This is a genomic window from Neptunicoccus sediminis (genome assembly GCF_001719615.1).
Lineage (GTDB): Bacteria > Pseudomonadota > Alphaproteobacteria > Rhodobacterales > Rhodobacteraceae > Amylibacter > Amylibacter sediminis.
In genome coordinates this window covers 56,288-171,630 of the sequence record NZ_MDVX01000012.1, presented here as the reverse complement: position 1 = coordinate 171,630, position 115,343 = coordinate 56,288, and the positions used below count along the sequence as shown (strand labels likewise).

At 58.5% G+C, this 115,343-nt stretch carries 105 protein-coding genes (2 of these 105 running past the window's edge); 57 read left to right on the top strand and 48 right to left on the bottom strand.

The window, feature by feature from the left end:
• The 3 genes from BFV97_RS13285 to BFV97_RS13270 all read left to right on the top strand — a co-directional run.
• On the top strand, nt 1-744 hold the 3' portion of the coding sequence (locus tag BFV97_RS13285; RefSeq protein ID WP_069300870.1) for a 4Fe-4S dicluster domain-containing protein. The gene continues 42 nt to the left of window position 1, outside the view; 744 of the gene's 786 nt are visible here — the last part of the coding sequence; its start codon lies off the left edge, out of view; the stop codon is at nt 742-744.
• On the top strand, nt 744-1,628 hold the full coding sequence (locus BFV97_RS13280) for a dimethyl sulfoxide reductase anchor subunit family protein (RefSeq protein WP_069300869.1): 885 nt from the start codon (nt 744-746) through the stop codon (nt 1,626-1,628). Before BFV97_RS13285 ends, BFV97_RS13280 begins: the two co-directional genes overlap by 1 nt.
• 598 nt (nt 1,629-2,226) lie before the next feature.
• On the top strand, nt 2,227-3,018 hold the full coding sequence (locus BFV97_RS13270) for a LytTR family DNA-binding domain-containing protein (RefSeq protein WP_069300867.1): 792 nt from the start codon (nt 2,227-2,229) through the stop codon (nt 3,016-3,018).
• A gap of 12 nt (nt 3,019-3,030) precedes the next feature.
• Here BFV97_RS13270 and BFV97_RS13265 read toward each other — a convergent pair whose 3' ends face one another.
• Together BFV97_RS13265 and BFV97_RS13260 are read right to left on the bottom strand one after the other, a co-directional pair.
• A complete protein-coding gene (locus BFV97_RS13265; RefSeq protein WP_069300866.1) occupies nt 3,031-3,936 on the bottom strand; it encodes an EamA family transporter in 906 nt (301 codons plus the stop codon).
• Nucleotides 3,937-4,052: 116 nt separating this feature from the next.
• Nucleotides 4,053-4,319: an accessory factor UbiK family protein gene (locus tag BFV97_RS13260; RefSeq protein ID WP_069300865.1), complete on the bottom strand. Its 267-nt coding sequence runs from the start codon at nt 4,317-4,319 to the stop codon at nt 4,053-4,055.
• Between the two features lie 121 nt (nt 4,320-4,440).
• Here BFV97_RS13260 and lgt point away from each other — a divergent pair, with 121 nt between their 5' ends.
• From lgt to pgeF, 3 genes are read left to right on the top strand one after another with little or no spacing between them, the layout of a single operon-like run.
• The gene (lgt, locus tag BFV97_RS13255; protein WP_069300864.1) at nt 4,441-5,334 is read left to right on the top strand and encodes a prolipoprotein diacylglyceryl transferase; all 894 of its coding nucleotides are present in this window, start codon (nt 4,441-4,443) and stop codon (nt 5,332-5,334) included.
• Complete coding sequence (locus tag BFV97_RS13250) at nt 5,331-6,380, top strand: class I SAM-dependent methyltransferase (protein WP_069300863.1); 1,050 nt, start codon at nt 5,331-5,333, stop codon at nt 6,378-6,380. The genes lgt and BFV97_RS13250 overlap by 4 nt, the downstream gene beginning before the upstream one ends.
• 2 nt (nt 6,381-6,382) lie before the next feature.
• Entirely contained in the window at nt 6,383-7,141 is a 759-nt protein-coding gene (pgeF, locus tag BFV97_RS13245; protein WP_069300862.1) for a peptidoglycan editing factor PgeF, read from the top strand.
• A 469-nt stretch (nt 7,142-7,610) separates the two neighbouring features.
• Here pgeF and BFV97_RS13240 read toward each other — a convergent pair whose 3' ends face one another.
• Nucleotides 7,611-8,108, bottom strand: a complete 498-nt coding sequence (locus tag BFV97_RS13240; protein WP_069300861.1) for an Lrp/AsnC family transcriptional regulator — start codon at nt 8,106-8,108, stop codon at nt 7,611-7,613.
• 202 nt (nt 8,109-8,310) lie between these two features.
• Here BFV97_RS13240 and trxB point away from each other — a divergent pair, with 202 nt between their 5' ends.
• The 3 genes from trxB (at nt 8,311) to BFV97_RS13225 (ending at nt 12,014) form a co-directional block, all read left to right on the top strand.
• Nucleotides 8,311-9,252: a thioredoxin-disulfide reductase gene (gene trxB, locus BFV97_RS13235; RefSeq protein ID WP_069300860.1), complete on the top strand. Its 942-nt coding sequence runs from the start codon at nt 8,311-8,313 to the stop codon at nt 9,250-9,252.
• A gap of 191 nt (nt 9,253-9,443) precedes the next feature.
• Complete coding sequence (locus BFV97_RS13230; protein ID WP_069300859.1) at nt 9,444-11,513, top strand: bifunctional sulfate adenylyltransferase/adenylylsulfate kinase; 2,070 nt, start codon at nt 9,444-9,446, stop codon at nt 11,511-11,513.
• 183 nt (nt 11,514-11,696) lie between these two features.
• Entirely contained in the window at nt 11,697-12,014 is a 318-nt protein-coding gene (locus tag BFV97_RS13225; protein ID WP_069300858.1) for a hypothetical protein, read from the top strand.
• Between the two features lie 59 nt (nt 12,015-12,073).
• On the opposite strand, the gene BFV97_RS13220 is transcribed toward BFV97_RS13225, so the two are convergent.
• Together BFV97_RS13220 and BFV97_RS13215 are read right to left on the bottom strand one after the other, a co-directional pair.
• Complete coding sequence (locus BFV97_RS13220) at nt 12,074-12,301, bottom strand: DUF1150 family protein (RefSeq protein WP_069300857.1); 228 nt, start codon at nt 12,299-12,301, stop codon at nt 12,074-12,076.
• A gap of 11 nt (nt 12,302-12,312) precedes the next feature.
• Nucleotides 12,313-12,726 carry an Hsp20 family protein gene (locus BFV97_RS13215; RefSeq protein WP_069300856.1) on the bottom strand — a complete coding sequence of 138 codons (414 nt, stop codon included), beginning with the start codon at nt 12,724-12,726 and terminating at the stop codon, nt 12,313-12,315.
• A 172-nt stretch (nt 12,727-12,898) separates the two neighbouring features.
• Here BFV97_RS13215 and BFV97_RS13210 point away from each other — a divergent pair, with 172 nt between their 5' ends.
• From BFV97_RS13210 to BFV97_RS13200, 3 genes are read left to right on the top strand one after another with little or no spacing between them, the layout of a single operon-like run.
• Complete coding sequence (locus tag BFV97_RS13210) at nt 12,899-13,117, top strand: YdcH family protein (RefSeq protein WP_069300855.1); 219 nt, start codon at nt 12,899-12,901, stop codon at nt 13,115-13,117.
• A gap of 54 nt (nt 13,118-13,171) precedes the next feature.
• Nucleotides 13,172-13,660 carry a 5-(carboxyamino)imidazole ribonucleotide mutase gene (purE, locus tag BFV97_RS13205; protein ID WP_069300854.1) on the top strand — a complete coding sequence of 163 codons (489 nt, stop codon included), beginning with the start codon at nt 13,172-13,174 and terminating at the stop codon, nt 13,658-13,660.
• Entirely contained in the window at nt 13,653-14,726 is a 1,074-nt protein-coding gene (locus BFV97_RS13200; protein WP_069300853.1) for a 5-(carboxyamino)imidazole ribonucleotide synthase, read from the top strand. Before purE ends, BFV97_RS13200 begins: the two co-directional genes overlap by 8 nt.
• Here BFV97_RS13200 and BFV97_RS13195 read toward each other — a convergent pair.
• The 4 genes from BFV97_RS13195 to BFV97_RS13180 form a co-directional block, all read right to left on the bottom strand.
• Nucleotides 14,710-15,390 carry an esterase/lipase family protein gene (locus BFV97_RS13195; protein WP_069300911.1) on the bottom strand — a complete coding sequence of 227 codons (681 nt, stop codon included), beginning with the start codon at nt 15,388-15,390 and terminating at the stop codon, nt 14,710-14,712. The two genes, BFV97_RS13200 and BFV97_RS13195, sit on opposite strands and share 17 nt — an antisense overlap.
• Nucleotides 15,391-15,475: 85 nt before the next feature.
• Nucleotides 15,476-16,315, bottom strand: a complete 840-nt coding sequence (locus BFV97_RS13190) for a DMT family transporter (protein WP_069300910.1) — start codon at nt 16,313-16,315, stop codon at nt 15,476-15,478.
• Between the two features lie 265 nt (nt 16,316-16,580).
• The gene (gene groL / locus BFV97_RS13185; RefSeq protein ID WP_069300852.1) at nt 16,581-18,230 is read right to left on the bottom strand and encodes a chaperonin GroEL; all 1,650 of its coding nucleotides are present in this window, start codon (nt 18,228-18,230) and stop codon (nt 16,581-16,583) included.
• A 33-nt stretch (nt 18,231-18,263) separates the two neighbouring features.
• Nucleotides 18,264-18,551, bottom strand: coding sequence for a co-chaperone GroES (locus BFV97_RS13180; protein ID WP_069300851.1), 288 nt, complete (start codon nt 18,549-18,551; stop codon nt 18,264-18,266).
• A 425-nt stretch (nt 18,552-18,976) separates the two neighbouring features.
• Between BFV97_RS13180 and BFV97_RS13175 the strand changes: the two genes are divergently transcribed.
• From BFV97_RS13175 to BFV97_RS13165, 3 genes are all read left to right on the top strand, one after another.
• Nucleotides 18,977-21,046, top strand: coding sequence for a YjbH domain-containing protein (locus tag BFV97_RS13175; protein ID WP_069300850.1), 2,070 nt, complete (start codon nt 18,977-18,979; stop codon nt 21,044-21,046).
• Nucleotides 21,046-21,747 carry a YjbF family lipoprotein gene (locus tag BFV97_RS13170; protein WP_157888324.1) on the top strand — a complete coding sequence of 234 codons (702 nt, stop codon included), beginning with the start codon at nt 21,046-21,048 and terminating at the stop codon, nt 21,745-21,747. The genes BFV97_RS13175 and BFV97_RS13170 overlap by 1 nt, the downstream gene beginning before the upstream one ends.
• Before the next feature lie 84 nt (nt 21,748-21,831).
• Entirely contained in the window at nt 21,832-23,220 is a 1,389-nt protein-coding gene (locus BFV97_RS13165) for a calcium-binding protein (protein WP_083225638.1), read from the top strand.
• 43 nt (nt 23,221-23,263) lie between these two features.
• Here the strand turns inward: BFV97_RS13165 and BFV97_RS13160 are convergent, their stop codons facing one another.
• The 3 genes from BFV97_RS13160 to BFV97_RS13150 form a co-directional block, all read right to left on the bottom strand.
• Nucleotides 23,264-24,661, bottom strand: coding sequence for a TRAP transporter large permease (locus BFV97_RS13160; protein WP_069300847.1), 1,398 nt, complete (start codon nt 24,659-24,661; stop codon nt 23,264-23,266).
• Entirely contained in the window at nt 24,661-25,290 is a 630-nt protein-coding gene (locus BFV97_RS13155; RefSeq protein WP_069300846.1) for a TRAP transporter small permease subunit, read from the bottom strand. Before BFV97_RS13155 ends, BFV97_RS13160 begins: the two co-directional genes overlap by 1 nt.
• 77 nt (nt 25,291-25,367) lie before the next feature.
• Nucleotides 25,368-26,384 (bottom strand): C4-dicarboxylate TRAP transporter substrate-binding protein, encoded by a 1,017-nt coding sequence (locus BFV97_RS13150; RefSeq protein ID WP_069300845.1) that lies wholly within the window; start codon nt 26,382-26,384, stop codon nt 25,368-25,370.
• Between the two features lie 304 nt (nt 26,385-26,688).
• On the opposite strand from BFV97_RS13150, the gene BFV97_RS13145 reads away from it, so the two are divergent.
• Entirely contained in the window at nt 26,689-27,423 is a 735-nt protein-coding gene (locus BFV97_RS13145; protein ID WP_069300844.1) for a M48 family metalloprotease, read from the top strand.
• A 4-nt stretch (nt 27,424-27,427) separates the two neighbouring features.
• On the top strand, nt 27,428-27,976 hold the full coding sequence (locus tag BFV97_RS13140; protein WP_069300843.1) for a gamma-glutamylcyclotransferase family protein: 549 nt from the start codon (nt 27,428-27,430) through the stop codon (nt 27,974-27,976).
• 30 nt (nt 27,977-28,006) lie between these two features.
• On the opposite strand, the gene gltX is transcribed toward BFV97_RS13140, so the two are convergent.
• Entirely contained in the window at nt 28,007-29,323 is a 1,317-nt protein-coding gene (gene gltX, locus BFV97_RS13135) for a glutamate--tRNA ligase (RefSeq protein ID WP_069300842.1), read from the bottom strand.
• Nucleotides 29,324-29,473: 150 nt separating this feature from the next.
• Here gltX and BFV97_RS13130 point away from each other — a divergent pair, with 150 nt between their 5' ends.
• On the top strand, nt 29,474-30,115 hold the full coding sequence (locus BFV97_RS13130; protein WP_069300841.1) for a thermonuclease family protein: 642 nt from the start codon (nt 29,474-29,476) through the stop codon (nt 30,113-30,115).
• Between the two features lie 47 nt (nt 30,116-30,162).
• Here the strand turns inward: BFV97_RS13130 and BFV97_RS13125 are convergent, their stop codons facing one another.
• Entirely contained in the window at nt 30,163-31,833 is a 1,671-nt protein-coding gene (locus tag BFV97_RS13125) for an NAD+ synthase (RefSeq protein ID WP_069300840.1), read from the bottom strand.
• A gap of 162 nt (nt 31,834-31,995) precedes the next feature.
• On the opposite strand from BFV97_RS13125, the gene BFV97_RS13120 reads away from it, so the two are divergent.
• Complete coding sequence (locus tag BFV97_RS13120) at nt 31,996-33,552, top strand: MORN repeat-containing protein (protein ID WP_083225637.1); 1,557 nt, start codon at nt 31,996-31,998, stop codon at nt 33,550-33,552.
• Here BFV97_RS13120 and BFV97_RS13115 read toward each other — a convergent pair.
• From BFV97_RS13115 to BFV97_RS13085, 7 genes are all read right to left on the bottom strand, one after another.
• Nucleotides 33,549-34,103 (bottom strand): RSP_2648 family PIN domain-containing protein, encoded by a 555-nt coding sequence (locus BFV97_RS13115; protein WP_069300839.1) that lies wholly within the window; start codon nt 34,101-34,103, stop codon nt 33,549-33,551. The two genes, BFV97_RS13120 and BFV97_RS13115, sit on opposite strands and share 4 nt — an antisense overlap.
• The gene (locus BFV97_RS13110) at nt 34,100-35,293 is read right to left on the bottom strand and encodes an RSP_2647 family RNA methyltransferase (RefSeq protein WP_069300838.1); all 1,194 of its coding nucleotides are present in this window, start codon (nt 35,291-35,293) and stop codon (nt 34,100-34,102) included. The genes BFV97_RS13115 and BFV97_RS13110 overlap by 4 nt, the downstream gene beginning before the upstream one ends.
• Before the next feature lie 84 nt (nt 35,294-35,377).
• A complete protein-coding gene (locus tag BFV97_RS13105; protein WP_083225636.1) occupies nt 35,378-36,049 on the bottom strand; it encodes a DUF6778 family protein in 672 nt (223 codons plus the stop codon).
• 301 nt (nt 36,050-36,350) lie between these two features.
• The gene (locus tag BFV97_RS13100; protein ID WP_069300837.1) at nt 36,351-36,926 is read right to left on the bottom strand and encodes a sarcosine oxidase subunit gamma; all 576 of its coding nucleotides are present in this window, start codon (nt 36,924-36,926) and stop codon (nt 36,351-36,353) included.
• Nucleotides 36,919-39,942 (bottom strand): sarcosine oxidase subunit alpha family protein, encoded by a 3,024-nt coding sequence (locus tag BFV97_RS13095; protein ID WP_069300836.1) that lies wholly within the window; start codon nt 39,940-39,942, stop codon nt 36,919-36,921. Before BFV97_RS13095 ends, BFV97_RS13100 begins: the two co-directional genes overlap by 8 nt.
• A 67-nt stretch (nt 39,943-40,009) precedes the next feature.
• The gene (locus BFV97_RS13090) at nt 40,010-40,336 is read right to left on the bottom strand and encodes a sarcosine oxidase subunit delta (RefSeq protein ID WP_069300835.1); all 327 of its coding nucleotides are present in this window, start codon (nt 40,334-40,336) and stop codon (nt 40,010-40,012) included.
• A gap of 67 nt (nt 40,337-40,403) precedes the next feature.
• Nucleotides 40,404-41,651, bottom strand: a complete 1,248-nt coding sequence (locus BFV97_RS13085) for a sarcosine oxidase subunit beta family protein (protein ID WP_069300834.1) — start codon at nt 41,649-41,651, stop codon at nt 40,404-40,406.
• Between the two features lie 231 nt (nt 41,652-41,882).
• Between BFV97_RS13085 and ccmI the strand changes: the two genes are divergently transcribed.
• From ccmI to BFV97_RS13065, 4 genes are all read left to right on the top strand, one after another.
• The gene (ccmI, locus tag BFV97_RS13080; protein WP_069300833.1) at nt 41,883-43,088 is read left to right on the top strand and encodes a c-type cytochrome biogenesis protein CcmI; all 1,206 of its coding nucleotides are present in this window, start codon (nt 41,883-41,885) and stop codon (nt 43,086-43,088) included.
• Nucleotides 43,085-43,567 carry a Holliday junction resolvase RuvX gene (ruvX, locus tag BFV97_RS13075; RefSeq protein WP_069300832.1) on the top strand — a complete coding sequence of 161 codons (483 nt, stop codon included), beginning with the start codon at nt 43,085-43,087 and terminating at the stop codon, nt 43,565-43,567. The genes ccmI and ruvX overlap by 4 nt, the downstream gene beginning before the upstream one ends.
• Entirely contained in the window at nt 43,564-43,785 is a 222-nt protein-coding gene (locus tag BFV97_RS13070; protein ID WP_069300831.1) for a DUF1289 domain-containing protein, read from the top strand. The genes ruvX and BFV97_RS13070 overlap by 4 nt, the downstream gene beginning before the upstream one ends.
• 97 nt (nt 43,786-43,882) lie before the next feature.
• On the top strand, nt 43,883-44,575 hold the full coding sequence (locus BFV97_RS13065) for a retropepsin-like aspartic protease family protein (protein ID WP_069300830.1): 693 nt from the start codon (nt 43,883-43,885) through the stop codon (nt 44,573-44,575).
• Between the two features lie 37 nt (nt 44,576-44,612).
• Here the strand turns inward: BFV97_RS13065 and BFV97_RS13060 are convergent, their stop codons facing one another.
• The 4 genes from BFV97_RS13060 to BFV97_RS13045 form a co-directional block, all read right to left on the bottom strand.
• Nucleotides 44,613-45,437, bottom strand: a complete 825-nt coding sequence (locus BFV97_RS13060) for a sulfite exporter TauE/SafE family protein (protein ID WP_069300829.1) — start codon at nt 45,435-45,437, stop codon at nt 44,613-44,615.
• 62 nt (nt 45,438-45,499) lie between these two features.
• Nucleotides 45,500-46,501 (bottom strand): tRNA dihydrouridine(20/20a) synthase DusA, encoded by a 1,002-nt coding sequence (dusA, locus tag BFV97_RS13055; protein ID WP_069300828.1) that lies wholly within the window; start codon nt 46,499-46,501, stop codon nt 45,500-45,502.
• A 248-nt stretch (nt 46,502-46,749) separates the two neighbouring features.
• Entirely contained in the window at nt 46,750-48,714 is a 1,965-nt protein-coding gene (locus BFV97_RS13050) for an oxidoreductase (protein ID WP_069300827.1), read from the bottom strand.
• 26 nt (nt 48,715-48,740) lie between these two features.
• Nucleotides 48,741-49,364: a cupin domain-containing protein gene (locus BFV97_RS13045; RefSeq protein WP_069300907.1), complete on the bottom strand. Its 624-nt coding sequence runs from the start codon at nt 49,362-49,364 to the stop codon at nt 48,741-48,743.
• 226 nt (nt 49,365-49,590) lie between these two features.
• On the opposite strand from BFV97_RS13045, the gene BFV97_RS13040 reads away from it, so the two are divergent.
• Nucleotides 49,591-51,636, top strand: a complete 2,046-nt coding sequence (locus BFV97_RS13040; protein ID WP_069300826.1) for an NADH:flavin oxidoreductase — start codon at nt 49,591-49,593, stop codon at nt 51,634-51,636.
• Between the two features lie 26 nt (nt 51,637-51,662).
• Here BFV97_RS13040 and BFV97_RS13035 read toward each other — a convergent pair whose 3' ends face one another.
• Nucleotides 51,663-54,314 (bottom strand): AAA family ATPase, encoded by a 2,652-nt coding sequence (locus tag BFV97_RS13035; protein WP_069300825.1) that lies wholly within the window; start codon nt 54,312-54,314, stop codon nt 51,663-51,665.
• Nucleotides 54,311-55,450 (bottom strand): metallophosphoesterase family protein, encoded by a 1,140-nt coding sequence (locus BFV97_RS13030; RefSeq protein WP_069300824.1) that lies wholly within the window; start codon nt 55,448-55,450, stop codon nt 54,311-54,313. Before BFV97_RS13030 ends, BFV97_RS13035 begins: the two co-directional genes overlap by 4 nt.
• 294 nt (nt 55,451-55,744) lie before the next feature.
• On the opposite strand from BFV97_RS13030, the gene BFV97_RS13025 reads away from it, so the two are divergent.
• Nucleotides 55,745-56,590, top strand: a complete 846-nt coding sequence (locus BFV97_RS13025; protein WP_069300823.1) for a fumarylacetoacetate hydrolase family protein — start codon at nt 55,745-55,747, stop codon at nt 56,588-56,590.
• 42 nt (nt 56,591-56,632) lie between these two features.
• On the opposite strand, the gene BFV97_RS13020 is transcribed toward BFV97_RS13025, so the two are convergent.
• From BFV97_RS13020 to BFV97_RS13005, 4 genes are all read right to left on the bottom strand, one after another.
• Nucleotides 56,633-57,133 carry a gluconokinase gene (locus BFV97_RS13020; protein ID WP_245667746.1) on the bottom strand — a complete coding sequence of 167 codons (501 nt, stop codon included), beginning with the start codon at nt 57,131-57,133 and terminating at the stop codon, nt 56,633-56,635.
• Between the two features lie 15 nt (nt 57,134-57,148).
• On the bottom strand, nt 57,149-57,910 hold the full coding sequence (locus tag BFV97_RS13015; RefSeq protein ID WP_069300821.1) for a gamma-glutamyl-gamma-aminobutyrate hydrolase family protein: 762 nt from the start codon (nt 57,908-57,910) through the stop codon (nt 57,149-57,151).
• A 147-nt stretch (nt 57,911-58,057) separates the two neighbouring features.
• Nucleotides 58,058-58,486 carry a GlcG/HbpS family heme-binding protein gene (locus BFV97_RS13010; protein ID WP_069300820.1) on the bottom strand — a complete coding sequence of 143 codons (429 nt, stop codon included), beginning with the start codon at nt 58,484-58,486 and terminating at the stop codon, nt 58,058-58,060.
• On the bottom strand, nt 58,487-60,625 hold the full coding sequence (locus BFV97_RS13005; RefSeq protein ID WP_069300819.1) for a malate synthase G: 2,139 nt from the start codon (nt 60,623-60,625) through the stop codon (nt 58,487-58,489). It lies immediately after the preceding gene.
• A gap of 191 nt (nt 60,626-60,816) precedes the next feature.
• On the opposite strand from BFV97_RS13005, the gene pepN reads away from it, so the two are divergent.
• Both pepN and gatB read left to right on the top strand, forming a co-directional pair.
• The gene (gene pepN, locus BFV97_RS13000) at nt 60,817-63,387 is read left to right on the top strand and encodes an aminopeptidase N (protein WP_069300818.1); all 2,571 of its coding nucleotides are present in this window, start codon (nt 60,817-60,819) and stop codon (nt 63,385-63,387) included.
• A gap of 99 nt (nt 63,388-63,486) precedes the next feature.
• Nucleotides 63,487-64,998, top strand: a complete 1,512-nt coding sequence (gene gatB / locus BFV97_RS12995; RefSeq protein WP_069300817.1) for an Asp-tRNA(Asn)/Glu-tRNA(Gln) amidotransferase subunit GatB — start codon at nt 63,487-63,489, stop codon at nt 64,996-64,998.
• On the opposite strand, the gene BFV97_RS12990 is transcribed toward gatB, so the two are convergent.
• Entirely contained in the window at nt 64,995-65,465 is a 471-nt protein-coding gene (locus tag BFV97_RS12990) for a VOC family protein (protein ID WP_069300816.1), read from the bottom strand. The two genes, gatB and BFV97_RS12990, sit on opposite strands and share 4 nt — an antisense overlap.
• Before the next feature lie 162 nt (nt 65,466-65,627).
• Here BFV97_RS12990 and BFV97_RS12985 point away from each other — a divergent pair, with 162 nt between their 5' ends.
• Complete coding sequence (locus tag BFV97_RS12985) at nt 65,628-66,101, top strand: thioesterase family protein (protein ID WP_069300815.1); 474 nt, start codon at nt 65,628-65,630, stop codon at nt 66,099-66,101.
• 100 nt (nt 66,102-66,201) lie between these two features.
• Nucleotides 66,202-66,729 (top strand): hypothetical protein, encoded by a 528-nt coding sequence (locus BFV97_RS12980; RefSeq protein WP_069300814.1) that lies wholly within the window; start codon nt 66,202-66,204, stop codon nt 66,727-66,729.
• Nucleotides 66,730-66,751: 22 nt separating this feature from the next.
• Here the strand turns inward: BFV97_RS12980 and BFV97_RS12975 are convergent, their stop codons facing one another.
• Complete coding sequence (locus tag BFV97_RS12975; RefSeq protein ID WP_069300813.1) at nt 66,752-67,045, bottom strand: BolA family protein; 294 nt, start codon at nt 67,043-67,045, stop codon at nt 66,752-66,754.
• A 179-nt stretch (nt 67,046-67,224) separates the two neighbouring features.
• Here BFV97_RS12975 and BFV97_RS12970 point away from each other — a divergent pair, with 179 nt between their 5' ends.
• A complete protein-coding gene (locus BFV97_RS12970) occupies nt 67,225-67,878 on the top strand; it encodes a J domain-containing protein (protein WP_069300812.1) in 654 nt (217 codons plus the stop codon).
• A gap of 101 nt (nt 67,879-67,979) precedes the next feature.
• Here BFV97_RS12970 and BFV97_RS12965 read toward each other — a convergent pair whose 3' ends face one another.
• Together BFV97_RS12965 and BFV97_RS12960 are read right to left on the bottom strand one after the other, a co-directional pair.
• Nucleotides 67,980-69,029, bottom strand: coding sequence for a succinylglutamate desuccinylase/aspartoacylase family protein (locus BFV97_RS12965; protein ID WP_069300811.1), 1,050 nt, complete (start codon nt 69,027-69,029; stop codon nt 67,980-67,982).
• On the bottom strand, nt 69,026-70,642 hold the full coding sequence (locus BFV97_RS12960; protein ID WP_069300810.1) for a sulfatase-like hydrolase/transferase: 1,617 nt from the start codon (nt 70,640-70,642) through the stop codon (nt 69,026-69,028). The genes BFV97_RS12965 and BFV97_RS12960 overlap by 4 nt, the downstream gene beginning before the upstream one ends.
• 273 nt (nt 70,643-70,915) lie before the next feature.
• On the opposite strand from BFV97_RS12960, the gene cobS reads away from it, so the two are divergent.
• The 4 genes from cobS to BFV97_RS12940 all read left to right on the top strand — a co-directional run bounded on the left by cobS (nt 70,916) and on the right by BFV97_RS12940 (nt 76,220).
• Nucleotides 70,916-71,902, top strand: coding sequence for a cobaltochelatase subunit CobS (gene cobS / locus BFV97_RS12955; protein ID WP_069300809.1), 987 nt, complete (start codon nt 70,916-70,918; stop codon nt 71,900-71,902).
• A gap of 65 nt (nt 71,903-71,967) precedes the next feature.
• Nucleotides 71,968-73,839, top strand: coding sequence for a cobaltochelatase subunit CobT (gene cobT, locus BFV97_RS12950; RefSeq protein ID WP_069300808.1), 1,872 nt, complete (start codon nt 71,968-71,970; stop codon nt 73,837-73,839).
• Nucleotides 73,840-73,914: 75 nt separating this feature from the next.
• Nucleotides 73,915-75,720, top strand: coding sequence for an aminopeptidase P family protein (locus BFV97_RS12945; protein WP_069300807.1), 1,806 nt, complete (start codon nt 73,915-73,917; stop codon nt 75,718-75,720).
• Between the two features lie 149 nt (nt 75,721-75,869).
• The gene (locus BFV97_RS12940; protein ID WP_069300806.1) at nt 75,870-76,220 is read left to right on the top strand and encodes a DUF427 domain-containing protein; all 351 of its coding nucleotides are present in this window, start codon (nt 75,870-75,872) and stop codon (nt 76,218-76,220) included.
• 42 nt (nt 76,221-76,262) lie between these two features.
• Here BFV97_RS12940 and BFV97_RS12935 read toward each other — a convergent pair whose 3' ends face one another.
• Nucleotides 76,263-77,927 (bottom strand): chloride channel protein, encoded by a 1,665-nt coding sequence (locus BFV97_RS12935; RefSeq protein ID WP_083225635.1) that lies wholly within the window; start codon nt 77,925-77,927, stop codon nt 76,263-76,265.
• Between the two features lie 93 nt (nt 77,928-78,020).
• On the opposite strand from BFV97_RS12935, the gene BFV97_RS12930 reads away from it, so the two are divergent.
• A complete protein-coding gene (locus BFV97_RS12930; protein ID WP_069300804.1) occupies nt 78,021-79,397 on the top strand; it encodes an FAD-binding oxidoreductase in 1,377 nt (458 codons plus the stop codon).
• Between the two features lie 69 nt (nt 79,398-79,466).
• Here the strand turns inward: BFV97_RS12930 and BFV97_RS12925 are convergent, their stop codons facing one another.
• On the bottom strand, nt 79,467-79,958 hold the full coding sequence (locus tag BFV97_RS12925) for a GNAT family N-acetyltransferase (protein ID WP_069300803.1): 492 nt from the start codon (nt 79,956-79,958) through the stop codon (nt 79,467-79,469).
• A 112-nt stretch (nt 79,959-80,070) separates the two neighbouring features.
• Here BFV97_RS12925 and BFV97_RS12920 point away from each other — a divergent pair, with 112 nt between their 5' ends.
• The 4 genes from BFV97_RS12920 to BFV97_RS12905 all read left to right on the top strand — a co-directional run bounded on the left by BFV97_RS12920 (nt 80,071) and on the right by BFV97_RS12905 (nt 83,297).
• Nucleotides 80,071-80,679 carry a flavin reductase family protein gene (locus BFV97_RS12920; protein ID WP_069300802.1) on the top strand — a complete coding sequence of 203 codons (609 nt, stop codon included), beginning with the start codon at nt 80,071-80,073 and terminating at the stop codon, nt 80,677-80,679.
• A 38-nt stretch (nt 80,680-80,717) separates the two neighbouring features.
• Nucleotides 80,718-81,587, top strand: a complete 870-nt coding sequence (locus tag BFV97_RS12915; RefSeq protein ID WP_069300801.1) for an S-methyl-5'-thioadenosine phosphorylase — start codon at nt 80,718-80,720, stop codon at nt 81,585-81,587.
• Nucleotides 81,584-82,660 carry an alpha/beta hydrolase gene (locus BFV97_RS12910; protein ID WP_069300800.1) on the top strand — a complete coding sequence of 359 codons (1,077 nt, stop codon included), beginning with the start codon at nt 81,584-81,586 and terminating at the stop codon, nt 82,658-82,660. The genes BFV97_RS12915 and BFV97_RS12910 overlap by 4 nt, the downstream gene beginning before the upstream one ends.
• Nucleotides 82,661-82,763: 103 nt before the next feature.
• Nucleotides 82,764-83,297 (top strand): adenine phosphoribosyltransferase, encoded by a 534-nt coding sequence (locus BFV97_RS12905; RefSeq protein WP_069300799.1) that lies wholly within the window; start codon nt 82,764-82,766, stop codon nt 83,295-83,297.
• A 22-nt stretch (nt 83,298-83,319) separates the two neighbouring features.
• Here the strand turns inward: BFV97_RS12905 and BFV97_RS12900 are convergent, their stop codons facing one another.
• From BFV97_RS12900 to BFV97_RS12885, 4 genes are all read right to left on the bottom strand, one after another.
• Nucleotides 83,320-84,729, bottom strand: coding sequence for an FAD-binding oxidoreductase (locus BFV97_RS12900; RefSeq protein WP_069300798.1), 1,410 nt, complete (start codon nt 84,727-84,729; stop codon nt 83,320-83,322).
• 57 nt (nt 84,730-84,786) lie between these two features.
• On the bottom strand, nt 84,787-85,575 hold the full coding sequence (locus tag BFV97_RS12895) for an MBL fold metallo-hydrolase (RefSeq protein ID WP_342672150.1): 789 nt from the start codon (nt 85,573-85,575) through the stop codon (nt 84,787-84,789).
• A gap of 379 nt (nt 85,576-85,954) precedes the next feature.
• The gene (locus BFV97_RS12890; protein WP_069300796.1) at nt 85,955-86,539 is read right to left on the bottom strand and encodes a GNAT family N-acetyltransferase; all 585 of its coding nucleotides are present in this window, start codon (nt 86,537-86,539) and stop codon (nt 85,955-85,957) included.
• Nucleotides 86,540-86,586: 47 nt separating this feature from the next.
• A complete protein-coding gene (locus tag BFV97_RS12885) occupies nt 86,587-87,846 on the bottom strand; it encodes a glycerate kinase type-2 family protein (RefSeq protein WP_245667745.1) in 1,260 nt (419 codons plus the stop codon).
• A 91-nt stretch (nt 87,847-87,937) separates the two neighbouring features.
• On the opposite strand from BFV97_RS12885, the gene BFV97_RS12880 reads away from it, so the two are divergent.
• Both BFV97_RS12880 and BFV97_RS12875 read left to right on the top strand, forming a co-directional pair.
• A complete protein-coding gene (locus BFV97_RS12880; protein ID WP_069300794.1) occupies nt 87,938-89,236 on the top strand; it encodes an acetylornithine deacetylase/succinyl-diaminopimelate desuccinylase family protein in 1,299 nt (432 codons plus the stop codon).
• Nucleotides 89,237-89,408: 172 nt separating this feature from the next.
• Nucleotides 89,409-90,881 carry an ABC transporter substrate-binding protein gene (locus BFV97_RS12875; RefSeq protein ID WP_069300793.1) on the top strand — a complete coding sequence of 491 codons (1,473 nt, stop codon included), beginning with the start codon at nt 89,409-89,411 and terminating at the stop codon, nt 90,879-90,881.
• Nucleotides 90,882-90,960: 79 nt separating this feature from the next.
• Here BFV97_RS12875 and BFV97_RS12870 read toward each other — a convergent pair whose 3' ends face one another.
• The gene (locus BFV97_RS12870; protein ID WP_069300792.1) at nt 90,961-92,022 is read right to left on the bottom strand and encodes a response regulator; all 1,062 of its coding nucleotides are present in this window, start codon (nt 92,020-92,022) and stop codon (nt 90,961-90,963) included.
• 288 nt (nt 92,023-92,310) lie between these two features.
• On the opposite strand from BFV97_RS12870, the gene BFV97_RS12865 reads away from it, so the two are divergent.
• The 10 genes from BFV97_RS12865 (at nt 92,311) to BFV97_RS12820 (ending at nt 102,074) form a co-directional block, all read left to right on the top strand.
• Nucleotides 92,311-93,255 carry an ABC transporter permease gene (locus BFV97_RS12865; RefSeq protein ID WP_069300791.1) on the top strand — a complete coding sequence of 315 codons (945 nt, stop codon included), beginning with the start codon at nt 92,311-92,313 and terminating at the stop codon, nt 93,253-93,255.
• On the top strand, nt 93,252-94,085 hold the full coding sequence (locus BFV97_RS12860; protein WP_069300790.1) for an ABC transporter permease: 834 nt from the start codon (nt 93,252-93,254) through the stop codon (nt 94,083-94,085). The genes BFV97_RS12865 and BFV97_RS12860 overlap by 4 nt, the downstream gene beginning before the upstream one ends.
• A complete protein-coding gene (locus tag BFV97_RS12855; RefSeq protein ID WP_069300789.1) occupies nt 94,082-95,674 on the top strand; it encodes an ABC transporter ATP-binding protein in 1,593 nt (530 codons plus the stop codon). The genes BFV97_RS12860 and BFV97_RS12855 overlap by 4 nt, the downstream gene beginning before the upstream one ends.
• Complete coding sequence (locus BFV97_RS12850; RefSeq protein WP_069300788.1) at nt 95,674-97,131, top strand: aldehyde dehydrogenase family protein; 1,458 nt, start codon at nt 95,674-95,676, stop codon at nt 97,129-97,131. The genes BFV97_RS12855 and BFV97_RS12850 overlap by 1 nt, the downstream gene beginning before the upstream one ends.
• 21 nt (nt 97,132-97,152) lie before the next feature.
• Nucleotides 97,153-97,566 carry an acyl-CoA thioesterase gene (locus BFV97_RS12845; RefSeq protein ID WP_069300787.1) on the top strand — a complete coding sequence of 138 codons (414 nt, stop codon included), beginning with the start codon at nt 97,153-97,155 and terminating at the stop codon, nt 97,564-97,566.
• Nucleotides 97,559-98,725 carry a winged helix-turn-helix domain-containing protein gene (locus BFV97_RS12840; RefSeq protein WP_069300786.1) on the top strand — a complete coding sequence of 389 codons (1,167 nt, stop codon included), beginning with the start codon at nt 97,559-97,561 and terminating at the stop codon, nt 98,723-98,725. The genes BFV97_RS12845 and BFV97_RS12840 overlap by 8 nt, the downstream gene beginning before the upstream one ends.
• A 120-nt stretch (nt 98,726-98,845) precedes the next feature.
• Nucleotides 98,846-99,457 carry a glutathione S-transferase family protein gene (locus BFV97_RS12835; protein ID WP_069300785.1) on the top strand — a complete coding sequence of 204 codons (612 nt, stop codon included), beginning with the start codon at nt 98,846-98,848 and terminating at the stop codon, nt 99,455-99,457.
• 51 nt (nt 99,458-99,508) lie between these two features.
• On the top strand, nt 99,509-100,255 hold the full coding sequence (locus tag BFV97_RS12830; protein ID WP_069300784.1) for an SDR family oxidoreductase: 747 nt from the start codon (nt 99,509-99,511) through the stop codon (nt 100,253-100,255).
• A complete protein-coding gene (locus tag BFV97_RS12825) occupies nt 100,255-101,274 on the top strand; it encodes a P1 family peptidase (RefSeq protein ID WP_069300783.1) in 1,020 nt (339 codons plus the stop codon). The genes BFV97_RS12830 and BFV97_RS12825 overlap by 1 nt, the downstream gene beginning before the upstream one ends.
• Complete coding sequence (locus BFV97_RS12820; protein ID WP_069300782.1) at nt 101,274-102,074, top strand: alpha/beta fold hydrolase; 801 nt, start codon at nt 101,274-101,276, stop codon at nt 102,072-102,074. Before BFV97_RS12825 ends, BFV97_RS12820 begins: the two co-directional genes overlap by 1 nt.
• A gap of 45 nt (nt 102,075-102,119) precedes the next feature.
• On the opposite strand, the gene argF is transcribed toward BFV97_RS12820, so the two are convergent.
• On the bottom strand, nt 102,120-103,046 hold the full coding sequence (gene argF, locus BFV97_RS12815; protein ID WP_069300781.1) for an ornithine carbamoyltransferase: 927 nt from the start codon (nt 103,044-103,046) through the stop codon (nt 102,120-102,122).
• Complete coding sequence (locus BFV97_RS12810) at nt 103,043-104,221, bottom strand: aspartate aminotransferase family protein (protein WP_069300780.1); 1,179 nt, start codon at nt 104,219-104,221, stop codon at nt 103,043-103,045. Before BFV97_RS12810 ends, argF begins: the two co-directional genes overlap by 4 nt.
• Nucleotides 104,222-104,552: 331 nt before the next feature.
• On the opposite strand from BFV97_RS12810, the gene BFV97_RS12805 reads away from it, so the two are divergent.
• The 6 genes from BFV97_RS12805 (at nt 104,553) to ptsP (ending at nt 110,775) form a co-directional block, all read left to right on the top strand.
• Nucleotides 104,553-105,425, top strand: a complete 873-nt coding sequence (locus BFV97_RS12805) for a DMT family transporter (RefSeq protein WP_069300779.1) — start codon at nt 104,553-104,555, stop codon at nt 105,423-105,425.
• Between the two features lie 191 nt (nt 105,426-105,616).
• Nucleotides 105,617-106,201, top strand: coding sequence for a GcrA family cell cycle regulator (locus BFV97_RS12800; protein ID WP_069300778.1), 585 nt, complete (start codon nt 105,617-105,619; stop codon nt 106,199-106,201).
• Between the two features lie 12 nt (nt 106,202-106,213).
• Nucleotides 106,214-106,570, top strand: coding sequence for a glyoxalase superfamily protein (locus tag BFV97_RS12795; RefSeq protein ID WP_069300777.1), 357 nt, complete (start codon nt 106,214-106,216; stop codon nt 106,568-106,570).
• A 125-nt stretch (nt 106,571-106,695) separates the two neighbouring features.
• A complete protein-coding gene (locus BFV97_RS12790) occupies nt 106,696-107,148 on the top strand; it encodes a DUF1178 family protein (protein ID WP_069300776.1) in 453 nt (150 codons plus the stop codon).
• Nucleotides 107,149-107,263: 115 nt separating this feature from the next.
• A complete protein-coding gene (locus tag BFV97_RS12785; protein WP_069300775.1) occupies nt 107,264-108,514 on the top strand; it encodes an aspartate kinase in 1,251 nt (416 codons plus the stop codon).
• Between the two features lie 8 nt (nt 108,515-108,522).
• The gene (ptsP, locus tag BFV97_RS12780) at nt 108,523-110,775 is read left to right on the top strand and encodes a phosphoenolpyruvate--protein phosphotransferase (protein WP_069300774.1); all 2,253 of its coding nucleotides are present in this window, start codon (nt 108,523-108,525) and stop codon (nt 110,773-110,775) included.
• 273 nt (nt 110,776-111,048) lie between these two features.
• On the opposite strand, the gene recN is transcribed toward ptsP, so the two are convergent.
• From recN to ftsZ, 4 genes are all read right to left on the bottom strand, one after another.
• Nucleotides 111,049-112,701, bottom strand: a complete 1,653-nt coding sequence (gene recN / locus BFV97_RS12775) for a DNA repair protein RecN (protein WP_069300773.1) — start codon at nt 112,699-112,701, stop codon at nt 111,049-111,051.
• 87 nt (nt 112,702-112,788) lie between these two features.
• Nucleotides 112,789-113,637 (bottom strand): outer membrane protein assembly factor BamD, encoded by an 849-nt coding sequence (locus BFV97_RS12770; protein ID WP_069300772.1) that lies wholly within the window; start codon nt 113,635-113,637, stop codon nt 112,789-112,791.
• A 129-nt stretch (nt 113,638-113,766) separates the two neighbouring features.
• Entirely contained in the window at nt 113,767-114,684 is a 918-nt protein-coding gene (lpxC, locus tag BFV97_RS12765) for a UDP-3-O-acyl-N-acetylglucosamine deacetylase (RefSeq protein ID WP_069300771.1), read from the bottom strand.
• Between the two features lie 147 nt (nt 114,685-114,831).
• Nucleotides 114,832-115,343 carry the final stretch of a cell division protein FtsZ gene (gene ftsZ / locus BFV97_RS12760; protein WP_069300770.1) on the bottom strand. 1,183 nt of this gene lie beyond the right edge of the window, so the window shows 512 of its 1,695 coding nt (coding positions 1,184-1,695); its start codon lies beyond the right edge, outside the window; its stop codon occupies nt 114,832-114,834.

Below are 115,343 nucleotides of genomic sequence, written 5' to 3'. Positions count from 1 at the left end.
GCCATTGATCTGGACATTTGCGTCGGGTGCCATGCCTGTGTGATCAATTGCAAGGAATGGAACACCTCCAACTATGGCGCACCTCTGTCGGATCAGGACGCATATGGCGCGGAACCTGTTGGCACTTTCCTGAACCGCATTCATACGTTTGAGGTGAAAGCCGCTGACAAACCGGCCCAGACCGTCCACTTCCCCAAATCCTGCCTGCACTGCGATGATGCGCCCTGTGTTACCGTGTGTCCAACAGGGGCGAGCTACAAGCGCGTGGACGATGGGATCGTTCTGGTAAACGAATCCGATTGTATCGGCTGCGGCCTCTGCGCCTGGGCCTGTCCTTACGGCGCACGGGAACTGGATGCGGCCGAAGGTGTGATGAAGAAATGCACCCTTTGTGTGGACCGTATCTACAACGAAAACCTGCCCGAAATTGACCGGGAACCCGCCTGCGTGCGCACTTGTCCTGCAAACGCCCGTCACTTCGGGGATTTTGCGGACCCCGACAGCAATGTGTCCCGCATGTCTGCGGAACGGGGCGCAGTTCCCTTGTTCCCCGAACAGGGCACCAAGCCGGTAAACCGTTATCTGCCACCCCGTCCGAAGGCGGACATCCAAACGGACGGTGATATAGACATCCTCGCCCCGTTTCTGGACACCTCGGGCAACGGCAAAACCGCGTCCGGCACATCATCTACATCAGCCAAGGGTCTTCTGGGCTGGCTCGACAAAGCACTGGAGGCCATCTGATGCATCCCGCACCCTCTGTCATCGTTTTTACCGCCCTGTCGGGGCTCGGCTTTGGTCTGCTGGCCTTTTTGGGGGTAAACGTCCCCGATGTCACCGGCATGACAGCCTTCATTTTCTTCTTCATCGCTTATGCGCTGGCCGTTGGGGGGCTGGTCGCATCCACCTTCCACCTTGGCAATCCGCAACGCGCACTAAAGGCATTCACCCAGTGGCGCAGCAGCTGGTTGTCCCGTGAGGGCGTGTTCGCCGTCCTGTCGTTATGCGTCATGGGCATCTATGCCGCCTGTCTGATTTTTCTGGACCTCCGTCTGCCAGTTGTGGGGATCATCGGTTCGATTCTCAGCCTGATCTCTGTATATTGCACCTCAATGATTTACGGACAGTTAAAGACTGTACCCCGCTGGAACCAGCCGCTGACGCCGGTCCTGTTTCTGGCCTATGCGCTGACCGGCGGTGCGCTGTTGTCCGGTCAGGTCTATCTGGCGGCTGGTCTCATGGTGCTGCTTATGATCCTGCAATACGCCCACTGGACCATCGGTGACGGGCGTCTGGCGGCGGCCGGAGGCACGATCGAGGCGGCCACGGGTCTCGGGCATCTGGGGAAGGTTCGCCTGCTGGAAAGCCCCCACAGCGGCACAAACTATCTGCTGCGGGAAATGGCCCATGAAGTCGGTCGCAAGCACGCCTTCAAGCTTCGTGTGATTGCCCTGCTGTGCCTTGGCGTCCTGCCCTGCCTTTTGCTGCTACTGACCGCCCCGGGGCATCTCAGCGCCCTTGTCGCCGTGCTGTTGCATCTGGTCGGGGTCTTTGCCGCCCGCTGGTTGTTCTTTGCAGAGGCAGAGCATGTTCAGGCGCTTTACTACGACCGTCACAGAGCCGCCTGAACCGCCCCCACAACCAATCCTGCAGGCCCGCACGGTATCCGCCGCGCGGGCCTTTTCTTTGGCCTGCAGGCGGTCCGAACACTCGCTTGGGGGGGAGGCTGGACGGCGCATCTCAACCGGCGATCACCGGACATAAAAAAAACGCTCCCGGGAGGCAATGTCCGGGAGCGTTTTTTTTCGTCAGTATCGCAGAAGAAGCACGGGACGAGCGTGCTGCCTTAGCGATGCGCGTTGTGGTCATGTGGCCGCTGTCAGTGAAACGGGGCCTGATCATCACAACCGGTGCGGTGCACCTGACTGACCTGGAGGTGGGCAGCTTGCGCCCTGAAGTCGAGAATGTTTATCGCTTCAAAAACCCTTGTTTTCCAGCCTGTATTCGCGAAACGACACATATTCTTCGCCAAATGCACAGTGGTTTTGAAAATTCAAATTGGCGCTTCGTGAAATGCACCCCCTTGTTTCGACCTGTACCATTCACGCAGCGTCTAACGTCAGCCATAGACTGGCCACAGCACCGCCCCGCAGCTGACACATTTCCGCCTGATTCCTCTTTCATCATGGGGTAAACCACGAAAATCCCTGCAAAACGGGCCAACCCATGAATATTCACATCATTTTCTCCGGTCGGGACAGAAATGTGCTGCACGCGCTGCCGGCTGTAATGTGGCTGGCGAGTTGCCTTTACACGGTTCTCATCGTTTTGAACGCCCTGCCGCCGATGCTGTCTTCGCAATCGCCGGTGTCGTTGAAGAATATAGCCGTAATCCTGATGTGTATCCTGATTGTCTACCCTCTGTATCGCTTGGGATTTCTTACGCTGACGCGGATTTACCCTGACAGCCCGGTGGTAAAGCGCATCGCAGCGCTTTCGCTGATCTGTGTGGTGGCCGGCGCGCTGAGCCTCGGGCTCGCGCTGATTGCGGTGGATGTGTCGGGCAGCGCCCTCTCCCGTGCAGACTTGCGCTGGTATCTGCTGAATATGATGGTGGGAATCTTTTTGATGCCCGTGTTTTTCTTCATTATTCGCGGCAGTAATATCGTGCGCGAGCAGTTTACCCACGGCGGCAGCACACAGGCGGCACGGATGATCCTGCGCAAGCTCGGGCCGGATGCGGGCAGCAAACTGGTGCGGATGCAAAGTGCCGACCACTATGTCGAGGTGCACACCGAAAAAGGGCCGAAACTGTTGTTGATGCGCCTGTCAGATGCGACCCAGATGCTTGAGAGCTTTGACGGGTCGCAAGTACATCGCTCCCACTGGGTGAATTTCGCTGAAGTGACGGGCGTGATCAAACGGGATCGCAAGGTCTGGTTGCGGATGTCCGATGGTGCTGACGTGCCGGTTTCGCGCAGCTACCGCCCCGAATTGCGCGCCGCAGGAATGATCTGACCCGCTAAAGCTTCATAAAAACAGCACAAGCACCAGAATTGACAGTACCACAAAGCCGATCCCTGCCAGTTCCCTTGCAGTGGTTTTCTCTTTGAAAAACAGTGCTGAGGCCATGAAGGAAAAGAGCAGCTCCACCTGCCCCAGCGCCTTTACATAGGCCGCATTCTGCAAGGTAAAGGCCGTAAACCAGCCGAGCGAACCGATCATTCCGGACAGTCCCACCAAAGCCGTAATCCGCCAGTGGCGCAGGACTTTGGCGATTTCGCCGCGATCGCGCATGGCCAGCCACAAAGCCATGATAACAGTCTGAAAGGTTGTCACACACATCAAGGTAAAGACCGAGCGTAATAGAAAGTGTGCCTCCCCCAAGGACAGGGATGCCCCGCGATACCCGATTGCGGACACGCCAAACAGCGCACCGGAGGCCAGCCCGAGCCCCGCCGCCCCGTTGAAATAGCGCCTCCAGCCACCGCTGCCCGCATTCTGCGGCGGGTCGGACAGCAGGATCACCCCGACCAGACCGATAACAATGGCCAGCAGGCCAGAACCGGAAATCCCCTCACCCAGTATGATTACACCGATCAGCGCAGTTTGAATGGTCTCGGTTTTCTTGAACGTAATGCCCACGGCAAAGTTGCGGCGCGAAAACAGGGCGACCACACACATGGTCGCAATGATCTGCGCCACACCGCCAATCCCTGCGAACAGGAAGAAACGGGGCGGCATGTCGGGGATATGCCAGCCGTTGGCCTGTACCAGCGCCCACAACAGCGCCGCAGCGAGCGGCGCAGCAAACAGAAACCGCGCGAAGGTCGCGCCAGTTGTGCTTAACCCAGTGGCTTTCAGATGTTTTTGCAGCATAAAGCGCAGGTTCTGGCTGAACGCTGCGCCGATGGTAACGGGTATCCAGAGGTCCATAGATCAGGCCTTTCGCTTGATCCTTCAAACCACGCCCCTATCCAGAGGTCGAGGGCCAATCGACGCCAACGCATGCCCGAACAGGCACGCGACAGTGCGATCCGCCCCCAGCCGCCTTATTTCTTGGCGGCAGGCTTTTTGTCCGATTTGCCTTCCAGCGCATCAAGACGGGCCGACAGAGCCGCGTTTTCTTCGCGGGCTTTCTGGGCCATCAGACGCACGGCGTCGAATTCCTCACGGCTCACAAAATCGCGATCGGCCAGCCAGCGGTCCATCCAGCTTTTCATCGCTGTTTCCGCTTCGTTGCGCGCACCCTGTGCCACGCCCATCGCGTTAGTCATCACCTGACTGAGATCTTCAAACAGTTTGTTACGGGTCTGCATCGCGGCCCCCTTATCATTGCTGTGTTTCATCGTTATATGGGGTCGAAACAGGCAAAAGCAAAGCCCCAAAAGCGGAACGCGACCCTTCGCCCCGTGATGCGGCCGGAAAAAAGGCATTCCGATGATAGCAGCTCTCCCCTTTCCCGACATTGATCCGGTTCTGATTTCTTTTGACATCATGGGCTTTACGCTGGCGATCCGCTGGTATGCGCTGGCCTATATTGCCGGATTCCTGCTGGCGTGGGGCTGGGCCAACCGTGCGCTGCGGCGCGATTACCTCTGGATGGGGAACACCCCGCCCATGACCCCCAAACATACCGAAGATTTCCTGACGTGGGCTATCATCGGTGTGATTTTGGGCGGGCGTCTGGGCTATGTGCTGTTCTATTCCAAAGGTGCCTATCTGGACGATCCAGCCATGATCCTGCGGGTCTGGGAGGGCGGCATGTCCTTTCACGGCGGTTTTGCCGGTGTCGTCGTCGCAGCCCTGCTTTATGCCCGCAAACACTTTATTCCCGTGTTTTCGCTCGGGGATATTCTGGCCATCGGGGTGCCAATCGGTCTGGGGCTTGGGCGGGTTGCCAACTTTATCAACGGCGAGCTTTGGGGCCGACCGACAACGGCACCTTGGGGCGTGGTTTTTCCAAACACACCGGCCTGTCCGGTCGGCTGGACCGAAAGCGTCTGCGCCCGCCATCCCTCACAACTGTATGAAGCCCTGTTGGAAGGCGTGATTCTATTTGCCCTGCTCGGGTATCTCGCATACCGGCGCGGCTGGCTGAAAACGCCCGGCGCCCTGACCGCGCTGTTCTTTGCAGGCTATGGCCTGTCGCGCTTTGTGGTGGAGTTTTTCCGTCAGGGCGATTCCCAGTTTACCGATTTCTCAAATCCTTGGGGCCATGTGCTGCGCTTCGGGCAAAACCCTGACAGTTTCGGTCTGACCATGGGACAGCTTCTCTCGCTGCCGATGATCGCCTTCGGGATTGCCATGCTGATCTACGTGCGCCGCAAATGACGGCCCTGACGGAAATACTGCTGCGCCAGATCGGTCGGCTCGGCACGCTGAGCGTTTCGGAGTTTATGACCCAGTGTCTCTACCACCCCGATCACGGCTATTACACGCAGGCCAAACCGCTGGGACGGGGCGGGGATTTCATCACAGCACCGGAAATCAGCCAGATGTTCGGCGAGATGATCGGCCTGTGCCTTGCGCAGAACTGGCTGGATCAGGGGGCGCCCGATCCGTTCTGTCTGGCGGAACTGGGCCCCGGATCGGGCCAGTTGATGGAAGATATTCTGCGGGCGACAAAATCCGTTCCGGGGTTTCATCAGTCCGCAAGATTGCACCTGTGCGAGGTGAACCCGCATCTGAAAGCACAACAAAAGGCGCGTCTGGGTGAATTTGATCCCAAGTGGATCGCATCAACCACGGACTTGCCCGCCCTGCCCCTGTTCCTGATCGCAAACGAATTTCTCGACTGTCTACCGATTAACCAGTTTATCGCCACGGAAGGCGGCTGGGACGAACAGGTTGTTGCCGCGCAGAACGGGCAGCTTGTCTTTGGTCGTCGCCCTGCCGGTGCGGTAGAAACCGAACTGCCAAAAGACGCAGCCGCCGGCACTATTGTGGAGCTTTGCCCCGCTGCGAACGCCGTCGTGCAAGATATTGCGGCTGTGATCGCGCAACAGTCCGGCTGCGCCCTGATCTGTGATTACGGCGGTTCGGGCGGCGGGGATACATTGCAGGCGCTGCGATCCCATCAAAAGGTCGATCCCCTCAGCACGCCCGGTCAGGCGGACCTGACCGCCCATGTTAACTTTGCCGCACTGAAAGACGCTCTTCGCAACAGGCACGTCTGTGGCCCCATTCCGCAGGGGGTTTTTCTGGAACGGTTGGGTATCACCGCGCGGGCGCAGGCGCTGGCCGGACGGCTGGCAGGGGAAAAACTGGAGACGCATATCGCCGCCCATCACCGCTTGACGCATCCCGATGAAATGGGCGAGTTATTCAAGGTAATGGCAATCCTGCCCGACGGCGGGACAACACCGGCGGGGTTTTAAGCATGACACTGGAAATTCTGACGTCTGACACGCTGGCTCCGGTCCGCCACGGTTTTTTCACCCGTCGCGGCGGTGCCTCTTCGGGTATCTTCAGCGGGCTGAACTGCGGTCTCGGCTCTAGCGACCAGCGCGAGGTTGTGACCCTGAACCGCAAGATGGTCGCCAAGGCGATGGGCACCGAGAATGAAATGCTGGCAGGGGTTCACCAGATCCACTCTGAAAAAGTCCATGTGGTTACGCCCGACACCGTAGCAGAGCGTCCCGAGGCGGATGCGTTGGTGACAAATTGCAAAGGCATTGGCCTGTCCGTTCTGGCGGCTGATTGCGCACCAATCCTCTTTGCCGACGCGAAGGCTGGGGTAATCGGGGCGGCCCACTCTGGCTGGAAAGGGGCCATTGGCGGGGTGATCTCCGGCACGGTGGAGGCGATGGTGCAACTGGGCGCCAATCGGGATGACATCAAGGCCAGCATCGGCCCCTGCATCAGCCAGCGCAGCTATGAGGTCGGTCAGGAGTTTCTTGAACAGTTCATGGATGAAGATCCTGATTTCTCCCGTTTTTTCACCAACGGTAGCGGGGATCGCTATCTCTTTGACCTGCCCGGCTTTTGTCTGCACCAGTTGCGCGAAACCGGATTGGCCGAGGCCCACTGGATCGGGCATTGCACCTATCTGGACGAAAATCGCTTCTTTTCCTACCGACGCGCAACCCACCGCAAGGAAGCAGATTACGGACGGTTGATTTCAGCAATCATCCTGTAGATTCGGGACGGAAAATGTGTCGGCACGGGGTCGTATTTCGTCACATTTCATCCGGAACAATCGCGGCGGCATGGGTGATTATTAAACGTTCTCAGAGGTTTAGACGATACCGAAAGTTTGCCATAATCTTAACTTCAAAGCTGGCAATCTTCACAAAACCACCTTTTTCCGGAACAGTTTACGGCGCAATCCTTGGGTAGAACTGTCTTAACGAAACGATAACTCTTTAGGAGTAAGACAGATGAAGAAGAACAATCGCTGGATGAAATGGGTTCTCAAAGAATCGGCAGAGATGTCTCAGAAAGAAAAGCTGAAAGCAGCCAGCTAAACGCGGTTTACCCGCGGCGGTATTCCCTCAGGACGACGGTGCACGTCCCCCTGAAAGCTCCCCCTGCCCTTATGGCAGGGGCTTTTTTTTAGCCGGAGTTAATCAGATTACGCGCGATGCTGCGTTAGTCGTCATGCTGTGTTAGTCGTCAACCGAGCGGGCTTCCAATATGCTGAACGGCACCCCCGGTTCGTCCTTTGCCCCACGGATCACTAACGAGGTTTTGACACTCGCCACGTTTTCAGCAGCGGTCAGGTGGTTTGTCAGAAAAGTCTGGAATGTCGTCAGGTCCGGTGCCACGCATTTCAAAATGAAATCGGTTTCCCCATTCAGCATGTGACACTCCCGCACCAGCGGCCATTCGCGGCACTGGGCTTCAAAGGCGCTTAGATCGACCTCTGCCTGGGAATGCAGACCGACCATAGCGAAAACCTTCACCTCAAACCCTAAAACCCGCTCGTCCACTTCGGCGTGATACCCGCGGATAAAGCCGCTTTCTTCTAGCGTGCGCACACGGCGCAGACAGGGAGGCGCGGAAATGCCAACCCGCTTGGCCAGCTCCACATTTGTCATGCGTCCGTCATTTTGCAACTCTGCCAGAATTTTGCGATCAATGGGATCTAGTTTAATCGTAGGCATTTTATCTCCACAGCCGTCGCGGCAAATTACGCAGAACGCATCTGCTGCGCAATAATATTTCGCAGCTGCGTAATATTATTTCCACCGCTGCCACCTACCCCAGTCTTTTGACAATCGCAACAGCGTGACAATCCTCTGCTTTCCCTTCGTCCCTTGCGTCCTTATATAAGGCAAAACCCAAAAGACCGACCGGAGATTCCCCATGTCAGAGACCCGCCACACCCGCCTGTTGATCATCGGCTCCGGCCCTGCCGGATATACCGCCGGTGTCTACGGTGCCCGCGCTATGGTTGAACCGCTGCTGGTGCAAGGCATAGAGCCGGGCGGACAATTGACCACCACCACAGAAGTGGAAAACTGGCCCGGTGACACCGAAGTGCAGGGCCCCGATCTAATGATCCGCATGGAAGCCCACGCCAAGGCAATGGGCTGTGAAATCGTGGGCGACATCATCACCGATCTGGACCTGTCCAAACGCCCTTTCACAGCGAAAGGCGACAGCGGCACGACCTATACAGCGGATGCAGTTATTCTTGCCACGGGTGCGCGGGCCAAATGGCTTGGCCTGCCGACCGAAGACAAATTCAAGGGCTTTGGCGTTTCGGCCTGCGCCACCTGTGACGGTTTCTTCTACCGCGGACAGGAAATCGTCGTCATCGGTGGCGGCAACACCGCTGTGGAAGAAGCCCTGTTCCTGACCAATTTTGCCAGCAAAGTCACCCTGATCCACCGCCGCGATGAATTGCGGGCAGAGAAAATCCTGATCGACCGTCTGGAAAAGAACCCCAAGATCGAACCCCTCTGGTTCCACGAGTTGGAAGAAGTCATCGGTACTGAAGACCCTCTTGGCGTTGAAGCGGTGAAGGTCAAACACACCAAAACCGGAGAGATCACCGAGATCCCCTGTAAAGGTGTCTTTGTCGCCATCGGCCACGCCCCCGCCAGCGAGTTGGTGGTGGATCAGTTGGAAACCCATATGGGCGGTTATGTGAAAACCAAGCCGGACAGCACTGCAACATCTATTCCGGGCGTTTTCGCGGCAGGCGATCTGACCGACCACCAGTACCGTCAGGCTGTGACCAGCGCGGGAATGGGCTGTATGGCAGCACTTGAGGCGGAACGCTTTCTGGCAGAGAGCGAATAAAGCCGCCTAAAACTCGTGAATGATAAGCCCTGACGCGCACCGTCGGGGCTTTTTTAACTCATCCGTTTCCCCTGTGACACCTGAGACACATTTCGCTTAATCCACCCGCACTTGCAAAAAACACTTTGTCTGCAACGCCATTTATGCGATGCGTTCACGCGTGAACATACTTTGATTCGCAGGTACGGAAATTGCAAAGCGCAAAACCCAATAGTGATGAAGAAGATCAGCTCTTCCGGCTTCTCCGGCAGGTTGATCGTGCTTCCGACGTCTCGCAGCGCGCGCTTGCCGCTGGGATCGGGGTGTCCTTGGGTCGCCTTAACGCACTTTTGAAATCTGCGACCGATGCACGGCTGGTCAGGATCAGCGACCGCAACGGTCCGGATAAACGCCAGCGGTTCACCTATACGCTTACCTCACGGGGCGAGGCGGAGAAAATCCGGCTCACCGACAGATTTCTGGCACGTAAATTCGCGGAATATGACGCGCTGCATGCTGAATTGACCGGAACCACCTCCAATCTGGTTCCACTTAAACACAGGACTATAATGATGGAAAACAATCTCGCCCCTATTTCGGAGCTTTACGTCTCTCACGACAGTGCCGAAAAGATGAAATTCGAAGCGGCGCAACTGCCGTCTTGGGATCTGACAGCCCGTCAGGTTTGCGATCTGGAACTGCTGATGAACGGCGGCTTCAACCCGCTGAAGGGTTTCCTGTCGCAAGAAGATTACGAGGGCGTTGTTGAAAACATGCGTCTGGCGGACGGTTCTCTCTGGCCAATGCCGATCACACTGGACGTGCCAAAGTCCTTCGCTGAATCCGTTGAAATCGGTCAGGACATCGCGCTGCGCGACCCCGAAGGCGTGATTCTGGCGGTGATGTCTGTGACAGACAACTGGGCACCGGACAAAGCCCGCGAAGCTGAAAAAGTCTTTGGTGCGGACGATCTGGCCCACCCTGCCGTGAACTACCTGCACAACACTGCCGGTGAATTCTACCTTGGCGGCCCGATCATCGGCATCCAGCAACCGATGCACTATGACTTCCGCGCCCGTCGCAACACCCCGAACGAATTGCGGGCCTATTTCCGCAAAATGGGCTGGCGCAAAGTGGTTGCGTTCCAAACACGTAACCCGCTGCACCGCGCCCATCAGGAACTGACCTTCCGCGCCGCAAAAGAAGCACAGGCCAACCTGCTGATCCATCCGGTTGTCGGCCTGACAAAACCGGGCGATATTGACCACTTCACCCGCGTGCGCTGCTACGAAGCTGTACTGGACCAATACCCTGCCTCCACAACCTCCATGTCGCTGCTGAACCTTGCCATGCGCATGGCTGGCCCGCGTGAGGCTGTCTGGCATGGCCTTATCCGCAAAAACCACGGCTGCACCCACTTTATCGTTGGCCGCGACCACGCAGGCCCCGGCAACAACAGTCAGGGCGAGGATTTCTACGGTCCTTATGATGCACAAGACCTTTTCCGCACCCATGAAGAAGAAATGGGCATCAAAATGGTCGATTTCAAACACATGGTTTACGTGCAGGACCGCGCACAATACGAACCTGCGGATGAAATCGCGGATAAGGATGACGTGACAATCCTGAACATCTCCGGCACAGAATTGCGTCGCCGTCTGTCCGAAGGTCTGGAAATCCCCGAGTGGTTCTCTTTCCCTGCTGTGGTGGAAGAGCTGCGCCGGACACGCCCACCACGGGCACAGCAAGGCTTTACCGTGTTCTTCACCGGCTTCTCCGGTTCCGGCAAATCCACTATCGCCAACGCTTTGATGGTGAAACTGATGGAAATGGGTGGTCGTCCGACAACCCTGCTGGATGGCGATCTGGTGCGCAAGAACCTGTCTTCGGAACTGGGCTTCTCTAAAGAGCACCGCGATCTCAACATCCGCCGCATCGGTTACGTGGCCTCCGAAATCACTAAGAACGGTGGTATCGCTATCTGTGCGCCGATCGCGCCCTATGCCTCAACCCGCCGTGCGGTTCGCGAGGAAATCGAACAGTTCGGTGCCTTCCTCGAAGTGCATGTTGCCACCTCTATCGAGGAATGCGAGCGCCGTGACCGCAAAGGTCTGTACAAGCTGGCCCGCGAAGGAAAGATCAAGGAATTTACAGGGATTTCAGACCCCTATGACGTTCCGGAAAACCCCGAGCTGCGGATCGAAACAGAGAACACAGATGTGGACAACTGCGCCCATCAGGTTCTGCTGAAGCTCGAAAGCATGGGGCTGATCGCCGCCTGATCTGCGATCCTTAGACACCTGCAAAAACCCGGCCATCGCGCCGGGTTTTTCATTTCGGGCATGTGACCTGCAATTCCTTAAATCCAGACCGAGTTATCCAAAATTTCGACACAATCGGCCCGTAACCTTGGGACAGTTCAGGGGCTTGCAGCGCCCCTTGTTGTGAATATCGGAGTAAAGAGTATGCCAGTTCCATCCGGCCAAACCGACGCGTCTGCACGCGATCAGGCAAAGCCCCGCCCTGCATTTCCCCCTGTGCGCAAGGAATTTCCGTCACCGGAACAAGAGCCTGAGACAGATCAGACATGGACTGAGCGGCTGGCCCGCTTCGCGGCACAGGCTAAGCGTTTCCTGACAGGCATCCCGAAACCGGCACCGCTGCAACCTGACAGTGCCCGAAGCATTGAAGGACGCTCAGAAAGCCAGTATTTTGGCGCCCCGACCCGGCCTTTCCGCACAAGATCCGTGCAGGCCCGCGCCCTGCGCGTCAGATCAGAGTGACCAAAGCGGGAGCCTTCCCGCTTTGACCGTCACATTAACACTTTTTCAAGCGTTTCCCTTTAATGAACACTTACGGGTTCGAACTCGTTGGTTCGGGCCAGTGCAAAAGCGATTTCGCGGTCTTTGGCCAGCGCCAGTCGCTCTCCGCTTTCGGAATGGATGGCATAAATATGCTCGTCCCCGTTCAACTGCTCGCGCAGATCCTCGGGCAGATCCGAAAACTCAACCGGCCGCACATAAACTGTACGGTCATCGAATTTGAAGGGAAAATTAAACTTAACGTCCATAATCGTGCCTCCTACTTGTTATTGATTTCGATGGTCTGAACCACCGTTTCAGGAACCGAGCGGCGCAAATCCACGTGCAGCAACCCGTTTTCCATTGATGCGCCAGCCACCTCTACGCCTTCGGCCAGCACGAAAGAGCGCTGGAACTGGCGTGCGGCAATGCCCCGATGCAGGAACACGCGACCATCGCTGTCGTCCACCTGCCGCCCGCGAATGACCAATTGTGCATTTTCCAGCGTGATCGCCAGATCTTCATCGCGAAAACCGGCAACCGCCAAAGTAATGCGATAGGAATCATCGGCACTTTGTTCAATATTATACGGGGGGTAGCCTTCGTTCCCCGACTTTGCTGTGCGTTCAACCAGCCTATCAAGCTGTTCAAACCCGAGCAAAAACGGATGCGAGGCAAAAGATATCTTTGTCATACAGTAAGCCCTTTACGGTTAAGCGACTTTATCAGAGCCCCGAAAGCGGCGACCCTGTAAAGAATATGGGGCGGCCTTGCCGGATTCTCAAGAACTTATTGAAACGATTGGTTGTTAAGCGGTTTCAGATCACGTTAAGATGAACGCCCGTGACTTACTTTGCAGGACTTTCATGACATCTTCACCGCAGATGGATCGCACAGAGGTGCTCCGCGTCAAACTCGGGACCCGACGACAAGAACACAGGGATCTGGACGAGGCTATTCACGCGTTGCACGACAAAGGTCACGCCGATGCGCTGACGCTGCAACGGCTCAAACGGCAGAAACTGGCGATCAAAGATGAAATCCGCCGTCTGGAAGACGAAATTACCCCTGACATTATTGCCTAAATCCACATTTTACCTATAGTGCGGCCTTCTTTACCAAACAGGCGGATTTACCGGATGACACAGGTTAAAGTCGGGATCATCATGGGCAGCCAATCGGACTGGCCCACTATGAAACACGCAGCCGATATACTGGATGAACTTGGCGTGGCTTACGAAAGCAAGATCGTTTCGGCCCATCGCACCCCCGACCGGCTCTGGACTTACGGAAAGACCGCGGCGGAGCGGGGTTTACAGGTGATTATCGCCGGTGCAGGCGGTGCCGCCCATCTGCCCGGTATGGTCTCCTCCAAAACCCGCGTGCCTGTGCTGGGGGTGCCGGTGCAAACCAAAGCTCTGTCCGGTGTGGACAGTCTTTATTCCATCGTGCAGATGCCTAAAGGCTTTCCTGTGGGCACAATGGCAATCGGTCCTGCGGGTGCTGCCAATGCCGGACTGATGGCAGCGGCTATTCTGGCCAATTCCGATCCCGACCTTGCCCGAAAACTTGACGACTGGCGCACAGCGCTCAGCGCCTCTATTCCGGAAGAACCAGTAGATGACTAACCCCCTGCAAACCGGCGCAACCATCGGCATTCTGGGCGGCGGCCAACTGGGGCGGATGCTCTCTGTTGCGGCCTCCCGTCTGGGCTTCAAGTCCCACATTTTTGAACCCGGTGCCAATCCCCCTGCCGGACAGGTGGCGGACCACGTGACCACCGCCCCTTACGAGGACGCTGACGCCCTGCGAAGTTTTGCGCAATCCGTTGATGTGATCACTTACGAATTTGAAAACATCCCCGCAGAGGCGCTGGATCTACTTGAAACCCTCCGCCCTGTTCTGCCAAACCGTCGTGCGCTGGCCACCTCACAGGACCGGATTGTTGAAAAGGATTTCCTGACCTCGCTGGGCCTGAAATGCGCGCCCTATGCCAATGTAGAAACCCCCGAGGACCTGCAGAAAGCGGTCAAGCAGATCGGCGTGCCTTCGATCCTGAAAACCCGTCGTTTCGGCTATGATGGCAAGGGTCAGGTTCGTCTGACAGATAGCACAAATCCAACATCTGCATGGCAGGAACTGGGCGAAACGCCGTCAGTTCTTGAAGGTTTCGTTGATTTCAGCCATGAAGTCTCGGTCATTGGCGCACGGGCGCAGGACGGGGCTGTGACCTGCTTTGACCCCGGCGAAAACGTCCATCGCGATGGTATCCTGCACACCACCACCCTGCCCGCCAGACTGAACCGAAGCCAGCACACGGATGCGATTATCCTGACCGGACAGATCCTGAACGCGCTGGATTACGTGGGCGTCATGGGTGTGGAACTGTTCGTTACACCTCAGGGGTTGATCGTGAATGAAATCGCACCGAGGGTTCACAACTCCGGCCACTGGACCCAGAACGGCTGTGTAATCGACCAGTTCGAGCAGCACATCCGCGCGGTGGCAGGCTGGCCCCTGGGGGACGGGAAACGACATTCCAACGTGGTCATGACGAACCTGATCGGGGATGAGGTCAATGACGTCGCAACCCTGTCACAAGATTCCAGCGTCGGGCTGCACCTTTATGGCAAGGCGGATGCCAAGCCGGGTCGCAAGATGGGCCATGTGAACAAGATCACGGGCCCCGCTTGAACGCGCCGTATTTCAGGAAGTACTCTACCTGCTCATAGACCTTCGGGTTGTTCATCATAAAGGTGTGGGTCACGTGCAAAACGATGTGATCCGCCATTCCCTCCACTTTGGTGCTTTCCACACTGACCTTGCCGTCATTCGGCCCGTCGATCAGCGATGATAACAGCGGGTTCATCGTCTGGTCGCCTGCGATGATCCCCACCGGAAACCGCACCGGACCCAGTTTTGAAGGCAGACTGTCCGGCCCCGTGCCAAGCTGCATCCCCGCGACCCCGTTCCAGAACTCAAACCCCGGCACATCGTTCATCTGGTCCACGACCTCGGTGCCCTTGTTGGGCGGCGCAAGCATGACCGTCCGGCCCAGACGGGCCGGCACCTGCGAGACATGGGCCATGTAATACCGCAGAAGAATACCGCCCATGGAATGGGTCACAAAATGCACCTTACGCGCAGACCGGCACTGATACAGCGCGGCTGGAATAGCGCTGTTGGCCAGTTCCTCAATCGTGGCGTCCTTGCTGGGATAGTCAAGGTTTACAACGTGATAGCCGGCGCGCTTTAACCGCCACTCCATCAGGAGCATCGAGTTTGCAGAGCGCGCGAGACCGTGCAGCAGGATCACACATTCACCGGCTCGGGCGGCGGGGGCAATGAATGTGACCATTCCGAAAATCCAAACTACGAACAAGGCTGCTTTCATAATCCAGCATAAAGGCAGCGGCACCGGTTTTGTCAAGAAACCGGCAGAGTTACCGGCGGTTTGCGGCGTAAACCGAAACGCCAATCCCCCCGAGCACCAGCGCCGAGGCAATTGCGAATTCAAGGCTCAGAGGCTCTGCCAGAAACACAGCGCCGCCCAATGCGGTAATGACAGGTACGCTCAGTTGTGCCACGGCTGCACTGGCGGTCGCCAGTTGGGGCAGCACCCGATACCACAGCGCATAGCCAAGCCCCGAGGTCACAGCCCCTGACAGGACCGCAAGCATCAGGCCCCAAGGCGTGACATGCAGCGAGAAGGTCAGGAATAGCCCCAGTGCCACAAACGGCAGAGCCAATAGAAAATGCGCAGCCGTGGCGCCGAGTGGATCGGCTGTTTTTTGGCCGATCAGCGAATAGATCCCCCACCCGATTGCCGCAATCCCCATCAGCAAAGCGCTGACAGGATCAGGCGCACTGGCCGAAGGCGCCAGCAGATAGATCAACCCGCCAAAGGCAATCGCCGCGCCGAACCATTGTAAAGGCACAGGTGTCCGGCCCGACAGCACAGCACCTGCAAACATGGTAATCTGCACGCCGCCAAACAGGATCAACGCCCCCGTCCCCGCATCAAGCGCCACATAAGCAAAGGAAAACCCGAGCATATAGGCCGCCAGCCCGACCACAGCCCAGCCACGGGCAGGTGCGAGAAAACCCTCAAGGAGCCCCTGACGCATAGCCACCAACACGACCAGCATCGCCGCCCCGCTTGCCACGCGTACAAGGGCAAATCCGGCCGGATCAATCAGCCCGCCCGCCAGCCCCATCCGGTTCAGAACCGAATTGGCCGCAAAAGCAATCATGGTGAGGATGGTAAGGACGATTAATTGCATGAAACGTGTGAACAGAGATTTTACATATCCCACAATGCTATTCGCCCCCGCTCACACGTTTGTCAAAATAAAAACGGTCAAGGTGCCAGCTTCAAAGCGATTTTTGTATCAAACCCGGTCGCATAAAAGAAAAACGGCCCCGCGGTGTTCTGCGGGGCCGTTCTTTTGACTTTAACGTCGGTTTGGGTGGCCTGTTCGTGTCTTGGCGTTGCCGCCAAAACCCTGTCAGGCGGAACCGTTTTGGCCCGAAGGCCAAAGCCGGTTCTTACATCATGCCGCCCATGCCGCCCATTCCGCCCATGTCTGGCATGCCGCCACCGGCACCACCGTCTTTGGAAGGTTTGTCAGCAACCATTGCTTCTGTTGTGATCAGCAGGCCAGCGATGGAAGCAGCGTCTTCCAGTGCAGTCCGCACAACTTTGGCAGGGTCGATCACGCCGAATTTGAACATGTCGCCATATTCTTCGGTTTGTGCGTTGAAGCCGAAGTTCTTGTCGTCGCTTTCGCGAACCTTGCCGGCAACAACTGCACCGTCAACACCAGCGTTTTCAGCGATCTGACGCAGAGGCGCTTCAAGCGCGCGGCGAACGATAGAGATACCAGCGGATTGGTCAGCGTTTGCGCCTTCCAGATCAGCCAGACCTTTAACAGCCTGCACCAGAGCAACACCACCGCCCACAACAACACCTTCTTGCACGGCCGCGCGGGTCGCGTTCAGGGCATCGTCAACGCGGTCTTTGCGTTCTTTAACTTCAACTTCTGTAGAACCACCAACGCGGATAACAGCAACACCGCCAGCCAGTTTTGCCAGACGCTCTTGCAGTTTTTCACGGTCGTAGTCGGAAGTTGTTTCTTCGATCTGGCCGCGGATCTGAGCAACACGTGCTTCGATCTCTGCTTTTTCGCCGTTACCATCGATGATTGTTGTTTCATCTTTGGTGATCTGGATTTTCTTGGCTGTGCCAAGCATTTCCATGCCAACGTTTTCCAGCTTCATGCCCAGATCTTCGGAAATCACCTGACCACCTGTCAGAACAGCGATGTCCTGCAGCATGGCTTTGCGACGATCGCCAAAGCCCGGAGCTTTAACAGCAGCGATTTTCAGACCGCCACGCAGTTTGTTCACAACCAGAGTCGCCAGGGCTTCGCCTTCAACGTCTTCAGCAATGATAACCAGCGGTTTGCCGGACTGGATAACAGTTTCCAGCAGAGGCACCATTGGCTGCAGGGAAGACAGTTTCTTCTCGTGCAGCAGGATCAGTGCGTCGTCCAGCTCTGTTGTCATTTTTTCAGGGTTGGTCACGAAGTAAGGGGACAGGTAACCGCGGTCGAACTGCATACCTTCAACAACATCGGTTTCTGTTTCCAGACCCTTGTTTTCTTCAACAGTGATAACACCTTCGTTGCCAACGCGCTGCATGGCATCAGCGATTTGATCACCAATTGCTTTTTCGCCGTTTGCGGAAATGGTGCCGACCTGTGCAACTTCTGCACTGTCGTTAACCGGACGCGCCATGGATTTGATCGCGGAAACCACGTTTTCAACAGCTGTGTCGATACCGCGCTTCAGGTCCATCGGGTTCATGCCAGCGGCAACCGATTTCATGCCTTCTTTTACGATGGCTTGGGCCAGAACAGTCGCGGTTGTTGTACCGTCGCCTGCTGTGTCGTTGGTGCGGGAAGCAACTTCCTTAACCATTTGTGCGCCCATGTTCTCGAACTTGCCTTCAAGTTCGATCTCTTTGGCAACGGAAACACCGTCTTTGGTGATGCGTGGTGCGCCAAAGGATTTGTCCAGAACAACGTTACGGCCTTTCGGGCCAAGCGTTACCTTTACGGCATCCGCCAGAACGTTGACGCCTTCCAGCATCTTGTTCCGTGCGTCGGTGCCGAATTTTACGTCTTTTGCAGCCATTGTAGCTTGCTCCTATTCGTATTTCGGTTCGGTTTAGGAAAGAATGCCGAGAATGTCGGATTCTTTCATCATCAACAGCTCTTCACCGTCGACGGATACTTCTGTGCCGGACCATTTACCGAACAACACTTTATCGCCAACGCTTACAGCCATTGGGATCAGTTCGCCGCTATCTTTGCGCGCGCCTTCGCCCAGAGCGATGATTTCGCCCTCAGCCGGTTTCTCTTTTGCAGAATCCGGAATGATCAGACCGCCTGCGGTTTTTTCGTCGCCTTCAAGCCGACGAACCAGTACACGGTCGTGCAAAGGTTTGAGTGCCATGGAGAGTGCTCCTTAACTCTTGGTTACATTTCAGGGAGGCCATCGAGCCATTAGCACTCGCCTCCCGTGAGTGCTAACAGCGCACTATTTAGGAAGCTGCGTTGCAAGAGTCAACTCTTGCTTGGGAAGTTTCCCACCGCGAATTTTGCCCGCTACAGACAATGCGTCAAACCGCAGGCATCGGGGCGCAACTTACAAAAATCAGCGCAATTCACAACCGTCCGTTTTACGACCGGAAAATCGCCGCCGAGACACCGCAGCGTCAGGGGTTGGCGCGGCTGTGGCCATAAAAGGACGATAAGGCGCAAAAGCAGGTGTTTTTCTTGCGTCAATCCCTGCGAAAGCGGCGCGAAACACTTTCGGTTTGGCAGGGTATATGTCAAAAGGCTTAAAAGACTTTGCAAAGAAACGGTCGGGGGCTGGAGATGGCGAAACTGGTTAAGGCGGCATTCGGTGGTATTTCGGTGCTGGCACTGTCAGCCGGAATGGCGACACCACAGGCAACGCCCGCGTTGAACCTTTATGGCAATTCCGGTCTGATCGACATGCCAAGCGCCGAGCCACAGCCCGACGGTCAGGTCACGGGCACGATCTCGGGGTCGGCCTCTGATCGCAAGGTCACGCTGTCCTTTCAACTGACCAAACGGCTGTCGGCCTCTTTCCGGTATTCCGATCTCATCGACTGGACCATCGCCGGAGAGGATAACGACCGCTCTTTCGATCTGCAATTTCAACTGCTTGAAGAGACCGAGACCCTGCCCGGCGTTGCCATTGGCCTGCGCGACTTTATGGGTCAGGGGGCTTATGGTGCGGAATATCTGGTCGCCACCAAAGCCGTTCACCCCAAATTGCGGCTGACCGCGGGGCTAGGCTGGGGCCGTCTGAGCGACAGTTCCACACTGCGGGTCGGCGCCAATCCGCAAGGCGGTGTGCCCACGTCCAAGCAGTGGTTTGACGGTGATGTCGGGGTGTTCGGCGGACTGGCGTGGAGTACACCCGTGAAAGGGTTAACGCTTAAGGGCGAATATTCCTCGGATGAATACACCCGCGAGGAGGCATCCGGCGCGATCAACCGCAAGAGCCCGTTCAATTTTGGCATGGAATTCAAACGCCGCGATAATCTGAGCGTGGGGCTGTATTACCTGCACGGCTCCGAGGTGGCGCTGCGGTTCTCTACCGCGATCAATCCCAAACGCCCCCCCGCCGTTGGCACCCGCGAACGTGCCCCCCTGCCCGTGGTGGCCCGTCCGGTGAACTATTCCCAAAGCACGGATTGGGCGCAGGATACGAATTATTCCACCACCGCCCGTCAGAAGTTTGAAACGGTGCTGAAGGAACAGGGACTGGCGGTTGAAGCTGTCGCGGTGAACGGACGGTCCGCCGAATTGCGCCTGCGCAACAACACCTTTAATTCCGGCGCACAAGCCGTTGGCCGCGCCGCCCGCGCTATGGCCTTTGTTCTGCCCCACTCGGTTGAGGAATTTGTGATTACGCCTGTGGTCAACGGTGTGCCTGCCTCCAGCGTGGTGATCCGCCGCTCTGATCTGGAGCGTCTGGAGAACGATCCGATGGGCACGGAGAAGATTCTCGACCGCGCTGAAATACGCAGCGCCCGCACCCTGCCGGAGAATGGCGTGTTTGCGCAGGACATCTATCCCGATTTACGCTGGAATATTGCGCCTTATGTGTCCGTGTCCCTGTTTGACGGGTCCGGCCCCGTGCGGGCCAGTGGCGGCCTGCGGGCAAGCGCGGATTATTACATCACGCCCGGTTTCTCGCTGTCCGGCTCTGTGACCCAGCGGGTATTTGGCAACCAGAAAGATGAAACGCCACCGCCGTCGGGGTTGCCCCGTGTTCGCACCGATCGGGCGCTCTATAAGGCCGAAGGCAAAACTGCGGTTGAAACCCTTACAGCAGATATGATGTTCAAACCCGCCCCGGATTTCTTTGGCCGCGTCTCTGTCGGCTATCTCGAACCCATGTTTGGCGGCATCTCGACCGAGTTGCTGTGGAAGCCGGCCAACCAGAACTGGGGTTTGGGCGCCGAAGTGAACTACGCCAAGCAGCGGGATTACGACCAGCTTTTCGGCTTTCAGGATTACGACGTGGTCACGGGCCATCTCTCGGCCTATTGGAGCGTGACACCCGGTCTGGATGCACAGTTGGACATGGGCCGTTATCTTGCCGGTGATTGGGGCGCGACCCTGTCTGTTGACCGCGTCTTTGCCAATGGCTGGACCATCGGGGCCTACGCCACGGTCACGGATGCCTCCCCTGCAGATTACGGTGAAGGCAGCTTTAACAAAGGTCTGCGCATGAGCATTCCGCTTAGCTGGGGGATCGGCACACCGAACCGTAAGACCTATGCGATTGACATGAACACACAAGCCCGCGACGGCGGCGCCCGTCTGGATGTGAACAACCGTCTGTTTGATACCGTCAGCGAATACCAGCGTCCCGGTCTGGAAGCAGGTTGGGCACGGTTCTGGCGGTGATGGCACAAATCCCCCCAAAGGGCGCCCGCCGCGCCCTAGCAGGGCTGATGGTCTTGCTAGCCGCTTGCAGTTCCGAGCATAGCACCCAGCCCGGTCTAGGCGACATCGCCATCGGGATGGCAAAGGCCCGTTTGCAAAAAGGCGCGGTAGAAACCGCCGAAGGGGATCAAAAAGCCCCGCAAGCAACCCGCGCGCAAATGGCCGCGCTCGGCCGACCTGTGGTCTATATGACCGTGCCCCGTTTCGGCGTGACCCAACCCGCCGTCGAACTGGCCGTGAACGGGCGTTATCGCACCTATATGGGCAGCGACCAGTCAACCGTCACCCTTCAATCCGGCATCGTCACCGCCACGCGCGGCTTGCAGGTGGACCTGATTGCACAGCAGCTTTCGATCTCTCCCAGCGCAATGTTTCGCGGCTCCTTTCCCAAAACATACACACGCACCCAGCGCAGCCTGACCGGGGAAGGCGTTCTGGCAGATTACACTTACAATTGCGCGATAGCCCCGAAAGATGCCGACGGAACCATAACAATCTTTGGCCGCAACCACCGCACACGCGAATACACCGAACTTTGCGGCAACGACAAACGGGCCTTCCAGAACAGCTATTGGGTCGATGGCGCCGGCACGGTCTGGCAAAGCCATCAATCCATCAGCAAGGAAGTCGGGCATCTGGTTTTACAACGTGTCGTAAGATAGCGTGGCGCAGGTTAAACTTCCGTTAACCGCCCGTCGTTTATAAGAGTCGGGTCGGGGCAATTTTAAGGAAATTCATTAGCAGACATGAGAAGAAAAATGGCTTCAAACGACTTATTGAAAAACCCGTTATTAACAACTTTCTCTGAAAGTGCAGCGTATCACAAACTTGACCGGCACGGCACTGATGCAGGGGATACCCTGCTCGGAAACCGACACGATAATGGTATATACGGCTACAGAGGCGACGACACTATCTGGGGGCGCCGTGGAGATGACAGAATTTACGATGACTTTGGCAGTGACGAAGTTTACGGCGGAAAAGGCGACGATGTCTTTTACTCCGGTCGTTCCCATAGAAAAGACGAAAATTACTATTATGGCGGCTTAGGTAACGATAGATTCTTTACCTTAGATTCCACAAAAGGCACATTCTATATCGAGGCTGGCAAGGGGCACGATACATTTGGGGCCCACGACCTAAACACCGAATTATACGGCGGTGGCGGCAACGATGAATATACGGTTTGGGGCGGCAGCAGCACGATGTATGGCGGACGTGGCAGCGACGTTTTCAAAACTGGCGGCGCAGAAGTTACGATCACTACAGGAAAAGGCGCGGATACGGTAAAGCTGTGGCACAGTTCGCAAAATGTTACGATCACCGACTTCAATCCTGAAAAAGATACGCTGAAATTTGACCGCTATCAGAGGATCAACTCCGCAGAACTTTTGATTGAAACGGACGGTAAGGATCTGGTGCTGACCCGTCCGGACGGCACGCAAATCAAACTATTGAAGGTTTCGGCCGACAGTTTCGGTTTAGAGGATATCAAGGGATTGCACCTGTATGGTACGGACAGCGCAGATGAACTGACCGTCAACTACCGCGAGGATACAGTTTACGCAGAAGACGGCGACGATCATATTATCGGATCTAAATACAATGACTTAATATTTGCAGGTTCGGGTAATGATACAGTTTACGGAAATAATGGCCGCGATAGGATATTTGGACGGGACGGTGATGACCTCCTTTTCGGGGGAAAAGGAAATGACTACATTTACGGGGGCTACGGTCACAACACTGTGTATGGCGGCGATGGCGAAGACCGAATTTACAACTACCACATTCCCAATTCTTACAACGCCTACGGTGGTGCAGGTGATGACTACCTATCCATGTCTGCTGCTGCCCAAGTCACGCTGTCGGGCGGCACCGGCGATGACCGGATCTTCGCGGGCGCAGAGTCTGCAACCCTGCTTTACGACAGCACAATAGATGAAGGGTATGATGTAGTGGCGCGCTTCGCTGTAGAAACGGGCAGACTGCGAATTTCGGGTGCGGATTTTGACGACCTGACGATTGAGAGGGGCGACACGGGCACGATGGTAACATTATCAAGCGGGACAGAAATCTTGCTTTTTGAAATTGATCCCGATGACCTGACACAAGACAATTTTGAATTTATCTGACTTGTTATCAAAGCGGGGCGGGGAAAAATCCCCGCCCCCTAATTTACGCCAGTGACGGCAGCCACAACACAATGGCCGGAAAGGCAACCAACAGCGCGATTGTGACGCCATCCGCGATGAAGAAGGGTGTTACACCTTTAAACACGTCCTGCACTGTCAAGTCGTCCCGCACACCGGCGACAACGAAACAGTTCAGGCCGATGGGCGGCGTGATCAGGCAGAACTCCGCCATTTTCACCACCAGTATCCCGAACCAGATGCCACACATGGTGCCGGACATGCCAAAGGCACTATCCGCCGCCGAGACCATCTCTCCCCCGTTCAACGCCATAACCGCCGGATAGGTGATCGGCAGCGTCAGCAGCAGCATCCCGATCGCATCCATGAACATGCCCAGAACGGCATAGGCCAGCAGGATCAGCACTAGCGTCAGCATGGGGGACTGGTCCAGCGAGGTGATCCAGTCCGAAAACGCATCCGGCAGTTTGGCAAACCCGAGAAAGCGCACATAGATCAGCACGCCCCAGATGATGGTAAAAATCATAACCGTCAGCTTGGCCGTTTCCAGCAACGCGTCTTTCAGCTCTCCAAGGCGCATCCCGCGGAAGAGCGCCATCAGGAAGACGATGAAGGCACCAACAGCCCCGCCCTCGGTCGGTGTACCCCAAGCCTCTCCAAAAGGGTTGTAAACGAAGAAGATGATGACCACGACCACCAGCACAATCGGCATCGCCGCTGGCAGGGATGCAAAGCGCTGCCCCCATGTAAAGCCGCGCACCGGCGGGCCGACGGATTTGAACCCGACCGCAATGCTGATAATCAGAACCGCATAGACAATGGCTGAAAACACACCCGGTACAAAACCGGCCAGCAAAAGTTTGCCCACATCCTGTTCGACGATAATCGCGTAGATCACCAGAATGGCCGATGGCGGAATGAGAGAGGCCAGCGTGCCCCCTGCCGCAACCACTCCGGCGGCGAATTGTTTATTGTAGCCGATCTTCAGCATCTCGGGGATGGCGATCCGTGCGAACACCGCAGCCGTTGCCACAGATGCACCGGACACGGCTGCAAACCCTGCGGTGGCGAATACCGTGGCCACCGCCAGACCGCCCGGAACCCATGCGATCCAGCGTTTGGCCGCCTCGAACAGGGCCGTTGTCAGCTTAGCGTAATAGGCCAGATAGCCGATCAGGATGAAGACGGGAATCAGGCTCAGAACTTGGGAGCTGACCTTGGAATGGGGCACCTGCCCTGCAATCTTGACGCTGATCTGCAATGCTTTGCCAAAACGGGCGGGATCGTAATCATAACCGTTCCAGCGCAGCCAGACCAAGCCGACAAAACCCGCAAGTGCCGCTGCAAAAGCCACCCGCATCCCGAGCACCACAAGAACCAGCATACCCCCCGTCGTCCAGAGGCCAATGGTAATATTATCCATCAGTCATGCCCTTCCAGTTGGGCCGCTTCCGCGCGGGCCTGTTCTTCGACCGACATCACCAGAGGCACGGCCACAGGGTGTTCCAACCCCAAAATAAAGGCGCGACCATAGCCGATGGCTTGCAACACCAGACGCACGCAAAGCACCGCGAATGCGATTGGCACGATCAGCTTGCTCGGCCAGATCGGAAGGCCGATATCAATCGAACTGTCACGGCTCCACAGCGGTTTTGTCAGATCGAAACTGCGATCAAAATGGGCCCAAGCCCCCCAGACCAGCGCCAGCATCAGCACCAGCATGATCACAACGGTCACGAACTCCACCAGCCAGAGCGCCCGCCCCTTTAGTGCGGCCACCACAATATCCATGCGGATATGGGTGCCGTCCCGCTGCACATAGGACACGCCCATGATCGCAATCAGCGGCATGGCCGCCTCGATATAGTCCACATATCCCGACAGGGGACTGTTGAAAAACTTGCGCCCGACCACGGAATAGGCGGCAAGAAACATCAGTGAAAACACCGCGATACCGCTGATCAATGCGCAAAACCGTTCGATTGGCAGCAGAAAACTGTCCAACCGGCTTAAAAGGCTATCGTCCTGTAGAACGGATGCCGAAGACGCCATAAGAGACCTCCCCCAAAGTTGAAAATGGCCGCCCCCTTAAAGAAGAGGACGGCCGTATCGTGAACAGGCAAACGGAATTAGTTGCCCGCACGCTCTTTTTTCAGTGTCTCTACCACCAGATCGTAAAGCTCCTGACCGGGCAGGTTCTGGGCTTCCATCTCGGCAATCCACTCGGCGCGGATCGGATCGGCGGCCTTGGCCCGGAACGCTGCCAGTTCCTCTTCAGCGATCGTGACTTTTTCAACGTTCTTTTCGGCCAGAACCTCGTCCCATTTGGCAAGCAGCTTGCCATAGTTTTCAAGATAATAGGCAATGGATTCATCCACCGAACTGTCGAGCGCCTCGCGGTGTTCGTCCGACAGACCCTCATAGGCGTCGATATTGACCACAATAGGGCAGTTCACTGTGCCGGGGTTCAGGTTCGCGGTCCACCACGTCGCCTGATTGATCGTCCCGAAGGACAGATGGGCGTGCTGGGCAAAGGCCACAGTGTCCACAACACCGGATTCCATCGCCTGATAAGCCTCGGCAGAGGTAACAGAGGTCGGCACAGCCCCGACCGCTTCGAACGCTTTGCCAAGCCCGCCGGTTGCACGCACGCGCATGCCTTCAAAATCGGCCAACGTGCTGCGCGGCTCGCCTGTGCCCACGATGTTATACTGCGGCATGGGCGAGGTCATCAGCAGCTTGGCATTCCACTGCGCCATTTCTTCCTGCACAGCAGGATGGGCGTAAACGGCATGGCTGACCGCCACTTCCTCCTCAAGGTTGTTCACCCCGATGAACGGCAGTTCCAGAACGGTGATGGTGCGGTTCTTGTCGCGGTGATAACCGGCACAGAACTGTGCCATCTCAAATGCGCCGATAGAAATACCGTCTAGGTTTTCACGGTTCTTGGACAGCCCCCCATAGGACACGTTCATCGTAAATTCGCCGTTGGTTTTCTCAGCGACCAGCTCTGCCAGTTTTTCAACATGCTCGGTAAAGGCGCGGCGTTTGCCCCAGACAGAGACATTCCACTCTTCGGCAAAACCCTCGGATGCGATGCTTGCTGCCAGCGCACCCAGCGCCAGCGTTTTCAGACCATTTTTCATGGTTTCCTCCCAGATTGCTCCCCCTTGATGGGGATTGTGGCATCAGGTTAGCGATATTTGGCGCGATTCCCTATGAAGAATTGATTGAGCGGAAGTAAAAAACCTCAGGCCCCCGCAGAAATGCTTGAAATGGTTAACCTGCGGTTTAGATGACTATTTTATAGGCACAGGCGCCGTCGGTTTTCCGCCGTTATACGCGCAGTGTCCGACACAACAGTTGCCCCGTTGTGGGGGAATACGTATTAAAACCAAGATCAAACAGGGTTTCGTTCCGCTGCCCTCGCCGCAACTGACAGAGGACCATATGCGCAAATTACTCGCCACCGCCGCAACCGCCTTGCTGGCCGCCTGTACGTCCACAACCACGCCCCTGCCCCAACAGGGCAGCCAACCCGTTGCGATGCGCGACACCCAGTCAAGCGTGAACGCCTATTATCGTGTGGCGGCCCGTGTGGAGCCTGTGGCGGAATCGGTTTGCCGGTCGTTCCATTCCAACAAACCGCGCAATTTCTGTGATTTTCAGGTCAAGGTGAACACCGACCCGAGCGAGCCGCCGAACGCCTATCAGACCATCGGGCGCGATGGCCGACCGATTATCACCTTTAACGTCAACATGCTGCGCAGCTTCCGCAACGACGATGAAATCGCCTTTGTTTTCGGACATGAGGCCGGCCACCAGATCGCCCGCCACATCGAGCAGACGCAGAACAACCAGCTTGCCGGCGCCGTGCTGGGCGGTATCCTTGTCGCGGTTGGGGGCGGTGATGCACAGGTTGGCGTGGACATCGGCGGGGCCATTGGCGGGCGCAGCTATTCCAAGAAATACGAATTGCAGGCGGATACCATCGCCGCCCATATCGCAGACCGCGCCGGATACAACGCCGCCATTGGTGCCAGAACGTTTGAACGGACACGGGGGTCTTCGGCACTGCTGGCCACACACCCGCCTTCTGCACAAAGGCTCGATCAGGTGGCCCGTACCATTCAGGTGATCAACTCTGCCAAAGCGCAAGGCGGACGTGCGCCCGTGGCGTGGTGATCCGATGACCGCCAGTTTTTTCGGTTACGGCTCGCTGGTGAATGCGGGCACGCACAATTATCAGAACCTGCGCCCCGTCACGCTTCAGGGCTGGCGGCGGCATTGGGTGCAATCGTCGCGTAGGGCGGTGGCTTTCCTAAGCGTGACACCCGATCCGCTGTCTTCCATTTCCGGACTGGTGGCCGATGTGGGGGACATCGGCTGGGATGCGCTGGACCAGCGCGAAGCCGCCTATGACCGTCTCGTGCTTGACGAAGAACCGTTGCGCGGAGTGGCCATGTACAAGGCCAGCGCCGCTGCGGTGTCGCCTGAAAACCTGAACCATCCGATCCTGCTCAGCTATCTTGATTGCGTGGTGCAAGGGTTTCATCAGGTGTTTGGCAAAGATGGCGTGGGCGATTTCTTCCGCTCCACCAGCGGCTGGGACACTCCGATCCTGAACGACCGCGCAACGCCGCTTTACCCCCGCGCAGGACTTCTGTCAGACACGGAAACCGCGCTGGTCGATGATCATATCAATATGGTGGGTGCAAGGATTGTCGCCCCGACCTGACCCCTGAACGGGGCCGGTCGGCGCAAAAGATCAGAGCCGGTGCTTTTGCAGCAGCGGCATCAGTTTGGACATATCCGGCCCGTGTTCCATCCCAGTCAACGCCTTGCGCAGCGGCATGAACAGCCCCCGCCCCTTGCGCCCTGTGGCCTCTTTCACCGCAGCGGTCCAGCTTTTCCAGCTATCGCCGTCCCAGGGTTGCGCAGGCAGCAAGCCTTTGGCCGTGGCTACAAAATCCGCATCTTCGGCATCAATCAGCGGCGCGGCACCGTCACGGCACAACGCCCACCAGTCTGCGATACCGGCACGGGTGGCCACGTTTTCACGGGCAACCTCCCAGAAAGCGGGCGCGATAGCAGCGGGAACGCCAAGATCGGCAAGGCTCTGCTCCATCTCTTCATAAGGTAGCGCAGCCACCGCCTTGGCAGTCATCGGTCCCAAATCCGCCACATCGAATTTCGTCGGCGCAGAGCCGAATTGCGACAGGTCAAAACCTTCGATCAGCTCGTCCATAGAACTGCGCAGTTCCACAGGTTCATTCGCCCCCAGCCGCGCCATCAGCGACAGCAGCGCCATCGGCTCAATCCCCTGTGCGCGCAGATCCCGCAACGCCAGCGTGCCAAGCCGCTTGGACAGCGCCTCGCCTTGCGGACCTGTTAACAGCGAATGGTGGGCAAAGGCGGGAACCGTGCCGCCCAGCGCCTCGATAATCTGGATTTGCGTCGCCGTGTTGGTCACGTGATCGGAGCCGCGCACCACATGGGTGATGCCGAAATCCACATCGTCACAAACAGAGGCCAGCGTGTACAGGAACTGTCCGTCACCCCGGATCAGCACCGGATCGGAAACCGAGGCCGCATCGATGGACAGATCGCCCAGAATACCGTCGTTCCATTCGATCCGTTCCTGATCCAGCTTGAACCGCCAGTGACCGCTACGCTCTGCCCGCAATGCGTCTTTTTCTGCCTCGCTCAGCGCAAGGGCGGCGCGGTCATACACAGGCGGCTTGCCCATGTTCAACTGTTTCTTGCGCTTCAGGTCCAGTTCAACCGGTGTCTCGAAACATTCGTAAAACCGCCCCGCGGCGCGGAGTTCGTCGGCCGCTGCGTTGTAACGCTCCAGCCGCTCGGACTGACGCTCCATCCGGTCCCACGTCAGGCCCAGCCATTCCAAATCCTGCTGAATACCGTCTGCATATTCCTGCGTAGAACGTTCAGGATCCGTATCATCAAGACGCAGGATGAACTGTCCCCCCGCTTTACGGGCGATAAGATAGTTGAACAGCGCAGTGCGCAAGTTTCCAACGTGCAGGAAACCGGTCGGGGACGGTGCGAAACGGGTGACTGTCATCGGGTTTTTACCTTCGGAATATATCTGCGCCCCTCATACAGCGCCACGCGCCAAAGGCCAAGGGCGAAGGCCGTTAACGAATGTGTAATGAAAAGGTTAAAGTTCCGCTTCTGTTCAGCTAAACCACGGGTGAGGACCGAGGAGTGGACAATGATAAGAGTGCTGATCGCACTGGCCTGCCTGTGCGCGCCAGTGGCTGCGGATAATTTGCGTATCGTAGACGGAGACACGCTGGATCTGGGGGGCACCCGTTACCGGATCAACGGCATCGACGCGCCCGAAGCAGGGCAGACCTGCAAGACCGCAACCGGACAGGACTGGGCCTGCGGAACTGCCGCAACAGAGGCGCTTCACGCGCTTACACGTGGAAAAACCGTGACCTGTCAGGAACTTTCCACCGATGGCTATGGCCGCATCATTGCCCGTTGCTTTGCCGGACCAACAGATATTGCCCGCGAAATGGTGGCACAGGGCATGGCTTGGGCTTTTCTGAAATTCTCGGACGAATACGAAATCGTGCAAGATACCGCACAAGCCCAAAGCCGCGGCATCTGGCAGGCCAACTCGCAAACACCGTGGGACTACCGCGCTGCACGCTGGACAGTCGCCGCGCAAAAAGCCCCTGAAGGCTGCGCGATCAAGGGCAACATCTCGGCCCAGGGCAAAATCTACCACGCCCCTTGGTCGCCGTGGTACAATCGCACCAAAATCTCCACTTCCAAAGGCGAACGCTGGTTTTGCAACGAAGCCGAAGCCGTGGCCGCAGGCTGGCGTGCGCCCTACTGGAAATAACCCGCCGCGCCGCCTACCATTTTCGACAAATATCCCTGCGCGGAGCGCTAGAGACCTTCACCGCTGGTATCACGCCAGCGGTTCACAATCGGATAGCGCCGGTCCATCCAGAATGCGCGGTGGGTCAGGCGCGGACCGGGCGCAGACTGAAAGCGTTTGTATTCCGAGATATAGACCAGATGCTCGATCCGCTTGACCACAGCGCGGTCAAACCCGAGCGAGACAATCTCGGCCACTGACAGGTCCTGATCCACCAGCAGTTCGAGAATGGCATCCAGCACCTCATATTCCGGCAGGCTGTCTGAATCTTTCTGATCTTCGCGCAGTTCGGCAGTCGGGGGTTTGTCGATGATATTCACCGGAATGACCGCGCCTTTGGGCCCCATCATCCAGTCGCGGTGGTTGGCATTGCGCCAGCGGCAGCTTTCAAACACCCGCATCTTATAAAGGTCTTTGATCGGGTTATAGCCCCCCGCCATATCGCCGTAGATGGTGGCATAGCCCACCGCCACTTCGGATTTATTGCCGGTGGTCAGCAACATTTCACCAAACTTGTTGGATAGGGACATCAACAGCAGACCGCGCAGGCGGGACTGGATGTTTTCCTCAGTCACATCCGGTTCCAACCCTTCAAAGAAAGGCGCCAGTGTTTCGGTCACGGCACCACGGGCCGCCTTGATCGGGATGGTGTCCAGCTTCACCCCCAGATTGGCGGCAAGCTCGGCGGCATCGTCAAGACTGTCCTGTGCGGTGTATTCGGACGGCAGCATCACGCAGCGCACGTTTTCCGCGCCGAGCGCATCCACCGCAATCGTTGCAACAATGGCGGAATCAATCCCGCCGGACAGCCCCAGCAGCACCTTCTTGAATCCGGTTTTGCCCATGTAATCCCGCAACCCTTGCGTCATCACGCGGTAGTCCTGCTCCCATTCATCTACAGGCACGATTTTCTCACCGTCAAGCGCCTCCCAGCCCTCCGGTCCTTTTTCAAAGTCTACATGGGCGATCGCCTCGTCGAACAGGGGCATTTGCAGCGCCAGCTTGCCGCCGCGGTTCAAAACAAAAGAACCGCCGTCAAACACCTGATCGTCCTGACCGCCCACCATATTCAGATAAACCAGCGGCAGGTCGTTCTCGATCACACGGGACACCATGGCAGAAAACCGCCGGTCGTATTTGTTGCGGTAGTAAGGCGACCCGTTGGGCACCACCAGAATTTCCGCACCGGATTCCGCCAGCGCCTCGGGCACATCCACATGCCATGCATCTTCGCAGATCGGGGTGCCAATGCGCACATTTCCCAGACTGTAAGGGCCGGCGATGGGGCCGGAACTGAACTGGCGCACCTCGTCAAAGACATGGGTGTTGGGCAGTTCGTGTTTGCGCAGGGTGGCGATGATCTCTCCACCGCGCAGGATGTAATAGGCATTGAACAGCAGATCGTCTTCCAGCAATGGCGCGCCAACACCGATGGCAGGCCCGGTGTCACAGACTTTTGCCAGCATCATCACATGATCCATCGCATCCACCGCAAAGGCCGGACGCATCACCAGATCCTGCGTCTGGTATCCGGTGATGAACATCTCTGGCAGCACCAGCATATCCGCGCCTGCTTTGGCAGCGGCGGCATGGGCCTCTTGCGCTTTGGCCATGTTTCCGGCCATATCCCCGACCGTGGGGTTAAGCTGTGCAAGCGTCAGACGCAGTTTCTCTGTCATGGGGCCTACCAATTCCGTTTATCTTTTGTGTTGTTAGACCTATTTGAACCACAAAGCACAAGACGCAAGAACCCTTGTCATGAATTTTCCAAAGCCTTAACGTTGGGCGCAAACCGATAGACCAATCATCAGGGAGCCCGGCCCCGCGCCGGCGAAGAGAATTTGACCAAACCAACGCCGCTTCCCCGCACCCTTCTTGTCGCAACCCTGCTGGCCACAGCCCCCTGCGCGGGTTTTGCACAGGCCACAGCACAGGTTGTGACCAAACAATATGACACGGGCGGGGTCTATGAAGGCACCTTCAAAGACGGCAAGCAACACGGCACCGGCACCTACCGCCTGCCCAACGGCTATGAATATTCCGGCGACTGGGTCGAAGGGGAAATTCAGGGTCAGGGCACGGCGAAATTCCCCAACGGCTCGGTCTATAAGGGCAGTTTTGTGGCGGGCAAACCAGAGGGCGCGGGCAAGATCACCTTTGCTGATGGCGGCACCTATGAAGGCGATTGGGTCAACGGCAAGATAGAAGGCAGCGGCGTGGCAAAATACGCTAACGGCGTGGTCTATGAGGGCGAATTCTCACAGGCCCAGCACGATGGCAAAGGCACCATGACCAGCCCGAACGGCTATCGTTATGAAGGAGACTGGCAGGAGGGCAAGAAAACCGGCAAGGCGCTGATTACCTATCATGACGGTGCGACCTATCAGGGCGATGTGGTGGAAGGCATGCGCGAAGGCAAAGGGCTTTTGACCATGCCGGACGGATTGACCTATGACGGAGAATGGAAAAACGGCCAGATCGAAGGCACGGGCGTTCTCAAACAGGCCAATGGCGATGTCTATGAAGGCCAGATGGAACAGGGCAAACGCAACGGCGCGGGCAAGATCACCTATGCCAACGGCGATATTTTTGTTGGCAATTTTGTCAACGACCAGCGTCAGGGGGACGGCAAGTTCACCGGACAGGACGGCTATGAATACACCGGCAACTGGGAAGCGGGCCAGATGTCCGGTGAAGGCACGCTGAACTATAGCGACGGTGCGGTTTACACCGGCGAATTTGCCAAGGGACTGCCCCACGGTCAGGGCAAGATCGTCTATGCCAACGGCTCCTCCTATGATGGCGGATGGGTTGAGGGACGCATTGAAGGCACCGGCACCGTGCGAGATGTGAACGGCACCATCTATGTGGGCGAACTGAAGGACGCCAAGAACCACGGCACCGGCAAGATCACCTATGCGGACGGCCATTCCTATGAGGGCGAATGGGTCGAGGGCGTGCGTCAGGGCGAAGGCCGCGCCGTGTTCAAGGACGGCTCCATCTATGAAGGTGCCTATGTGGACGGCAAACGTCAGGGCCGTGGTAAGATCACCCTGCCTGACGGGTTCAGCTATGTCGGCAACTGGGACAACGGCGAGATCAACGGCGCGGGTGTTGCCACCTACGCCAATGGCGATGTCTACACCGGCACGTTCAAAAACGGCCAGCGGCAGGGCAGCGGCAAGATGGTCTATGCCACCGGCGAGGAATATGACGGTTTCTGGGCCAACGGCAAACAGGCCACTCAAGAAGAGGCCGAAGCCGCAGATGGCGGTACTGCGGCTCCTGCTGCGCAAGCATCAGACGCGGAAACCGGATCAGAAGCAGCGACAGAAACCGATACAGAAGCAGCGACAGAAACCGATACAGAAGCGGAAACAGCACCGGCTGCGGATTAACCCGCCGGCCCTGCCCCGTCCCATTTGGCAAGGCGGGGCAAGCCGCAGCGTTGCAACATCTTGCGCCGGTTGACCGGTGCGCCCTTCATGGCTTCGGCTTCGGCGTGAACGCGGTCAATCACGTCCGCCATCAACGCGGCATCCCCAAGCGCCAGTTCCAACAGGAATTCGTCGGGATGGCGGCGCAAGATAGCATGACGCGCCAGCACCCGCGTGGGAAAATCACCCGTGTTCGCGGTCAGCAACTCATCCGCCCGCCCCGCAATGGCCGCCGCCAGCACGTGACGGTCGTTTTCATCTGGCAGGTGCAGCTCTTCCATCGGCACGCCCGAGACATCCACCTCTGCCCCGCGCCAATCCGCCCGCAACAGCGCGATTTCCGTGTCTGCCATCGGCCCGATGTCATTCTTATAGGCCGCACGTCGCCATTCTTCGAGAATACGGTCGGACCACAGCGGCACAAACGCCCCCTGTTTAGCACAGCCCAGAACCACTGCGCGCAGGACCGATGGATATAGCACGCAGGCGTCGATCAGGACGCGGTGGGTCATACCAGACGCAGGAATATGGACTTCAGATAGGCCGTTTCGGCCAGTTGCGGATGGACGGGGTGATCCTCTCCGGCAAATCCGGTGTGAACGATCTGCCCCGTGCGCCCGCCCTTGCCCACTCCGCGCAGGCTGGCCTGACGGAAAGACGACAGGTCCGCCGCATGGGAACAGGAGCACAGCACCAAATAGCCACCCGGACGCACCAGTGAAGCCCCCATACGCGCGACCTTTTCATAGGCCCGCAACCCTGCCTGAAGGGCCGGTTTCGCCGGAGCAAAGGCCGGTGGGTCACACACCACCACATCAAAGCTGCGCCCTTCGTCAGCCAGTTTGGTCATCACCTCAAAGGCATCGCCCTTTAGCGTGTCGAACGCCGCGTCATACCCCGAGGCCGCAGCCCCTTTCGCTGCCAGCTCTAGCGCCGCCGCCGAACCGTCCACCGCCGTGGCGCGGGTCGCCCCGCCTGCAAGTGCCGCAAGGGAAAATCCGCCAACATGGGAAAACACATCCAGCACATCACCGCCCTTTGCCAGCTTTGCGGCAAAGGCATGGTTGGGGCGCTGGTCATAGAACAATCCGGTTTTCTGCCCGCCCAGAACATCCGCCATATAGGTGGCGCCGTTCATCTGCACAGGGATCGGACCGTCTACGGTCCCGTCCAGCACGACAGTCTCTTCCGAAAGCCCCTCCAGCCCCCGCGCCCGACCACTGGCGTTCTTGATGATGACCGGCGTATCAAACACTGCCTTCAGCGCCTCTTGCAGCGCGGGCAGCAGATTTTCGATCCATGCCGCGTTCGGTTGCACCGCAAACACATCGCCAAAACGGTCGATGATCAAACCGGGCAGCCCGTCTGCCTCGGCATGGATCAGGCGATAAAAGGGCGTGTCAAACATCCGGTCGCGGTGATCCCGTGCAAAGCGCAATTTAGACTCAAGCCATTTCGCATCAATCTGGACAGCGCGGTCCCGCTCCAGCACCCGCGCGGCGATCTTGGACTCGGGGTGAAACGCTGCCTGCGCGACGAAGTTCCGCTCGTTATCCAGCAGATCGACAATCGTGCCGGGCGCAATCTTTTTGGTGCGGCGGTCGGTGACGACCTCATTGTCATAGGCCCAGGGAAAGCCGTGGCGAATGCGTTGCGGGGATTTATTGGGGCGAAAGCGGAGTTCTGGTCGGTTATCTGTCATACCTGCCTCCTAGCGCCCTTTTCTGCCAAGAGGAAACAAAAAACGGCCCCCTCGGGGACCGTTCATCGCGAAATATAGTCTCGATCAGGCGTCCGTGCCGGTTGTCAGCGCGGTTTGCACGATACCCGCCACATGGTTTGTAATCCGCACTTTCTGGGTTTGGCCCTCGCGCATGGCGCGGTAGGCGCGGCTGCCACCATAGGCTTTGAGCGAGGCATCAACCTTTTGCACCACCGTCACCGGCTGGCGGGTTTTCGCATCCAGCAGCACATAGTCGAACTGCACGTTATGCTTGCCGCCGATAGAGTTGCGGGTCTTTTCCGTCAGCGCGTGGAACATGCCCACCCGTGCCGCCAGAATAACCTCTTTTTCGCCGTTCAGCGGTGCCGTGCCCTTGCGCAGTGCGTCCTCGATGATGGTCTCTACCTGTTGGTAACGGTTGCCCAGCGGGTCTTCACGCCAGACAATATCCGCTTTGGGCAGGTAAACATCTGCTTCGGAGACAACCAGATAGTCGGGAACCTGAACCTGAACGTCCACAACCTTGTAAAGCGATGTCAGGGCCGGTGCCGGAGCCGCAGCAACCGTCGTGGCCAGAGGCTCGGGGAAGAAACCCATCTGAGTTTGTGAGGCAGCCACCGCCGATACCGGACGGGGCGCTTCGATCACCGCGTTCCGCGAGGACGGATTGGACACACAGGCCGAGGTTGTGGCTGCGAGGGCAAAAAGGCCGACAATCTTACAAAGTTTCAACATGGTTTCTCTCCTGTTACCGGACTGCGACCGGCTAGAGCTTTGGTTTCGTTTTTCTGAAACCTGTTGTCGCTCGGGAATCGGGCTGAACTAGGGAGCAATTGAACCAATTTGAAGGTAATTATATGGTTGACGGATCAACCAACATAAATTTAACGCGCGTAAAATATGTGAATTATCTTTTGTTTATTATAACTTAGGAAATTAAGGCGGATTGCCTTATTTCAGGCCAAAAATAAGGCGGGGCGGCCGTGCGGATCAAAAGTCACCGCAACAGCCGCCCCGCTTTAACCTGCTATTATGCTTAACCGGCGTTGAAAATTTCGGGCAAACTGCCCTTCTCCGCCGCAACACAAAGCCAGTCATAGACAAATTCCCCGACACTGCGGAAACAGACCAGTTCCATCGTGTCGGGCGCGGACAGCCAGAAGGCAACTGCCACCTGCCCCAGACGGGAGCGGCGGATTTCGCCCTGTTTGAACGCCTCCGGCGACAGATCGGCAGGGCTGCCCTTGGCGATCACCTCACGCACGCCCGATCCTGTCAGGGTAAAGCTGGCCCGCGCATCCGAGACGTTCACCGCCAGAAAATGCTCTCCGGCCAGCGCTTTGTCCAGTTTCCCAACCAACGCGTCTGCCTGTTCGTAGTCGCAGAACAACAGCAATTCGTCCGGGGACATCCACGCGACACCGCCCTTGGTGCCGGCCTTCACGCCGCGCGCCTCCGGCAGGGTCAGTCCGATTGCGGATTTCACCCCGCTGGCCAGTTTTTCCGACCCCAGATCCCCGCGCAGCGTGACCATTCCGACCAGACCTGCATCCTTGACCTGTACCGCGCCATCAAAAGAGGCGCCGTTTACAACACTGACTGCATCAGACATTTTGCCGTGCTCCTTCTTTGTCCAGAAATACCGGATCGACGATTTTGGCGTTTATGGTGGTGCCGTCGGTGCGGGCAAACATGATGGTGTCGCCCATCCGCTCCGGCCCGTCCTCAACCAGCCCCATCGCGATAGAGCGTTTCAACGTTGGCGAATAATAGGTCGATGTAATCCGCCCGATCATATGTTTCACCCCATTGGCCCGTGTGGTGCCATCCACCGCATAAGCCCCGTCCGGGATCACAACCGAAGGGTCTTCGGTTTCCAACCCTACCAGACGCCAGCGTTTCGGGTCCACCATATGGGGACGCTGTTGGGCGCGTTTGCCAAGAAAGTCCTCTTTCTTCTTGGAAATCGCCCAGTTCAGCCCCAGATCCTGCGGGATAACCGTACCATCGGTTTCGTCCCCGATCATGATAAAGCCCTTTTCCGCCCGCATGACGTGCAGGGCTTCGGTGCCATATGGAGTGATGCCGAATTCCGCACCCGCGGCAAGGGCAGCATCCCAGAACGCCTGTCCTTGTGCAGCGGGAACCGCAACCTCGTAGGACAGCTCGCCCGAGAAGGAAATCCGGTAGGGCCGTGCCTTGATGCCCGCGATTTCCCCGTCGGCAAACGCCATGAACGGCAACGCTTCGGCGCTCAGGTCCATATCGGTGCCCATCTTCTCCAGCACCTTGCGGGCGTTGGGGCCGACGATACCGATCTGCGCATATTGCTCGGTGACATTGGCGGTGTAGACTTTCCAGTCCCACCATTCGGTTTGCAGCCACTCTTCCATCCAAGCGTGGATACGATCGGACCCGCCGGAGGTGGTGTGACACAGGAAGGTGTTCTCATCCAGCCGCGCCACAACGCCGTCATCAGACAGGAACCCGTTTTCCGAACACATCAGACCATAACGGCAGCGTCCAACTTTCAGCGTGCTCATCATGTTGGTGTAAAGCATGTCGAGGAATTTGCCCGCGTCCGGCCCTTTGACGATGATCTTCCCAAGGGTGGAGGCATCAAGGATCGACACGCTGTTGCGGGTTTGCAGGATTTCACGGTTTACCGCTTCTTTTACGCTCTCGCCCGCTTGTTGGTAGCAATAGGGCCGCCGCCAGTCCGCCACAGGTTCCCAAACGCCGCCGTTGCTGTCGGTCCAATCGTGCATTGGCGTGCGCCGCAACACTTTGAAGAGACCGCCACGGGCCTCGCCCGCGATAGCGCCCATGGAAATCGGGTGATAGGGCGGACGGAATGTTGTGGTGCCCACCTGCGGAATTTCCGCGTTCAGACTGTCCGCCAGAACCGCCAGACCGTTAATATTAGACAGTTTCCCCTGATCCGTCGCCATGCCAAGCGTGGTGTAACGCTTGGTGTGTTCGACGCTTTCATAGCCTTCCTGTGCCGCCAGACGCACATCCGACACTTTCACGTCGTTCTGATAGTCGAGGAAGGTTTTCATTTGCAGTTTCTTGTTCTGACCCTGAGGCATGGACCAGACCGCAAGGATCGGGCCTTCGGCCTCGGACTCGGCCACGGGTGCGGCACTGTCTTTGGCGTCAAAACCGGCCTCAGTCGCGGCCTGCGCCCCAACGGTGTGACCGTCGGCAATGGCGGCAGCGGCGTCGAGATGGCCGTTGGCGGTGCCTGCGACCAGCACAAACCCTTCCCCGTCTGCGCCCATTGGCGGGCGGGAAGGATCGGGCCGGAACATGGCCATTTCGCTGTCCCAGTTCAGCTTGCCGCCGCAATGGGACCACAGATGCACCACCGGAGACCAGCCGCCGGACATGGCAACCGCATCACATTCGAGTTCATCCGTTTTGGTGCCCTCGCCCGACTGTTTACACAGCCCGACCGAGGTGACTTTCTTATTGCCATAGACCGAGGAAATCGCGGTTCCGGTTTCAACGCGGATACCCATTGCGCGGGCTTTTTCGACCAGCGGGCCGGTCGCGGTGCTGCGCGCGTCAATCACCGCAGGCACGTCAAGTCCCGCCTCTTTCAGTGCGATGGCGGTGCGATAGGCATCGTCATTGTTGGTGGCAACCACCACACGATCCCCGACAGAAACGCCGTGGTTGATCATGTAGTCGCGTACAGCACCTGCCAGCATTACGCCGGGCACATCGTTGCCCGCAAAGGACAGCGGACGCTCGATCGCGCCGGTTGCGGTCAGGATGCGCTTGGCACGGATCCGCCACAGACGGTGACGCGGCCCTGCAATTTCAGGTGCGTGATCGCTCAGCCGTTCGTAGCCGAGCGCATAGCCGTGATCATAGACCCCTGCCCCCATTGTGCGGGTGCGGATGGTTACGTTTTCCATACTGCCCAGTGCTTCAACCGTGGCATCAATCCAGTCCTGCGCCGGTTTTCCTTCAACCGTCACACCGTCCACGGGGGCACGTCCGCCAAAGTGGTTTTCCTGCTCCAGCAGCAGCACTTTGGCACCGGATTTGCCCGCTTGGAGGGCGGCGGCCAGTCCGGCAATCCCGCCACCAATCACCAGCACATCGCAATGGGCGTAGAAATATTCATAGCGGTCCGCATCCCGTTCCTCGGGATCGGGGGCTGCGCCGAGACCGGCGGCCTTGCGGATCACAGGTTCAAACACATGTTTCCACGCAAAAGCCGGCGCCATGAAGGTTTTATAGTAAAAACCGGCGGGGAAAAAGCGGGTCATTACGCGGTTCACGCCGCCCACATCAAATTCAAGGCTCGGCCAGTGGTTCTGGGATTTCGCTGTCAGACCGTTGAACAATTCAGTGGTCGTCGCCCGCTGGTTCGGTTCGTATTTGCCGCCCTGCCCCAGACCGACGAGCGCATTGGGCTCTTCAGGGCCAGAGGCCACAATCCCGCGGGGGCGGTGGTATTTGAACGAACGACCAACAAGAACTTCGCCATTGGCGAGAAGCGCCGAGGCCAGCGTATCGCCTTTGAAACCCTTGAGGCGTTTGCCGTTCCAGTTAAACTCCAGTCGCGCACTGCGATCTATCAGACGACCGTGGTTTGTCAGACGTGTGCTCATGTTCGAACCTCGCGTGTTGGGCGGGGGCAGAAGCCTCCGGCGGGGATATTTCGGGCCAGAAGAAGGCTCATTTGGAGAATCCTTCAAAATCGGGGCGTTTCTGTTTGATCTTCTCGATCAACTCTGCCGGTGGTTCTGTGGTTTGGGCCGGATAGGTTCCGAAAACTTCCAGCGTGGTGGTGCAGCGGGCGGCGTGGAACCACTTGCCGCAGCCATAGCTGTGGCGCCAGCGTTCAAAATGGACGCCGCGGGCGTTCTTGCGCATGAAAAGGTAGTTTTCAAAATCCGCATCAGAGGAACCGGCGCCAAAGCGGGTCAGATGGGCCTCGCCCCCCGAACCCAGTTCGGTTTCATCCGCAGCAACGCCGCAGTTCGGACAGGTCAGGATCAGCATGGGGTCACTCCTTTACGAATGCTCGGAAATTGCAGGCAGGCGGCGGTTTTGCAGTGTTGAACGTCCATCAGTGCGCCACCCCTGCTGCGACGCTCTCGTCGATGAAGCGGCCTTCAATGAAACGGTCCATGCCAAATGGCGCGGCCAGTTCGCCCGGCTCGCCCTTGGCGATGGTTTCCGCAAAGGCCCAGCCGGAGCCCGGGATAGCCTTGAACCCGCCGGTGCCCCAACCGCAGTTGATGAATGTATTGCCAAGGGGGGTTTTACCGATGATCGGAGAGCGGTCCCCCGTCACATCCACAATCCCGCCCCACTGTCGCAGCATTTTAAGGCGCGAGATCATCGGGAAGGTTTCCACCAATGCGCGGACGGTTTCTTCGATGTGATGGAAGCTGCCGCGCTGGGTGTAGTTGTTGAACCCGTCCGTGCCGCCGCCGATGACCATCTCGCCCTTGTCGGACTGGGAAAGGTAGCCGTGGACCGTGTTGGCCATAACCACAACGTCCATACAGGGTTTGATCGGCTCGGACACCAGAGCTTGCAGCGCTACGGATTCCAGCGGAATGCGGAAACCTGCCATATCCGTCAGCGCACTGGCGTTGCCTGCCACTACCATGCCGAGTTTCTTACAACCGATGCGGCCCTTGGTGGTTTCAACACCCGTGACCTTGCCGTTGTCCTGATGCACGCCGGTGACTTCGCATTTCTGGATGATGTGCATGCCCATATCCGAACAGGCCCGCGCATAGCCCCACGCCACTGCATCGTGGCGGGCCGTGCCGGCGCGCGGCTGCCAGAGCGCGCCGAGCACCGGAAAACGCGGTCCTTTGAGTTCAATGATCGGGCAAAGTTCCTTGACCTTTTCGGGGCCGATAAATTCGGTCGCCACGCCTTGCAGGGCGTTGGCATGGGCGGTGCGCTGGTAGCCGCGGATTTCATGTTCGGTCTGCGCCAGCATCATCACACCACGGGGGCTGAACATCACGTTGTAGTTCAGATCCTGCGACATGGTTTCATAGAGCGAGCGGGCTTTTTCATAGATCGCCGCCGAAGGGTCCTGCAGGTAGTTGGACCGGATGATCGTCGTGTTCCGTCCGGTGTTGCCGCCGCCGAGCCAGCCTTTTTCGATGATCGCCACATTGGTGATGCCGAAATTCTTGCCGAGGTAATAGGCCGTAGCCAGACCGTGACCGCCTGCGCCGACTATGATCACATCGTATTCGCTTTTCGGTTCTGGCGAGGCCCAGGCCCGTTCCCAGCCCGTATGGTATCGGGCGGCTTCGCGGGCGATGGCAAAGGCGGAATAGCGTCTCATTGGTTGAACTCCGGTCTAATGGCGGGGGCTTGGGGCCCTGCGTGTCGGGCCTTCCTATCCGGTTTTGCGGTTTTGGCAGGGGTGCAGGATTTTCCCTGCGACATCTGACACCGATTTTCCGACAATCGGGCGATTTCGCCCCTCTGCGCCACGATCGCGCAGCTTAAGGGTTTGTACTTGGGTCAGCGGCGCGGTATTCGGAGCAGGCAATATGTGAAAGGATTGACGCTTATGTTCTGGCTTGTGACTGCTGGGGTTATTGTGTTGGTGGCTGTGCCAATGGCGCGTGTGATCCTGACACGGCGCAGCGCTGTGGCCACTGCCGGAACGCGGGATGTCGGGGTCTACAAGGACCAACTGGCAGAGGTGGAACGGGATCTTGCCCGCGGCGTGCTGGCCCCGGCCGAGGCCGAAGCCGCCCGCACAGAGGTCGCCCGGCGCCTGCTGGCTGCAGACCGGCGCGTTCAATCCGGTGCAACAGACGACAGCTTTGAACGGGGACCAGCGGCGCTTGCGCTCGGTTTTGTGGGGCTGGCGCTGGCCGGATCTGTCTGGCTTTACCTTGAAATAGGACGTCCCGGAATGCCGGACATGCCGCTACAGGCGCGGATTACTGCGGCGCAAGAGGCGCGGGAAAACAGGCCGGACCAGCTTAGCGCAGAGTCAACGGCTCCGGCACTGTCGGTTGAAATCGACCCGGCCCATGCGGAACTGGTAGAGAAACTGCGTGCAGCACTGGCGCAGAACCCCGAAGACGCCACAGGCTTGCGTCTTCTGGTGGACAACGAGGCGCGGCTTGGCAATCTGGGCGCCGCGCGGGCGGCACAACAACAGCTTATGGATGTGCTCGGGGATCAGGCGAAAGGGTCGGATTATACCGACCTTGGCGAAATCATGATCCTTGCAGCGGGGGGCTATGTATCACCCGAGGCGGAACAGGCGCTGGTGCGTGCGCTGAACATTGATCCGACCGACCCACGGGCACGGTATTATTCCGGCCTGTCGCTGGCCCAGACCGGCCGCCCCGATGTGGCCTATCGCATGTGGATGGGACTGTTACAGGAAAGCCCGCCGGATGCGCCCTGGGTGCCGCTGATCAGAAGCCAAATCGGCAATGTCGCCCGTGCGGCCGGTATCGCGCCGCCCGATCTGGACGCCCCGTCACCGGATGCGCAAGCGGTGCAGGATGCACAAAACCTGAGCGAAGAAGACCGCAATGCGATGATTGCGGGCATGGTTTCGGGGCTGGCAGAGCGGCTGGCCACCGAAGGGGGAACAGCGGCGGAATGGGCACGACTGATCCGCGCTTACGGTGTTCTGGGGGAAACCGCGCGGGCCAGTGCAATCTGGAAAGAGGCGCAAACCACATTCGCCAACAGCCCCAACGCGCTCGACCTGTTGCGTGCGGCGGCACAGGATGCAGAGGTCTCCCAATGAGCAATCCCTATGAAACCGCCGAAGAGTTTCTGGAGCAGGTCAAACAGAATGCACCGCTGCTGGGGCTAGACCTTGGCGATAAGACTATCGGCGTGGCGGTGTCGGATATTTTCTGGTCCATCTCCACCCCGCGTGACACCATCCGGCGCAAGAAATTCGGCGTGGATGCGACAGCGTTAGAGGCGATCATCGACAGCACCAATGCCATCGGTCTGGTGCTGGGTCTGCCGCGAAATATGGACGGCTCCGAAGGCCCGCGCTGCCAGTCCACACGGGCGTTTGCGCGAAACTTTCTCGCCCGTTGTCCCCTGCCGATCCTGCTCTGGGACGAGCGTCTGTCCACTGTCGCCGCCGAACGCGCGCTGATCGAGGCTGATACCTCGCGGGCGAAACGGGCCGGACTGATCGACCATGTCGCCGCCGGTTACATCCTGCAAGGCGCGCTCGATAGGTTTTCCCACATCCGGAGGGCCGGTTGATGGACGAGATCTGGAAACGCAACGAAATCGACAGCCCCTGCGTGAAAATCTGCGTGGTCCACCCCGAGGCGCGCCTGTGCATCGGCTGCCACCGGACAATTGACGAAATCGCCCAATGGTCAAAGATGAGCGATGAAGACCGCGCCCGCGTCAAGGCAGAGCTGCCCGCACGCGCCCCGCAACTGCGCGGCAAACGGCGCGGACGAAAACGGGACTGAACGCCCCGGTGCGCCGGTTTGGAAACCAAAAGGTGACAAACGGTTAAAATCCCCTTAACCTCCCACATATTGAGGACATTTATTAAGGGCATACACCATGCGGTGGGTTTATCTGGCCATAGTAGCCTTTTTGGGCATCGTGTTCCTAAGGGCGGATGTGCAACTTGTGGATCTGGTTCTGGACGCCAATCTGAAATGGTCCGCGGTTGCGGTTATTTTTCTGGTCGGACTGGTGATCGGCCAGATTTTGCGTAACACCCCGTCAAGGGGGAACACCCTGCGCTATGCGGGATGGGGGTTGTTTGTGACAATCATCCTCGGGCTGCTGGAATATTCGGTGGAATGGCAACGGGACACCCTGCTGGCACGCAACGAGACTGTCATCCTGTCTGCGGCCTCGCTTGAGACGGTATCACAACACTATATCACGGCCCGCAACGGGCTGTATTCCACCACTGTGACCTTTAACGAGGCAGAGTCCGAGGCGCTGGTTGATACGGGGGCCTCGCTGGTACTGATCAACTATACGACGGCACAGGCGGCGGGTGTCGAGATGGACACGCTGGTGTTTGACACGCGGGTCACAACGGCTTCCGGCCCGCTCGATATTGCGCTGGTGACGCTGGATCAGGTGCGCCTGGGCGACGGCATTTCCGTGCGCAAGGTCAAAGCCGCTGTCACACCCAAGGGACTGCGTCATTCCAACCTGCTGGGCAGCAGCTTTCTGTCCAAACTGGACGAGACCGTTGTACGGCAGGATAAGATGATCCTGACGCAGACGCGCCGCTAGACCACTCGCGCGCTGGCGCAATATTGTGGCTGTCTGTTCAGCCGAAATAGACCTTGCGCAGCATGTTCAGCGCCACCAGCAGCAGGAAGAAGGCAAAGACCCGTTTGAGCGGCTTCGGGTCCATCGCATGGGCAACTTTTACCCCCAGAGGCGCGGTCAGAAGGGTCATGCAAATGATCAGCAGAAAGGCCGGAATATTCACGTAGCCCACAGTATAGGGCGGCAGGTTCACCGGATCGGGATGGCCGAGCAGAAAGCCGATAACCGACGGGACAGCGATCACCAGACCAAACCCCGCAGCCGTGGCCACGGCGCGGTGGATCGGCACCCCGAACAACGTCATGGTCGGCACGCCAAAGCTGCCTCCACCAATGCCCATCAGCACTGACATAAAGCCCATGATGGCCGACAGCAGGCTTTGCACAATACCGCGCGGCATCTGTTCGCCCAGCCGCCAATGGACCTTGCCAAAGGCCAGATAGAGACCGATCACAATGCCAAGGCAGCCGAAGATGACCATTAACTGGGCAGAGCGCAGCCCCGTGGCCACCATAACGCCAATCACCGCACCCACAGCAATTCCGGGCGCCCAGCCCCGCAGAATGCTCCAGTCCACGGCGCCTTTCTTGTGGTGGGATTGCACCGAGCGCATGGAGGTAAACACAATTGTCGCCAGCGAGGTCGCCAGACAAATCTGCATCAGCTGGGCGTTGTCATACCCAAGCCCCGAAAAGGCATAATAGAACGCGGGCACAAGGATGATGCCGCCCCCCACCCCGAGCAGTCCGGCCAGAACACCGGCGAAACCGCCGATTCCCATAAGTAAAACAATCATCGGCAGCAGGGTGGACAGTTCAGGCATATTCTCGCTTTCCGGTCAGGTCGGTTTTGGATAGCGCCCTTCCCCGTCGGGTTAAAGCATTTTCACGCAGCCGTTTGCGTCAGATGCGACAGGGCCTGTTCGACCACCTCTGGCCCTGCCCCCGGCTTATGGGCCTGCTCGGACAGGGTCCGGCGCCATTGCCGCGCACCGGCACGCCCCGAAAACAGCCCCAGCATATGCCGCGTGATCTGGTTAAGCCGACCGCCATTGGACAGATGATTTTCGATATAGGGCAGCATTCCGGCCACCGCATCCTCGGCGCTGGTGTCAGTGTCCTGCCCGAAAATGCGGCGGTCTGCGGTTGCCAGAATATCCGTGGGCGTGTGATAGGCCGCCCGCCCAATCATCGCCCCGTCAAGTCCGCGGTTGATGTGCTCCAGCGCTGTATCCAGATCCGCAATCCCACCATTCAGGATGATCTCCAGCTCCGGAAAATCGGCCTTCATCCGGTGTACCAGTTCATAGTCCAGAGGTGGAATATCTCTATTTTCTTTCGGGCTTAACCCGTCCAGCCACGCCATTCTTGCATGAATTGTGAAAGAATTGACCCCCCGCGCCGCCACTGTATCCAGAAACGCCGGAAGGATTTCAGCAGGACTCTGATCATCGACCCCGATGCGGCATTTCACCGTGATCTTGGCCCCCGTGGAGGCTTCGATCATGGCCTGTACACAATCCGCAACCAGCGCAGGTTCCTTCATCAGACAGGCCCCAAAACGCCCCGACTGCACCCGATCCGAAGGGCACCCTACGTTCAGATTCACCTCGCCATAGCCAAATTCACACCCCACCCGCGTGGCCTCTGCCAGTTGCTGTGGATCCGATCCCCCCAACTGCAAAGCCACCGGATGCTCTGCCACATCAAACCCGAGCAACCGCTCCACATCCCCATGAACCACCGCAGGCGCAGTGACCATTTCCGTGTAAAGCAACGTATGACGGGACAACAACCGATGCAAATAGCGACAGTGCCGGTCCGTCCAGTCCATCATCGGGGCCACGGAGAGGCGGGCGGAGGGTTCTATTTTTGAATTCAGAGGCATAGCTGGTATTCCGAAGCTTCGTGACGTGACTGCGTTTGTAGTGGTTCTCCCCGATTTCCGGTGGTGTTCGCGGGATCGCCAAGAGCGCTCGCTACCGAATAGCAGCTTTTTGCGGGGTCTGCATCCCCAAGTGAGAGGCTGCTCTGGCGTGAACTCCGGCCCATTTCAGGCCGGATCCAACCGCAGGCAGCCCCTCACGTTTTTGTCAGCGCCGCATATGGATCGCGGCGGATTGTGAATTCACCGCTTTACACGGCCCGACCTGCAAGAAGCCCTTCCAGTACGGCTTCCTCGGCTGTGCGTGGGGCGATGCAATCCCCTGCGAGATGGAAGGGGATGTTCAGGTCTCGTGCAACTGTTTCGATGGTATCATCCGGTGTGTGCCCCTGACACAGAACCAGTGTATCCACATTTTCGCAGATCACGGGTTCGTCGTTCATGATATGCTGCAAATAGACACTGTCCTCGTCGGCCCCGAACAGGCGCGTGTAGGGAATGGTTTCCACACCAAGGCTGTGCAAACGCCCGATACTGGCATCGCGCACATACATCTGAATGGTCTGTCCCGGCATGTAACCGTTGACGGACAGCCTGACAGAATGGCCATTCCGGGCAAGAAGCTCAGCCACGCCGATTCCGATCCAATCCGCGCGCCAGTCCGCAACCACAACCGATTTGCCAATTTTCACCTCCCCGCGCAATACCTGCCAGGCGTCAACCACATGGGCGTCGTCCCGTCCTTCAAAATCGGGCCAGCGGGGTGTGGCACCTGTGGCAAGGATGATCGCATCGGCGCCGTGGTCACGTATGGTTGCCTCATCCACGGCAACGCCCTTGCGGATCGTGACGCCTGCAAGTTCCATTTCCCGTGTCAGATTGGTGATAATCCCGCCAAACTCCGCGCGATGCGGAAGCAGCTGGGCAAGTCGCGTCTGCCCGCCAAGCTGGGAGTCGCGTTCAAACAAGGTGACGTCATGCCCCCGCTCTGCGGCAACCGCAGCCGCCTTCATCCCTGCCGGACCCCCGCCGATGACCATAATCCGGCGCTTGTCTGAAATCGCCGGAACCTCACCCAGTCGAATTTCCCGACCGCTTACCGGATTTTGTATGCAGGAAATCGGATAGCCATCGTGAAAATGCCCGATGCAGGCTTGATTGCACCCGATACAGGCGCGGATGTCATCCGTGCGCCCAGCTTGGGCTTTACTGCCGATCTGGGGGTCACAAATCATCGCCCGTGTCATGCCACACATATCTGCCTGCCCCGAGGCTACGATCTTTTCCGCATCTTGCGGCTGGTTGATCCGCCCGGTGATAATGGTGGTGATGCCCGTGCGGTCCTTGATCCCCTGTCCAAGCGGCGCTGTATAACCGGCTTCCTGAAACATGGGCGGCGCAATATGGATGGAGCCTGCCAGCGTTGCCGATGAACCAGCCACCACGCTGAAGTAATCAAGCCCCGCGTCCGCACCGATCATTTCGCACGCATCAAGCATCTCGGATTGATCAACGCCCTCATGGCTCAACTCGTCGCCGGAGAGCCGAAGCCCCACGACAAAGCCCGGATCGGTCTTGCGGCGTATATCCTCAATGATCTCGCGGATGAACCGTGTCCGGTTGGCCAGAGAGCCGCCGTACGCATCCGTGCGCTTGTTGACGTGGGGGTTCAGGAACTGGGCGGGCAAATAGCCATGAGAGCCGACGATTTCCACGCCATCCAGTCCCGCGGTCTGCATCCGCCGCGCCGCATCGCCAAAGGCTGCAATGATCTGTGCAATCATTTCGGCAGGCATCGGGCGGGGCATGACGTGGAAGCGTTCATTCGGTGTGGCCGATGCACTGTAAGAGACAGGTGCAGTGCCGTCTTCCGAGGCCAGTATCTCCCGTCCGGGATGGAAAAGCTGCGCGATCAGGCCGGTATCATGCCGGTGGATCGCCTCCGCCAAGCGCGAATAGCCCGGAATGCACGCATCCGTATCCACACGAATCGGATCGGCCACGAAAACCGCGCTCGAATGGACCAGCGCCACTTCGGTCACGATCAACCCAGCCCCCCCTTTTGCACGCGCTTCATGATACGCAATCATCGCATCGCCAATCTGCCCCTGTTCGTTGAGGTGGGTTTCATGCCCTGTTGACACGATACGATTGCGCAGGGTCAGTCCCCCGATGGTGATGGGCGAAAAGAGTGCGGGAAAGCTGGTCTGGCTCATGCTGGATCCTTACTTATGCGATATTGTCAGAAATTGGGTGGCGTAATGGCCCAGATCACGACCGTTTCCCCGTCCGAGGGGTTGCGGTAGCGATGGGGGGTGGAGCTGTCAAAAGCAAAGCTGTCGCCCGCGTTCAGCCGGTACTGCGTGTCATTAAGCCAGAGATCGAGCTTTCCGCTGATCACAACGCCAGCCTCTTCGCCTTTATGGGAATAGACGGTTTCAACACCACTGCCCGGTGCAAACCTGCAGGATAGCAGCTCCAGCTTGCCCCCGAGGGTCGGCGTAAGCAGCTGGTCCGTGATGCCATCGAGATATTCGATCGAGCGGCGCTCGCCTTTACGCACGACAGCCGTCTCCCTGTCACCATCCGGGGCGCTGGCGGCAGAGAAAAACCAGCTGACCGATACACCCAAAGCGCGGCTTATCTTGAAAAGTGCCGTCACAGAGGGGCGGTTCTGTCCGCGTTCGATCTGACTGATAAAGCCGATAGACAAACCTGTCAGCTCGGCAAAGACTCCAAGGGTCAGCCCCTTGGCCTTACGCAAATTGCGGATCTCCTCACCCAACGCGGGATCATGGCGCGAGGCTTCCACTTCTTCGATGGTGATGGCGCCGGAAACAATTTCGCCTTCGTGGTGGTTGGGCATGAGGATTTCGCATCTGTAAAATTTCCCACCCAAATTTATACAATTATAAAAATTGTCAAGATGTTTTCGGGGTGTTGCGCCCCCCGGCATTCCGAGGCGCCGGCTGATCGCGAGCTCGTCGGGTCTGTCCAAAGAAACGCCGGCACCGTCACAGATTGCTTGACACATAGGGCAATCTGACGTGCTCTGGCCGGATACTGTCAAGACCTACTAGCGCGAGCCTTCCATGACCAAAGACCCCCTGCTCCAGCCCTATCAGTTGAAACATCTGACCCTGCGCAACCGGATCATGACCACCAGTCACGAACCCGCCTACCCCGAGGACGGCATGCCAAAGGCGCGGTACGTCGCCTATCACGCAGAGCGGGCCAAAGCAGGTGTCGCACTGGCCATGACTGCAGGCTCCGCCGCTGTTTCGCGGGACAGCCCGCCGGTCTTTAACAACATCCTCGCCTATAAGGACGAGGTTGTTCCCTATATTCAACAGCTTAGCGATGGATGCCACGAGCACGACTGCGCAGTCATGATCCAGTTGACCCATCTGGGGCGACGCACCGCTTGGAACAAGGGGGATTGGCTGCCCTCGGTTTCCTCTTCCAAACACCGTGAACCCGCGCATCGCGCCTTCCCCAAATTGATCGAAGACTGGGACATAGAGCGCATCATCAATGATTTTGCCGATGCGGCCGAACGGATGAAAGCGGGCGGCATGGACGGGATCGAGCTTCAGGTTTACGGCCATCTGCTGGACCAGTTCTGGTCGCCCCTGACCAATGATCTGGTCGGGCCTTACGGGGCGGATACGCTGGAAAACCGGATGCGGTTCCCGATGGACGTTTTGGCTGCCGTGCGCAAACGTGTCGGTGAAGAGTTCATCATCGGTTTCCGCTATACCGCTGACGAGGCGCAAAAGGGCGGGATCAGCGCCGAAGAAGGGCTGGTGATCTCGGAAAAACTGGCGCAAACGGGGCAGCTCGACTTTTTGAACGTCATTCGCGGGCGTATTCACACCGATCCGGCTATGACGGATGTTATTCCGGTGCAGGGCATGGCCAGCGCGCCCCATCTGGATTTCGCCGGAGAGGTGAAAAAACGCACAGGCATGCCCACCTTTCACGCCGCCAGAATTCCCGATGTGGCCACCGCCCGCCACGCCATTGACGCGGGGCTTCTGGATATGGTCGGCATGACCCGCGCCCATATGGCGGACCCCCATGTGGTGCGCAAGATCATTGAAGGGCGCGAAGACGACATCCGCCCCTGCGTCGGTGCAACCTATTGTCTTGACCGGATTTATCAGGCGGGGGATGCCCTGTGCATCCATAACGCGGCCACGGGACGGGAGCTGACCATGCCCCATGACATTCCCCCCGCCGACACGCGGCGCAAGGTTGTGATCATCGGCGCCGGTCCTGCCGGGCTGGAGGCGGCACGGGTCGCAGCAGAGCGCGGGCATGATGTCACTGTGTTTGAGGCACAGCCCGATCCGGGGGGCCAAATCCGCCTGACCGCACAGAATCCGCGCCGCCGCGAAATGATGTCTATCATCGACTGGCGCATGTCCCAATGTGCCGCGCGGGACGTTACCTTTCACTTTAACACATGGGCCGAACCCGCAGATGTAACTGCGTTGAACCCTGATGTGGTCATCGTGGCAACCGGCGGGATGCCCAATCTTGAACTTTTTGAAACCGGCACCGAGGCCGAACATGTGGTCTCGGCTTGGGACATGATCGCAGGGGATGTAAAACCGGCGCAAAATATCCTGATCTATGACGAAAGCGGCGACCACCCTGCCCTGCAAGCCGCGGAAATCGCAGCAGTTGCCGGTTCAAGCGTGGAAATCATGACGCCGGACCGCACCTTTTCGCCCGAGGTGATGGCGATGAACCTTGTGCCTTACATGCGCTCCTTACAGGATAAGGATGTTGCCTTTACCGTCACCCGCCGCCTGCTTGGGGTTGCGCGGGAGGGCAACAAACTGCGCGCCACCATCGGTACGGATTACAGCGATTACACCGAAACAAAGGACTACGATCAGGTGGTGGTGAACTATGGCACCCTGCCCCTTGATGATCTCTACCATGACCTCAAACCTCTTAGCAGCAATGGCGGGGCGGTGGATCATGACGCGCTGATTGCGGGCAGGCCGCAGTCTGTGAAGCGCAACGAACAGGGCAGCTTTCAACTGTTTCGCATTGGCGATGCGGTCTCGGCGCGCAACACCCATGCGGCGATTTATGACGCGCTGCGTCTGGTCAAGGATCTGTAACCGTGGCGGCCTGATCCGCCACAGGGTCAGGCCGGATGCTCGATCACCAGTTCGGGTTGTTCCCCGCCGAGTTGGGCAAACGCCATCTGGCGACAGGAGAAGACGATTACCTGTAAATCGGTGGCAACGCGGTGCAATGCGGTGAACATTTTTACGATCCGGTCGTCATCGGAATACACCAGCGCATCATCCAGAATGATCGGCATCGGATAGCCCTGCCGCGCAAACAGACGGGCAAAGGCCAACCGTGTCAGGATGGCGATCTGTTCCTGTGTACCACCGCTGAGCGCGTCGAGTTCTTCGTGCTGGCCGGCCCGCTCCAACCCGTTTGGCAACAGGCGGCTGCTGTCAAATTCAAGGGCGGCATCGTCGTGCAGGATCGATAGGAGCGGCTGCAATTCCTTTTGAACCGGCTCAAAATACACATCCCGCGCCTGCGTCCGGCGGCCTTCAAGTTCTGACACCAGCAGGTTCAGCGAGGCCACCTCGCGTCTGTATCGGGCCTCCCGCGTGCGGGCGGTTTCCAGCTTGCCTTGCACTTCGGCCAGTTCTTCTTCGACACCGTCCTCGGCGCGGGCCTGAATACGGGCGTTATATCCGACAAGCTGGTCCTTCAATGCGCCGATCCGTTTCTCTGCCTGCTCTACCACGGTTTTCGCACGCTTAAGATCCGCCGTTGCCGTGTCCAGATCCGGCGCATTCTGTTGCAGTGCCAAAAGGGCTGCGCTTGCGTCTTTTACAGCGGTTTCTGCGATGCTGGCCTGCCGCGCGGCGGTGGCTTTGCGGTCCTCAAAACTGTCCGCATCGCCGTAGGCGGCTTTGGCCTCAAGCAATGCAGCGGCGGCGCGGTCGCGCTTTTCCCGCAGCACGCCTTCGGACTCTCTTGCGTGGGACAGCACCTCGCGGCAGCGTTCGGAACCGGCGCGGGCGTCCCGTTCTTCGGCCTCGCCCGTTTCCAGCGCCGCAGCCAGTGCATCGGGGTCCTGCACGGGTGCCTCCGTTGCCGGAACCGCATCCGCTGCCAGCCGCGCCTTGGCAAGTGATCCGCGCAGCGCGTCCAGTCCTTCAGGCACCAGCGATGCGATCACCCCTTCCGCCAGTTCCTTGCGCTGTGCAGCCTCCTGCCGCGCAGCAAGGTCCGCGTGGGCCTGCTCTACCGAACCGACCTTTGCCTGAGCTAATGCCGACTCAAAACCGGCCAGCGCCTGTTTTAATTCCTCTGCTGCCCGATCCCCGTCTTCCCGTTGGCCGGGATCCACCACCAGCGCCCCGATGCCCGGCAGATCAAAGCTCTGACGGGAGGAAATCGCCAATGCTTCACCGGCGCTCACGTCCGTCCCGTCCAAAGACACCCGTGCCGCGCCATCGTAGCGCAGTGTGACGGTGACGGACTGGGCCTCTGCCCGCGCCTTGGCCTGATGCAGACGGTTTTGCGCCTTTGTTACCGCCTGCATCAGAGCCGGCGTTATGGTGATACCGTCCAGCTGCGCCGTTGCATCTTCCAAGGCGCGTTGCTGGGTTTCGGCCTTTTCGAGCCGTTCTGACAGTTGCTTAACCTGATCCCGTGCCTGACGGGACTGCGCCGCCTGCTGCGCGGCTTTTTCCTGTTCGCGCAAGGATTTAACCGCCGCTTGCGCCTGTGTCAGTCGGGCCGCAGCCTGTTGTTCCTGCGTACCGGCCTCTGCCAAGGTCTGACGGGCCGCCGCTAATTCCGACTGAAGGGTCGTATCCTCCTGACGGACCTGTTCCAGCTTTGCCGCCGCCTGCAACAGATTATTCAGTCTGGTGTGCGCCGCCTCGGACTGGAGGGTTTTCAGATCGAGATCTTTCGCCGCCTGTCTGGATTTCTCCGCATGGGACTCTGCCTCTTTGAACCGCGTCTCTGCAATGGCCAGCGCATCCCTGCGCTGTTTCCACGCCTCAGGCTCGTTCATGCGCGACAGCTCGGCCTCGCAGGTTTTCCGCCCTGCAAGGTTTTCTGAAAGCTCCTTCTTCAGGGCTGAAAGCTCTGCCTCCCGCGCCTCCAGCTCTGCAATTTCAGCCTGAATCTGCCCCCAAGGCCCGTTCTTTTTGGCCTTACCGCTTGCAATGGCCAGTTTTGACAATTCCTCCTGACACCGCGCCAGCACACGATCCATGCGCCGCCCGCCTGTTACCTTATCGATCTCCCCTGCAACCGAAGACAACAGATCCCGCCGCGCCCCGAGCAGACGTTCCTTTTCTGTTTTATCCGCCCCAACCGTGCCAACAGGTTCCAGACCCGTTGTGCCCTGCTTTACCCAAAGCAGCCCCGCCGGACCATCCAGCCCGTTGTCCATCAGCGCCGCGATCCAGCTTTCAGCCTCGTCGTCCTGTGCCACCAGCGGACCGCCCGCCTTGCTGACGCTCGCCCGCTTTTGCGCCAGAAACGACTTTTCAATGACAAAACGTCCGCTTTGGATTTCGATCTCTGCGCTAATCTTCACCGCGCCGCCGGAATGGGGTTGCAGGGATTTCACATCCTTCCCCATGCTGCTGTATTTGGCGAAAAACAACGCGTGGAGCGCGTCGAAGAAAGTGGATTTGCCGAATTCATTGGCTTCGGAGATTACCGTGACACCATCGCCAATATCGCGCAGAGAAGCTGTCCTGCCGCCGAATTTACGCACATTTGTCAGGCTTAGGGAACGCAGTTTCATGGGGACTCCGATGCGAAAGTGAACAACATCGACAGGGCGTTTTCCGCAACTTCGCGGTCCTCGGCCGACAGGTTGGCATCATCCGACCGTTCCGCCAGACTTTGTGCCGCCATCCGCAACGCCCCCGCCGTATCCACACTGTCCAGATCAGAGGTGTCATGGGTCAGCCGCAGCCGGTCCAGATCCGCATCAAACCACAGAAAATCCGGTGCGACCTGCGCCACTGCCTGCACTAGTGCGGTCTTTTCCGCCAGACCGATCCGCCCTTCCGCGCGCAAACGGGTCAACACATCGCGGCGCTGGGACACGTCCGGCAGCCCCTGATGGAACTGCCCGACACAATCCCCGTCCGGCATCAGCTCCAGCCCAAGGTCAAGCCACTGGATCACGCCGGTCGGAACGGTTTTTACGTCCGGCACCGCATTGCCGCCCTGCACTGTCACCAGATTGGCGCTCGCATGCATTTTATGCTTGAAACTATCCCGCTCCGGTGTGCCGGAAAACCATGTGCGTTTGCCGACTTCGATCTGCCCGTGCCAGTCCCCAAGCGCAAGATAGGCCAGACCGGAGCGTTCGGCCCGATCGGGTGGAATAATCGCCGCCGAACCGTCTTCGGAGATGGTCTTTTCGCCGCCACCGCCAAAATCCGTAATCCCGCCATGACCCAGTCCGATGCGCAATGCGCCTTCCGGTGTGGCCTGATCCATTGCCTCGGTCAGATCACGCCCGGGGTTGCGCGCCGTACAGGGCGCGGGCAGCAGAACCGCCCCCGACCCGAGAGAAACCGGCTTGCTGTCCAGCACCACCGTCAGGTTATCCGGCTTGTCGTTTGAAATGACCCGCCACAGCTCGCTCGCCGCGAGGGAATCGTGATTGCCCGGCATCATCACCCAGCGCAACCCGGTGTCCTGTGCGATGGCGTTCAGCGTCTGGCGCACCAGCGAAGGCGTGGGCGTTTCCGCGTCAAACGTGTCCCCTGCCAGCAGGATCACCTCTGCGCCGCCCTCCCGCGCGGTGCGGGCAAGCCGGCTGATCACATCATTGCGCGCCTCGCGCAATCGGCCCCGAACCTCTTCGGGGAAGCGGCCAAAGGGTTTGCCCAGATGCAGGTCGGAAGAATGCAGGAAGCGGATCATCGGCGCACCCCATTGAACAGTTTGATAACACGGGGTTTCCCGCCGGAACGAAAGGGGATCAGCATGTGACGGACTCCAATACCTTCTACAACCTTAAGTCATACAAACTTGCCCGTCGGGAACAAGCCATTTGCAAAGGTTTCTTCAAAATCCCTGCCCTGTGCTGCGGGATAAAACTTCGCGTAGCCGACCCTTGTGGTTTGCTGCCGGACGGGTGAAACTGCGCCCATAAACGGACGGTTCCTCCCGCGCAAAGGTCGGGCCGTTCATCTAAGCTGGAACAAGGAAGACCCCATGAAACTTCTCCGATACGGCGCCCCGGGTGCCGAGAAACCCGCACTGATGGACGAAAGCGGCACGCTGCGGGACCTGTCGGAACATATCCCCGATCTGGACGGGTCGCAGTTGTCTGACGACGCGCTGGCGAAACTGGCAGCGCTTGACCCCGCCAGCCTGCCAGCGGTTGAAGGATCACCGCGCATCGGGCCTTGCGTGGGCAATATCGGCAAGTTCATGTGCATCGGGCTGAACTACTCCGATCACGCCGCAGAAACCGGTGCCAGCATTCCCGAACACCCGATCCTGTTCATGAAAGCGAACTCCGCCATTGTCGGCCCGAACGACACAGTGGTGATGCCGCGCGGATCAACCAAAACCGATTGGGAAGTCGAACTGGGCGTTGTGATCGGCAAGACGGCGAAATATGTCAGCAAGGAAAACGCGCTGGAGCATGTAGCGGGTTATTGCATCGTCAATGATGTGTCCGAGCGGCATTTCCAAAAGCATCTGTCGGGCAACTGGACCAAGGGCAAATCCTGCGACACCTTCGGGCCAACGGGTCCTTGGCTGGTGACACGGGATGAAATCCCCGATCCCCAAGCGCTCGATATGACGCTTGATGTGAACGGCAAGCGGATGCAGACCGGCAATACCGGCACGATGATCTTCACCGTGGCCGAGATTATCGAACATCTCTCCCATCTTTTCACGTTGCATCCGGGCGATGTGATCGCAACTGGCACGCCTCCGGGCGTGGGGCTTGGGATGAAGCCACCAACGTTCCTGAAGGACGGTGATGTGATGGAGCTGAACATCACAGGGCTTGGCACCCAGAAACAGACGGTCAAAGCGGACGCTTGACCGGCCACCGCCCCTGCCTTGCGGGGGCGGACCGACCCGCTGTCAGAGCCGCTCCAGCCCCTGACAAATCCGATCCACGATCCCCTCTACGTCACTGGCAATTCCAACAGTCAAAGCGTTTTCCTGCGGGGCAAACGGCTCCAGCGCCGCGAACTGGCTTTGCAGCAGATGCGGTGGCATGAAATGCCCGCTGCGCGTCTGCATCCGCTCAGCGATGCAGTCTCTGGTCCCCTCAAGCAGAACGAACACCACGTCCCGCCCTGCCTGTTGGCGCAACCTGTCGCGATAGGCAAGTTTCAGCGCGGAACATGCCATCACAAGACACCCGCGCTCCGCCCCGCTTAGGCGCTGACCGACACGGTCAAGCCAGGGCCAGCGATCCACGTCGCTCAGCGGTTCGCCGCGGGACATTTTACGGATGTTGGCAGCCGGATGGTAATCATCCCCGTCCTGAAACACCCCGCCAAGCCGTTTGGCAAGCGCAGCACCGATCGTGGATTTGCCGCAACCGGACACCCCCATGACTACGATACGATCGCTCACAGACACCCCAAGGGGTCAGGCGGCCCGACGCTGCGCCGCGCAATCCCGCATGGCCTGACCGAAGGCTTCAAACAAGGGGCGCGAGACCGGATCATTGGCCGCGTTCCATTCGGGGTGCCACTGCACAGCCAGCGCAAAACCGGGCGCGCCTTCGATGCGGATCGCTTCAGGCGTGCCGTCCGGTGCATGACCTTCCACCACAACCCGTTCACCCGCTTCCTTGATCCCCTGCCCGTGCAGGGAATTGGTCAGCACCACATCGCTGCCAAAGATGCTTTCAAACACCCCGCCTTTGGTCAGGGAGATGTCGTGGCGGTGGGCAAATTTTTCCTCAATCGTCCCGTCCGGCGGCATCCGGTGGTTCATCCGTCCGGGCAGATCGCGGATTTCGGGGTAGAGCGTGCCGCCAAACGCCACGTTGAATTCCTGAAACCCGCGACAGATGCCCAGAACCGGCACGCCCCGTTCCACACAGGCACGGATCAGGGGCAATGTCAGACGGTCCCGGTCCCGGTCAAAATCACCGTGGGCGGGGGTTGCATCCTCGCCATATTCCTCGGGGTGGATGTTGGGCCGCGCGCCGGTAAAGACAAACCCGTCGAAGATCTCGCACAGATCGTCAATCCGGTTCAGATCCGGCAGGGCCGGCACCACAAGCGCGGTGGCCTCACAGACTTCAGAGACGGCATAGAGGTTATGCAAACCGCAGGCCTGCACCGCATACTCGTCGTTGATCATATGGGCGTTGCCACTTATTCCGACTACTGGGCGCACCATGTCACTCTCATTTGTTTTCGCATGCAAAAGGATTAGTCCGAAGCGCCGGCAGATTGCAAGCCCTGCGCCCTGATCGCCACAAGGACATTACGGAACGGGCTTCAATGTTCCATAAATACTCGGGCGTCCGGCCGCAGGATTGAACGATCAGGCTTCCGCAAAAAACGTCGCCGCCTCGATCCCTGCAACCGCACACAGCGCGTCGTTTTCCGATGTATCTCCGGTGACGCCAACCGCCCCCATGATGGTGCCCTTCTTGTCCTTGACCAGCACACCGCCGGTCAGAGGCACAAACCGCCCGCCGTACACACCGTTCAGCGCATCTGCGGCAAAGGGCTGGCTCGCCGCCCGCTCCATCGCGTAACTGCTCGGCTTGCCCAGCATCAGCGCGGCATTCGCCTTGCCATCAGCGATTTGAAACCGCCCCACCGAGGCACCGTCCTGCCGTTCAAAGGCCAGCACGTTGCCGCCCTGATCCAGCACCACCACCGAGAGGGGTTGCAGCCCCATCTCCTTGCCTTTTGCAAAAGCCGCACGAACAATCTTGCGGCATTTCGCCAGATTCAAACCAGCCATTTAACGGGTTCCTTTCAACTCCAGACGCCGTGCGTGCAGGATCGGTTCGGTATAGCCCGAGGGTTGCACGGTTCCGCGGAAGACCAAATCACAGGCCGCCTGAAATGCCAAGCCGTTGAAATCCGGTCCCATCGGATCATAGGTCGGATCACCGGCGTTCTGTTCATCCACGACCAGGGCCATGCGGCGCATGACCTCCATCACCTGATCCCGATCCACCACACCGTGATACAACCAGTTGGCGATGTGCTGGCTGGAAATCCGGCAGGTGGCGCGGTCTTCCATCAGGCCCACATTGTTGATGTCGGGCACTTTGGAACAGCCCACGCCCTGATCAATCCAGCGCACCACATAACCCAGAATACCTTGCGCGTTGTTTTCAACTTCGCGGGTGATTTCCGCATCGGACCAGTTCTGCCCCCGCGCCACCGGAATTTGCAGGATCGTGTCCACCGAGGCCCGCGCCCCGCCTGCGGCAATTTCCTTCTGCCGCTCCAGCACATCTACCTTGTGATAGTGCATGGCATGCAGGGTCGCCGCGGTCGGGCTTGGCACCCACGCACAATTTGCACCTGCCTGCGGATGGGCAATCTTGGCGGCCAGCATATCGGCCATCTGGTCGGGCATGGCCCACATGCCCTTGCCGATCTGCGCCTTACCCTGCAAACCGCAGGCCAGACCCACATCAACGTTGTGATCCTCATAGGCCGCGATCCACGGCTCGCCCTTGATGTCATCCTTGCGCAGGAAAGGTCCGGCCTCCATCGAGGTGTGGATTTCATCGCCGGTGCGGTCCAGAAAGCCGGTGTTGATAAAGGCGACACGGTTCTTGGCAGCGCGGATACATTCGCCAAGGTTCACCGTAGTGCGGCGCTCTTCATCCATGATGCCAAGCTTCACCGTGTATTGCGGCAGGCCCAGCGCCTGTTCTACGCGGGTAAAGATTTCATCCGCAAAGGCCACTTCTTCGGGGCCGTGCATCTTGGGCTTCACCACATAGACGGAACCTTTGACCGAGTTGCCGCCCTCGCGCTGCAAGTCGTGCATGGCGCAAAGCGTGGTGCACATGGCGTCCATGATCCCCTCGCCCACTTCCAAACCGTCGCGGTCCAGAATGGCCGGGTTGGTCATCAGATGGCCCACATTGCGCACCAGCATCAGCGCACGACCCTTGAGGGTCAGCGTGCTGCCGTTCGGTGCTGTGTATTCACGGTCGGGATTAAGCGCGCGGGTGAATGTCTTATCCCCTTTGGTCACGCTTTCTGACAGATCGCCCTTCATCAGACCCAGCCAGTTAGAATAGGCCAGAACCTTGTCTTCGGCATCCACAGCGGCCACGGAATCTTCGCAGTCCATGATCGACGACATGGCAGATTCCAGCAGGATGTCGGCCACACCTGCCTTGTCCACGCTGCCGATCTGGTGGTCGCGGTCGATGGTCAGTTCCGCGTGCAGCCCGTTGGTTTGCAGCAGAACCGCGCTCGGGTTTGCCGCATCGCCACGGTAGCCTGCGAATTGTGACGGCTTGGCCAGCGCCACACCATCCGCCTGCAATGCCCCGTCCGTAACGCTATACTGCGCGACATCCGCGTGGGAGCCGCTGGCCAGCGGGAAAGTCTCATCAAGGTAGGATTTCGCCCATGCGATAACCCGTGCTCCACGATCCGCAGAATAGCCGCCCTTTGGCGCCGTGCTGCCCATAGCGTCCGTGCCGTAAAGCGCATCGTAAAGGCTGCCCCAACGGGCGTTTGCCGCGTTCAGCGCATAGCGGGCATTCATGATCGGCACCACAAGTTGCGGTCCGGGCACAGCTGCAATTTCTGGGTCTACGTTGGTGGTCTCGATCTGAAAATCCGGACCCTTTAGCACCAGATAGCCGATTTCCTGCAGAAAAGCCTTATATTCAGCGGGATCATGATCCAGACCACGCCGTTCTATATGCCAGCCGTCGATCTGCGCTTTGATCTCTTTACGCTTTTCCAGCAACGCGCGGTTTTTCGGGCCAAGGTTGTGGACCAGCGCGGACAAACCGCTCCAGAACCGGTCCGCAGAAACGCCTGTATCCGGCAGGGCACGGCTTTCGATGAAATCCGCCAGTTCTGCATCTACCTGCAACCCGTGTCTGTCTTTGCGTACCATGGTATACCCCTTAAAGTGTCAACGGTTTTCCTAAGCCAGAGCGCGTGGCGAGTCAAATTGACTTGGCACAGTTTTGGCGCATGTCAGGGGCAAAACCGCGTTTTTTCGCGTGCCGCCACCGCACCGCAAAAAACGCTCTTGAACCTGCCTGCTGTTCCCATGCAGTTTGCACACAACTCAGGAGATTATCCATGCGCCCCACCACGACCCCGCCGACCATCCGTCTGTCCGATTACAAACAACCGGAATTCTGGATTGAAACCGTTGATCTGCATTTCAAACTGCACCCGACGCAAACGCGGGTCCGTTCCAGAATTGCATTCAAAGGCAACACAGAGCGCACTGATGGTCCCCATGACCTGCGCCTGCACGGGCAGGACCTGAAGCTGATCAGCGCCAGCATCAACGGCACCCCCCTGAAGGACGATGAAATCCTGATCGACGCCGAGGGGCTGACGATTCCGGGCGATCTGGTGCCGCAGGACGGTTTTATCTGGGAAGCCGAGGTGCAAACCAACCCGCAGGCCAATACTTCGCTCAACGGGCTATACATGTCGAACGGCATGTATTGCACCCAATGCGAGGCCGAGGGCTTTCGCAAGATCACCTACTATCTGGACCGCCCCGATGTGATGGCCGTCTTTACGGTGGAAATCGAAGGCGATGTGCCGGTCCTTCTGTCCAACGGCAACAATCTGGGCAATGGCAAATGGCATGACCCGTGGCCCAAACCCGCCTATCTGTTCGCGCTGGTGGCCGGTGATCTGGTGTCCTACGACGATCATTTCACAACGATGAACGGGCGCGAAGTGGACCTGCAAATCTTTGTCCGCCCCGGCGATGAAGACAAATGCGCTTATGCGATGGACGCGCTGAAACGGTCGATGCGCTGGGATGAAACAGAATACGGGCGTGAGTATGATCTTAACCTGTTCATGATCGTCGCGGTTGACGATTTCAATATGGGCGCGATGGAAAACAAAGGGTTGAACATCTTTAATTCCAAATATGTTCTGGCCAGCCCTGAAACCGCAACCGACCGCGATTACGAACTGATTGAGGGCATCATTGCGCATGAGTATTTCCACAACTGGACCGGCAATCGCATCACCTGCCGCGATTGGTTCCAGCTTTGTCTGAAAGAAGGTCTGACGGTGTTCCGCGACCAGCAGTTCAGCGGCGATGCCCGGTCCCATGCGGTGAACCGGATCGAAAACGTGCTGCAACTGCGCGCACGCCAGTTCCGCGAAGATGCTGGCCCGCTCGCCCATCCGGTGCGCCCTGAAGAATATATCGAAATCAACAACTTCTATACCGCGACCGTTTATGAAAAAGGGGCTGAGGTGATCGGCATGCTGCGTACTTTGGTGGGCGCAGACAATTACCGCAAAGCGCTGGACCTGTATTTTGAACGCCATGACGGGCAGGCCTGCACCATTGAAGACTGGATCAAAGTGTTTGAGGACGCCTGCAACACCGACCTGTCCCAATTCGCGCTGTGGTATTCCCAAGCAGGCACGCCGCGCATCACCGTGACCGAGGATTTTTCCGGCGACACGCTGACCCTGACTTTCACGCAAACCAACCCTGACACACCGGGTCAGACCGATAAGAAACCCCAGGTGGTGCCAATCCGCACAGGGTTCCTCGCAGCGGATGGATCGGAGGCCGCGCCGGAACAGCTGCTGGTGTTGGACGAGGCGCTGAAATCGTTCGAGATCAACGGGCTGGTGGACAAACCCACCCTGTCCCTGCTGCGCGGCTTTTCGGCGCCTGTGGTACTGGAACGCCAGATCACCAATGCGGAACGGGCCTTTCTGCTGACCCATGACAGCGATCCCTTCAACAAGTGGGAAGCGGGCCGCGATTATACACTGGCGCTGTTGCAGGATATGATCCTGAACGGTGCGGATGTGGACCCCGCCTTCCCCAAGGCGATGCGGGCTGTTGCTGTGAACGAAACACTCGACCCTGCGTTCCGCGCGCTGGTTTTGTCTCTGCCTTCCGAAGACGCATTGGCACAGGCCATCTTTGAACAAGGCACCGCCCCTGATCCCGATGCGATCTATGCAGCGCGGCAAACGCTGGCCAAAGCGGTGGCGACTGAACTTTCGGGTGATCTTCAAGGGCTTTACCGCGATCTTGCCACCCCCGGTCCGTATACTCCCGACGCCGAAGCCGCAGGCAAGCGATCCCTGCGCGGGGCCGTTCTGTCCCTGATCAGTCACCTTGAAGACGATTGCGCCACTGCCAAAGCCCAGTTTGCGGCTGCGGACAACATGACAGAGCAACTCTCGGCGCTGTCAACGTTGATCCGCCACGGTGAGGGCGACGCAGAGGTGCAGGCGTTCTACGAACAATGGCAGGCGGATCGTCTGGTGATCGACAAATGGTTTACAGTACAGGTGGCCAGCGCCCCTGCGGACAAAGCGGTCAATGTGGCCCGCGCCCTGACGCAGCATAAGGATTTCGACTGGAAGAACCCGAACCGCTATCGCAGCCTGATCGCGGGATTTGCCATGATGAACCCCGCAGGTTTCCACCGCAAGGACGGCGCAGGCTACGAATTCTTTGCCGACTGGCTGATCAAACTGGACCCTGTAAACCCGCAAACCACCGCGCGGATGTGCGGCGGGTTTGAAACATGGCGCCGCTATGACACCAGCCGCCAGCAGTTGATGCAGGCGCAGTTGCAGCGGATCGCGGATTTGCCCGATCTGTCCAAAGATACGGCAGAAATCGTCGGTAAAATCCTGAACTGACGGTTTCGCCAATCCCGATATGCCAAGCGGCTTGCACTACGCCTCACATGGGCCTAGAACGCAGTCCGTATTCCACAACGCTGCGCAAAGGCCCTGCACATGCTCGATCTGACCTATACCGCCCCGAAACCCAAAGTCATTTCCGGTGCCACCGGCGATTGGGAACTTGTGATCGGCATGGAAATCCACGCGCAGGTAGCGTCAAACGCCAAGCTGTTTTCCGGCGCGTCGACCGAATTCGGGGCAGAGCCGAATTCGAACGTGTCTTTCGTGGATGCGGCCATGCCCGGCATGTTGCCTGTAATCAACGAATTCTGCGTGGAACAGGCCGTGCGCACCGGCCTTGGCATCAATGCGGACATCAACCTGTTTTCCGCCTTTGACCGCAAGAACTATTTCTACCCCGACCTGCCACAAGGCTACCAGATCAGCCAGTTGTACCACCCGATTGTGGGCGAAGGCGAAGTGCTGGTGGATATGGAACCGGGCGTGGGCCGTCTGGTACGGATCGAGCGCATCCACCTTGAACAGGATGCAGGGAAATCCGTGCATGACATGGACCCGAACATGTCTTTCGTGGACCTGAACCGCACCGGCGTGGCCCTGATGGAAATCGTCTCGCGCCCTGATATTCGCGGCCCCGAAGAAGCCGCCGCCTATGTGACCAAACTGCGCCAGATCCTGCGGTATCTCGGCACCTGTGACGGCAATATGCAAAACGGTAACATGCGTGCAGATGTGAACGTTTCGGTCTGCCGCCCCGGTGACTATGAAAAATTCGCGGAAACAATGGACTTCAGCGTGCTTGGCACCCGCTGTGAAATCAAGAACATGAACTCCATGCGGTTCATGCAGCTGGCCATTGATTACGAAGCCCGCCGCCAGATCGCTATTCTGGAAGACGGCGGTACGATTGATCAGGAAACCCGCCTTTATGACGCGGATAAGAACGAAACCCGTTCCATGCGTTCCAAGGAAGAAGCCCACGACTACCGCTACTTCCCTTGCCCTGACCTGCTGCCCCTTGAGATTGAACAGGAGTGGGTGGATGACATCAAGGCGGGCCTGCCCGAACTGCCGGATGCCAAACGTGCGCGTTTTATGGCGGATTTCGGTCTGTCCGAATATGATGCATCGGTGCTGACGGCCGATGTGGAAAACGCCGACTTCTTTGAAAAAGTGGCCGAAGGCAATGACGGCAAGCTGGCGGCAAACTGGGTGATCAACGAGCTGTTCGGCCGTCTGAAAAAGGACGACAAGGACATCTCTACCAGCCCTGTTTCTCCGGACCAGTTGGGCGGGATCATCAAATTGATCACCAAGGGCGATATTTCCGGTAAGATTGCCAAAGACCTGTTTGAAATCGTCTATACCGAGGGCGGCGACCCTGCACAGATCGTGGAAGAGCGCGGCATGAAACAGGTCACGGACACCGGCGCGATTGAGTCCGCCGTAGACGAGATCATGGCCGCCAACCCTGCGCAGGTGGAAAAAGCCAAAGAGAACCCCAAACTTGCAGGCTGGTTTGTCGGTCAGGTGATGAAAGCCACGGGCGGCAAGGCCAACCCGAAAGCCGTAAACGAGATCATCGCAAAGAAACTAGCGGGTTAATTCTCCGCCAGCCACGCAGACAGCGGTTGCACGCCAAAATCCGGTCGGGAGGGTTCATCCAGAATATGGATCATCTCGATCGAATGCCCGTCAGGGTCTTTGAAATAAATCGAAACCGCCGGCATCCAGCCGATCACAACCGGCTCTTGCACCGGCTCCCCGTCAAGACCGAGCGGCGCTAGCCCCGTTTTTTGCAGAAAATCATAGCTGGTTTTGATCGTATCGCGGTCTACCTGAAACGCGAAATGTAACACCATGCCAAGCGGCGCGCTCCCCACGCCCCACAGTCCGAGCATGCCGCGTTCCTTTTCCCCTACCCAGAAAAACGCAATGTTCCTCTCGGTATTCCGGTGGGCCAGTTCCAGCCCGATGGTATCGCGGTAAAATGCGACGGAGTGTTCCAGATTTCGCACTGGAAGATGGGTTTCGTAAATTCCGCGAATGGCTGGTTTCTGTAGCAGTGTCATGGGCATAGATCCTCTCTCTTAATGCGAATCTGACTCTACGACCTCAACCAAACTTTAGGTCAAACGGAAAATAGGCACGCTGCGCCACTTGGCCAAACCCCTTGCGGGCCGTACCCCGCCCCCGCTAGTCTGCGCGCAATTCCAATGACCAAGAGACATCCCATGCAAACCCCTTTCCGCGCCTCCCCAAAAACAGTCCTGCCTGAATGGATCGACTTTAACGGCCACCTCAACATGGCTTATTACAGCGTACTGTTTGATACTTCGGTGGATGAAGCCTATGAACAGATCGGCTTTGGTCCGGATTATGCCCGCGATCACGGCCACACCACCTATGTAGCGGAATTTCACATCTGCTATGTGCGTGAATTGCACGAAGGGGACAGCGTTTATGTGACCACGCAACTGGTCGATTATGACGAGAAACGCTTTCACACCTATCAGGAACTCTACCATGCAGACGGCTGGCTGGCGGCCACCGCCGAGGCAATGACCCTGCATGTGGACATGTCCGGCCCCCGCGTTGCCCCGATGCCCGAACACATCCAGACCCGCATGGGAGAGATCCTGAAGGCCCATAGCGCCCTTGGCACGCCAGCGCGGTTGAACCGCTCTATCGGGATCAAACGCAAGTAGGCACGCTTTGGCCAACCGGAGATTGGCGCACAGGAAGGCACTTGCCCTGTGCGCATCAATCAGGCAAAACCCAAGTCGCTACGACGAAGGATGCCAGCCCATGCAACGCTACGAATACAAAGCCGTTCCGGCCCCCAACCGCCCCAAAAAGGTCAAGGGTGTCAAAACCACGGCAGGCCGGTTTGCGGCTGTACTGACCGATACGATCAATGATCTGGCGAAAGAGGGCTGGGAATATCTGCGCTCTGACAGCATGCCGGTGGAAGAAAAACCCGGATTGCTGAAATCGCGTATTGAGACCTATCAGACCATTCTGGTGTTCCGCCGCGCGCTGGCCGCTGAAACCGCGCCGGTTGCGGCTGTCGTCCCTGCCGCGCCCAAAGATGACACCGATCCCGAAGTGGCAGCCCCGCCTGCCCCCGTGACACCCCCGGCGCCCGTAGCACGAAACGATGCGGATAATCGCGCCCCTGCGAAACCGAAAGACGCAGAGGGCGAGCCGCGCCTGTCCAAAGGCTGGGGCGAAGGCAAGGAAGACCGTCGCCCCAAAGATCCGCCGATCCGGGGCAAGAAAGACGAAAGCCCGTTTGCAGAACCCACCGACAAGGACAAAGAGATCGACCGTTAGACGATCTCTGCGCCTTTTCGTTTTAACCTGCCTGTTCGCCCTGTTCCGCCGCCGGTGCCGGTGCGCTGACATCCAGCGCCAGCGCGTGAACCCGCTCTTCCAGCTCTGCCTTGACGCAGGCCATAACCGCCCGCTGGCGGGCAACGCGGCTCATCCCGACGAGCCTGTCAGAACGCATCACTATACGAAAATGTGTCTCGCCCCCTTCGCGATAGCCGCCATGTCCGCGATGCTGTTCGCTTTCGTCAATAATCTCAAGAAGTTGCGGCGCAAATTCCGCCTGCAATTTCTGTTCCATCCGCTGTTTCATCGTCATATTTTTACTCTCAACCCTAAAATGCCTCTTGGCGCTCTGGCACAATAGGCTAAAGTCCCCTGTCCGAGTCGAGAGCTCTTTACGCCGATTGCGTCAATTATGCCAGCACCCGGATCCGGACCAGCGGTCGCCCGATAGTTTCGGGCCGGACAGGAACGCATTGCTAAAGGAAGACACACATGGCCGAACGTTCGCCGTTTAACTTCGATATTTCCGTCTCTGCAGACAAAAAACGCCGTGCCAAGGGACGGCGTGGCATGTCCGGCGCGTTTGAGACCTCCTCGCGCCAGTGCGAACATGCCGGATGCGGCGAGCCGGGCAAATACCGTGCGCCCAAACATCCCGACAATCTGGAAGAATTCTACTGGTTCTGCCTGACCCACATCCGCGAGTTCAATTCCAAGTGGAACTTCTTTGAGAACCACTCCGAAGAGGAAATGGACAAACAATTCGCTGCGGACCGTGTCTGGGAACGGGACACGAAACCCTTTGGCAAAAAAGGGGAAAGCGCCCGCCCCTCGGTAGAGCAAAAGGCTTGGGCGCGGCTTGGCATCGAAGACCCGCATGAAGTGCTCGGCCAGAATGCCACCCGAAATCCGGGCAAAGCCGACCCTGCCGCCGGAACCCGTCGCCTGCCCCCCGCAGAGCGTAAGGCTGTGGACATTCTTGAAGCACGGGACAACTGGACCAAGGCGGAATTGCGCAAGCAATACAAAAAGCTGATCAAGGAACTGCACCCCGATCTGAACGGCGGCAATCGCGCCGACGAGGACCGTCTGCAACAGGTGGTCTGGGCCTGGGACCAGATCAAGGTCAGCAAGGTCTTCAAATAACCCCTGCGCGCGCAGGCTCTTTTTGGGGAAACTATCCTCGGGGGAATGCCGTCAGGCATGGGGGCAGACAGCCCCCGTTCACCGTTTCAGATGATCCTGCTTCAGATTATCTCGTCCTCGTCAAACAGCGGGTCCAGTTCCAACTGCTGGGCCAAGCCTTCGACGGTGTCTTCTGTGTCTTGCGTGGAACTGACACTGGCGATGTGGAAAATCGCGTCGCCTTCATTCACCACCGGCAGGACGGCCCGCCCGATAATTACCCCGCTCATCGGGGCGCGCAGTTCGGCTTCGGCCTCCCCGAAGGGATCGGACACCACGGCAAGGGTTTCGCCCTCTTCAACCACATCCCCGTCGCCTTTGAAGATACGGATCAACCCCCCCGCAGGTGCGCGGACCCAACTGCTGCCAGCGCAGAATATCGGCTGCTCTTTCGGTTTGGCGATGCCTTTGGCTGCCACCATGTCCAGATGGCGCAACACCCGCAGGATACCGGCAACACCGGCCCGCACCGCCATCTCGTCAAACCGCAGCCCCTCCCCCGCCTCATAGAGCAGAACCTCAACGCCTTTTTCCTGTGCGGCCTGTCGCAAGCTGCCCTCACGCAGACCAGAGGTCAGAATGACCGGCGGGCCAAAGACCTGTGCCAGCTCCATCAACCGCTCCGATCCTTTGGACACACGGATTTGTGGCAGGTTGGTGCGATGTATCGCGGCGGAATGCAGATCAATCCCCAGATCACAGCGCGACACCAGATCCTCCAGAAAGATATGCGCCAGCCGCGACGCCAGCGAGCCTTTGCTTGTCCCCGGAAAAGAGCGGTTCAGATCCCGTCGGTCCGGCAAATAGCGCGAGCGCATCAGGAACCCGTAGGTGTTCACAATAGGCACGACGATCAGCGTGCCCCGCAGACGGTTCAGCCCTTCAAACTGCAACAAACGGCGCAGGATCTCGACCCCGATCACCTCGTCCCCGTGGACCCCCGCACTGGCAAAGACGGTCGGCCCGTCTTTGGCGCCGTGGATCACATGGGCCGAGAGCGACACCGGCGTATGATCCGCCAGCACGCTGACCGGAATGTCGATAGTCCGGCGGCTGCCCGCTGCGACCGCAACCCCGCCAAGTTCGAAATCCGCCCGTTTCTTTTGTTTCATTCCGTTTCCGCATCCATGTTCCAGATCACGCGGGAGAGGTCCAGATCCACCTTCAACCGTGCGTTCACCTCGTCTACGCCGTGGGTCTGTACCAATGTCGGGTCATCGCTCAGCAATGACACCCCGATACCGGCCCGCGTCCCCTCCAGCCAGCCAAGCCAATGCAGCAGGGTCGGAAATATGTCAAACATTGCTGCATGACTGTCGATCACTTGCGGCGCCTGAGGCCCGTCAAGAAGGATCGCCGTGTTCCGCCGTGGCGCTTTCTCCAGCAAGTTGTAGAGATTGTTGTGATGGGCAAGGTGGTCGCTCAGGATTGCGATGCGTGTGTCGGTGCCTTTGGTCAGGTCGCGGACCTTTTCAACAAAGGCGCTCGTCAGCCGCGCAGTGCAATGGACGGCGTCAATCATATTGTGCGATTTGAATTTATACGTCCCGCCGGTACAACTCTCCGACATCAGGGCCACCGGCCCGTGGGTGTCCATCGTGGCAACCGTGACGGCAAAGGGTTTGTCCGCGTCCAAAGCGGCGGTGATCAGCTTTTCGGCTTTTGCAAAAGCATGGGCATCCCGCAACCCCCAGTCGTTGGCAAAGCTCTTGGCCACATCAGCGGTCATTTCGTATTCAATATTTCCCAGATCGTATATCTGCTCGGTGCCGTGGGTCGTGAGGTAATTGTCAAAGCCGTAAAACCCCATCTTGTTGCCTATGATGCGGGTGGTCGAAATATAGCTGACGTCATAGCCTTTGGCGTGCAGGATGTCGTCGAGACAGGTCAGGTTCGGCGCTATTAGTTTAACATCGCCGTAATCCCGCGCCGAAATCAGACCGTTGGGCAGGACCGGCACACCACAACGGCTCGCCACGGTTCCGGCAAGGCTCCATGCGGTGCCGTGCAACTGGTCAACGCCGGTAAGATTGATCCCTTCCCGCGCAAGCGCGTCCAGCGGCGCATAAGCTTCGGCCATGGCAGGTGGCAGGGTGTTGTAACTGCGTTCCAGACCCTCAAGGTAGATGATCACAAGGTTGGGTCTAGCTGCATCTTCTTTGATTTCTGGGTCTTTGAAATCCGCAACGAAAGAGGGGCGTTGCCTGTAGGTATCAGCCAGCGACTGGGTGGCCAGATCCCAGACAACGGGATTGACCGCCAGCAACATCAGCGCAATCGCAACCGTGCTCAGGGGCACCCTTTCCAGCCAGTATTGGGCGCGAAACAGGCTGGCCAGAAAAACAGACCAGTAGACCAGCACGGTAAACCCGTAAGGCACGAAGTTTGCTGTGGGAGTGCCGTCCATCCCGAAGACCAGATGGAATACGAAAGCTGCCATGTCCATCTTGCCAAAGATCAGAACCACAAAGGTGGCAGGCACCAGTGCAAGCACAGGCAACAGGATCACCAGCAATCTTCCCCAGCGTTTGCGCCGACGGGCTTCATCCGGTTCGAACGGAGGGCGTGCCAGCAGGCTGACGGCAAATATCACCAGGAGCGCGAATGCGTATCGGTAATCAGAGACATTCGCATCGTAAATTGCCCGCAAGACGAGAAACAAGGTCAGTAAGGCTGGCAGGATAATAATAAAAAACTTTAGAAACGAAATGAGTTTAGCGATCATCAATGCTGATCCCAACGCGATAGATTTAATTAACTTTTATAATTCTTTTACATTTCCCTATTCGATTTAGAAATCTTTTTCATAATAGTGCGTAGAAAATCCACCCCTTCTTCTGTCCGGTTCCACACGCTGTCAGCACTGATCTACGCTATGTCAGGCGGGTTTGCGCGGGGCAAAATACGCCGCACCCCTTGCGCCCTGTTTGAATATATTCCACTAAGCAGGGATCACCCTTTCTTTGGGCTCTTCTTTCGATGACGCAGGACGATATACATGGCCGATAATTTTCTGGATATGAACGCAAAACCAACCGAGGAAATTTCTGTACGGGAGGTTTTCGGGCTCGATAGTGACATGACCGTCAGAGGCTTTGCCGATCGCACCGACCGCGTTCCAGAAACGGACAGCACTTATAAATTCGACCCTGACACCACGCTGGCTATTCTGGCAGGGTTTCAATACAACCGCCGCGTGATGATCCAGGGCTATCACGGCACCGGTAAATCCACCCACATCGAACAGGTTGCCGCCCGTCTGAACTGGCCGGCTGTGCGGGTGAACCTCGACAGCCATATCTCGCGGATTGACCTGATCGGTAAGGACGCGATCAAGCTGAAGGACGGCAAACAGGTCACGGAATTCCACGAAGGCATTTTGCCTTGGGCGCTGCGCAACCCTGTTGCGATCGTGTTTGACGAATATGATGCGGGCCGTGCAGACGTTATGTTCGTGATCCAGCGTGTTCTGGAAACCGACGGCAAACTGACCTTGCTGGACCAGAATGAAATCATCACGCCGAACCCTGCTTTCCGCCTGTTTGCGACAGCCAACACGGTTGGCCTTGGGGATACCACCGGACTTTATCACGGCACCCAGCAGATCAACCAGGGCCAGATGGACCGCTGGTCGCTGGTGGCAACGCTGAACTACCTGTCCCATGACGCGGAAGCCGCCATCGTTCTGTCCAAGAACCCCCATTGGAACACGGAAAAAGGCCGCAAGGACATCGCCCAGATGGTGACTGTTGCCGACCTGTCGCGTACTGCGTTCATGAACGGCGATATTTCTACCGTGATGTCGCCCCGTACCGTGATCGCTTGGGCTGAAAACGCCCGCATCTTCAAGGATATCGGCTTTGCCTTCCGCCTGACCTTCCTGAACAAATGCGACGAGCTGGAGCGCCAGACCGTGGCCGAGTTCTACCAGCGTTGTTTCGACGAAGAACTGCCCGAATCCGCGGCAAGCGTCAGCTTGGGGTAAGCAAAACGCGCAACCCGTGTTAGGGTGCGTCAAAGGAAGTGTGAAAGCGAAAGGACGGGACGTCTATGAACAAACCAAACGACAATCCCGCTGATCCGTTCAAAAAGGCGCTGGCCGAGGCGACCAAGGCGATGGCAAACGAGCCGGAGCTGAACGTCACCTATACGGTGGACCCGCCCGGACAGTCCAATGACGCCATGCGTTTGCCACAAGTGACGCGGCGGATGACGCGGGACGAGGTTCTGTTGGCCCGTGGCACAGCGGATGCCTATGCGATGCGGCTTCGCTACCACAATGAAGCGACCCACAACCGCTATGCGCCGCAGGGCGAAATGGCGCGCTCGCTCTATGAGGCGATGGAAACCGCCCGCTGTGAAGCGATGGGCGCGCGGGCCATGCCGGGCACGGCTGGAAACATCGACGCCAAAATCAGCAATGAAGCTGCCAAGATGGGATTTGCCCAGATACAGGATGCCGCCGGTGCGCCGCTGGCCACGGCTGCGGGCTATCTGGTACGCCATCTGGCAACGGGGCGCGATCTGCCCCCTGCTGCGGCCCATGTGATGGAGCTGTGGCGCGGGTTTATTGAATCCCAAGCCGCCGACACGCTCGGCAATCTGGAAGAAGTACTGGACGATCAGGTCGCCTTCTCCAAATTCGCCCGCCAGATGATTGAAGATCTGGGCTACGGCGAACAGTTGGGTGAGGATCCGGACGAGGAAAACCCCGACCGTCAGGACGAGGCCGAAGAGGACAATCAGGAAGACGAAAATCCCGATACCGACAGCGGCGACCAGTCTGACGAGGACGACGAGAGCGAAGCCTCTCAGGACCAGCAGGCCACGGACGAACAGCAACAGGCCCAGACCTCTATGGAGGAACGGGACGAATTGGACGACGCCGAAGAAATGGAAGCCCCTGACGGGCAACCCCCGCTGGACCCGCCCCCCCCTGCGGCCCATTCCGATGCGGACCCGAACTACCGCGTTTACACGACAGAATTCGACGAAGAGGTTCTGGCCGAAGAACTGGCGGAACCGGCAGAACTGGAACGGCTGCGGGCCTATCTCGACCAGCAGCTTGATCCGCTGAAAGGGGCGGTTTCGCGGCTGGCCAACAAGCTGCAGCGCCGCCTGCAAGCCCAGCAGAACCGCAGTTGGCAGTTTGATATGGAAGAGGGCATTCTGGATGCAGGACGTCTGGCGCGGGTGATTTCCAACCCCACTACGCCGCTGTCTTTCAAAGTGGAAAACGACACGGAATTCAAAGACACCGTAGTTACGCTGCTGCTGGACAACTCCGGTTCCATGCGCGGACGCCCGATTTCCATCGCTGCGATCTGTGCGGATGTTCTGGCACGTACGCTGGAACGCTGTCAGGTGAAATGCGAAATCCTCGGCTTTACCACGCGGGCGTGGAAAGGCGGGCAGAGCCGTGAGAACTGGCTTAAGGGCGGGCGTGAACAGACGCCGGGCCGCCTGAACGACCTGCGCCACATCATCTACAAAGGGGCCGATGCTCCGTGGCGGCGCACGCGCCCCAATCTGGGTCTGATGATGAAAGAAGGGCTGCTGAAGGAAAACATCGACGGCGAGGCGCTGGAATGGGCGCACAAGCGGATGATCAACCGCCCCGAACAACGCCGCATCCTGATGGTGATTTCCGATGGTGCGCCGGTGGATGACAGCACCCTGTCGGTGAACTCTGCCAGCTATCTGGAAAAACACCTGCGTGATGTGATCGAAATGATCGAGAAGCGCAAACAGGTGGAACTGATCGCCATCGGCATCGGCCATGACGTGACCCGCTACTATGAACGGGCCGTGACCATCACCGATGCAGAACAGCTTGCCGGTGCCATCACCGAACAACTGGCCGGACTGTTCGATCCCTCCGGCAATTCCGGCCCGAAAATGGTGCTGCGCCGCAGCGCCTGACACAGCACGCTTTGCAGAGGCCACAAGGCCCCTGCCCCCTTGCGCATCCCCACACTTCAAAAGGCAGAGACACGCATGTTCCAAAGCTTTGAAGCCACCACATCACCGGAAACCGGCGGACCACGGCTGGCCCGCTTGCGCGATGTGCTGAAGGACAGGGCGCTCGACGGGTTTATTATCCCCCGCGCCGATGCCCATCAGGGGGAATACGTGGCCGAAGCGGATATGCGGCTGGCGTGGCTGACAGGCTTTACCGGATCCGCCGGCTTTTGCGTGGCCTTGCAGGACCGCGCGGCTGTTTTCATCGACGGGCGTTACCGTCTGGCGGTGCGCGAACAGGTGGATCTGGATCATTTCACGCCGGTGGACTGGCCAAAGACCAAGCTCGGCGACTGGCTGGTGGCCAACGCCCCCAAGGGCAGTGTTATCGGCTTTGATCCGTGGTTGCACACCAAGGGCGAGATCGACGCGGCCAAGGCGCGGCTGGAGAGCAGTGGCATCACCCTGCGCCCCTGTGACAATCTGGTGGACGTGATCTGGCAGGATCGGCCTGCCCCGCCCAAAGACCTGATGGTACCCTATGATCTGGCGCTGTCTGGCGAAACCAGTGCGGACAAACGGGGCAGAATGGCCGAGACGTTGCGCCAGTCTGCCCATAAAGCGACTGTGCTGACGCAACCGGATTCCATCGCATGGCTGCTGAACACGCGGGGCAGCGACCTGGGACATACCCCTGTTGCGCTTGCCTTTGCCACGCTTGACGATACGGGCCACGCAGAACTGTTCATCGACCCTGCCAAAGTGGACGATACCCTGCGCGCCCATCTGGGCAATGACGTGACAATTTCCGATCCTGCTGAACTCGGTGCTGCCATCGACCGGCTTGATGGCCCCGTTCTGGTGGATAAATCCACAGCACCTGTCTGGCTGGATACGCGCTTGCAAAAGGCCGGAACACCGGTGGCTTACGGCGATGATCCGATCCTGTTGGCCAAAGCCTGCAAGAACGAGGTGGAACTCTCCGGCACCACAGAGGCCCATCTGCGAGACGGCGCTGCGATTTGTAATTTTCTAGCGTGGATCGACAGCCTCGGCCCCGCCCCCAAGCTGACCGAAATTGACGTAGTGAAAAAACTGGAAGCCTTCCGCGCAGAAACCGGAAAGCTACGCCACATCAGTTTTGACACTATCTGCGGCACAGGGTCGAACGGGGCGATCATGCACTACCGCGTCACCGAACAGAGCAACCGTCAGATCGAAGCTGACAACCTGCTGCTGGTGGACAGCGGCGGGCAATATCTCGACGGGACCACGGATATAACCCGCACTCTGGCCATCGGTACGCCGCCCCCCGAAGCGATCCGCGCCTTTACGCTGGTTCTGAAGGGGATGATCACCCTGTCTATGGCACGTTTCCCCAAAGGGGTCAGCGGACGGGACATCGACGCGCTGGCCCGCAACGCGCTGTGGCAGGCAGGGCTCGATTTCGATCACGGCACCGGCCACGGTGTTGGCGTTTACCTGTCGGTGCATGAAGGACCGCAGCGGATTTCCCGCGCTTCCGAAGTGGCTTTGCAAGAGGGCATGATCCTGTCGAACGAACCCGGCTATTACAAACCCGGCGCCTTTGGCATCCGCATCGAGAACCTGATTGTTGTGCAAAAAGCCCCGCCGCTGGAGGGCGCCGATGATCGCGAGATGCTGAATTTCCGCACCCTGACCTTTGCGCCGATCGACCGCAAGATGATCGACGTTGACCTGCTGAGTGCTGCGGAACGGCACTGGCTGAACAGCTATCACGGCGAAGTTTTGGACAAACTGGCGCCACGGTGTGACCCTGCGACACTAAACTGGCTGGAACAGGCCTGCGCAGAAGTATAACACTACGTTACAAAGCCATGATAGACCGGATACAGACAGAGTGTCAGGCCGGTCAAACCCGCCCCCCGCGACCGGCGCTTATTGCCGGACCGGACAGGGGGGCAAGGGGCCGTGGCACCTATATGAATGACAGATCTGGGAGAGATTTTATGGGGACAGAACCGGAAATCGTGATTGAACCGGCACCGGGTAAATGGAGCATCCGTGCCCAGGGTGCCGTGATCGGTAACACAGCCCGCGCGCTTTTACTGCGGGAAAACGGCCGGGAGCCTGTGCTCTACGTGCCACGGGACGATCTGCAAATGGTGTTTTTCGACCCGTCTGACGACACAACACACTGCCCCCATAAGGGCGATGCGACCTATTATCATCTGGTGGGCAAGAACCGGCGCGACGAAAACGTTGCGTGGTCCTATGAATCCCCGCTGGACAGCGTGTCCGAGATTGCCGGACATCTTGCCTTTGACAAAGACACGATCACCATTGATCAGGTAAGCTAGGCCAATCAGAGCGCGGTTGCGCGGCGTGGTTGCGGGTCGGGATCAGGCGTGGTGTTCGCGCACGGTTTCGGCCATCGCTTCACTGTAGGCGCGCAGGGCATCCACCTGAAACAGCGTGCCTTGCAGGGCAACGACTTCTCCTGTGTCATTGGTAGAAACAACCGGCAGGAACTGGTGCGTTGCCCCGTCAAACAGCGGCAGGGCCGCTTCCAGAGAACTGGTATCGTTGACATAGGCCCCTTCAGCGATCAGGCTCTCGCACAGCTCGCGGCTGCCCATGCGCGGATGATCCAGCCCCCGCATCAATCCGGCCACCGGCAGGGTTGCCAGCAGGTAGGCTTGCGGACCGGCGGCCAGACGCACGCCGCGCCGCTCCAGCTGTTCCAGAAAGAACGACCGCGCGACAAACTTGCCCGCAACCGTTGTGGACAGCCCGACCGCCAGCATCACCGCAAGTCCTGTCTGCCAGTCGCCCGTCATCTCAAACACGATCAGCGTTGTGGAAATCGGTGCGCCCAGCACCGCCGCCCCGACCGCCCCCATCCCCGCCAGCGCATAAAGCGACAGCGTCCCTGAAACCGTGGGAAAAATCGCGGTTGCCACCCAGCCAAAGGCCAGACCTGTCAGTGCACCAAGCATCAACGCCGGTGAAAACGCACCGCCCCCCATGCGCCCCGCCATCGTCACAGCGACCGCGGCCACTTTGACAACCGCCAGCCCGATCGCCCCCCAGAAGGTGATCTGCCCGGTCAGCGCCAGAAAGGTTGTTTCGTATCCGACGCCGATGATGTTGGGCACCCAGATCGCCATTGCGCCCAGCACCAACCCCGCGATTGCCGGACGTAACCAGCCCGGAATGCGGAAGCGCTGCTGCCAGTCATCGCCCCAGTCTTCGGCAAGGAAGATGGATTTCATCATGATCACCGCGACAATTCCACAGACGATCCCAAGCAGGATAAATGCCGGAAGCTCTACATAAAATTCCAGTACATGGGCCGGCAGGGTAAATTCGGTGATGTCACCGAACCCGAACCGGCTGATCAGGGCACCACACACCGAGGCCAGCACGATGGGTCCGAAAGAATGCACCGCGTAATGGCGCAGGACCACTTCCATAGCAAAAATCGTACCGGCAATCGGCGCGTTGAATGACGCCGCAACTGCACTGGCCACCGCACAGCCCAACAGATCCCGCGCCGTTATGCCATTGGCCTTGATCACCCGCGAAACCTTGGAGGAAATAACCGCTGCAAGATGGACCACCGGCCCTTCCCGCCCCGAAGAACCCCCTGTTGACAGGGTAATGAAAGACGCCACGGCCGAGGCCAATCCTGCCTTGCCCTCTACCTTGCCGTTGTGCAGCGCCGCGCCCTCAATCGCATGGGCCACCGTGCGCACCCGTCCGTCCGGCGTATAACGTTGCAGGATGATGCCCACGATCAGGCCGCCGATCACCGGCACCACCAGCACCCAGAACCACGGCAGCTCGCTGGCTGCCGAGGCGAGCTGTACGTCGTTTTCACCATAGATCCACGTTTGCAGCGCCGAAATCCCGACCCGAAACCCAAGAGTCGCCCAACCCGCCGCGCAGCCGATCAGCAGTGCAAGCCCCCAAAACATTAGGGAATTCACCCCGTCCTTGCGCAAGGACGGCATGCCTTCACGGTTCCACAGCCGCGAGGCTCTCTGGGGGCGATTGCTGGACATTTTCCTTCTCCGCAGACTGAACCCTGACAGGATTTTGCGCTTTCCACTTGGCCTACATGGATTTACCTTGCGCTTCAATCAGGAGGAAGACGAATGTCCGACAATCAAACCGCAATTGCAGAGCTTCAGACCCTCTTGGGGGACCGGCTGTCCACCGCACAGGCCGTCCGGCAGCAGCACGGTGAGAACGAAAGCTATTTTGAAAACACCCCGCCCGAGGCTGTCGCCTTCCCGAAGGACACGCAGGAGGTGTCCGAGATCATGAAAATCTGCCACAAACACGGCTGTCCGGTGGTGCCTTGGGGGGTCGGAACCTCGCTTGAGGGTCATGCGCTGGCGGTGCGCGGCGGTGTGACCATCAATCTGGGGTCGATGGACAGGCTGCTGCATGTTGCGCCAGAGGATCTTTATGCGGTGGTGCAGCCCGGCATGACGCGGGAAGCGCTCAACACCGAATTGCGTGCGACCGGATTGTTCTTTCCGGTTGATCCGGGCGCCAATGCCACCATCGGCGGCATGACGGCAACATCCGCATCGGGCACGACCACTGTGCGCTATGGCAAGATGAAGGACAACGTCATGGCGCTGGAGGTAGTGCTGGCGGACGGGCGGATCATCCGCACCGGCTCCAAGGCCAAGAAAAGCAGCGCCGGCTATGATCTGACGCGGCTGTTTATCGGCTCTGAAGGGACGCTCGGGATTATCACCGAAGTGACGCTGAAACTGCACGGGCAACCGGAATCGGTTTCGGCTGCGGTGTGCGAATTTGAAGATACGGCAAGTGCTGTGAACGCCGTGATTATGGCGGTTCAGATGGGGCTGCCGGTGGCGCGTATGGAGTTCATCGACCCGCTGTCCATCCGCGCCATCAACGCCTATTCCAACATGACCATGCGCGAACGCCCCCATTTGTTCATGGAGTTCCACGGCACGCAAACCAGCGTGGCAGAAGAAGTCCAGCGCATGAAAGAAGTGGCCGAAGAATTTGGCGGCGGCGGATTTCAATGGGCCACCAAAGCCGAAGACCGCAACAGGCTCTGGCATGCCCGCCACAACGCCTATTTCGCCCTGAAATCCCAGCATCCCGGCGCACAGGGGCTGTCCACCGATGTCTGCGTGCCGATTTCCAAACTGGCTCAAGCCATCGAGGACACCATTGCAGATGTGGAAGCCCACGGCTGGCAGGCGCCGATTGTGGGCCATGTGGGGGATGGCAACTATCATGTGTTGTTCCTGTTCGACCGCCAGAACGCCGAGGAATTTTCCCTTGCAAAAGAGCTGACCCACCGGATGAACCTGCGGGCGTTAGAGCTTGGCGGGACTGTTACCGGAGAGCACGGGATCGGCATGGGCAAGATGAAGTATCTGGACGACGAGCACGGAGATGCGGTGCGGGTCATGGCCGATATCAAGAGAACATTCGATCCGACCGGCATTATGAATCCGGGTAAAATCGTTTCGGTGCATTAAGTCGCAAGCCGCCGGGGGCGCTGCCCCCGGACCCCCGGGATATTTTGCGAAAATGGACTTGATTGCGCGTCAGGCCGCGCGGTCGATCATGCCTTTGACACCTATGAAGGCGTCGGGCTGTAGCGGCAGGTACAGCAGGCGGTCAGGGTTGGTGGGCGGCGGGAAGGTCATGGTCGTGCTCTTTTCAAAGCCGAATTTACGATAATACGGCGCATCGCCCACAAGGATCACCCGCGCCCAGCCGGTATTTACCGCGCGATCCAGACTGTCGCGGATCAACAGACCGCCCAGCCCCTCGCCCTGATAGGTCGGGTGCACCGCCACGGGACCAAGCAACAAAGCGGCGTGCCGTTGCGTGCCAACCACCACAGGCCAGTAGCGGATCGCCCCTGCAACCACATTATAATCGTCCCGCGCCACCAGACACAGCCCCGCGACCGGACTGACCCCTTCGCGCAGGCGATACGAGCTCAGCGCTTCGCGGCCCGGAGCAAAACACAGATCGTAAAGAAACTCGACCTCGTCCCGGTCGCTTTCTGTTTCAGGGCTCAATTGAAACATCGTTGTAAGTCAAACCTTTGAGAGCAACAGAGCGTTGCGGGGAAAACTGCTGGCACCCGCGATAGCAGACCGCTACAAAAGGGGCAACGCAATTGGAAACCGGACACCGCTAATGTTTTACCGCCCCGGCCATGATGACCACGGCCTGCCCCACAATCCCTTCAAGGCGATTGTTTCACCCAGACCGATCGGCTGGATTTCGACGCTGACCCGCGATGGCACGGCCAATCTTGCCCCCTATTCCTTTTTCAACGGGGTTGCCGATGATCCGCCGATGGTGATGTTCTCAACCACTGGCGAGAAAATCGGACGGGACGAGGTAAAGGACAGTCTGACCAACATCCGCGACACCGGCGAGTTCTGTGTCTCTATCGTGTCCCAAGACCTGAAGGATGCGATGAATCTGTCGTCCGGCCATTACGCACCGGATGAGGATGAGTTCGATCTTGCCGGTCTGGAAAAAGGCGCGTCGAATGTGGTGAAAGCGCCCTTCGTAGCGGCGGCACCGGCGGCGCTGGAATGTAAGCTGTTCAAGGAAATCGAACTGCCCGGTGGCGCTGTTATGGTGTTGGGCGAGGTGGTCGGCATCCACATCCGCGACGCGCATATCAAGGATGGCCTGCTGGATGTAACCAGCTACCAGCCGATGGCGCGGCTTGGCTATCGGGACTATTCTGCGGTGCGCGATGTTTTCTCTTTGAACCGGCCCGGTCAGAAATAAACACAGAGCGGCAGACCAACAAACAGGGGGATGTGTGGATGGACACAGTAATCGGAATTATTGGCGGCAGCGGCGTTTATGACATTGAAGGGTTGGAAAATCCCCAGTGGATCAACGTCGAAAGCCCGTTTGGGCAGGCTTCGGACGATCTGCTGGTGGGGCAGTTGAACGGGGTGAAGATGGTGTTTTTGCCCCGCCACGGTCGTGGCCATGTGCAGACCCCGTCGAGCATCAATTACCGCGCCAATATCGACGCGTTGAAACGGGCCGGTGTAACGGATGTGATCTCTGTCTCCGCCTGCGGATCTTTTCGCGATGAAATGGCGCCGGGCGATTTTGTGATCGTAGACCAGTTCATTGACCGCACCTACCAGCGGGAAAAGTCCTTCTTTGGTCCCGGATGCGTTGCCCATGTTTCAGTGGCCCATCCCACCTGCCCCCGTCTTGGAAAAGCCTGCGTCGAGGCCGCCCGCGCAGAAGGCATCGTTGTGCATGATGGCGGCACGTATCTTGCGATGGAAGGGCCGCAATTTTCCACGCTGGCGGAATCCCGCATGTACCGTGAAAGCTGGGGCTGCGATGTGATCGGCATGACCAACATGCCCGAAGCCAAGCTCGCCCGCGAGGCAGAGCTGTGCTATGCCTCTGTTGCGATGATTACCGATTACGACAGCTGGCATCCCGACCACGGCGAAGTGGATGTGACGCAGATTATCGCGACCCTTATGGGAAACTCTGCAAGGGCCAAGGGCATGGTGGCCCGCCTGCCTGAACTGCTGGGCGCAACCCGCAAGGATTGCCCCCACGGGTGCGACAAGGCGCTGGAGTTCGCGATCCTGACCGGCCCTGATGACCGCGATCCGGCTCTTGTAGCCAAGCTCGACGCGGTGGCGGGTCGCGTTCTATGAGACGCGTGCGTGCAGTGCTGGTCTGGCGCGGGGTAATACTGGCCCTGCTGCTAAGCGCCTGTGCGGAGCGGGGCATGATTTCCGTGGCGAAAAACACGCCCCCCGATGCTGCGATTGAGAATATCTTCATCGCCACAACCCGCCAGCCTGCCGAGGGCGAACTGGTCTTTTCCAGCCTGCGCACCTCTGTGCTGTCTTTCGCGCGCTTTGACATTTCCATCCCGCCGACCCATCAGGCGGGCCGGATCGAATGGCCTGAAAAACCCGACAAGGGGGCTGATCCTGCGACGGACTTTGCCACGAGGGACATCGTGCGCTACAGGTCCGCGCAAGAATTTGGCGCGGCTTTGGGGGCGAATGCGCAAAAGGCCAAGCGCGAGGCGATTGTTTACGTCCACGGCTTTAACATCACCTTTGCCGAGGGCACCTACAGGCTCGCCCAATTGTCCCATGACCTCAAGAGCACCAGCACCGCAGTGCATTATTCCTGGCCCGCGACCCAGAAAACGCTGGAATATACCCGCGACCGGGACAGCGTGCTGTTTGCCCGCGACGGGTTCCAGCGCCTGCTGGAAATACTGGCCGCACAACCCTATGAACGGATCGTGATCGTAGCCCATTCCATCGGGTCCAATCTGGTGGTGGAAACCCTGCGCCAGATCTCGCTGGAGGGGAAAACACAGGTCTCGCGCAAGCTGGCCGGTGTGGTGCTGATCTCGCCTGATATTGATACCAACCTGTTTGAAATGCAGCTTGGCCGGATCAAACCCCTTCCCAAACCTTTTGTTGTTTTCGGAGACGAGGCGGATCTTGCCCTGAAAGCCTCTGCCTTTCTGACCGGACAAAGCAATCGAGTCGGACAGTTGAAAGACACGGAAATACTGCGCCGTTATGGTGTGCAATTCGTGAATGTGACCGACATCAATGATTCCGAGGATTCCTTGGGTCATACGGTTGCGATCACCTCGCCCACTGTTCTGTCGATCCTGCAAAAACTGCCTGTGATGGGGCCGCTGACCTATGCGCAGGACAGCGTTGCATTGCAAAGGCTGATTGATGCGGCAAGCCGTTAGGATTGAAGCGACACACACCATCACTTTTACAGGCGCACAGGCGGGCTGGTCCCCGTTTTGCGTTCTGTGACACCCCGAAATACCACCCTGAAAGAGACTCTCCATGACCCGCGACATTACCGATTACATCCGCACCATTCCCGATTTTCCGCAAAAAGGCGTAATGTTCCGCGATGTGACAACCCTGTTTGGCAACCCTGACGGATTAAAGCTGGCGGTGACGCAGATTGTCGAGGCGTTCAAAGACACAGAGATTACTGCCGTGGCTGGACTTGAAGCCCGCGGTTTCATCATCGGCGGCGCTGTGGCAGAGCGGCTGGGCACCGGATTTGTACCGTTGCGCAAGAAGGGCAAGCTGCCGGGCAAAACCCTGTCCGAAGATTACACGCTGGAATATGGCACCGCTACAATTGAAGTGCATGACGATGCTTTGAAATCAGGTGACAAGGTGCTGTTGATCGACGATCTGATTGCCACCGGCGGCACGGCTGCGGCGGGGATCAAGCTGGTAGAGCGGCTGGGCGCGCAGGTGGTTCATGCGGCGTTTATCATTGACCTGCCCGATCTTGGAGGGGCGCAGGTGGTGCGCGATCTCGGCGTGCCGGTCACAGCTCTTTGTGCCTATGACGGGGATTGATCGCCGTCCGTTCTGACAGGGGTCAACCGCTGATCACCGCACCCGGATTCATGATGCCAAGGGGATCAATCGCCTGTTTGATCCCGCGCATCGCCGCCAGTTTCGCGGGATCGCCGTAACGTTGCAGATCGGCGGCTTTCAGGCGACCGATGCCGTGCTCTGCCGAGATCGATCCGTCATAGGCCTGCACCAGATCGTGGATCACCCGCATGACCTGCGGTTTAAGATGCGCCCAATCCGCTTTGGCTTCGCCTGCGGGCGGGAAAACATTGTAATGCAGGTTGCCATCCCCAAGATGCCCGAAACTGTTAAGCCGAACAGGACCGAACTGTTTTAGCGCCTCTTGCCCTTCTGCGATGAAGTCAGGCAGTCGGTCGATCGGCACGGAAATATCGTGACTGGAAATCGCCCCGACCCTTTTGTTGGCTTCGGGAATGGTTTCCCGCACGTTCCAAAAAGCATCCCGCTGCGCTGCGGATTGGGCCAGCAGCACGTCATTTACCAGACCGTCCTCCAGCGCCTGTTCCAGCACGCCCGTCATCCGGCTGTCCACACCGCTGCCGGTTCCGCCGCCGCATTCCGCCAGAACCATCCACTCGGACCGTTCTGCAAAGGGCAATCGGATCTCGGGCATGGTTTCGGACAGCAGATCAAATCCGGTGCCGTGGACCAGCTCAAACGCGCTGACCAGCCCGTCGAGCGTGCCCTGCATCCGCGCCAGAAGCTGCGCGGCGGATTTCGGGTCCGGCACTACGGCAAAACATGTGGCCAGTTCAACAGGCTTTGCCACCAGCTTTAGCACAGCCGCCGTAATCACCCCGAGCGATCCTTCGGAGCCGATCAGCAGATGGCGCAGGTCATAGCCGGTGTTATCCTTGCGCAAACGTTTCAGCCCGTGATGAATGGTTCCGTCCGGTAGCACAGCCTCCACCCCGAGGCACAATTCCCGCGTATTTCCATAGCGCAGCACCTGCACCCCGCCCGCATTGGTCGCAAGGTTCCCTCCGATCCGGCAGGACCCTTCAGAGGCGAGCGAGAGCGGAAACATCCGGCCTGCATCGTCAGCAGCGGCTTGCACCTCGGCCAGTGTCATGCCAGCCTCAACCGTGATTGTATTGCCCACCGGATCGACATGGCGCAGGGCTTTCATCCGCTCCAGCGACAGGATCACCGGCGCGGGCCCTTCTGCCAGTACCTGTCCCCCGACGAGTCCGGTCCCGCCACCATAAGGCACAACACCGACGCGGGCCGCACTGCATAGGCGCAACACCCGTGAGACCTCCTCCACGCTGCGCGGGCGGGTCAGAATACCCCCAACCCCCTGCATCATGCCACGGGGTTCTTCCAGATAGGCCGGCGGCACCGGACCTGCCAGCCCATCGGTTTCGGCGTTCAGTTGTTCTTGCAAGGTGCGGGTGGCGGGGTTCAGCATGGTCAGGCTCCTGTTGTGCAAAGGACTAGCCAATGACACGGGGCCACACAAGCGGGGCTATTCGTATTCGGTCACGAAACGGGGCGGCACGATCATCACTGTGGGGCGGCTCGGCAGAAGATCCTGACTGATCACAAAGCTGCTGTCCGGCAAGGTCTGGATGTCAAAGGAATCGCGCATTCCGGCCACAAAACGGTCCAGCGTAGAACGGCCGAACCAGTGCATCGGCAAAACCACCGAGGCCCGTAACCGCTTCAGCAGCGCCACCATAGAGGGCAAATCCAGCGTCATACTGCCATCTACCGCCGCCATAACCACATCAAGCCGCCCGATGCGGGCGAATTGTTCATCCGTGGGGATGTGGTGGAGATGGCCCAGATGCCCGATGCACAGACCTGCGACCTCAAAGATAAAGATAGAATTGCCGTCCGGTTCCTGCCCGCTGTAAACGCTGCGAATGTCGGTTGTGACATTGCGGATCAGCATCTCGCCCAGATCGAGTTCATGATCCGCCACGCCGCCTTTGGGGTCCCAGCCCCGCAAAACATGGGGGATCTGCGGATCGGGATGGCTGGTATAATGGCTGGAGTGCCCCTTGTTCATCGTCACCACGTCAGGGACTTTTCCAGTTTGCCCGATATATCCGTTGTAATCCGTGACCACCCGCAAACCGCCATAAGTATCAATCACATACATGGAATGATCGGCATAACTGATCTGCACCTGATCGTAGGTCAACGCGGCGCGTTGTATTGGCGGGCCGCTATCGGCAAAGGCGAGACAATGACTCGGCGTGCGGGTCTGCGCACCGGCAGTTTGGGCAAGAAGGATGCCGAGCAGGATCACGACAGCGCGGATGGCGGGACTCCTTTTGGTGATTCCCTTTACAGTTTAGCGCGATGTCTTTTCGCTTCGGGGGAAATTTCCAAAAGGTGCCAATGAAGGCCGATTTGCGCCAATTTTGCCAGAAGGCCGGGGCGGTGAAAGGTTAACGCGAATGTGTCGTGATCCGGCGGGAGGCGGGTAAAAAACGCCTTTTAACTATCTGAAATTGTAGTGATAATCTCATTAACATACTGCACATATGAAGCTTCATATAAGAAGCTTCATAAAGTTAACAAACGCAGTTTTGCGCGGCAAAACGCGCCGGATCAGCAGCCTGTGACTACCTGTGATATATTCCGTGAAAGTTCAGATTTTCGGACGCGCACGACGCCAGATACCCCTAGCCAGCGTCGGTTTTGCCGCGCCGGTCACTGCGCAAATTCGCATAGAGCACATGGGTCCGCCAGCGCCCCGCAATTTGCAGATAGCTCTGCGCCACCCCTTCGTATTTGAAACCGGTTTTTTCCAGCAACCCGCGCGATGCCGCATTTTCAGGCAGGGTAGCCGCCTCAATCCGGCTCAGGTCCAACTGGTGAAACGCGTAATAGACCAACGCCTCTATTGCGTCTGTCATATAACCGGATCGGGCATAATCCGACCCGATCCAATACCCAAGCGTGCCTGCCATCGCCGGACCGCGCCGGATATTATCCAGCGTAATCGCCCCGAGCAGCGCCTGATCCTCCCTGCGAATAATGAACAGCGGCAAACCCTTACCGGACTCATAGGTCTTGCGGGCCCAGAACACGCGGTTGCTAAAGGCACGGCGGGAAAAATGATCGGGGGACCAGACCGGCTCCCACGGTTTGAGAAAATCCTCACCATCCTGCCGCAAATGCACCCACGGCAGGTGATCCCCCATCACAGGCATGCGCAGGGTCACATGCTCGGCTTCGATTATGACTTTAGGTCGGCGTTTGAACATGACGTCCCCAGTGTATCGGCACAATAAATACTGCGGTGTGGCGGGCGTCAAGAACGGCGCAGGAACAGCTGCACATCTGCGACATTTGTACCTGTGCCGCCCGTCACCAACAGATCGCCGGCAGCCTGTAGCGCGTGATAGCTGTCATTGCGCGCCAGCATCGCCTGCGGATCCAGACCGGCGGCTTCAATCCGCGCGATGGTGCCGCTGTCCACCACACCACCGGCCGCATCGGTCGGTCCGTCCCGCCCGTCTGTGCCTCCGCTCAGAAACACCCAATCGCCGCTTATGTCTTTCGCGCCAAGCGCAACCCGCAGCGCCAGTTCCTGATTGCGCCCGCCCAGCCCGTCCCCCCGCAGCCGGACGGTGGTTTCTCCCCCGAACACCAGCACCTGCCCGCTTTGGGACTGCTGTATCTGCGACAGGATGAACTCTGCACCCGTTGCCACATCGCCGCACAGGGCATCGTTTACAATCAACGCCTCGGGACAGGCGGTCAGGATGGCCTTAAGGCTGACACGGTTGGACCCGACGATCCGGTTGTCGGCCTCTGCTGGCCGCCCCGTTTCATGTGTTTCTTCCTGCGAGAGATGCCGTTGAACGGCGGCGGGCATATCCTGCCAGACGCCGGCTTCTTGCAACAATTGGCGGGCCTCGGCGCGGGTTCCTACGGCAGAGACAGTCGGCCCGCTGGCCACCACCCGCAGATCGTCACCGATCACATCCGAGAGGATCAGGCTGCGCACCAAAGCCGGAGCAGCCGCACGCAGCAAGCCGCCGCCTTTGATGCGGCTCAGGCATTGGCGCACAAGGTTCATCCGGTTGATGTCCAGCCCGCTGCCCAACAAAACTGCGTTGGCCTGTTGTTTCTCGGCCAGCGATAGTCCCTCTGCCGGTGCAACCGCCAGCGCAGAGCCGCCACCGGACACCAGCGCCAGTACCTGATCTGCAGTGCCAAGCCCCGCCACCGCCGCCAGCAGCGCATCACCGGCACGCGCACTCCCCGCGTCAGGCACCGGATGCGCGCCGCAGAGCACCTGCACCCCGTCCAGTTCTCTCAGATTTTCACGGTTTGTCACCGCAATGGCCGCATAAGGATCAGGCAGATGCCGCAACGCTTCTTCCATCATCGCGCAGGCCGCTTTGCCAACGGCCAGCACCACGCGACGACCCGCACAATCCGGCAAAGGATCACTGACAAGGGCGCGGCGAACGGCACCGGCAGGGTCAGCCGCCGCAACCGCATCCTTGAACAATGCCACCGCCACCTGTCGCAGATCCGTTCCGGCCATTACACTTGTCCCCATTGGTTTCGCCATACCATAGGGGACCACGATACTTGCGCAAACCCCATTTTAAGCTCTTGATAACCCACAGGGTTCCGGCCAAGGTGACGCTATGGCACATCAGGACTACATAGACCGACTGAACATGGAGCTGGATCGCCGCAAGGAGGATCTGATCGCTCTGACACAGGACCTCATCCGGATTCCCACGCTCAACCCGCCGGGTGAGAATTACCGTTTGATATGCGAATATCTGCGTGACCGTCTGACGCCCCGCTATTTCCAGTGCGAGTTGATCCGCGCCCGTGACACACCGGGGGACAGCGATAAATACCCGCGCTGGAATATCGTTGCCCGCCGCGAGGGGCCACGCAACGGCGAATGTGTCCATTTTAACAGCCACACCGATATTGTAGAACTCGGGCAGGACTGGACCCGCGACCCGTTTGGCGGGGAACTGGACGGGGACCGGATATACGGACGGGGTGCCTGTGACATGAAGGGCGGTCTCGCCGCCTCCATCATCGCAGCCGAGGCTTTTGTCGATACCTTCCCAGATTTCGCCGGTGCGGTGGAAATTTCGGGCACCGCAGACGAAGAAACCGGCGGTTTTGGCGGCGTGGCTTATCTCGCGGAGAAAGGCTATTTCGCACCGGCCCGTGTGCAGCATGTGATCATCCCCGAACCGCTGGGTCTTGATTCCATCTGTCTTGGCCATCGCGGTGCGTGGTGGGCCGAGATCGAAACCAAGGGGCGTATTGCCCACGGCTCCATGCCGTTTCTGGGAGATTGCGCCGTGCGCCACATGGGGGCGGTGCTGAACGAGATGGAAACCGCGCTTTACCCTGCGCTGGCGCAAAAGCGCACCGAGATGCCGGTGATTCCCAAAGGCGCACGCCAGTCCACCCTGAACATCAACTCTTTCCACGGCGGGCAGAGCGAGCCGGAAGAGGGTTTTAACGGCCTGCCAAGCCCTTGCGTGCCTGACAGCGCCCGTATGGTAATCGACCGCCGTTTTCTGATCGAGGAAAGCATTGATGACGTGCAACAGGAAATCACCGACCTGCTGGAAAAGGTAAAATCCGAGCGGGACGGCTTTTCCTATAACATCCGTGAAATCCAGCGGATCATTCCCACCATGACGGCCAAAGATGCCCCTGTCGTGACTTCTGTGGCCAGCGCGATCCGGAACGTGCTGGGCAAACCTGCGGAATATGTGGTGTCGCCGGGGTCTTACGACCAGAAACATATCGACCGGATCGGCCAGTTGAAAAACTGCATCGCGTATGGGCCCGGCATTCTGGAACTGGCGCACCAGCCCGATGAATACGTCGAAGTCTCTGCCATGATGGACAGCGCCAAAGTCATGGGGCAAAGCCTGATCGACCTGCTGGTGGAAAAACCGACATGATCTTGGGACACAATGGGTTGGCCGGACCGGGCCGGATTTCCCCTGCCCCTTTTGCAGTCACACCGCAATCACCCCGCGCCTGCACTTGACCGCATGCGCCAATCCGCGTCAACTGAAGCGGTAAAATGCAGCGCACGCCAGTTTGCGGGCGCCAATCAACGGAGAGACCCTTATGACCTTTTTCAAAGCTACAGTGACGGCGAGTGCGGTCCTGCTTGCGTCAACGGCCCTTGCAAAGACCGATGTAACCGTTGCCATGCAATTGGAACCGCCCCACCTTGACCCCACATCCGCAGCCGCTGGTGCCATTGACAGTGTGTTGTATTCAAACGTTTTTGAAGGTCTGACACGGTTCGGACCCGATGGATCGGTCAATCCGGGACTGGCGGAATCATGGGATATTTCCGAGGACGGCCTGACTTATACCTTCCACCTGCGCGAAGGCGTAAAGTTTCATGACGGAACCGATCTGGATGCGAGCGACGTCGTGTTTTCGCTGGACCGCGCCCGTGCCGAAGACAGCGCGAATGCGCAAAAAGCGCTGTTTGCCGGTATTGCATCGGTAGAGGCTGTCGATCCGGCCACGGTGAAGCTCACACTCTCCGCGCCAAATGGTTCGATGTTGTTCAACCTTGCTTGGGGCGATGCGGTGATTGTTGCCCCCGAGAGCATCGAAACCATCAAACAGACGCCCATCGGCACAGGTGCCTTCAAATTTGACAACTGGGTACAGGGCGACAAGATCGACCTCAGCCGCAATGAAAACTACTGGGGCACGCCTGCGAAACTGGACAAGGCCACATTCAAGTTCATCTCTGACCCGACAGCGGCTTTTGCCGCGATGATGGCCGAGGATATCGACGCCTTCGTGGGCTATCCTGCCCCTGAAAACATCCCCCAATTTGAAGCCGACCCCCGGTTTCAGGTGATCCTTGGCAATACCGAAGGGGAAACCATTCTGGGCACCAACAACAAACAGCCCCCCTTTGACAACCTGAAGGTGCGCAAGGCGCTTGCCCACGCGATTGACCGTCAGGCGATCATCGACGGGGCCATGTTTGGCCTTGGCACGCCGATCGGCTCGCATTTTGCTCCTCATAATCCCGACTATGTGGATTTGACCGGCAACAGCCAGTATGATCCCGAGCTGGCCAAAAAACTGCTGGCCGAAGCCGGATTTGCCGACGGATTCAAAACCACGCTGAAACTGCCACCGCCCTCTTATGCCCGCCGCGGCGGGGAAATCATCGCCGCCCAGTTGCGTGCGGTGGGGATTGACGCAGAGATCAGCAATCTGGAATGGGCGCAATGGCTGGAGCAGGTGTTCCGGGGCAAGGATTTCGGCCTGACGATTGTGTCCCATACGGAACCGTTTGACATCGGCATCTATGCCCGCCCCGACTATTATTTCCAGTATGACAACGCGGAATTCCAAAGCCTGATCGAAGATCTGAATGTAGAGGCCGATGGGGATAAACGCTCTGAGATGATCAAAAAGGCGCAGAACATCATCGCAGAAGATTACGTGAATGCCTATCTGTTCCAACTGGCAATCCCGACCATCGCCAAGGCCGGTCTGCAAGGCATGTGGGAAGACGCGCCCACACAGGCAGTTGATCTGACGGCTGTAGGCTGGGCGGACTAAGCCCCCCGCCAACCAAAACAACAAACGCCCCGATCTTTGGTCGGGGCGTTTTGCGTTTTAGCACGGGGTTTTCGGTCTTTTAGCGGGACCGGCCGACCGCTTTGGGACGGGTGAGCAACTGGGACACATCCCCGAACATCGTCAGGGCGGTCGGGCCGCCTGTGACCACAGGTTCTGTCTTGGGACGAAGACTGGCCACGGCAGTGTCAGCCCGTTCTGTCAAATCCCGCATGGACACGCTTTTGCGCGCCACTGTCAGGCTGTTGATCCGCGCTTCGGTGTTTTCGGTCTGGAAGGGTTTTGGCTCTCCCAAGAGAATCTGCGCGTCGCCGTCAAAGCCGAATGTCTGCGCGGTCTGTGCGATTTCGGGGGCCAGCGTCGAATGATAGGCCATAGCGCGATTTTTGGGGATCGGGCGCGGTGACATCACCAGAAAATTCCCGTCCCCTTCATAGGCAATCAAGGCCCCCCGACCCGCAACCGCATTGCGCAGCAACGCGCCGGTGCGGTTGATGAAGGCACGAAAATCTGTTGCGGAAAGCTGCTCGAACACCTCGGCAATATTCATCAGCCGCACCCCCAACAGACAGCCGGAAAAGCCGGTGTCCGGCATGCGCATCAGGATATTTTCCTGCATCAAGGTATCAACCGCCCCGTCGAACCCCTGCAAGGTGATCGTATCCCCGAGATCAAGCGCGTTCAGAGCATCCAGTTTCTTGCGCCACTGCAAAGCCACCGCTTCAAACTGTTTGTGCTGGTTCACTTGCGCGCTCAGGATGTTTGCGGCACGGATGCGTGCGCCCAGTTCCAGACCGTTGAAGGGTTTGGTGACAAAATCTGTCGCTCCCGCCCCATACGCCCGGTCCATAGAGCTTTGATCGCTCAGGCCCGTAATCATCAAAACCGGAGTTTTCTGATAGGCGGTCATGCTGCGGATTTCGGTGCACAGCTCCACCCCGTCCATCTCGGGCATCAGAATATCCAGCAGGAAGCAATCAAACGGCTCGTCCGTTTCCTGCAGCGCGGCCAGCGCCTCTGCGCCGCTTTGTGCCGAGGTAATATCCGTATAACCGCCCGCTTCAAGGGTGGCTTGCAGCACGTTCAGCGCAAGGACATCATCATCGACCGCCAGAATTTTCATTACACACTCCCTACACAGTGTTTTTGTGTCGTCTATCCGAAGGGATTCTTCCCGCCGGTTCCGCGACTTGCCTGAATTTAGTACGGTGGACGCCTAAAATTATGCTAAAATTGTGTTGATTTTGCGTCCGGGCAGCATGGCAGGACGCGCTGCCGCCTCCCTTTGACACGGTAGTTTCCCAAAGAAACAAGGTGCTGGCGGGGTTGATGCCGTCTTGCGGGGCAAGGGTTTGAAATCCTTTGCATTCCGCCCTTTACCAGCGGCAATTGCCTGCCTAATCTCCGCTTCATGCTGCGCTATATCCTCTCACGACTACAGTCGCTTGTCCTTAGCCTGATTGTTGCATCCATAGTGATTTTCGCAACGGTTGAGGTCGTCCCCGGCGATCCGGCGAGCTTTATGCTCGGGATGAATGCCCAAGCCGACACTATCGCGGCGCTGCGCGAACAGCTTGGGTTGGATGTACCGGTCTGGCAACGCTACCTGCACTGGGCGACCGGCTTGCTCGGGGGGGATTTCGGCACGTCCTATACCTATCGCACACCAATTTCCGAGATGATCGCAGAGCGGCTCTGGATCAGCCTGCCACTGGCAATTTACGCGCTGACCCTTTCCACGCTGATCGCCTTTCCCGCCGGTATTCTGGCGGCAACGCGGCGTGGTTCTGCCACGGATGTCGGGGTGATGGGCCTTACCCAACTGGGCGTGGCAATCCCGAATTTCTGGTTTGCCATGCTGATGGTTCTGGTCTTTGCGATCAACCTGCGCTGGTTTTCCGCAGGCGGCTTTCCGGGGTGGGACAATCCGTTACTGGCGATCAAGGCGCTGACCCTGCCCGCGATTGCGCTTGCCCTGCCCCAAGCCTCTATTCTGGCGCGGGTCATGCGCTCGGCGCTGCTCGATACATTGTCCGAGGATTACGTGCGCACCGCCCGCGCCAAGGGGCTGACACGCCGCCAGACCCTGTGGCGTCATGCCCTGCGCAATGCGCTTATTCCGGTGCTGACTATCATCGGGCTGCAATTCTCCTTTCTGATGGCCGGTGCCATTATCATTGAAAACGTCTTTTTCCTGCCCGGACTGGGGCGACTTGTGTTTCAGGCGATCAGCCAGCGGGATTTGATCGTGGTTGAAAGCGTGGTGATGCTGCTGGTCTTTGCCGTGATCCTCGTCAATTTTGCCGTTGATATTGCCTATGCCATCGTAGACCCGAGACTGCGGGGCACCCGATGAAAGCGCTGCTTTTTAACCGGAACTTTGCAATCGGCCTGCTGTTAACTGCGGTTTTTGTGGCAGGCGCCCTGATTTCCTTTGTCTGGACCCCCTATGACACCAGCGGCGTCGATATTGCCAACAAGCTGAAAAAACCGCTGAGCGACGGCTATCTGCTTGGAACCGATCATTTCGGACGGGACATCCTGTCGATGATCATGGTGGGTGCGCGGACTTCTATTGCGGTGGCTTTTGTGGCGGTGGGGATCGGGATCGTGATTGGCGTGCCTCTCGGACTGGCGGCGGCGGCTTCCAAAGGATCCCTGATGGACGAGATCATCATGCGCTCCAATGATCTGGTCTTCGCTTTTCCATCGCTGGTGATTGCCATCCTGATCACGGCGATATTCGGCCCGTCTGCCCTGAATGCAATCATCGCCATCGGGATTTTCAACGTGCCGGTTTTCGCGCGGCTGACCCGGGGGGCGGCGCTGTCTTTGTGGCAGCGGGATTACATCCTGTCTGCTCGTGTCGCGGGCAAGGGTCCGGCGCGGATTTCGTTTGAGCATATCCTGCCAAATGTCACCAACCTGCTGATCGTCCAGGGCACAATCCAGTTCTCGCTGGGTATTCTGGCAGAGGCCGGCCTGTCCTATGTGGGTCTTGGCGCACAGCCCCCGATCCCGTCATGGGGGCGGATGTTGGCGGAATCCCAGACCATGATTTCCTTTGCCCCCCATATGGCCCTGTTGCCCGGCCTGGCCATTGTCTTTACCGTTCTCGGGCTGAACCTGATGGGGGACGGGCTGCGGGATGTGTTTGATCCTCGTATCCGGCGGGAAAAAAGATGAGCTTGCTGTCCATTTCCAACCTCAACCTGTCAATCGGTAAGAAACCGATCCTGCGCAATGTCTCTTTGTCGGTGGCTGCGGGCGAAATCGTCGGCATCATCGGAGAGAGCGGCTCTGGCAAGTCCATGACCGCCTATTGCGTGACGCAACTGCTCCCCGAGGGGCTGACGGCGACCGGCGACATCCGCTTTAACGGTCAGGACATTCTGGCCACCAGCGAAGCAGGCATGTGCGCCATTCGTGGGGCAGAGATTTCAATGGTGTTTCAGGAACCTATGACCGCGCTAAACCCTGTGCACACCATCGGGCAGCAGGTGGCCGAAACCATTCTGATCCATGAACCCCAAACTTCAAGGTCCGAGGCACTGGAACGGGCGCGGGATGCGCTGAACCGTGTGGAACTGCCTGCGAACCGTTTCCCGTTGTCCCGCTACCCCCATGAGATGTCCGGCGGCCAGCGTCAGCGGGTGGTGATCGCTATGGCCATTGCTTTGCGCCCCAAACTGCTGATCGCGGATGAGCCGACCACCGCGCTTGATGTAACCACGCAGGCGGAAATCCTGACCCTGCTGACCCGCCTTGTGCGCGAAGACGGGATGGGTCTGATGATCATCACCCATGATCTGGCGGTGGTGGCGGATATGGCCGATCATATCCACATCATGCAAAAGGGACAGGTGGTTGAAAACGGTCCCGCAGACCGGCTGTTCCAGACCATGCAGCACCCCTATTCCAAAGCCCTTCTTGCAGCGTCTTCCCATGTACCGGAGCGCGAACAGCCCCAAGGAGAAGCGCCCTTGCTGGAAGTGCGCCATGTGGTGCGCGACTATCCCCTGCCACGCAGTGCCCTGTTTACAAAACCCGAGAGCTTTCGCGCCGTGGATGATGTGTCCTTTACCATCCGCAAAGGTGAGAGCCTTGGGTTGGTCGGGGAAAGCGGTTGTGGCAAATCCACCCTGACACGGGCCATTCTGGGGCTTGAGGAAATTCAGGACGGGGAAATCCTGCTGTCCGGCGAACCTGTGTTTACCGGCAAGAAACCCAACCGCGCGGTGCGGCGCAAGATGCAGGTGGTGTTTCAGGACCCCTACGGCAGCTTTAATCCCCGCCACCGTGTGGACCGGCTCATAACGGAACCGTTTCACCTGCTCGATTCCGCACCGTCAGATCGTGAGGACCGGATTGCAGAGGCCTTGCGCTCTGTCGGGCTGACACCGGATGATGCGTTCAAATACCCCCATGAATTTTCCGGTGGCCAGCGCCAGCGGATCGCCATTGCCCGCGCCCTGATCATCAAACCCGAACTGATCATACTGGATGAAGCGGTTTCAGCCCTTGATGTGTCGATCCGCGCACAGATTCTCGATCTGCTGGCAGAACTTTCGGAAAGCCACGGGCTGACCTATCTGTTTATCTCGCACGATTTGTCGGTGGTGCGTTCCATCACAGACCGTGTTCTGGTAATGCAGCACGGAAAAATCGTCGAACAGGGCGAGACGCAGAGCGTCTTTGACAACCCCACCGACATCTACACACAAACCCTAATTGCAGCCGCCCCGCGTCTGCCTGAAGACCTGAGGAATTTCTGATGCCCCTACCCCCCGATCTGTGGTTCGATCCAACCAAATGTTTCATAAACGGTGAATGGGTTGCCCCGCTGGGCGGCGAACAACTGGGCCTGACCGACCCGTCTACCGGCGATGAAATCGGGACGATTGCTCGGGGCACGGCCGAAGATATCGACGCGGCCGTCGCCGCCGCACAAGCTGCACGCAAGGGCGAATGGGGCCGGATGCCTGCGTTTGAACGGGGGCGCATTCTGGCCAAGCTCGGCCAGTTGATCCTGACCAAGACCGAAGAACTCGCCCGTCTGGAATCCACCGATGTGGGCAAGCCGCTGACACAGGCCCGCGCCGATGCTGTGGCGATGGCCCGCTATATGGAGTTTTATGCCGGTGCTGCGGACAAGGTCCACGGCGAAACCATCCCCTATCTGGACGGCTACACGGTGTATACCCTGCGCGAACCCCACGGGGTAACGGGGCATATCGTGCCGTGGAACTATCCCATGCAGATCATCGGGCGCTCTGTCGGGGCGGCGCTGACAATGGGCAACACCTGTGTTTTGAAACCGGCGGAAGAGGCGTGTTTGACAGCGCTGGCTTTTGCCGATCTGGCCCATCAGGCCGGTCTGCCTGCCGGCGTGTTGAACGTGGTGCCCGGCCTTGGCGCCGAGGCCGGCGCTGCGCTATCGTCCCATAAAGGCGTGCATCACATGTCCTTTACCGGATCGGTTGCAACCGGCGTGCGCATCCAGACGGCAGCGGCGCAGAATGTTATTCCCGTCACGCTGGAACTGGGCGGCAAATCCCCGCAACTGGTGTTTGACGATGCGGATATTGACGCCGCCCTGCCGTTTCTGGTGAACGGCGGCATCCAAAACGCCGGTCAGACCTGTTCGGCGGCTTCTCGTATTCTGGTGCAGCGCGGCGTCTACGACGAGGTGCTGGCGAAAATGGCGGCAAAATACGGCGAATTGCGCGTTGGTCCGGCCCTGTCTGATCTGAACGTTGGACCGTTGATTTCGGCCCGTCAGAAACAGATCGTCTCCGGTTTCCTCAATAAAGGCCGCGATCTGGAAACCGCAGCGCAGGCTGTGATTGTCGATGACGCACCAGAGGGCGGGCATTACGTGGCCCCGACCCTGTTTGCCGGTGTCAGCGCCGATCACACGCTGGCGCAGGACGAGATTTTCGGCCCCGTACAGGTGGTCATTCCGTTTGACAGCGAAGAGGAAGCGGTCGCGATTGCCAATGGCACAGATTACGGGCTGGTGGCTTCGGTCTGGTCACAAAACGGCGCACGGCAGATGCGACTTGCCAAGGCGATTGATACCGGACAGGTGTTCCTGAACAACTACGGCGCAGGCGGCGGTGTCGAACTGCCGTTTGGCGGTGTCGGCAAATCCGGCCACGGGCGGGAAAAAGGATTTGAGGCGCTGTTCGGATTTTCCAAACTGAAAACCGTCGCGGCCCTGCACAGGTGAACGCAGAGCTTGGACAACCGGATGAAAACCCTTCTGAACACCCATTCCTTTACCGTCCGCCCCTCTGATTGCGATCCACTTGGCCATATGAATGTGGCGCGGTATCTCGACGGGTGCTCGGACGCCGGTTTCAACATCCAAGCCGCATGGTCACTGACGCCTCAGGACATCCGTGACGGGCGGCAACTGGCCTTTGTTGTGGTCAACGCCAATTCCAATTTCATCCGCGAATTGCATATTGGTGATACGGTGAATATCCAATCCGAGTTGATCAGGATCGGGGGCAAATCCTGTCAGGTCTGCCACCATTTCATGAAGGGCGACACGGAGGTGTTTAACTCAACCTTCACCTTGGTTCTGATGAATCTGCAAACCCGCACCGCCGAGCCGATCCCCGATGATCTGCGCAAGGCCATGCAAGAGGCCCATGCTTAGGATCAGCAACAAACAGGCCCGTGCGCTCTGGCTGCACAGCAACGGCCTGTCTGCCAGCCCGACAGGGCCATTGGATGTGATGCAAATGATCCGCGATCTGGGCTTTGTCCAGATCGACACCATCCGCAACGTCACCCGCGCCCATCACCATATTCTGTGGTCCCGCAACCGGAACTACCGCGAAAACATGCTTTGGCCGTTGCTTGGCAAGCACCGTGAAATCTTTGAACATTTCACCCATGACGCCTCGCTGATCCCGATGGAGTTTTATCCCATGTGGGCCCGACAGTTCCGCCGCTGGGGGGAACGGGTGGCCCGCGCCCCGTGGTATCAGTCCGGTCTGGCGCAATCCGCCAAACAGGAGATCCTGCAACGGATCAAATCCGAGGGCGCCCTCTCCACCCATGCCTTTGACACCAAGATCGAAGGCCCGCGGGAAATGTGGGCACGACCGCCCCATAAAAAGGCGCTGGACCAGATGTGGTACGCGGGGGAGTTATCCACCTGCTTCCGTGCGAATTTCATCAAATACTACAACCTGACCGAACGGGTGGTGCCTGCCCATTTGCGCGAACCGACCTGTGATGACAGGGGCCAAATCGACTGGCTGTGCCAAAATGCGCTAACGCGGCTGTCTTTTGGCACCCAAGGCGAAATCCAGCGTTTCTGGGAGGCCATGAACGCCAGCGAAACCCGCGCCTGGGTTGCAGGCCAGCGCGATCTGTTTCCGGTGGAAATCGAACTGGCCGATGGCTGTCTCTATCCGGCCTTCGGCACGCCTGACATCGAGGAACGCCTTGCAGCCTGCCCGACGCCGGGCAGCATCCTGCGACTTCTCAACCCGTTTGATCCGGCCATCCGAGACCGCAATCGCCTGAAACGCCTGTTCGGGTTTGACTATGTAAACGAGATGTTCGTCCCCGCCGCCAAACGCCGCTGGGGATATTACGTTTACCCGCTCCTGGAGCGGGACCGCTTTGTCGGAAGAGTGGAGTTAAAGGCCGATCGCAGCAAGAACTTCATGCAAGTGACAGGGTTCTGGCCTGAACCAAAGGTGGCTTGGGGACCACCGCGCCTGCGTAAACTCGACAGTGAGTTAACCCGCTTTGCACGGCTGGCAGGTATCACGCAGATCGACTGGATTGCGCAGCGCCCCTGAAGGCAAAGCGCAGCCCTCTCGCAGACAGTTTCCTAACGTCGCTGGGCGGAATACTGACACACCGGGCTTGCAATCCGGCCTCGATGGGCGGAACCATAGGCCAAACAAGGGAAAAGCGAAATGATCACAGTTCACCACCTGAACCGCTCGCGCAGCTTGCGCATTCTCTGGCTCCTGGAGGAGCTGGGGTTGGATTATCAAGTCACCCGCTATGAACGGGATGCAACGACCAACCTCGCCCCGCCCGAACTTCTGGCCCTGCATCCTCTGGGGAAAAGCCCGATGGTGGAAATGGACGGTCGGTTGATCTGTGAATCCGCCGCCATTGTCGAAGCGATCTGCGCGAAACACGGCCCCGATCTGGTGCCTGCACGGGACAGTGACGCCTATACCACCCATATGGAGCTGATGCATTTTGCCGAAGGCTCGGTGATGATACCGGTTCTGCTGAACCTCTATACAGGGCGGCTCGGGGATGCGGCAGCCCCCTTGCAGCCACGGATCCAGTCTGAATTAACCAGCCACTTTTCCTATATGGAACAAATGCTTCGCCCCTCGGGTCATTATGTGCTCGACGACCTTTCCGCCGTTGACATCATGCTCAGCTTTCCGGCAACAGTTGCCATGCGCATGGGGCGCGGTGCAGATTTCCCCAAACTGTCCGCCTTCGTGGACTGGATGAAGAACCGGCCCGCATTCCAGGCGGCACTGGCCAAGGGCGGCGGGGACTGAACCCGGCGCCCCAACCCGTTTTCACAAGATCAAGACACAGGAATAACACACATGAAACTTGCAGGAAAAACCGCGATCGTCACAGGCGCTGCGTCCGGCTTTGGCGCCGGGATTGCAGCCAAGTTCATCGAAGAAGGCGCGCAGGTTCTGCTGGCAGACATTAACGGCGACGGCGCTGCCGAAACCGCGCAGTCGCTGGGGGAGAAGGCTTCGGGCTGTCAGGCGGATGTCGGCTCGCCTGACTCTGTCAAAGCCATGATGCAAACCGCGGTCGAGCGGTTCGGCAAGCTGGATATCCTTGTGAACAACGCCGGTGTGACCCATCTGCCCGCACCGATGGAAGACGTCAGCGAAGAAGATTTTGACCGTGTGTTCAAGGTAAACATGAAATCCATCTACCTCGCCGCCCGATTGATTGTACCCCATATGAAAGCTAACAAGACAGGCGCGATCCTGAACATCGCCTCAACCGCCGGTGTCAGCCCGCGCCCGAACCTGAACTGGTACAACGCCTCCAAAGGCTGGGCGATTACCGCGACCAAGGCTATGGCGGTCGAACTCGCCCCGTTTGGCATCCGCGTCAACGCATTGAACCCGGTCGCCGGAGAAACCCCGCTGCTGAAATCCTTTATGGGCGAGGATACCCCCGAGGTACGTGCGAAATTCCTCTCGACCATCCCGCTCGGCCGGTTCTCTACCGCGCAGGACATGGGCAATGCTGCCAGCTTCCTGTGCTCTGACGAGGCGTCAATGATCACCGGCGTTGCGATGGAAGTGGACGGCGGACGCTGCATCTGATGCAGGTGGGGCCGCGCAATCTGATCACGGATGTTCCCGGCCTCAGGGTCGGGAACGCCCAGGATCACAACCTGAAATCCGGCACAACCGTCCTGTTGGGCGATGCGCCTTTTGTCGCCTCTGTTTCGGTCATGGGCGGTGCCCCCGGCACGCGAGAGACCGACCTTTTGGAACCCGACAAACTGGTCGGGCAGATCGACGCGCTGGTGCTTTCGGGGGGGTCGGCCTTCGGGCTGGATGCGGCTACGGGCGTGCAGGAACGGCTGCGCCAGAACCGGCGCGGCTTTGAGATCGGGCCGGCAGTCATTCCTATCGTGCCAGCGGCAATCATCTTTGACCTGCTGAACGGCGGTGACAAAGACTGGGATCGAAACCCCTACTATAATCTCGGGCTACAAGCCTATGACACTGCGTGCGAAAACTTTGATATTGGCACCGCAGGGGCCGGTACTGGTGCCTTATCTGCCATGCATAAAGGCGGGCTCGGGTCCGCGTCATATGTGCTCGACAGCGGACACACTGTCGGGGCGCTGGTCGCGGCAAATCCGATTGGCGCTGTCACCCAACCCGACAGCCGCCACTTCTGGGCCGCACCGTTTGAATTGGACGGCGAATTTGGCGGCTTCGGCGTCAGCCCGCAAACCGGCATCACAAGTCCCGCACCCAGCCGCAAGGTTGCGGCCATGTCCCGTTTTGGCACGGTTCCCCACGCCGCCCCGACCAATACCACCATCGCCATTGTCGCCACGGATGCACCGCTCAGCAAAGCCGAATGCAAACGGCTAGCGACGGCGGCCCATGACGGTATGGCCCGCGCGATCATGCCAAGCCACACGCCCCACGACGGCGATCTGATTTTTGCGCTCTCCACCAACTCCCGCACCGCCGAGCCGCCTGCCGACCTGATGTCCCTTGGCAACGCCGCCGCCCACTGCCTGTCCCGCGCCATTGCCCGCGCGATCTATTGCGCCACTCCGGCTGACGGGGATCTTCTCCCCTGCTGGCAGGAGGACACCTGATGCCGATACTCCCCCGCCCTGATGTCGATCTGTACTATGAAATCTCGGGCGAAGGTCCGCCGCTGCTGTTGATCCCCGGTATGTTATCCGACAGCGCAAGCTGGCTGCCAGTCGTCCCGCTGCTCAGCCCTCATTTCACCCTGATCCGCGTGGATAATCGCGCCACGGGAAGGATGCAGGATTGCGGTCCCTTCACACTGGCGGATTGCGTAGACGACATCGCTGCCCTGCTTGACCACCTTCACCTGACAGACGTTCACGTTGCGGGTCATTCCATGGGTGGTTTCCTGACGCTGATGCTGGGTGAACGCGCACCGGACCGCCTTGCATCGGTTAGCCTGATGACCTCCGCCGCCATCAACGCTCCGCGCAACGTCCTGCTGTTTGAACAGGCCCTTGCCATGCGCCAGAACACCAGCCTGCCCGAAGGCTACTGGCTGCGCACCCTGTTCCCGTGGTTCATGTCGCCTGCGTTTTTCAGCAATCCGGCGAATCTCGATGCTGCCATTGCCGCGTCGCACGCCTATCCATTTGCCCAGACGCCCGGCGCGATGGAATTGCAACTGAACGCCCTGACCGGATTTGACGCATCAAAGCATGTCCGCCCCCTGCCCTGTCGCGGGCAGGCGCTGCTGGGTGCCAACGACCTTCTGTTCCCCGAAACGGATGCCCGCGAGGCGCTCGGCGCATTTGCCGACATCAGCATCACGACAGTTCCGGACGCCGCCCATTCGATTCATTGGGAACAACCCCGCAAAGTAGCAGAGGCGCTCAGGTCTTTTGCCCTGAACGCCCCCTGATTTCTTCTGGCTAAAAATATCCCCGCGCGGAGCGCAGGAAAATCCTTATACCCCCAGACAGTGCCGCATCACGGCTTTCTGCGCGTGCAGCCTGTTCTCCGCCTCGTCAAAGATCACGGATTGCGGGCCGTCCATGACAGCGCTGGTGACTTCCTCGTCGCGGTGGGCAGGCAGGCAGTGCATGAACAGCGCATCCGGCTTGGCCTGTGCCATCAGCGCCTCGTTCACCTGATAGGGCCGCAACTGGTTGTGCCGCCGCTGGCGCGACGACTGATCGTCATGCATGGACAACCATGTGTCCGCCACGATCAGGTCCGCGCCTTCAACCGCCTTGCCTGCGTCCCGCTCGATGGTCACATTGACCCCCTGCTCCCGAGCCAGTCCGACGAATTCTGCTTCAGGGTCCAGACGTTCCGGCCCCGAGAAGGTAAAGTCGAACCCGAACTGCCCTGCAGCGTGCAGGAAAGAGGCGCAGACATTGTTGCCATCCCCCATCCAGACCACTTTCTTGCCTTTGATCGACCCGCGATGTTCCTCATAGGTCATCACATCCGCCATGATCTGACAGGGGTGGGTGCGGTCGGTCAGACCGTTGATCACCGGAACGTCGGAATATTCCGCCAGTTCCAGCAGGATGCTTTCGTCAAAGGTGCGGATCATGATCATATCCACATAACGCGACAACACCCGCGCCGTATCCGCAATGGTTTCACCGTGGCCAAGCTGCATTTCCGCACCCGACAGCACCATCGTCTGCCCGCCCATCTGGCGCACGCCCAGATCAAAGGACACCCGCGTGCGTGTGGAAGGTTTCTCAAAGATCAGCGCAACCATTTTATTGGCGAGCGGCTGTTCCGCGTCCGGTGTGCCTTTGGACTGGCCAAGGCGGGCCTGTTTCATGGTGTTGGCCTGATCCAGAATATTCCGCAGAACGGCTTTGTCGGTTTTGTGGATGTCCAGAAAATGGGTCATTGTGCTGCCTTCAGTTGTGTTGCGGCCTGATCCAACAGATCGACGGCCTGACCGATCTCGGCCTCGGAAATGTTTAGCGGCGGCAACAGGCGGATGACATTGTCCCCACCCGGAACAGTCAGAATACCCGCGTCATAGCCTGCACGCACCACGTCAAGATTGGTGACTTTGCATTTGACGCCGATCATCAGACCAAGCCCCCGCACTTCTTCAAAGATATCGGGATGGCTTGCCACCAGCCCTTCGAGTTTCTGGCGCATCAGACCTGATTTTTCGAGGACTTCCCCCAGAAATTCCGGTGTGGCGACAATATCCATCACCGCACCGCCCACAGCACAAGCCATCGGGTTGCCGCCATAGGTGGACCCGTGCGTCCCTGCAACCATCCCGCTGGCCGCCTCTTGCGTGGCCAGACAGGCGCCAAGCGGAAAGCCCCCGCCGATGCCTTTGGCCACGGCCATAATGTCAGGGGTCACGCCGGACCATTCATGAGCAAACAGCTTGCCTGTCCGCCCCATACCGCATTGAATTTCGTCAAAGATCAGCAGCAGGCCATGTTCGTCACATAGCGCGCGCAGCTCTTTCATCTTTTGATCCGATACGGGCACAATGCCGCCTTCTCCCTGCACCGGTTCAATCAGGATTGCCGCAGTTTCCCCGTCAATCGCGCCGGAAAGGGCCGCATCGTCGTTCACGTCCACATGCACAAAACCCGGCAGCATGGGACCAAACCCTTTGGTCAGCTTTTCTGCCCCTGCAGCAGCGATCATCCCCAGAGAGCGGCCATGAAAACTGTCATTAAAAGCAATGATCTTGTACCGTTCGGGCTGGCCCTTGTGGCTGAAAAACTTCCGCGCCATTTTCACCGCGCATTCCATGCTTTCGGTGCCGGAGTTGGTAAAAAACACCGTGTCGGCAAAGGTCGCCTCCACCAGTTTTTCCGCCAGCGCCTGCTGGTTGGGGATCTGGTAAAGGTTCGAGGTATGCCAGAGCTGGGTTGCCTGATGTTGCAGAACCTCCACCAGCTTGGGGTGCGCATGGCCAAGCGCGTTCACCGCGATGCCTGCCCCCATATCGAGAAAGCGGCGGTCCTGATCGTCCACCAGCCAGCTTCCTTCGCCTTTGACAAACGTCAAAGGAGCGCGCGCGTATGTAGGCAGAACTGCGGGGATCATCAGGATTTTCCTTTTCTTAAAAATGAAGCCAATCCGTGCCGGATTGGAAGCATCGAGTCAATTGTGGATAGAGGGTTGGTTCAAACAAACGAAAACGGGCCCGCGGGTGGGGCCTTTTGGACGTTAGCGTCGGCGTCGCGACGAAAAAGGGACGTTTGGTAAGAACATGCCAACGGGCATAGGGGCAGTTTTACGTCTTGTCCAGTAAAGATCGCCATACCCGAAGCGATGCCTTCTGTATTGTTTCGTTTGCGGCTGGCAGGCGGTTGCTGCTTGCAGAACGCAGGGGCGCGGGATAGGTCCGTTGCACTTCTGACATCAGGTTATTTTCATGGCACCCGTTGCACATAATCCAAAACGCGCTGCTGTTATGATCCTGCTGGCTGCCAGCCTGATCGCAAGCACCACGATCGTGGCGAAATACCTTGGCACACTTGGCACACCACTGCACCCGTTGCAGGTCTCGGCGGGACGGTTTGTCTTTGCCTTCCTCGCGCTGCTGGCGTTTTCGGCGGTGACACGGCCGAAAATATCCAACCCGCAGGTCGGTTTGCATCTGGGGCGCTCCTTGTTCGGCTGGATGGGGGTTACGCTGATGTTTACTGCGGTTGCGCGGATTCCGGTCTCGGACGCCACCGCGATCAGCTTTCTAAATCCGGTCTTCGGCATGATGCTGGCCATTCCCATATTGGGAGAGAAAGTCGGCAAGTGGCGCTGGTCGGCTGCCGCTATCGCCCTGTGTGGCGCGGTCATCCTGTTGCGACCGGGGGCTGGCAGTTTCCAGCCCGCAGCCCTGTTTGCCCTTGTCGCCGCCCTGTTCATGGGGTTGGAGGTGGTCCTGATCAAGCTGTTGTCGGGGCGCGAACCACCAATGCAGATCCTGCTGTTCAATAACGGAATGGGCGCAACCCTTGCGCTGACCGCCGCTTTGTTTGTCTGGACAGCGCCCAGTTGGGACCAGTGGATCGGCCTGTGTCTGATCGGCCTGTTGATGGTCTGTGGTCAGGCGCTGTTCATTCAGGCCATGCGCAGCTCGGAGGCGTCTTTTGTGTTGCCGTTTTCCTATTCCACACTGGTTTTCGCAGCGCTCTACGACTTTTGGGCCTTTGGTGCACGCCCCGACGCAATTTCAGTCACGGGTGCGGCAGTGATCCTTGGCGGGGCTGTACTTCTGGCGTGGCGGGAGATGCGGATCAAATCCTGAACCGCCATCACCGCCTTCCGCTGCCCCGTTTATGCGGCATTTTCGGTATATCTCCGCCTTTATGAAACACGCAGTTTCCTTTCGGCTTGTCATCAATCTGTGAGACGGTAGAATGACGTCTGACCAGAAAAATAGCGCCAGCCCCCGTGCGGTGCAGGGGAATGCCCCGGAAATGACTGTGGAGTGATACGATGTCCTGGACTGATGACCGCGTAGAAATGCTGAAGACCATGTGGGGCGAAGGCAAAAGCGCCAGCCAGATCGCCAAGGAACTGGGCGGCGTAACACGCAACGCCGTGATCGGTAAGGTGCACCGTCTGGGCCTGTCCAATCGCGCAGCCCCTGCCAAAACCGTCAAGGAAAAACCTGCGGCAAAAGAGGCGGCCAAGCCCAAAGCGACCCCGAAGCCCGCTACGGAAACGGCAGCAGAACCTGCAGCCGAGGCAGCACCCGCACCCAAGGCCGCCGAAAAACCCGTCAGCCTGCCTGCACGCAAACCGATTATCACCGCCGGACAACCCCTGCCCCCGCAGCCGTCCAATTCCGAAATCAGCGCAGAGGCTCTGGCCACGGTTGCCGAAGTGGAAAAGAAGGCCAAGAAGCTGGTGCTGATGGAATTGACCGAACGCACCTGCAAATGGCCGATCGGTGATCCGGCGACAGATGATTTCTGGTTCTGTGGTCTGGGTGTGCAAACCGGCAAGCCATATTGCGAAGCCCATAACGCCGTTGCCTTCCAGCCGATGTCCGCCCGCCGGGACCGCCGCGCCCGTTAAGGACGGCAGTAGATGCGCGCCTGCATCCCGATCCTGCGCATGTTCAACGAAAAACATGCGCGGGAATTTTATCTGGACTATCTCGGTTTCAAGGTCCGTTTTGAACATCGGTTCAGCGACGATGCCCCCCTTTATATCGGCATTTACCGCGGCGATTGTGAAATCCATCTGTCCGAACATCACGGAGACGGCTCTCCGGGAGCCCGCATTCGCATCGGTGTTGAGGATATCGAGAGCTTTCACAGCAGCCTTGATCCTGCCTATAAATACGCCCGTCCCGACATTCACACGCAATCCTGGGGGATGCGCGAAGTCATGATTGCAGATCCTTTCGGCAATACGATTGTCTTCTGTCAGGACCGTATCTGACGAATACACAAAGCCGACGCGCAACCGCTTGTTAACAGATGATTGACCTTCCACGACGAAGCTGAATATTGTCATTGCAATCCAACGCCCTAAGTTAGGTATAGGGTACAGATACGAGCCAGGACATGATTACCTACACTTTGAAATGCGAACACGGCCATACGTTTGATAGCTGGTTTCAATCGGCAAAGGCGTTTGACAAGCTTCATGCCGCTGACATGGTGACATGCGCGGTTTGCGGTGCCTTGGGCGTTGAAAAGGCGGTTATGGCCCCCCGCGTGCGCCCGGCCCGTGATGCGGCCCTGCGCCCTGCCACACCGGAGCCTGCCAAGACCGCCGGACCGCTTTCTGCGCCCGCTTCTCCGGCGGAACAGGCGCTGGCAGAACTGCGCAAGATGGTTGAGAAAAACTCTGAAAACGTGGGCGAGAATTTCGTAAAAGAAGCCCGCCGTATCCATGAAGGTGACGCGCCGGAGCGGTCTATTTACGGCAAGGCCAATCCGGATGAAGCCAGAGCGCTGATCGAGGAAGGCATTCCTGTCGCACCGCTGCCGTGGGGAAACCGCAAAACCAACTGATTTCCCCGCTTTCCGGACCGGAGTAAGCCCCCGTCGCATCCCTTTTCTCTTTCCCTTGGCGGCCAAGCGGCGTACAAGACGCGCGAATTGTTAACAGCCGTGGACCCACCCCGATATGCCCAGATTGGTAATGAAATTTGGCGGAACGTCAGTGGCCGATCTGGCCCGGATCGCCAACGCCGCAGATAAAGTGCGACAGGAAGTCGAAAACGGCTATGAGGTCGTTGTAATTGTCTCCGCCATGTCCGGTAAAACGAACGAGCTGGTAGGCTGGGTGCGCGACAGCGCCCCCGAAGACGGCATTTATGACCGTGCCGAATATGACGCCGTTGTCTCCTCCGGTGAAAATGTCACCTCCGGCCTGATGGCATTGCGCCTGCAGGCGATGGGGGTTCCGGCCCGCAGTTGGCAAGGCTGGCAGGTGCCGCTGAAATGTACCGGAAAACACGAAAGCGCACGGATTGATGCGATCCCGACAGAAAACCTCGACGCGTCCTTCGCTTCGGGCTGTAAGGTTGCTGTGGTCGCCGGATTTCAGGGCGTGATGGATGACGGACGGATCGCCACCCTTGGGCGGGGCGGTTCGGACACGACGGCTGTCGCCTTTGCAGCCGCGCTCGACGCGGAACGCTGTGACATCTACACAGATGTGGACGGGATCTACACCACCGACCCACGCATCGTGTCGGACGCCCGCAAATTGCACCGCATTTCTTACGAGGAAATGCTGGAACTTGCATCGCTTGGGGCGAAAGTCCTGCAAACCCGTTCTGTCGAACTCGCCCGCTCCTACCGCGTGCGCCTGCGGGTTCTGTCCAGTTTTGAAGACGATATATCTGCCGACGTTGGCACACTTGTATGTTCAGAGGAAGAAATCATGGAAAACATTCGCGTTGTTAAGGGCGTGGCCTACTCTCGTGACGAAGCCAAGATGACCCTCGTTTCTGTCGCAGACCGTCCCGGTGTGGCCGCTGCAATCTTTGGTCCGCTGGCGGATGCCGGTGTGAACGTAGATATGATCGTGCAGAACATCTCTGAAGACGGTCGCACCGACATGACCTTTTCCTGCCCGACAGATCACGTTCCCCTTGCCGAAGCCGCCATGCAGGCCGCTGCGGACGCAGGAGAGTTGAACTACCGCGATCTGATCACCGATAAAAATGTCGCGAAAATCTCGATCGTGGGCAACGGCATGCGCTCGCAAGCCGGTGTTGCCAAGAAAATGTTCAAAATTCTGGCCGATGAAGGCGTGAACATTCGGGTCATCACAACCTCCGAGATTAAAATATCTGTGCTGGTCGACCGGAAATATATGGAACTGGCCGTCCGCGCACTGCATGATGAGTTCGAACTCGCAGTGGAATAGGCGGTACGGTGGTAGATTCTCGGCTCGATAGCAGACAACTGCTCACCAGACTTCGCGATACGCTCGCAGAGGATGGTGACGGACAGCAACGGTTGGATCACATCACCCAACTGGTTGCGCAGGGCGTGGGCACAGAGGTCTGCTCCGTCTACCTGCGTCGGGACCGCCAGACACTGGAACTTTGCGCGACGGAAGGACTGAAAAAGGAATCCGTCCACGTCACCCGCCTGCGCTATGGCGAAGGTCTGGTGGGTCGTGTCGCCAAAGAGGCCCAGCCGATCAATGCCCAGAACGCAACGGCCGAACGGGGATTCCGCTATATGCCGGAAACAGGGGAGGAATTATATTCCTCTTTCCTTGGCGTACCTGTGCAGCGGCTTGGTGAGGTTCTGGGCGTTCTGGTGGTGCAAAGCCGCGAGCAGCGGGAATACACCGAGGACGAGGTTTACGCCCTTGAAGTCGTAGCGATGGTGCTGGCCGAGATGAAAGAGCTTGGCGCTTTCGTGGCGGACGGCGAGGCAATGACCCCGCCCCACCAGCGCCCGATCATGTTTACGGGCGCCTCTGCGCAGGAGGGCGCCGCGCGAGGTTCGGTTGTCCTTCATGATCCCAAGATTGTCATCACAAATCCGGTGGCCGACGATCCGGAAGCCGAAAAAGAGCGTCTGAACGCGGCGATGGACAGCCTGCGCATTTCGGTGAACGATCTGCTGAATACGTCGCGCAGTGATACGGATGTGGAGCAACTGGAGGTGATGGAAACCTACCGGATGTTTGCAAACTCCAAAGGCTGGCGTGCGCGTCTGGAGGCCAGCATCGACCGCGGCCTTGCAGCGGAAGTCGCGGTAGAAAAAGAGCAATCCGCCACCCGCGCCCGTATGGCGCGCGTGCCCGATCCCTATCTGCGCGAAAGACTGCACGATCTGGACGATCTGTCCAACCGTCTATTGCGGATCCTCACCGGACAGGGACGGTCTGTCGGGGATGAATTGCCGGATCGCCCTGTTTTGGTGGCCCGAAACATCGGTCCCGCTGAATTGTTGGAATATGGCAAGAAATTACGCGGGATTGTGCTTGAACAAGGGTCTGTTGGTTCCCATGCTGCAATTATCGCGCGGGCCTGGGCAATCCCGATGGTGATCCATGCCGAGGATATTACCCGCGAGGCGCTGAACGGCGACACCATTCTGGTGGACGGGGATCAGGGCATTGCGCATCTGCGCCCGGACGACAATGTCGCCACTGCTTTCAACGATAAAATCGCAATGGCGAACAAGGCTCTGGAGCGGTTCTCGGAGATCCGCGACAAGCCCGCCGTGTCAACCGATGGCACCCGCATCAACCTGCTGATGAACGCGGGTCTGCTGGCCGATCTTCCCAGTCTGCAAGGCTCTGGCGCGGAGGGTGTGGGGCTGTTTCGCACCGAATTGCAGTTTCTGGTGCGCAACGAGATGCCCAAGCGAACCGATCTGGCCCAGCAATACGGGCGGGTGTTTGAAGCAGCCAGAGGCAAGCCAATCACCTTTCGCACGCTCGACATCGGCTCGGATAAGGTTGTGCCGTTCCTGAAGCCCGAAGACGAGCCGAACCCCGCGCTCGGCTGGCGGGCGATCCGGATCTCTCTGGACAAACCGGGCATCATGCGGATGCAGCTTGAAGCGATCCTGCGCGCTGCCAAGGGACGCCCTGTTAACATTATGTTCCCGTTTGTGGCCCAGTTCGACGAATTCAAAGACGCAAAAGCCATCCTTGAGAAAACGATCGAAAACGAATTGCGCCTTGGCCATGTGATCCCCAGCGACATCAAGGTCGGCGCGATGCTGGAAACCCCGAGCCTTGCCTTTGCGCCAAACCAGTTCTTTGAAATGGCAGACTTTATTTCTATCGGCGGCAACGATCTGAAACAGTTTTTCTTTGCAGCGGACCGCGAAAACGAGAGGGTGCGGCGGCGTTACGATACGTTGAATGTCAGTTTTCTGACCTTTCTGAAGCAGATTTGCGAACGCTGCTTTGAGTTTGATACCCCGGTCAGTTTCTGCGGCGAGGATGCGGGTCGCCCGCTTGAGGCTATGTGTTTTGCGGCAATTGGGTTGCGGACCTTGTCCATGCGTCCCGCTTCGATTGGTCCGGTTAAGGACCGTCTGCGCTCGGTTAATCTGGCCGAGGCGAAAAAGGCGATTGAAGAGGCCTGCCTGTCCGGGGATCAATCCGTGCGCGACCGGATGCGCAAGTGGTATGCGGATCATCAGGCGGAAGATTAACGAACGGCGATCTGTCACCCTGCCAATTCATATATTTGGACAAGTTTTTCGGGCGCATTGCAACATGCGCGGCGGAAAAGCTGCGCCGCCCCGTTCGATCACCCTTCATATATGAAGCGTCTTATATGAAGCTTCATATATGAAGCGTGTTGTATGAAGCTTCATTTAAGAAGCTTCATATACGCAGTATGTTAATCCGGTTTGGCATCCAAAAACAAAGCACCAGCACGGCAGCATTCGCCTTGCCTTACTCATCGCGTCATAAAATGGAAGTCACGACCGGCGGGTTAGCAGGGTTCTGGCAGCGGCTTCGGCTTCGGGCGTGATCACATCCCCCGCCAACATCCGCGCGATCTCGCGCGTGCGCTCTTCCACGTCCAATTTGGCAACAGTGCTAAGGGTTTCGCCGGCCTTAACCGATTTTGACACCTGCCACTGATGCGCCCCCTGTGCCGCCACCTGCGGAGAGTGTGTTACCACCAGAATTTGCGCGCTTTGTGCCAGCGCGGCCAGACGCCGTCCGACCGCATCCGCAGTCGCGCCACCAACGCCTCTGTCGATCTCATCGAAAATCAGCGTCACACCTTCGCTGCGCTTGGTCAGGCAGACCTTCAAGGCCAGCAAAAAGCGCGACAGCTCCCCGCCCGAGGCAATCTTGTCAATCGGGCCGGAGGGCGCACCGGGGTTCGTCGCAACCGTAAAGGCAACATCGTCGCGCCCCTCCGGTCCGGCGTCGCCTTGGTTAATTTGCGTGGTGAAAACCGCCCGCTCCATCTTTAGCGGTGCCAGTTCCGCCAGCATCGCCTTGTCGAGCTTCAAGGCGGCTTTGCGGCGGGTCTCGCCCAGCTTTGCCGCCAGCGTGTCATACTGCCCCTGTGCATCGCGCACCGCCCGTTCCAGCCCGTCGATATGATCCGCGCCACCGTCGATAGCCGCCAGTCGCGCCCGCAGATCGGCGGCGAATTCTGCCAGCGCATCGGGCACCACATTGTGCTTGCGGGCCAGTCCGCGGATCGCGAACAGCCGTTCCTCTGTGGCCTCCAGTTCCAGCGGGTTGAAATCCAGCGCGTTGAGACAATCCTCTACCCCGCGTTGGGCATCCGCCAGTTCTGACAGCGCACGGGACAAGGCACCAATGGCCGGTTCCAACTGGGGTCCGGCGTGGTCCGAGGCCCCTTCCAGCCAGCGCAGGGCATCGGTCATCGCCCCTTCGGCTGCATCCCCGCCAAGGGCATTCGCAGCCTTTGCAATGTCTTCGCGGATCCGTTCCGCGCCCTGCATCAACCGGCGGCGGGTGTCGAGCGTTTCTTCCTCGCCTGCCTCCGGATCGAGCTTGTCCAGCTCCTCCACTGCATGGCGCAGATATTCTTCATCCGCTTTTGCTTGTTGCAACGCCTCTTGCGCCTTGTGGAGCGTGTCCCGCGCCGTGCGCAGCGTCTTCCACGCGCCCTGAATTGGCGCCAGATCCACGCCGGCAAATGCGTCCAGCAAAATCCGGTGGCCTCTGGGGTTCAACAGGCCGCGATCATCGTGCTGGCCGTGTAATTCCACCAGCAGCTCGGACAGTTTGCGCAGGGTTTCACCAGACACGCGTCGATCATTCACAAAGGCGGTTTTGCGCCCGCTCGGGGTGTTTGTGCGGCGCAGGATCAGCTCTCCCTCATCCAGCGAGAGTTCCTGTTCAGCCAGTACGCTGTGGATCGGGTGTACGGTGGGGATTTCAAAGACCGCCGTAACCTCGCCCTGCTCTGCCCCGCTGCGCACGAGATCAGCCCGCCCGCGCCAACCGAGCACAAATCCGAGACTGTCCAGCAGAATGGATTTCCCCGCGCCGGTCTCGCCGGTAAGCACGTTCAGACCTGACTGGAAATCAAGGTCCAGCCGGTCGATCAACAGCATGTTACGAATGGAAAGGCCGCGCAGCATGGCGAGTTACGTCCTGTTCAGACTATGGATAAAGCAGCCATATCCGAGACCTTCCCGAATGGCCGGTTCGCAAAACTCAGCCATCGCTCAGAGCCATTCGCCCCGTGCCACCTGACGCCAGATCTGTCTCAGCCAGCCTTGACTATCGGCGCTGGCGTCATCCGTGGAAATCCCCCGCCCGGTCAGCAGAACATGGGTGTCTTTGTACCAGTCTGTGCCCTGAAAGTTGTGGCCAAGAATGGCACCAGCGGTCTGCGCGTCACTGTCCAGCCCAAGCGAGACATAGGCTTCTACCAGACGGTGCAGTGCTTCAGGGGTGTGGGTGGTGGTCTGGAAATCTTCAACCACAACACGGAAGCGGTTGATCGCCGCCCCGAAGTGGCCCTTTTTCATATAGAACCGCCCGATGTCCATTTCCTTACCGGCGAGGTGATCCAGCGCCAGATCGAATTTCAACAAGGCGGATGAGGCATATTCGCTGTCGGGATAGTTTTCCACCGTGTTGCGCAGAGCTTGCAGTGCCTGAAAGGTGATGCCCTGATCGCGGCTTACGTCGTCGATCTGGTCATAAAAGCTGAGCGCGATGAGGTATTGCGCATAGGCGGCATCTTCGTCTTGCGGATAAAAATCCAGATAGCGTTGGGCCGCGCCTCGGCTTTCCTCATAGAGTTTGGCCTGATGATAGGCAAAGGCCGACATGATGATGGACCGTTTCGCCCAGTCCGAATAGGGGTAAAGCCGCTCAACCTCGGTAAAGAGTTTGGCGGCTTCTTCCGCGCCTTTGCGCTGCGAAAGTTTCGCTTCGGCCTGTTGGTAAATGGATTCAGGCGGCTGGTTTTCGAGCGAAACCTCCTGCTCGCGCTGTCCGCAGCCGGCAACCAGAACAACCGAAGCTGTCAGTATTCCGTAAACTGCCTTCTTGCCTAAGTGCATCATACCCGCATCACCCTGTCCCGCTCGCCCGACGATAGGCTGCATTTTACGGGTTAACTAGCACAAAACCAACCGAGTAAAAACGCTTTCGTCCGGTTTTGCACGAAGATTTGTGTTTTGTTTGTAACAGGTTCAGGCCAGCACAAAGTCGGTCGGCTTGATATGGGCACCTGGCAGGTCGTGCCACTGGCTTGGGGTGCATTCAACCATTTCCCATGCGTCAGGCCGCGCAAACAATTCGCGCAGCAGCAGGTTCGTTGCACGGTGGCCGGCTTTCTCCCCGTGATACCGCCCGATGATTGGATGACCGGCCAGCGCCAGATCGCCCAAAGCGTCCAGCATCTTGTGGCGCACACATTCATCCTCGCGGCGGAACCCTTCCGGATTCAACACAGTATCGCCGTCCACAACAATGGCATTTTCCAGACCGCCCCCAAGGGCAAGACCCGCGGATTGCATCATATCCACGTCACGGCGCAGACAGAAGGTCCGGCAGTTGGACAGTTCGCGCACAAAGGCACCATTGGACATTTGCAACGTTTTTGACTGTTTACCGATGGCAGCTTCGTCAAAATCAATGGCAAATTCGATTTCGATCTTTTCTGACGGGGACAGGCTGGCCGAGAAACCGTCAACATTGATGCTGACAGGTTTCAGAATGCGGATCGCCTTCAACGGGGCGTCCAGCTCTTTCAGTCCGGCCTTCAGGATCGCCGCCACGAAGGGCGCAGAGCTGCCGTCCATGATCGGGATTTCCGGCCCGTCAATTTCAATCATCGCGTTGTGAATCCCTGTGCCGGCCAGAGCAGCCATCAGATGTTCCACGGTGGACACTTCAACACCGGCGTCATTGGCCAGTCGGGTGCACAGCCGCGTATCGTTCACGTGATCGTATCGCGCAGGGATCATGTTGTCGCGATCCGCAACATCAACCCGTTGGATCCAGACCCCGAAATCAGCGAGAGCAGGCGACACGCGCAATGCGGCACGCTTGCCGGAATGGAGTCCTTTTCCAACAATCTCGATCGGGGTTTTCAGAGTTCTTTGCATCATGCACCTGTGGCTTTGCTTACCCAATTATCTAGGGAACCCGCAGCAAAAGCTCAATTCACGCTTTGTGACGCTATGTGACAGTGCTGAAACAAAAAAGGCACATCGCTGACGTGCCTTTTTAGAAATGATCTTATACGGGCCGGACTAGTTGGCCTGACGGCGCAAAAACGCTGGAATTTCAATGCGTTCCTGTTCCGGATCAACGTGCTCTTCTTCTTCCGCGTACTGTGGCGCCGCAGAGCTGACCTGCGGCTGTTCACGATGGGCGGTGGCTTGCACATCGCCGTGACCTGTCATGCGAGAGATCAGACTGTTCAGACGAAACCCTTTGGGCTTTTCTTCATGGGCTTCACCGCTGAAGAATTTCGGAGTCTCTGCGGCCGCTTCCTGCGCACGGGGCGCTTTGGCTACGGCAGCTTCCAGACGCTGCATGGTTTCAGGGCTGACCTGACCGGGCTTGGCGGCCTGCGGCGCCACAAAACCGGAGCGTTGGTCAAAGAAATTGTCAGGCGCTTCGACCGATTCAACCTGTGTCTGCTGGGGCTGGTAGGCCGGTGCAGGCAGTCCGTCGTCGGTGGTCGGCTCTTCGATGACCTCGTGCTGGGCGGTGTCCTGTGGCAATTGCTCGAACAGGCTTGGCTCTGGCGTGGTGGCTT

Bases quoted from the DNA above. Each gene is read 5' to 3' on its own strand.
- BFV97_RS13280 (WP_069300869.1), top strand. From the start codon at position 744: ATGCATCCCGCACCCTCTGTCATCGTTTTTACCGCCCTGTCGGGGCTC.
- BFV97_RS13270 (WP_069300867.1), top strand. From the start codon at position 2,227: ATGAATATTCACATCATTTTCTCCGGTCGGGACAGAAATGTGCTGCAC.
- BFV97_RS13265 (WP_069300866.1), bottom strand. From the start codon at position 3,936: ATGGACCTCTGGATACCCGTTACCATCGGCGCAGCGTTCAGCCAGAAC.
- BFV97_RS13260 (WP_069300865.1), bottom strand. From the start codon at position 4,319: ATGCAGACCCGTAACAAACTGTTTGAAGATCTCAGTCAGGTGATGACT.
- lgt (WP_069300864.1), top strand. From the start codon at position 4,441: ATGATAGCAGCTCTCCCCTTTCCCGACATTGATCCGGTTCTGATTTCT.
- BFV97_RS13250 (WP_069300863.1), top strand. From the start codon at position 5,331: ATGACGGCCCTGACGGAAATACTGCTGCGCCAGATCGGTCGGCTCGGC.
- pgeF (WP_069300862.1), top strand. From the start codon at position 6,383: ATGACACTGGAAATTCTGACGTCTGACACGCTGGCTCCGGTCCGCCAC.
- BFV97_RS13240 (WP_069300861.1), bottom strand. From the start codon at position 8,108: ATGCCTACGATTAAACTAGATCCCATTGATCGCAAAATTCTGGCAGAG.
- trxB (WP_069300860.1), top strand. From the start codon at position 8,311: ATGTCAGAGACCCGCCACACCCGCCTGTTGATCATCGGCTCCGGCCCT.
- BFV97_RS13225 (WP_069300858.1), top strand. From the start codon at position 11,697: ATGCCAGTTCCATCCGGCCAAACCGACGCGTCTGCACGCGATCAGGCA.
- BFV97_RS13220 (WP_069300857.1), bottom strand. From the start codon at position 12,301: ATGGACGTTAAGTTTAATTTTCCCTTCAAATTCGATGACCGTACAGTT.
- BFV97_RS13215 (WP_069300856.1), bottom strand. From the start codon at position 12,726: ATGACAAAGATATCTTTTGCCTCGCATCCGTTTTTGCTCGGGTTTGAA.
- BFV97_RS13210 (WP_069300855.1), top strand. From the start codon at position 12,899: ATGACATCTTCACCGCAGATGGATCGCACAGAGGTGCTCCGCGTCAAA.
- purE (WP_069300854.1), top strand. From the start codon at position 13,172: ATGACACAGGTTAAAGTCGGGATCATCATGGGCAGCCAATCGGACTGG.
- BFV97_RS13200 (WP_069300853.1), top strand. From the start codon at position 13,653: ATGACTAACCCCCTGCAAACCGGCGCAACCATCGGCATTCTGGGCGGC.
- BFV97_RS13195 (WP_069300911.1), bottom strand. From the start codon at position 15,390: ATGGTCACATTCATTGCCCCCGCCGCCCGAGCCGGTGAATGTGTGATC.
- BFV97_RS13190 (WP_069300910.1), bottom strand. From the start codon at position 16,315: ATGCAATTAATCGTCCTTACCATCCTCACCATGATTGCTTTTGCGGCC.
- groL (WP_069300852.1), bottom strand. From the start codon at position 18,230: ATGGCTGCAAAAGACGTAAAATTCGGCACCGACGCACGGAACAAGATG.
- BFV97_RS13180 (WP_069300851.1), bottom strand. From the start codon at position 18,551: ATGGCACTCAAACCTTTGCACGACCGTGTACTGGTTCGTCGGCTTGAA.
- BFV97_RS13175 (WP_069300850.1), top strand. From the start codon at position 18,977: ATGGCGAAACTGGTTAAGGCGGCATTCGGTGGTATTTCGGTGCTGGCA.
- BFV97_RS13170 (WP_157888324.1), top strand. From the start codon at position 21,046: ATGGCACAAATCCCCCCAAAGGGCGCCCGCCGCGCCCTAGCAGGGCTG.
- BFV97_RS13165 (WP_083225638.1), top strand. From the start codon at position 21,832: ATGAGAAGAAAAATGGCTTCAAACGACTTATTGAAAAACCCGTTATTA.
- BFV97_RS13160 (WP_069300847.1), bottom strand. From the start codon at position 24,661: ATGGATAATATTACCATTGGCCTCTGGACGACGGGGGGTATGCTGGTT.
- BFV97_RS13155 (WP_069300846.1), bottom strand. From the start codon at position 25,290: ATGGCGTCTTCGGCATCCGTTCTACAGGACGATAGCCTTTTAAGCCGG.
- BFV97_RS13150 (WP_069300845.1), bottom strand. From the start codon at position 26,384: ATGAAAAATGGTCTGAAAACGCTGGCGCTGGGTGCGCTGGCAGCAAGC.
- BFV97_RS13145 (WP_069300844.1), top strand. From the start codon at position 26,689: ATGCGCAAATTACTCGCCACCGCCGCAACCGCCTTGCTGGCCGCCTGT.
- BFV97_RS13140 (WP_069300843.1), top strand. From the start codon at position 27,428: ATGACCGCCAGTTTTTTCGGTTACGGCTCGCTGGTGAATGCGGGCACG.
- gltX (WP_069300842.1), bottom strand. From the start codon at position 29,323: ATGACAGTCACCCGTTTCGCACCGTCCCCGACCGGTTTCCTGCACGTT.
- BFV97_RS13130 (WP_069300841.1), top strand. From the start codon at position 29,474: ATGATAAGAGTGCTGATCGCACTGGCCTGCCTGTGCGCGCCAGTGGCT.
- BFV97_RS13125 (WP_069300840.1), bottom strand. From the start codon at position 31,833: ATGACAGAGAAACTGCGTCTGACGCTTGCACAGCTTAACCCCACGGTC.
- BFV97_RS13115 (WP_069300839.1), bottom strand. From the start codon at position 34,103: ATGACCCACCGCGTCCTGATCGACGCCTGCGTGCTATATCCATCGGTC.
- BFV97_RS13110 (WP_069300838.1), bottom strand. From the start codon at position 35,293: ATGACAGATAACCGACCAGAACTCCGCTTTCGCCCCAATAAATCCCCG.
- BFV97_RS13105 (WP_083225636.1), bottom strand. From the start codon at position 36,049: ATGTTGAAACTTTGTAAGATTGTCGGCCTTTTTGCCCTCGCAGCCACA.
- BFV97_RS13100 (WP_069300837.1), bottom strand. From the start codon at position 36,926: ATGTCTGATGCAGTCAGTGTTGTAAACGGCGCCTCTTTTGATGGCGCG.
- BFV97_RS13095 (WP_069300836.1), bottom strand. From the start codon at position 39,942: ATGAGCACACGTCTGACAAACCACGGTCGTCTGATAGATCGCAGTGCG.
- BFV97_RS13090 (WP_069300835.1), bottom strand. From the start codon at position 40,336: ATGCTGATCCTGACCTGTCCGAACTGCGGCGTTGCTGCGGATGAAACC.
- BFV97_RS13085 (WP_069300834.1), bottom strand. From the start codon at position 41,651: ATGAGACGCTATTCCGCCTTTGCCATCGCCCGCGAAGCCGCCCGATAC.
- ccmI (WP_069300833.1), top strand. From the start codon at position 41,883: ATGTTCTGGCTTGTGACTGCTGGGGTTATTGTGTTGGTGGCTGTGCCA.
- ruvX (WP_069300832.1), top strand. From the start codon at position 43,085: ATGAGCAATCCCTATGAAACCGCCGAAGAGTTTCTGGAGCAGGTCAAA.
- BFV97_RS13065 (WP_069300830.1), top strand. From the start codon at position 43,883: ATGCGGTGGGTTTATCTGGCCATAGTAGCCTTTTTGGGCATCGTGTTC.
- BFV97_RS13060 (WP_069300829.1), bottom strand. From the start codon at position 45,437: ATGCCTGAACTGTCCACCCTGCTGCCGATGATTGTTTTACTTATGGGA.
- dusA (WP_069300828.1), bottom strand. From the start codon at position 46,501: ATGCCTCTGAATTCAAAAATAGAACCCTCCGCCCGCCTCTCCGTGGCC.
- BFV97_RS13050 (WP_069300827.1), bottom strand. From the start codon at position 48,714: ATGAGCCAGACCAGCTTTCCCGCACTCTTTTCGCCCATCACCATCGGG.
- BFV97_RS13045 (WP_069300907.1), bottom strand. From the start codon at position 49,364: ATGCCCAACCACCACGAAGGCGAAATTGTTTCCGGCGCCATCACCATC.
- BFV97_RS13040 (WP_069300826.1), top strand. From the start codon at position 49,591: ATGACCAAAGACCCCCTGCTCCAGCCCTATCAGTTGAAACATCTGACC.
- BFV97_RS13035 (WP_069300825.1), bottom strand. From the start codon at position 54,314: ATGAAACTGCGTTCCCTAAGCCTGACAAATGTGCGTAAATTCGGCGGC.
- BFV97_RS13030 (WP_069300824.1), bottom strand. From the start codon at position 55,450: ATGATCCGCTTCCTGCATTCTTCCGACCTGCATCTGGGCAAACCCTTT.
- BFV97_RS13025 (WP_069300823.1), top strand. From the start codon at position 55,745: ATGAAACTTCTCCGATACGGCGCCCCGGGTGCCGAGAAACCCGCACTG.
- BFV97_RS13015 (WP_069300821.1), bottom strand. From the start codon at position 57,910: ATGGTGCGCCCAGTAGTCGGAATAAGTGGCAACGCCCATATGATCAAC.
- BFV97_RS13010 (WP_069300820.1), bottom strand. From the start codon at position 58,486: ATGGCTGGTTTGAATCTGGCGAAATGCCGCAAGATTGTTCGTGCGGCT.
- BFV97_RS13005 (WP_069300819.1), bottom strand. From the start codon at position 60,625: ATGGTACGCAAAGACAGACACGGGTTGCAGGTAGATGCAGAACTGGCG.
- pepN (WP_069300818.1), top strand. From the start codon at position 60,817: ATGCGCCCCACCACGACCCCGCCGACCATCCGTCTGTCCGATTACAAA.
- gatB (WP_069300817.1), top strand. From the start codon at position 63,487: ATGCTCGATCTGACCTATACCGCCCCGAAACCCAAAGTCATTTCCGGT.
- BFV97_RS12990 (WP_069300816.1), bottom strand. From the start codon at position 65,465: ATGACACTGCTACAGAAACCAGCCATTCGCGGAATTTACGAAACCCAT.
- BFV97_RS12985 (WP_069300815.1), top strand. From the start codon at position 65,628: ATGCAAACCCCTTTCCGCGCCTCCCCAAAAACAGTCCTGCCTGAATGG.
- BFV97_RS12980 (WP_069300814.1), top strand. From the start codon at position 66,202: ATGCAACGCTACGAATACAAAGCCGTTCCGGCCCCCAACCGCCCCAAA.
- BFV97_RS12975 (WP_069300813.1), bottom strand. From the start codon at position 67,045: ATGACGATGAAACAGCGGATGGAACAGAAATTGCAGGCGGAATTTGCG.
- BFV97_RS12970 (WP_069300812.1), top strand. From the start codon at position 67,225: ATGGCCGAACGTTCGCCGTTTAACTTCGATATTTCCGTCTCTGCAGAC.
- BFV97_RS12965 (WP_069300811.1), bottom strand. From the start codon at position 69,029: ATGAAACAAAAGAAACGGGCGGATTTCGAACTTGGCGGGGTTGCGGTC.
- BFV97_RS12960 (WP_069300810.1), bottom strand. From the start codon at position 70,642: ATGATCGCTAAACTCATTTCGTTTCTAAAGTTTTTTATTATTATCCTG.
- cobS (WP_069300809.1), top strand. From the start codon at position 70,916: ATGGCCGATAATTTTCTGGATATGAACGCAAAACCAACCGAGGAAATT.
- cobT (WP_069300808.1), top strand. From the start codon at position 71,968: ATGAACAAACCAAACGACAATCCCGCTGATCCGTTCAAAAAGGCGCTG.
- BFV97_RS12945 (WP_069300807.1), top strand. From the start codon at position 73,915: ATGTTCCAAAGCTTTGAAGCCACCACATCACCGGAAACCGGCGGACCA.
- BFV97_RS12940 (WP_069300806.1), top strand. From the start codon at position 75,870: ATGGGGACAGAACCGGAAATCGTGATTGAACCGGCACCGGGTAAATGG.
- BFV97_RS12935 (WP_083225635.1), bottom strand. From the start codon at position 77,927: ATGTCCAGCAATCGCCCCCAGAGAGCCTCGCGGCTGTGGAACCGTGAA.
- BFV97_RS12930 (WP_069300804.1), top strand. From the start codon at position 78,021: ATGTCCGACAATCAAACCGCAATTGCAGAGCTTCAGACCCTCTTGGGG.
- BFV97_RS12925 (WP_069300803.1), bottom strand. From the start codon at position 79,958: ATGTTTCAATTGAGCCCTGAAACAGAAAGCGACCGGGACGAGGTCGAG.
- BFV97_RS12920 (WP_069300802.1), top strand. From the start codon at position 80,071: ATGTTTTACCGCCCCGGCCATGATGACCACGGCCTGCCCCACAATCCC.
- BFV97_RS12915 (WP_069300801.1), top strand. From the start codon at position 80,718: ATGGACACAGTAATCGGAATTATTGGCGGCAGCGGCGTTTATGACATT.
- BFV97_RS12910 (WP_069300800.1), top strand. From the start codon at position 81,584: ATGAGACGCGTGCGTGCAGTGCTGGTCTGGCGCGGGGTAATACTGGCC.
- BFV97_RS12905 (WP_069300799.1), top strand. From the start codon at position 82,764: ATGACCCGCGACATTACCGATTACATCCGCACCATTCCCGATTTTCCG.
- BFV97_RS12900 (WP_069300798.1), bottom strand. From the start codon at position 84,729: ATGCTGAACCCCGCCACCCGCACCTTGCAAGAACAACTGAACGCCGAA.
- BFV97_RS12890 (WP_069300796.1), bottom strand. From the start codon at position 86,539: ATGTTCAAACGCCGACCTAAAGTCATAATCGAAGCCGAGCATGTGACC.
- BFV97_RS12885 (WP_245667745.1), bottom strand. From the start codon at position 87,846: ATGGGGACAAGTGTAATGGCCGGAACGGATCTGCGACAGGTGGCGGTG.
- BFV97_RS12880 (WP_069300794.1), top strand. From the start codon at position 87,938: ATGGCACATCAGGACTACATAGACCGACTGAACATGGAGCTGGATCGC.
- BFV97_RS12875 (WP_069300793.1), top strand. From the start codon at position 89,409: ATGACCTTTTTCAAAGCTACAGTGACGGCGAGTGCGGTCCTGCTTGCG.
- BFV97_RS12870 (WP_069300792.1), bottom strand. From the start codon at position 92,022: ATGAAAATTCTGGCGGTCGATGATGATGTCCTTGCGCTGAACGTGCTG.
- BFV97_RS12865 (WP_069300791.1), top strand. From the start codon at position 92,311: ATGCTGCGCTATATCCTCTCACGACTACAGTCGCTTGTCCTTAGCCTG.
- BFV97_RS12860 (WP_069300790.1), top strand. From the start codon at position 93,252: ATGAAAGCGCTGCTTTTTAACCGGAACTTTGCAATCGGCCTGCTGTTA.
- BFV97_RS12855 (WP_069300789.1), top strand. From the start codon at position 94,082: ATGAGCTTGCTGTCCATTTCCAACCTCAACCTGTCAATCGGTAAGAAA.
- BFV97_RS12850 (WP_069300788.1), top strand. From the start codon at position 95,674: ATGCCCCTACCCCCCGATCTGTGGTTCGATCCAACCAAATGTTTCATA.
- BFV97_RS12845 (WP_069300787.1), top strand. From the start codon at position 97,153: ATGAAAACCCTTCTGAACACCCATTCCTTTACCGTCCGCCCCTCTGAT.
- BFV97_RS12840 (WP_069300786.1), top strand. From the start codon at position 97,559: ATGCTTAGGATCAGCAACAAACAGGCCCGTGCGCTCTGGCTGCACAGC.
- BFV97_RS12835 (WP_069300785.1), top strand. From the start codon at position 98,846: ATGATCACAGTTCACCACCTGAACCGCTCGCGCAGCTTGCGCATTCTC.
- BFV97_RS12830 (WP_069300784.1), top strand. From the start codon at position 99,509: ATGAAACTTGCAGGAAAAACCGCGATCGTCACAGGCGCTGCGTCCGGC.
- BFV97_RS12825 (WP_069300783.1), top strand. From the start codon at position 100,255: ATGCAGGTGGGGCCGCGCAATCTGATCACGGATGTTCCCGGCCTCAGG.
- BFV97_RS12820 (WP_069300782.1), top strand. From the start codon at position 101,274: ATGCCGATACTCCCCCGCCCTGATGTCGATCTGTACTATGAAATCTCG.
- argF (WP_069300781.1), bottom strand. From the start codon at position 103,046: ATGACCCATTTTCTGGACATCCACAAAACCGACAAAGCCGTTCTGCGG.
- BFV97_RS12810 (WP_069300780.1), bottom strand. From the start codon at position 104,221: ATGATCCCCGCAGTTCTGCCTACATACGCGCGCGCTCCTTTGACGTTT.
- BFV97_RS12805 (WP_069300779.1), top strand. From the start codon at position 104,553: ATGGCACCCGTTGCACATAATCCAAAACGCGCTGCTGTTATGATCCTG.
- BFV97_RS12800 (WP_069300778.1), top strand. From the start codon at position 105,617: ATGTCCTGGACTGATGACCGCGTAGAAATGCTGAAGACCATGTGGGGC.
- BFV97_RS12795 (WP_069300777.1), top strand. From the start codon at position 106,214: ATGCGCGCCTGCATCCCGATCCTGCGCATGTTCAACGAAAAACATGCG.
- BFV97_RS12790 (WP_069300776.1), top strand. From the start codon at position 106,696: ATGATTACCTACACTTTGAAATGCGAACACGGCCATACGTTTGATAGC.
- BFV97_RS12785 (WP_069300775.1), top strand. From the start codon at position 107,264: ATGCCCAGATTGGTAATGAAATTTGGCGGAACGTCAGTGGCCGATCTG.
- recN (WP_069300773.1), bottom strand. From the start codon at position 112,701: ATGCTGCGCGGCCTTTCCATTCGTAACATGCTGTTGATCGACCGGCTG.
- BFV97_RS12770 (WP_069300772.1), bottom strand. From the start codon at position 113,637: ATGATGCACTTAGGCAAGAAGGCAGTTTACGGAATACTGACAGCTTCG.
- lpxC (WP_069300771.1), bottom strand. From the start codon at position 114,684: ATGCAAAGAACTCTGAAAACCCCGATCGAGATTGTTGGAAAAGGACTC.